Source organism: Rhodococcus sp. ACPA1 (genome assembly GCF_002300195.1).
Taxonomy (GTDB): domain Bacteria; phylum Actinomycetota; class Actinomycetes; order Mycobacteriales; family Mycobacteriaceae; genus Rhodococcus_F; species Rhodococcus_F opacus.
The window spans coordinates 1-115,343 of record NZ_NSDX01000014.1; the positions used below are offsets into that span (position 1 = coordinate 1).

At 65.4% G+C, this 115,343-nt stretch carries 94 protein-coding genes and 10 pseudogenes (1 of these 104 running past the window's edge); 52 read left to right on the top strand and 52 right to left on the bottom strand.

Features of this window, described 5'->3' with window-relative positions:
* The 4 genes and pseudogenes from CJ177_RS42880 to CJ177_RS42895 form a co-directional block, all read left to right on the top strand.
* A partial coding sequence (locus CJ177_RS42880) for an NAD(P)/FAD-dependent oxidoreductase (protein ID WP_257014985.1) occupies positions 1–1,301 on the top strand: 1,301 nt, incomplete at its 5' end.
* A 64-nt stretch (positions 1,302–1,365) separates the two neighbouring features.
* A pseudogene (locus CJ177_RS48925) lies at positions 1,366–1,519 on the top strand (nitronate monooxygenase); the annotation flags it as partial.
* A gap of 63 nt (positions 1,520–1,582) precedes the next feature.
* The gene (locus CJ177_RS42890) at positions 1,583–3,175 is read left to right on the top strand and encodes an AMP-binding protein (RefSeq protein WP_095870721.1); all 1,593 of its coding nucleotides are present in this window, start codon (positions 1,583–1,585) and stop codon (positions 3,173–3,175) included.
* Between the two features lie 425 nt (positions 3,176–3,600).
* Positions 3,601–6,849 (top strand): protein kinase, encoded by a 3,249-nt coding sequence (locus CJ177_RS42895; protein ID WP_095870722.1) that lies wholly within the window; start codon positions 3,601–3,603, stop codon positions 6,847–6,849.
* Between the two features lie 533 nt (positions 6,850–7,382).
* On the opposite strand, the gene CJ177_RS42900 is transcribed toward CJ177_RS42895, so the two are convergent.
* From CJ177_RS42900 to CJ177_RS42945, 10 genes are all read right to left on the bottom strand, one after another.
* Positions 7,383–7,751 (bottom strand): antitoxin Xre/MbcA/ParS toxin-binding domain-containing protein, encoded by a 369-nt coding sequence (locus tag CJ177_RS42900; RefSeq protein ID WP_095870723.1) that lies wholly within the window; start codon positions 7,749–7,751, stop codon positions 7,383–7,385.
* Positions 7,752–7,789: 38 nt separating this feature from the next.
* The gene (locus tag CJ177_RS42905) at positions 7,790–8,764 is read right to left on the bottom strand and encodes a hypothetical protein (RefSeq protein WP_257014986.1); all 975 of its coding nucleotides are present in this window, start codon (positions 8,762–8,764) and stop codon (positions 7,790–7,792) included.
* Between the two features lie 50 nt (positions 8,765–8,814).
* Positions 8,815–9,075 (bottom strand): hypothetical protein, encoded by a 261-nt coding sequence (locus CJ177_RS48930; RefSeq protein WP_257014987.1) that lies wholly within the window; start codon positions 9,073–9,075, stop codon positions 8,815–8,817.
* Between the two features lie 136 nt (positions 9,076–9,211).
* A complete protein-coding gene (locus CJ177_RS42910) occupies positions 9,212–9,802 on the bottom strand; it encodes an AAA family ATPase (RefSeq protein ID WP_095870724.1) in 591 nt (196 codons plus the stop codon).
* Positions 9,799–10,182: a hypothetical protein gene (locus tag CJ177_RS42915; protein WP_095870725.1), complete on the bottom strand. Its 384-nt coding sequence runs from the start codon at positions 10,180–10,182 to the stop codon at positions 9,799–9,801. Before CJ177_RS42915 ends, CJ177_RS42910 begins: the two co-directional genes overlap by 4 nt.
* 653 nt (positions 10,183–10,835) lie before the next feature.
* Positions 10,836–11,840 carry an acyl-CoA dehydrogenase family protein gene (locus tag CJ177_RS42920; RefSeq protein ID WP_095870726.1) on the bottom strand — a complete coding sequence of 335 codons (1,005 nt, stop codon included), beginning with the start codon at positions 11,838–11,840 and terminating at the stop codon, positions 10,836–10,838.
* 260 nt (positions 11,841–12,100) lie between these two features.
* Complete coding sequence (locus CJ177_RS42925) at positions 12,101–13,411, bottom strand: Rep protein (protein WP_095870727.1); 1,311 nt, start codon at positions 13,409–13,411, stop codon at positions 12,101–12,103.
* 376 nt (positions 13,412–13,787) lie between these two features.
* The gene (locus tag CJ177_RS42930; RefSeq protein ID WP_095870728.1) at positions 13,788–14,105 is read right to left on the bottom strand and encodes a hypothetical protein; all 318 of its coding nucleotides are present in this window, start codon (positions 14,103–14,105) and stop codon (positions 13,788–13,790) included.
* Positions 14,102–14,596, bottom strand: coding sequence for a hypothetical protein (locus CJ177_RS42935; protein ID WP_095870729.1), 495 nt, complete (start codon positions 14,594–14,596; stop codon positions 14,102–14,104). Before CJ177_RS42935 ends, CJ177_RS42930 begins: the two co-directional genes overlap by 4 nt.
* A gap of 307 nt (positions 14,597–14,903) precedes the next feature.
* Complete coding sequence (locus CJ177_RS42945; protein ID WP_061044044.1) at positions 14,904–15,317, bottom strand: hypothetical protein; 414 nt, start codon at positions 15,315–15,317, stop codon at positions 14,904–14,906.
* A gap of 364 nt (positions 15,318–15,681) precedes the next feature.
* On the opposite strand from CJ177_RS42945, the gene CJ177_RS42950 reads away from it, so the two are divergent.
* The gene (locus tag CJ177_RS42950; protein WP_306453431.1) at positions 15,682–16,128 is read left to right on the top strand and encodes a helix-turn-helix transcriptional regulator; all 447 of its coding nucleotides are present in this window, start codon (positions 15,682–15,684) and stop codon (positions 16,126–16,128) included.
* Between the two features lie 271 nt (positions 16,129–16,399).
* Here CJ177_RS42950 and CJ177_RS42955 read toward each other — a convergent pair whose 3' ends face one another.
* The 4 genes from CJ177_RS42955 to CJ177_RS42965 all read right to left on the bottom strand — a co-directional run bounded on the left by CJ177_RS42955 (position 16,400) and on the right by CJ177_RS42965 (position 19,305).
* The gene (locus tag CJ177_RS42955) at positions 16,400–16,963 is read right to left on the bottom strand and encodes an inner membrane-spanning protein YciB (protein ID WP_095870730.1); all 564 of its coding nucleotides are present in this window, start codon (positions 16,961–16,963) and stop codon (positions 16,400–16,402) included.
* Positions 16,964–16,992: 29 nt separating this feature from the next.
* Entirely contained in the window at positions 16,993–17,412 is a 420-nt protein-coding gene (locus tag CJ177_RS48935) for a hypothetical protein (RefSeq protein ID WP_257014988.1), read from the bottom strand.
* Positions 17,413–17,513: 101 nt separating this feature from the next.
* Positions 17,514–18,104 (bottom strand): GAF domain-containing protein, encoded by a 591-nt coding sequence (locus tag CJ177_RS48940; RefSeq protein WP_257014989.1) that lies wholly within the window; start codon positions 18,102–18,104, stop codon positions 17,514–17,516.
* Positions 18,105–18,138: 34 nt separating this feature from the next.
* Positions 18,139–19,305, bottom strand: coding sequence for a cytochrome P450 (locus tag CJ177_RS42965; RefSeq protein ID WP_095870731.1), 1,167 nt, complete (start codon positions 19,303–19,305; stop codon positions 18,139–18,141).
* A gap of 91 nt (positions 19,306–19,396) precedes the next feature.
* Here CJ177_RS42965 and CJ177_RS42970 point away from each other — a divergent pair, with 91 nt between their 5' ends.
* Positions 19,397–20,461, top strand: a complete 1,065-nt coding sequence (locus CJ177_RS42970) for a DUF3068 domain-containing protein (protein WP_257014990.1) — start codon at positions 19,397–19,399, stop codon at positions 20,459–20,461.
* On the opposite strand, the gene CJ177_RS42975 is transcribed toward CJ177_RS42970, so the two are convergent.
* The 8 genes from CJ177_RS42975 to CJ177_RS43010 form a co-directional block, all read right to left on the bottom strand.
* On the bottom strand, positions 20,458–21,066 hold the full coding sequence (locus CJ177_RS42975; protein ID WP_005564128.1) for a hypothetical protein: 609 nt from the start codon (positions 21,064–21,066) through the stop codon (positions 20,458–20,460). The two genes, CJ177_RS42970 and CJ177_RS42975, sit on opposite strands and share 4 nt — an antisense overlap.
* Positions 21,067–21,092: 26 nt before the next feature.
* A complete protein-coding gene (locus CJ177_RS48945; RefSeq protein WP_257014993.1) occupies positions 21,093–21,653 on the bottom strand; it encodes a hypothetical protein in 561 nt (186 codons plus the stop codon).
* A gap of 19 nt (positions 21,654–21,672) precedes the next feature.
* Positions 21,673–23,211 (bottom strand): peptidoglycan DD-metalloendopeptidase family protein, encoded by a 1,539-nt coding sequence (locus CJ177_RS42985; RefSeq protein WP_373560092.1) that lies wholly within the window; start codon positions 23,209–23,211, stop codon positions 21,673–21,675.
* A gap of 116 nt (positions 23,212–23,327) precedes the next feature.
* Entirely contained in the window at positions 23,328–24,131 is an 804-nt protein-coding gene (locus CJ177_RS42990; RefSeq protein WP_095870734.1) for a hypothetical protein, read from the bottom strand.
* Entirely contained in the window at positions 24,128–26,284 is a 2,157-nt protein-coding gene (locus tag CJ177_RS42995) for a hypothetical protein (protein ID WP_095870735.1), read from the bottom strand. Before CJ177_RS42995 ends, CJ177_RS42990 begins: the two co-directional genes overlap by 4 nt.
* 26 nt (positions 26,285–26,310) lie before the next feature.
* Complete coding sequence (locus CJ177_RS43000; protein WP_095870736.1) at positions 26,311–29,421, bottom strand: ATP-binding protein; 3,111 nt, start codon at positions 29,419–29,421, stop codon at positions 26,311–26,313.
* Positions 29,422–29,424: 3 nt separating this feature from the next.
* Complete coding sequence (locus CJ177_RS43005) at positions 29,425–29,847, bottom strand: hypothetical protein (RefSeq protein ID WP_143548807.1); 423 nt, start codon at positions 29,845–29,847, stop codon at positions 29,425–29,427.
* 152 nt (positions 29,848–29,999) lie between these two features.
* Positions 30,000–30,287 carry a hypothetical protein gene (locus tag CJ177_RS43010; protein ID WP_061045636.1) on the bottom strand — a complete coding sequence of 96 codons (288 nt, stop codon included), beginning with the start codon at positions 30,285–30,287 and terminating at the stop codon, positions 30,000–30,002.
* 627 nt (positions 30,288–30,914) lie between these two features.
* Here CJ177_RS43010 and CJ177_RS47785 point away from each other — a divergent pair.
* The 10 genes from CJ177_RS47785 to CJ177_RS43065 all read left to right on the top strand — a co-directional run bounded on the left by CJ177_RS47785 (position 30,915) and on the right by CJ177_RS43065 (position 44,291).
* Positions 30,915–31,583 carry a hypothetical protein gene (locus CJ177_RS47785; protein WP_179443433.1) on the top strand — a complete coding sequence of 223 codons (669 nt, stop codon included), beginning with the start codon at positions 30,915–30,917 and terminating at the stop codon, positions 31,581–31,583.
* Positions 31,580–33,325: an FtsK/SpoIIIE domain-containing protein gene (locus CJ177_RS43015; protein ID WP_164066082.1), complete on the top strand. Its 1,746-nt coding sequence runs from the start codon at positions 31,580–31,582 to the stop codon at positions 33,323–33,325. Before CJ177_RS47785 ends, CJ177_RS43015 begins: the two co-directional genes overlap by 4 nt.
* 58 nt (positions 33,326–33,383) lie before the next feature.
* Positions 33,384–33,740, top strand: a complete 357-nt coding sequence (locus tag CJ177_RS43020; RefSeq protein WP_095870739.1) for a hypothetical protein — start codon at positions 33,384–33,386, stop codon at positions 33,738–33,740.
* Positions 33,740–35,137 carry a ParA family protein gene (locus tag CJ177_RS43025; protein ID WP_095870740.1) on the top strand — a complete coding sequence of 466 codons (1,398 nt, stop codon included), beginning with the start codon at positions 33,740–33,742 and terminating at the stop codon, positions 35,135–35,137. The genes CJ177_RS43020 and CJ177_RS43025 overlap by 1 nt, the downstream gene beginning before the upstream one ends.
* A gap of 108 nt (positions 35,138–35,245) precedes the next feature.
* The gene (locus CJ177_RS43030; RefSeq protein ID WP_095870741.1) at positions 35,246–36,469 is read left to right on the top strand and encodes an insoluble domain protein; all 1,224 of its coding nucleotides are present in this window, start codon (positions 35,246–35,248) and stop codon (positions 36,467–36,469) included.
* 23 nt (positions 36,470–36,492) lie between these two features.
* Entirely contained in the window at positions 36,493–37,203 is a 711-nt protein-coding gene (locus CJ177_RS43035) for a hypothetical protein (protein ID WP_095870742.1), read from the top strand.
* Between the two features lie 415 nt (positions 37,204–37,618).
* The gene (locus tag CJ177_RS43040; protein WP_095870743.1) at positions 37,619–38,833 is read left to right on the top strand and encodes a DUF2637 domain-containing protein; all 1,215 of its coding nucleotides are present in this window, start codon (positions 37,619–37,621) and stop codon (positions 38,831–38,833) included.
* A 1,087-nt stretch (positions 38,834–39,920) separates the two neighbouring features.
* The gene (locus tag CJ177_RS43045) at positions 39,921–41,861 is read left to right on the top strand and encodes a cutinase family protein (RefSeq protein WP_373560093.1); all 1,941 of its coding nucleotides are present in this window, start codon (positions 39,921–39,923) and stop codon (positions 41,859–41,861) included.
* Positions 41,862–42,763: 902 nt separating this feature from the next.
* Positions 42,764–43,903, top strand: a complete 1,140-nt coding sequence (locus tag CJ177_RS43060) for a S9 family peptidase (RefSeq protein WP_257014994.1) — start codon at positions 42,764–42,766, stop codon at positions 43,901–43,903.
* A gap of 133 nt (positions 43,904–44,036) precedes the next feature.
* On the top strand, positions 44,037–44,291 hold the full coding sequence (locus CJ177_RS43065; RefSeq protein WP_095870747.1) for a hypothetical protein: 255 nt from the start codon (positions 44,037–44,039) through the stop codon (positions 44,289–44,291).
* Positions 44,292–44,500: 209 nt separating this feature from the next.
* Here CJ177_RS43065 and CJ177_RS43070 read toward each other — a convergent pair whose 3' ends face one another.
* The gene (locus CJ177_RS43070; RefSeq protein ID WP_095870748.1) at positions 44,501–45,445 is read right to left on the bottom strand and encodes a phospholipase D family protein; all 945 of its coding nucleotides are present in this window, start codon (positions 45,443–45,445) and stop codon (positions 44,501–44,503) included.
* A 263-nt stretch (positions 45,446–45,708) separates the two neighbouring features.
* Between CJ177_RS43070 and CJ177_RS43075 the strand changes: the two genes are divergently transcribed.
* The 3 genes from CJ177_RS43075 (at position 45,709) to CJ177_RS43085 (ending at position 46,687) form a co-directional block, all read left to right on the top strand.
* Entirely contained in the window at positions 45,709–45,936 is a 228-nt protein-coding gene (locus tag CJ177_RS43075; RefSeq protein WP_095870749.1) for a hypothetical protein, read from the top strand.
* Positions 45,937–46,045: 109 nt separating this feature from the next.
* The gene (locus tag CJ177_RS43080) at positions 46,046–46,198 is read left to right on the top strand and encodes a hypothetical protein (protein WP_257014995.1); all 153 of its coding nucleotides are present in this window, start codon (positions 46,046–46,048) and stop codon (positions 46,196–46,198) included.
* A 285-nt stretch (positions 46,199–46,483) separates the two neighbouring features.
* The gene (locus CJ177_RS43085) at positions 46,484–46,687 is read left to right on the top strand and encodes a hypothetical protein (RefSeq protein WP_143548808.1); all 204 of its coding nucleotides are present in this window, start codon (positions 46,484–46,486) and stop codon (positions 46,685–46,687) included.
* 359 nt (positions 46,688–47,046) lie between these two features.
* On the opposite strand, the gene CJ177_RS43090 is transcribed toward CJ177_RS43085, so the two are convergent.
* Both CJ177_RS43090 and CJ177_RS43095 read right to left on the bottom strand, forming a co-directional pair.
* Positions 47,047–48,393, bottom strand: coding sequence for a helicase-associated domain-containing protein (locus CJ177_RS43090; RefSeq protein ID WP_095870751.1), 1,347 nt, complete (start codon positions 48,391–48,393; stop codon positions 47,047–47,049).
* Positions 48,390–48,710 (bottom strand): calcium-binding protein, encoded by a 321-nt coding sequence (locus tag CJ177_RS43095; RefSeq protein ID WP_095870752.1) that lies wholly within the window; start codon positions 48,708–48,710, stop codon positions 48,390–48,392. Before CJ177_RS43095 ends, CJ177_RS43090 begins: the two co-directional genes overlap by 4 nt.
* A gap of 768 nt (positions 48,711–49,478) precedes the next feature.
* Between CJ177_RS43095 and CJ177_RS43100 the strand changes: the two genes are divergently transcribed.
* Both CJ177_RS43100 and CJ177_RS43105 read left to right on the top strand, forming a co-directional pair.
* Entirely contained in the window at positions 49,479–50,072 is a 594-nt protein-coding gene (locus CJ177_RS43100; protein WP_095870753.1) for a helix-turn-helix domain-containing protein, read from the top strand.
* Complete coding sequence (locus CJ177_RS43105) at positions 50,069–50,701, top strand: RES family NAD+ phosphorylase (RefSeq protein WP_095870754.1); 633 nt, start codon at positions 50,069–50,071, stop codon at positions 50,699–50,701. Before CJ177_RS43100 ends, CJ177_RS43105 begins: the two co-directional genes overlap by 4 nt.
* Before the next feature lie 332 nt (positions 50,702–51,033).
* On the opposite strand, the gene CJ177_RS43110 is transcribed toward CJ177_RS43105, so the two are convergent.
* Positions 51,034–53,511: an SEC-C domain-containing protein gene (locus tag CJ177_RS43110; RefSeq protein ID WP_095870755.1), complete on the bottom strand. Its 2,478-nt coding sequence runs from the start codon at positions 53,509–53,511 to the stop codon at positions 51,034–51,036.
* A gap of 297 nt (positions 53,512–53,808) precedes the next feature.
* On the opposite strand from CJ177_RS43110, the gene CJ177_RS43115 reads away from it, so the two are divergent.
* The 9 genes and pseudogenes from CJ177_RS43115 (at position 53,809) to CJ177_RS43150 (ending at position 63,902) form a co-directional block, all read left to right on the top strand.
* The gene (locus tag CJ177_RS43115) at positions 53,809–53,994 is read left to right on the top strand and encodes a hypothetical protein (RefSeq protein WP_005572022.1); all 186 of its coding nucleotides are present in this window, start codon (positions 53,809–53,811) and stop codon (positions 53,992–53,994) included.
* Positions 53,995–54,184: 190 nt separating this feature from the next.
* Entirely contained in the window at positions 54,185–54,577 is a 393-nt protein-coding gene (locus CJ177_RS43120; RefSeq protein WP_095870756.1) for a hypothetical protein, read from the top strand.
* Positions 54,574–56,661 (top strand): hypothetical protein, encoded by a 2,088-nt coding sequence (locus CJ177_RS43125; protein WP_095870757.1) that lies wholly within the window; start codon positions 54,574–54,576, stop codon positions 56,659–56,661. The genes CJ177_RS43120 and CJ177_RS43125 overlap by 4 nt, the downstream gene beginning before the upstream one ends.
* On the top strand, positions 56,661–57,458 hold the full coding sequence (locus CJ177_RS43130) for a hypothetical protein (protein ID WP_095870758.1): 798 nt from the start codon (positions 56,661–56,663) through the stop codon (positions 57,456–57,458). The genes CJ177_RS43125 and CJ177_RS43130 overlap by 1 nt, the downstream gene beginning before the upstream one ends.
* A gap of 334 nt (positions 57,459–57,792) precedes the next feature.
* Positions 57,793–59,770, top strand: a pseudogene (locus CJ177_RS43135) (cutinase family protein).
* A complete protein-coding gene (locus CJ177_RS43140) occupies positions 59,767–60,027 on the top strand; it encodes a hypothetical protein (RefSeq protein ID WP_095870759.1) in 261 nt (86 codons plus the stop codon). Before CJ177_RS43135 ends, CJ177_RS43140 begins: the two are co-directional and overlap by 4 nt.
* 536 nt (positions 60,028–60,563) lie before the next feature.
* On the top strand, positions 60,564–62,573 hold the full coding sequence (locus tag CJ177_RS43145) for an ADP-ribosyltransferase (protein ID WP_095870976.1): 2,010 nt from the start codon (positions 60,564–60,566) through the stop codon (positions 62,571–62,573).
* Between the two features lie 67 nt (positions 62,574–62,640).
* On the top strand, positions 62,641–62,811 hold the full coding sequence (locus tag CJ177_RS47790) for a hypothetical protein (protein WP_179443434.1): 171 nt from the start codon (positions 62,641–62,643) through the stop codon (positions 62,809–62,811).
* On the top strand, positions 62,808–63,902 hold the full coding sequence (locus tag CJ177_RS43150; RefSeq protein WP_373560084.1) for an ADP-ribosylglycohydrolase family protein: 1,095 nt from the start codon (positions 62,808–62,810) through the stop codon (positions 63,900–63,902). The genes CJ177_RS47790 and CJ177_RS43150 overlap by 4 nt, the downstream gene beginning before the upstream one ends.
* A gap of 54 nt (positions 63,903–63,956) precedes the next feature.
* Here the strand turns inward: CJ177_RS43150 and CJ177_RS43155 are convergent, their stop codons facing one another.
* Complete coding sequence (locus CJ177_RS43155; RefSeq protein ID WP_095870760.1) at positions 63,957–64,136, bottom strand: YegP family protein; 180 nt, start codon at positions 64,134–64,136, stop codon at positions 63,957–63,959.
* Between the two features lie 151 nt (positions 64,137–64,287).
* On the opposite strand from CJ177_RS43155, the gene CJ177_RS43160 reads away from it, so the two are divergent.
* Positions 64,288–64,635 (top strand): Lsr2 family protein, encoded by a 348-nt coding sequence (locus tag CJ177_RS43160; protein WP_095870761.1) that lies wholly within the window; start codon positions 64,288–64,290, stop codon positions 64,633–64,635.
* A 284-nt stretch (positions 64,636–64,919) separates the two neighbouring features.
* On the opposite strand, the pseudogene CJ177_RS43165 reads toward CJ177_RS43160, so the two are convergent.
* Positions 64,920–65,902, bottom strand: a pseudogene (locus CJ177_RS43165) (DNA ligase).
* Between the two features lie 178 nt (positions 65,903–66,080).
* Between CJ177_RS43165 and CJ177_RS43170 the strand changes: the two are divergent.
* Together CJ177_RS43170 and CJ177_RS43175 are read left to right on the top strand one after the other, a co-directional pair.
* Entirely contained in the window at positions 66,081–66,371 is a 291-nt protein-coding gene (locus CJ177_RS43170; protein WP_095870762.1) for a hypothetical protein, read from the top strand.
* Positions 66,368–66,706, top strand: a complete 339-nt coding sequence (locus tag CJ177_RS43175; protein ID WP_095870763.1) for a hypothetical protein — start codon at positions 66,368–66,370, stop codon at positions 66,704–66,706. The genes CJ177_RS43170 and CJ177_RS43175 overlap by 4 nt, the downstream gene beginning before the upstream one ends.
* A 742-nt stretch (positions 66,707–67,448) precedes the next feature.
* Here CJ177_RS43175 and istA read toward each other — a convergent pair.
* Positions 67,449–69,039 (bottom strand): annotated as a pseudogene (gene istA, locus CJ177_RS43185) (IS21 family transposase); the annotation flags it as partial.
* An 893-nt stretch (positions 69,040–69,932) separates the two neighbouring features.
* On the opposite strand from istA, the gene CJ177_RS43190 reads away from it, so the two are divergent.
* From CJ177_RS43190 to CJ177_RS43200, 3 genes and pseudogenes are all read left to right on the top strand, one after another.
* Positions 69,933–71,174 carry a trans-acting enoyl reductase family protein gene (locus CJ177_RS43190; protein WP_095870765.1) on the top strand — a complete coding sequence of 414 codons (1,242 nt, stop codon included), beginning with the start codon at positions 69,933–69,935 and terminating at the stop codon, positions 71,172–71,174.
* Between the two features lie 532 nt (positions 71,175–71,706).
* Positions 71,707–71,952 carry an AlpA family transcriptional regulator gene (locus CJ177_RS43195; RefSeq protein WP_095870766.1) on the top strand — a complete coding sequence of 82 codons (246 nt, stop codon included), beginning with the start codon at positions 71,707–71,709 and terminating at the stop codon, positions 71,950–71,952.
* 226 nt (positions 71,953–72,178) lie between these two features.
* Positions 72,179–72,873: pseudogene (locus CJ177_RS43200) on the top strand (methyltransferase domain-containing protein).
* Positions 72,874–73,512: 639 nt separating this feature from the next.
* On the opposite strand, the pseudogene CJ177_RS43205 reads toward CJ177_RS43200, so the two are convergent.
* The 5 genes and pseudogenes from CJ177_RS43205 to CJ177_RS43230 all read right to left on the bottom strand — a co-directional run.
* A pseudogene (locus CJ177_RS43205) lies at positions 73,513–73,742 on the bottom strand (helicase associated domain-containing protein); the annotation flags it as partial.
* A gap of 321 nt (positions 73,743–74,063) precedes the next feature.
* The gene (locus tag CJ177_RS43215; RefSeq protein ID WP_257014996.1) at positions 74,064–75,563 is read right to left on the bottom strand and encodes a recombinase XerD; all 1,500 of its coding nucleotides are present in this window, start codon (positions 75,561–75,563) and stop codon (positions 74,064–74,066) included.
* Positions 75,553–75,888, bottom strand: a complete 336-nt coding sequence (locus CJ177_RS43220) for a helix-turn-helix transcriptional regulator (RefSeq protein WP_095870768.1) — start codon at positions 75,886–75,888, stop codon at positions 75,553–75,555. The genes CJ177_RS43215 and CJ177_RS43220 overlap by 11 nt, the downstream gene beginning before the upstream one ends.
* Positions 75,885–76,991: a site-specific integrase gene (locus tag CJ177_RS43225; RefSeq protein ID WP_095870769.1), complete on the bottom strand. Its 1,107-nt coding sequence runs from the start codon at positions 76,989–76,991 to the stop codon at positions 75,885–75,887. The genes CJ177_RS43220 and CJ177_RS43225 overlap by 4 nt, the downstream gene beginning before the upstream one ends.
* A 333-nt stretch (positions 76,992–77,324) precedes the next feature.
* Positions 77,325–78,851, bottom strand: a complete 1,527-nt coding sequence (locus CJ177_RS43230; protein ID WP_179443435.1) for a PucR family transcriptional regulator — start codon at positions 78,849–78,851, stop codon at positions 77,325–77,327.
* Between the two features lie 163 nt (positions 78,852–79,014).
* Here CJ177_RS43230 and CJ177_RS43235 point away from each other — a divergent pair, with 163 nt between their 5' ends.
* The 3 genes from CJ177_RS43235 to CJ177_RS47795 all read left to right on the top strand — a co-directional run bounded on the left by CJ177_RS43235 (position 79,015) and on the right by CJ177_RS47795 (position 81,997).
* Positions 79,015–80,400 carry an MFS transporter gene (locus CJ177_RS43235; protein ID WP_095870770.1) on the top strand — a complete coding sequence of 462 codons (1,386 nt, stop codon included), beginning with the start codon at positions 79,015–79,017 and terminating at the stop codon, positions 80,398–80,400.
* Between the two features lie 51 nt (positions 80,401–80,451).
* A complete protein-coding gene (gene speB / locus CJ177_RS43240; protein ID WP_095870771.1) occupies positions 80,452–81,465 on the top strand; it encodes an agmatinase in 1,014 nt (337 codons plus the stop codon).
* A 367-nt stretch (positions 81,466–81,832) separates the two neighbouring features.
* Positions 81,833–81,997 (top strand): hypothetical protein, encoded by a 165-nt coding sequence (locus tag CJ177_RS47795; protein WP_218835189.1) that lies wholly within the window; start codon positions 81,833–81,835, stop codon positions 81,995–81,997.
* A 352-nt stretch (positions 81,998–82,349) separates the two neighbouring features.
* On the opposite strand, the gene CJ177_RS43250 is transcribed toward CJ177_RS47795, so the two are convergent.
* The 5 genes from CJ177_RS43250 to CJ177_RS43270 form a co-directional block, all read right to left on the bottom strand.
* Entirely contained in the window at positions 82,350–83,123 is a 774-nt protein-coding gene (locus CJ177_RS43250; RefSeq protein ID WP_373560085.1) for an IclR family transcriptional regulator, read from the bottom strand.
* Positions 83,124–83,211: 88 nt separating this feature from the next.
* A complete protein-coding gene (gene pyk / locus CJ177_RS43255; protein WP_095870981.1) occupies positions 83,212–84,654 on the bottom strand; it encodes a pyruvate kinase in 1,443 nt (480 codons plus the stop codon).
* Positions 84,655–85,137: 483 nt separating this feature from the next.
* Complete coding sequence (gcl, locus tag CJ177_RS43260; protein WP_095870773.1) at positions 85,138–86,940, bottom strand: glyoxylate carboligase; 1,803 nt, start codon at positions 86,938–86,940, stop codon at positions 85,138–85,140.
* A gap of 38 nt (positions 86,941–86,978) precedes the next feature.
* On the bottom strand, positions 86,979–87,863 hold the full coding sequence (locus CJ177_RS43265; RefSeq protein ID WP_095870774.1) for a 2-hydroxy-3-oxopropionate reductase: 885 nt from the start codon (positions 87,861–87,863) through the stop codon (positions 86,979–86,981).
* Between the two features lie 47 nt (positions 87,864–87,910).
* Positions 87,911–88,741 (bottom strand): hydroxypyruvate isomerase family protein, encoded by an 831-nt coding sequence (locus tag CJ177_RS43270; RefSeq protein WP_095870775.1) that lies wholly within the window; start codon positions 88,739–88,741, stop codon positions 87,911–87,913.
* Between the two features lie 697 nt (positions 88,742–89,438).
* Between CJ177_RS43270 and CJ177_RS43275 the strand changes: the two genes are divergently transcribed.
* Positions 89,439–90,596, top strand: coding sequence for a glycerate kinase (locus tag CJ177_RS43275; RefSeq protein WP_095870776.1), 1,158 nt, complete (start codon positions 89,439–89,441; stop codon positions 90,594–90,596).
* 66 nt (positions 90,597–90,662) lie between these two features.
* A protein-coding gene (locus tag CJ177_RS43280) for an IS5 family transposase (RefSeq protein WP_257015040.1) occupies positions 90,663–91,572 on the top strand; the annotation gives its coding sequence in 2 pieces (ribosomal slippage) (positions 90,663–91,013 and positions 91,015–91,572; 909 coding nt in all).
* Between the two features lie 178 nt (positions 91,573–91,750).
* On the opposite strand, the gene CJ177_RS43285 is transcribed toward CJ177_RS43280, so the two are convergent.
* Positions 91,751–93,283, bottom strand: coding sequence for a PucR family transcriptional regulator (locus tag CJ177_RS43285; protein WP_095870777.1), 1,533 nt, complete (start codon positions 93,281–93,283; stop codon positions 91,751–91,753).
* Positions 93,284–93,398: 115 nt separating this feature from the next.
* Between CJ177_RS43285 and CJ177_RS43290 the strand changes: the two genes are divergently transcribed.
* From CJ177_RS43290 to CJ177_RS43320, 7 genes are all read left to right on the top strand, one after another.
* Positions 93,399–94,301 carry a polysaccharide deacetylase gene (locus CJ177_RS43290; RefSeq protein ID WP_095870778.1) on the top strand — a complete coding sequence of 301 codons (903 nt, stop codon included), beginning with the start codon at positions 93,399–93,401 and terminating at the stop codon, positions 94,299–94,301.
* 20 nt (positions 94,302–94,321) lie between these two features.
* Positions 94,322–95,236 (top strand): NAD(P)-dependent oxidoreductase, encoded by a 915-nt coding sequence (locus CJ177_RS43295; RefSeq protein ID WP_095870779.1) that lies wholly within the window; start codon positions 94,322–94,324, stop codon positions 95,234–95,236.
* A 62-nt stretch (positions 95,237–95,298) separates the two neighbouring features.
* Positions 95,299–96,156 (top strand): polysaccharide deacetylase, encoded by an 858-nt coding sequence (locus CJ177_RS43300; protein WP_218835207.1) that lies wholly within the window; start codon positions 95,299–95,301, stop codon positions 96,154–96,156.
* A 99-nt stretch (positions 96,157–96,255) separates the two neighbouring features.
* Positions 96,256–97,071, top strand: a complete 816-nt coding sequence (locus tag CJ177_RS43305) for an SDR family NAD(P)-dependent oxidoreductase (RefSeq protein ID WP_095870781.1) — start codon at positions 96,256–96,258, stop codon at positions 97,069–97,071.
* Positions 97,072–97,119: 48 nt separating this feature from the next.
* The gene (locus CJ177_RS43310; protein WP_095870782.1) at positions 97,120–98,526 is read left to right on the top strand and encodes an APC family permease; all 1,407 of its coding nucleotides are present in this window, start codon (positions 97,120–97,122) and stop codon (positions 98,524–98,526) included.
* A gap of 216 nt (positions 98,527–98,742) precedes the next feature.
* Positions 98,743–99,078, top strand: coding sequence for a hypothetical protein (locus CJ177_RS43315; protein WP_095870783.1), 336 nt, complete (start codon positions 98,743–98,745; stop codon positions 99,076–99,078).
* Between the two features lie 1,104 nt (positions 99,079–100,182).
* Positions 100,183–101,061 carry a polysaccharide deacetylase gene (locus CJ177_RS43320; protein WP_095870784.1) on the top strand — a complete coding sequence of 293 codons (879 nt, stop codon included), beginning with the start codon at positions 100,183–100,185 and terminating at the stop codon, positions 101,059–101,061.
* Between the two features lie 247 nt (positions 101,062–101,308).
* Here CJ177_RS43320 and CJ177_RS43325 read toward each other — a convergent pair.
* Positions 101,309–101,661, bottom strand: a pseudogene (locus tag CJ177_RS43325) (3-hydroxyacyl-CoA dehydrogenase family protein); the annotation flags it as partial.
* Positions 101,662–101,776: 115 nt separating this feature from the next.
* Positions 101,777–101,905, bottom strand: a pseudogene (locus tag CJ177_RS49640) (transposase); the annotation flags it as partial.
* A 536-nt stretch (positions 101,906–102,441) separates the two neighbouring features.
* Here CJ177_RS49640 and CJ177_RS43335 point away from each other — a divergent pair.
* Positions 102,442–102,843, top strand: a pseudogene (locus CJ177_RS43335) (transposase); the annotation flags it as partial.
* Positions 102,844–102,851: 8 nt separating this feature from the next.
* Here CJ177_RS43335 and CJ177_RS43340 read toward each other — a convergent pair.
* Positions 102,852–103,886, bottom strand: a complete 1,035-nt coding sequence (locus tag CJ177_RS43340; protein ID WP_095870785.1) for an IS110 family transposase — start codon at positions 103,884–103,886, stop codon at positions 102,852–102,854.
* A 214-nt stretch (positions 103,887–104,100) separates the two neighbouring features.
* Here CJ177_RS43340 and CJ177_RS43345 point away from each other — a divergent pair, with 214 nt between their 5' ends.
* Entirely contained in the window at positions 104,101–104,841 is a 741-nt protein-coding gene (locus tag CJ177_RS43345; protein ID WP_179443439.1) for an IS701 family transposase, read from the top strand.
* Between the two features lie 500 nt (positions 104,842–105,341).
* On the opposite strand, the gene CJ177_RS43350 is transcribed toward CJ177_RS43345, so the two are convergent.
* The 7 genes from CJ177_RS43350 to CJ177_RS43375 all read right to left on the bottom strand — a co-directional run bounded on the left by CJ177_RS43350 (position 105,342) and on the right by CJ177_RS43375 (position 111,612).
* A complete protein-coding gene (locus CJ177_RS43350; RefSeq protein WP_179443440.1) occupies positions 105,342–105,710 on the bottom strand; it encodes an EthD domain-containing protein in 369 nt (122 codons plus the stop codon).
* A gap of 80 nt (positions 105,711–105,790) precedes the next feature.
* Positions 105,791–106,678, bottom strand: coding sequence for a VOC family protein (locus CJ177_RS43355; RefSeq protein ID WP_218835190.1), 888 nt, complete (start codon positions 106,676–106,678; stop codon positions 105,791–105,793).
* A gap of 141 nt (positions 106,679–106,819) precedes the next feature.
* Positions 106,820–107,068: a hypothetical protein gene (locus tag CJ177_RS47135; protein ID WP_143548810.1), complete on the bottom strand. Its 249-nt coding sequence runs from the start codon at positions 107,066–107,068 to the stop codon at positions 106,820–106,822.
* Between the two features lie 953 nt (positions 107,069–108,021).
* Entirely contained in the window at positions 108,022–108,660 is a 639-nt protein-coding gene (locus CJ177_RS43360; RefSeq protein WP_095870789.1) for a hemerythrin domain-containing protein, read from the bottom strand.
* A 490-nt stretch (positions 108,661–109,150) separates the two neighbouring features.
* Positions 109,151–109,993, bottom strand: a complete 843-nt coding sequence (locus tag CJ177_RS43365) for a mycofactocin-coupled SDR family oxidoreductase (RefSeq protein ID WP_095870790.1) — start codon at positions 109,991–109,993, stop codon at positions 109,151–109,153.
* Between the two features lie 37 nt (positions 109,994–110,030).
* Positions 110,031–111,113: an IS630-like element ISRjo2 family transposase gene (locus tag CJ177_RS43370; RefSeq protein WP_095870791.1), complete on the bottom strand. Its 1,083-nt coding sequence runs from the start codon at positions 111,111–111,113 to the stop codon at positions 110,031–110,033.
* A 109-nt stretch (positions 111,114–111,222) separates the two neighbouring features.
* Positions 111,223–111,612: a nuclear transport factor 2 family protein gene (locus CJ177_RS43375; RefSeq protein ID WP_218835191.1), complete on the bottom strand. Its 390-nt coding sequence runs from the start codon at positions 111,610–111,612 to the stop codon at positions 111,223–111,225.
* Positions 111,613–111,959: 347 nt separating this feature from the next.
* Between CJ177_RS43375 and CJ177_RS43380 the strand changes: the two genes are divergently transcribed.
* Both CJ177_RS43380 and CJ177_RS43385 read left to right on the top strand, forming a co-directional pair.
* A complete protein-coding gene (locus CJ177_RS43380) occupies positions 111,960–112,781 on the top strand; it encodes an alpha/beta fold hydrolase (protein WP_095870793.1) in 822 nt (273 codons plus the stop codon).
* 165 nt (positions 112,782–112,946) lie between these two features.
* Positions 112,947–113,824 (top strand): annotated as a pseudogene (locus CJ177_RS43385) (IS5 family transposase).
* A 115-nt stretch (positions 113,825–113,939) separates the two neighbouring features.
* Here the strand turns inward: CJ177_RS43385 and cofC are convergent.
* Positions 113,940–114,560 carry a 2-phospho-L-lactate guanylyltransferase gene (gene cofC / locus CJ177_RS43390; RefSeq protein ID WP_218835192.1) on the bottom strand — a complete coding sequence of 207 codons (621 nt, stop codon included), beginning with the start codon at positions 114,558–114,560 and terminating at the stop codon, positions 113,940–113,942.
* A 32-nt stretch (positions 114,561–114,592) separates the two neighbouring features.
* Positions 114,593–115,343, bottom strand: the 3' portion of a protein-coding gene (locus CJ177_RS43395; protein ID WP_257015000.1) for a bifunctional FO biosynthesis protein CofGH. It continues 1,781 nt past the right edge of the window; the window shows 751 of its 2,532 coding nt (coding positions 1,782–2,532); its start codon lies off the right edge, out of view — the gene reads right to left on this strand; its stop codon occupies positions 114,593–114,595.

Genomic DNA, 115,343 nt, shown 5'->3' on the forward strand with positions numbered 1-115,343 from the left:
TGGCGCCGGAGACCGACGTGGTGGTGCTCGAATCCACCGATCGCACGGGCGGACGAGTCGAGACCGTCCGTCGGGGCGACTACTGGATCAACGTCGGCACCCAGTTCACCGAGGGCACCGGCACGCTGATCGATGCCCTCGACCGGCACGGCATCGAGATGGGCTCGCTCGCAGGCAAGAGCGTCGCGCTGTACTTGAACGGCGAGGTGGTCGACACCTCGAACCCCGTCGCGCTCATGTTCCGCACGCGGATGACCATGATGGACCGTATCGGCATGGCCATCGTCGGTGCACGCATCCTCTCGGTCATGCCGTTCCTGGAGTCGCAGAGCCGTATCGCGCAACGGGTTCGCGCCAAGCTCGACACCAAGCTGGCGTCATACCTGCTGAAGGGTGTCCGGTCGGAGTTGGCCGCCGCCGTCGTGCGGTCGTGGTCGGCGCAGTGGATGGGATGCGAGGTGGAGGAGACGGCCGCCACCCAGTTCGTCACGTCGGTGGGCCTCGCGCTGGCCGACCCGGAGAAGATCCCGAACTTCTCGCTGCCGGTGGGTGGCAATCAGACGTTGACCGACGTGCTGACCGAAGATCTCGGTGGCCGGATCCGGCTGAACTCGGTGGTGCGCTCGGTGCGGCAGGACGGTGACGGCGTGGTCGTCGACTATCACGACGGCGACCGACCGGTGCGGCTGCGGGCAAAGCGCGCGATCGTGACCGCACCCGCCGATGTCGCCGAGCGAATCATCCCGGACCTCCCGCAGCAGCACCGGAATGCTTTCAACGACATCACCTACGGCCGGTACGTGATCGTCGGATTCTTCACCGACGAAGTCGGGCCGCAGCGCTGGGACGACTACTTCGCTGTCTCGACGCCGCAACTGTCGTTCCAGGCGATGTTCAACCACGCCGCGGCGATGCGGAACGGCGACGACCGTAAGCCGGGTGGAGCGCTGGCCTGTTTCGCCGGCGGCGCTCACGCCGACGCGTTGTTCGATCTCCCCGACGAGGAGATCGTGTCGCGGTACCAGCAGGACCTGCTCGCAGTGTTCCCCGAGCTGGAAGGGAAGCTGGGCGAGGGCATCGTGCGACGGCATCGTCGGGTCGTGCCCTTCTGGGCGCCCGGGCGGAGGAACTCGCTTCCGACGTTGCGTGATCCGCTCGGCACCACCTACCTCGCCGGCGACTACCAGCTCGATCTGCCGTCGCTCGCCGACGCAGCGACGTCGGGCGAGCGAGCGGCGAAGGCCGTACTGGCGAGCCTGAGCCAGGCCGCGAGAGAGAAGGACTCGGCAATCAGAGTTTGAGCAGTCGCTTCGCCAGCTTGCCGGAGGCGCGGGGTAGTTGCCGCGTGGTCCGGGCACGCCCTCAGCCGAACAACTCGGGGTCGACGCGATCGGCATCGACGGCTTCGAGTGCGCCGGACACCCCGGCGAGGACGACGTCCCGGGCTCGTGCTGATCCCCGCCGCGGCCCGGGCGCAGTCCGTCCCGATCATCGCGCGAGCGGCGGACTCGCCACCGGCGCCCGACCACCGGGCTACGAGACCAATTCACCACTGCTGCAACACTTCGAGGGAGAGGCCCCAGTGAGCTTCAAGAGCCCGTTTCCGGACGTCGAGATTCCGAACCTCAGTGTCTACGATTTCCTTTTCGGCCAGGTTGACACGGCCGATGGGGACCGGCCCGCGCTGATCGACGGTGCCTCCGGCGCGGTCACCACGTACCAGTCGCTGGTCGCCCAGATCAACGGGGTGGCCGGGGCGTTGGCCGCGCGCGGTCTCGCGGTCGGCGAGGTGGTGGGTCTGCATTCGCCGAACGTTCCCGCGTTCGCGTCGGTGTTCCACGGGATCCTGCGGGCCGGTGGCGTCGCGACCACCATCAACGCCCTCTACACCGCCGAGGACATCGCCAAGCAGCTCACCGACTCGAAGGCGAAGTTCCTGTTCACCGTCTCCCCGCTGCTGCCGCAGGCCAAGGCCGCGGCCGCGAAGGTCGGGATTCCGGTAGCGAACGTGATCGTCCTCGACGGCGCCGACGGGCACCCGTCGCTGAAAGATCTGCTGGCCGAGCGCGCCTCCGCCCCGGAGGTGTCGTTCGATCCGGCGACCCAGCTGGCGGTGCTGCCGTATTCGTCCGGGACCACCGGCCGGCCCAAGGGGGTGATGCTCACGCACCGCAACCTGGTGGCGAATGTGTGTCAGATCAACCCGCGGATGGGCATCGGCGCCGACGACAAGCTCCTGGCGGTGCTGCCGTTCTTCCACATCTACGGGATGACGGTGCTGCTGAACGCGGCCCTGTACAACCGGGCGAGCTTGGTGACGATGCCGAAGTTCGACCTGGTCGAATTCCTGAAGATCGTCTCCGGCCAGAAGTGCACGTATGTGTTCATCGCCCCGCCGGTCGCGGTGGCGTTGGCCAAGCATCCGCTGGTCGACGAGTACGACCTGTCGAGTGTGCATTCGATCTTCTCCGGTGCCGCCCCGCTGGATCAGGAGCTGGGCAAGGCGGTCGCGAACCGGCTGGGGTGCCGGGTGCGGCAGGGCTACGGGATGTCGGAGATGAGTCCGGTCTCGCATGCGATTCCGTTCGACCGTGACGACATCGCCCTGGATTCGGTGGGTCCGTCGATCGCGAACATGGAATGCAAGCTGGTCGACCCGGGCACCGGGGAGGAGGTTGCCTACCCGACCGACGGGGTCAGTGAGCCGGGTGAGTTGTGGTGCAAGGGCCCGAACATCATGGCCGGGTACCTCGGCAACGACGAGGCCACCGCGGAGACCCTGGACGGGGACGGGTACCTGCACACCGGCGACATCGCGACCGTCGACTCCGAGGGCGTCGTGACGATCGTGGACCGGATGAAGGAGCTGATCAAGTACAAGGGGTATCAGGTGCCGCCCGCCGAGCTGGAGGCGTTGTTGTTGACGCACCCGCAGATCGCCGACGCCGCCGTCATCGGGGTTCTCGACGACGAGGGGGAGGAGGTGCCGAAGGCGTTCGTCGTCCGCCAGCCCGGTGCCGAATTGGACGAGGCTGCGGTCATCGCGTTCGTCGCCGAGCGGGTGTCGCCGCACAAGAAGGTCCGCAAGGTCGAGTTCATCGACCTGGTGCCGAAGTCCGCCGCGGGCAAGATCCTCCGCAAGGACCTACGCGCCGCCGAAACTGCCGGGAGGTAGGCCCTCCGACAAGGCACACATCGAACCGACCACTACCGCCACCCTCATCGACGGTGTCCTGCAGCTGCCCATCTCCACGCCGGCCGCAGGCATGTCGATGGATTTCACCCAGATCGACGAGGCCACCGAGGCCGTGCGCCTCGGCTTGCTCGACCAATTTGTCGCCGACGACGAGATCCACACCGAGCGCCCCAGAGCGCCACGCTCGACGGTATAAGGGCGCCGCCGCCAGCGTGAACGCAGCATCTGCGCTGCCACACGTGTTCGTGCAGCATCGAGTCTGTCGGTGTCGTGACGCGGTTCGAGGCTACCGTAGCCCGCATCGTTCAGGCTACCGTCAGCGATATCCTGGAAACACGTCGTCGAGAGGCTGAACGTGCAGATTTCATCGAACATATCGCGGACCGGATGAATCGATCCGGACGATGCCCGATATCGATCCGTTCGAGACCCATCGCGATGTGACCCCGTCAGTCGCGTCGGAACTGGCAGCCGACGGATTCGACGACGCCCGGGAGATCGGGCGTGGAGGCTTCGGTGTCGTGTACCGGTGCACACAACCCGCACTCGACCGGACCGTCGCCGTCAAGGTGCTCACCAACGATCTCGCGGAGGAGAACCGGGAGCGCTTCTTTCGCGAACAGAGGGCGATGGGCCGCCTGACCGGCCACCCCAACATCGTCAACGTCCTCCAGGTCGGGGTCACCGACAGCGGACAACCATTCATCGTGATGCCGTACCACCCGCAGGGCTCCCTGGACGAACGTATCCGACGGCACGGCCCGTTAGGTGTGGACGACGTACTGCAGTTAGGGGTGAAACTGGCAGGTGCGTTAGAGGTTGCCCACGGCGAGGGCATCGTCCACCGCGACATCAAGCCGGCGAACATTCTCCTCACCGACTATGGCGAGCCGGCACTCACGGACTTCGGGATCGCGCATATATCCGGCGGGTTCGAGACCGCTACCGGCATCGTCACCGGTTCACCCGCGTTCACTGCGCCCGAGGTCCTCGGCGGCGCCGCCCCAAGCCCCGCCTCGGACATATACGGACTCGGAGCCACCCTGTTCTGCGCAGTCACCGGCCACGCCGCATTCGAGCGCCGCAGCGGCGAACAGTTGGTCGCCCAATTCATCCGCATCACAAAGGAACCGGCACCGGATCTTCGGGATCACGGCCTCGCCGACGATGTCGCTACCGTGATCGAGCAGGCAATGGCCCGTCGCCCCGAGGACCGGCAACCCTCAGCCCTAGCGTTGGGCGAGAACCTGCGCGAGATCCGACGTCGCCGCGGGATATCTGCAGACGACATGGCGCTCCACGTGCGACCCGCCCCGGGTACAGAACCAGCACCGCAGGAGAGGATTCACCTGAACCCTTCCCGCCACGAGAGGGGGAATCTCCCCCTGGAGTTGTCCAGCTTCGTCGGTCGCAGGCACGAACTCGCCGAAGCGAAGAATCTACTGACGTCGTCGCGCCTGCTGACATTGGCCGGAATCGGCGGAGTCGGGAAAACACGCCTCGCACTTCGACTTGCATCGAGCATCCGCCGCGAGTTCGCCGACGGCACATGGTTCGTCGAGCTCGACGAGGTCGATACCCCGTCCCGCTTGATCGACGTGGTGGCCGCAACCCTCGGTGTGCGGGACCAAACTGACCGGTCGCTACGCGAGATTCTGCTGGACTTCCTGTCTTCGCGAGAACTGTTGCTGATCTTGGACAACTGCGAGCAAGTGATCGACGCGGTTGCCGACCTCGCGACGGTTCTGCTTCAGCAGAACCCGAATCTGCGCATCCTCGCGACAAGCCGCGAACCCCTTGCAATTGCCGGCGAGGCAGCACTGCGCGTTCCCCCACTCACCGTCCCCGACCCCGACCGCGAGCCGTCCCTGCAGGGTCTGCCCCGCTACGACGCGGTGTCGCTGTTCACCGAACGCGCCACCACCGCGGTCTCGACCTTCGCGTTGACCGATGCCAACAAGTCCGCTGTAGCGCGGATTTGTCACCGGCTGGACGGGTTGCCCCTGCCGATCGAACTGGCGGCAGCGCGGTTGCCTGCGATGTCGCCCGAACAGATTCTGCAACGGCTTTCCGACCGCTATGCGTTGTTGACTCGCGGGAGCCGAGGCGCGCCGTCGCGCCAGCAGACGCTTCGGTTGTGCGTCGACTGGAGCTACGACCTGTGCACCCCGCTCGAACAATCCACGTGGCAACGGCTGTCGGTATTCACCGGCAGCTTCGAACTCGATGCCGCAGAACACGTGTGCGGGGACAATACCGGCGACCTGCTGGACTCGGTGGCATCCCTCGTCGACAAGTCGATCCTCATCCGCGAAGAGCACGGCACCGCGGTCCGCTTCAGGCTGCTCGAGACCCTCCGCGCCTACGGACGAGAAAAGGCCCAGGAAATCGACGACTACCACGACTTGCGCCGGCGGCACCGGGATTGGTACCGCCAGCTGGCTCGCACCGCCGAGGACGAGTTCATCGGTCCCAGGCAGCTCGAGTGGATGGAGCGACTCAGCAGTGAGCAGCCCAATCTGCGGGACGCGATGGATTTCTGCCTCGCCGAAAGCGATGCCGACGCCGGTTTGCAGATGGCCACACCCTTGTTGCAGCTCTGGGGGTCGCGAGGCCAGCTCAGCGAGGCGAGGCGCTGGCTTGACCAATTCCTGTCACTCCAGAAAGAACGCCCGACCATCACCTACATCCGGGCGCTGTACGCCGACTGCCTGATGTCCGAACAGCAGCAGGACCACCAGCGAGGTGCTGCCCTTGTCGAGCGGGCGCGGATCCTCGCCGATCAGATGACCGACCCGATAGCGCACGCGATCGTCGACCACGCGGACGGCATCGTCGGATTGTTCACCGGCGATCTCACACGCGCGGCGTCACGTCTGGAGCGGGCACAGCCTGTGTTGCGACACGCCGAGAACGAACTCGCACTGCGGATCGAGTCCCTGACGCTGCTGGGATTGACGTATCAACTGGCCGACACCCAACCCCACCGGGCAGTCGAATGCTACGAGAAAGTTCTCGCGATCACGGAAGCTCAAGGTGAATCCGTCTATCGGGCCTACGCACTGTGGGCCATGGCCGTCGCACAATGGCGACTGGGTGATCAGCGCCGCGCAACCGACCTACTCGAAGAAGGAGTGCGGCTCGCTCGACTCGTCGACGACCCGGTCAGTTGCGCGAACTGCGTCGAAGTACTCGCCTGGATCGCCGGAACCAGTGACCCTGAACGCGCCAGCACACTGATGGGGGCCGCGGAGACGCTCGGCCGCGCTGCCGGGAGCCCGTCCGTAATCGTTCCCGACCTGTTCGTTTATCACGAAGAATGCGAGCGGTCCGCCCGCCGGATGCTCACCGAACGCGCCTTCGAGCAACCCTGGCAACACGGCAGGGCAATGGATCTCACGTCCGCTGTCTCCTACGCACTCCGCGAGCAGACCCCGAAGACGAGTCCTCCAGATTCCACCACCCTGACGAAACGCGAAAAACAGGTCGCCGAACTGATCGCCGAGGGTCTGACCAACAAGGCGATCGCCGCCCGCCTCGTCATCTCGCAGCGCACCGCTCAGGGACATGTCGAACACATCCTCACCAAACTCGGATTCACCTCAAGAGCACAGGTCGCTGCCTGGGTTGTCGAAGAGAGACAATCGTCCTAATTTACGCTCAGCGTGACGGGGAGGCACGGGTCAGCCGGACATCGGACCCGCCTCCATCGAGCCATGGAAGGTTTCGTGGGTACTTGTGCTGGCCGTGTAGTCCACTCCTGAACGCCATCACCAAAAGCCGACTGCACACGGTCGCACGTGCCAGCTAGCGGTGCAGTCGCCGTTTGATATTGAAAGCGTGTTCCTAAAACGGTCGTTTATGAACCCTCGATCGGAACAGTGCACCTCCTGACGGAATCGACAGTGGTCGTGCGACGTTCGGGCCTTCAGCGCACTATGGGATCAAGCGGCCGAACACGATTGTCTCCGACCCATGTGGGGTTCAGGGCGGCAACCACTGCTTCCTGAAATGACACGAAGGACAATACTCATGGTGAGTAGTCTTCGCGCACCGCTTATGTGCTGCTGACCACCTATCTCGACTTTCAAGATAGCTACGATCTGCCGATGCGTCTCAAAGAGCAACTACCGAGAGAGCTGGTTGCTGGATTGCGGCCGCTCCATTCTGGTTGCATGATGTGCGGTCAGGAGCCGTGCGTGGCGAATTCGGTTGCGGCAGCGAGCATGGTGTCGCGCACGGTGTCGAGGTTCGCTTCGCGGAGTAGCTGTGCGGGTGGTCGGTTGTCGAGTGCGGGGTTTCGTCCTTGGAACCAGGTTTGGATGACGGCGGGGGTGTCGCGCGCGCCGATTCGTCGTGCGGCGTCGAGGGCGACCTGGAGTCGGTCGAGGATGGCGTGGTCAGGCAGTGGGGTGGTGCCGTCCACCCATCCGTGGACGGTGGCGGTGTCGGGCGCTTCGGCCAGGTATGAAACGAGTTTCGCGCCCAGGAGTGACCGCAATTCGGTGATGAGGGTGCGCGCTGCCGTGTCGGGTCCGGTGCCTGTGTCGACCATTTCGCCTCTCCTCGGTCAGCCCCCGTGTGCTGTTCACGCTACTGCTGGAACGGCATCCGCAGGTCCGGGTAATCGGCGTCGGACAGGGTGATCGTGCGCCCGCACCCGCACGGTGTTCCCGATGTGCAGGAGGTGGTCGGGACGCTGTGCGGTGCGCGCATCGAGACGGGATTGTTCGGGCAGCGAACCCGGGCCGGAGGAACGGCGGGCCCGCGGTAACGCCGGGATCCGTCGGGTTGGCGGGCGCCGTGTGGGACGAAGGCGTAGGCCTGGCGGGCCTGGTGCCGGCGGTCGAGCCGCCCGCGCACGCCGGCGTCCATCTTGGTGTCGATCGGCTCGATGTCGTGCAGCCCCGCAGGAAGACTCGTCGGGTAGAGGGTGCCGTCGATCCAGAGGGTGTCGCTACCGTCGGGTCCGGGGTGTATGCCGCGCTGTTTGGGGTGCAGGTCGTAGATGGTGGTGTAGCCGAGCTGCCAGACCGGCAACGCGAACGTGTCGTTGGTGACGTAGTTGTAGGCGCGGTCGGCGATGAGCTGCCGCGGCTTGCCGATGGTGTCACCGAGCGCGTGAACGGCGGGCAGGCCACCGATGCCCTTGTGCGACCCGGCCGGTGAGAGGTTCATCGCCCGGGCCACGTGTACCACCGGGACACGGCCGGGCACGGATGGCACATCGGTGATCACGTGCAGGTCATAACCGCAGAAGAAGATCGTTTCCTCGAACTCACTGCTGCGCCAGCCCATCCGCGCGTCCATGTCGGCCGTGTAGATGTAGCGACCATCCGGCCCGGTCGGGGCGTCCGGGAGGTGGTGCCCGCTCCTGCGGGCATGCGGATGGTTCGGATCCGGCGGCGCGAGCGGATGATCCGGCGGCGGCGGCGGCGAGTCGGGGTCGGCGTCGACGAGCGGTTTGCGGTGGCGCACCCGCCCCCACGTCGAGAGGTCGGTCGAATCCAGAGCCACGGCCCCGGTCGACGGGTGACCCCACAGGGAGGCATCGAGCAGGGCCTGCACGAAGCGATGCTCGTCCCACTCGGGATACCGAGATGATCGGCACGCGTTCATCAGTCGCCGTAACGCATCGTTGATGCCTTGTAACTGATGGGCACACCGTCCGGCAGCTCAAGTGCCGCGCGTTGCCGATCGGTCCATCCCCGCACCACCGTCGCGACTTTTGTCTGGTGCATCGGTAGGCCGAGCATCGGTGTGAGCAGGTAGGCGGCGAGGAATGCATCGGCGGTGAAATTGCGTTGGACGTCGCGATGGTGGTCGAACACCTCGTGGACGAACTCGCGTGCCTCACAATGTTCGATCACCGCGACCACCCCGGCTGGTGGTGAGCTGTTGGAGGGAGGTGTCCGTCTCGTCGGAGTCGGTGACTTTCGGTGCGTCGTGGTCGGTGGCCGTGTCTGTTGGTTTGTCGTGTTCTGGGTGTTCGGATCCGCCGGGCTATTGCTGCGCCTATGGGTGCTCGCCCCGGCTGGTGTGCGATGTCAGTTCTGTGGGTGTCCAGGCGGGCCAGGTGGCTTCGCCGACGAGGTGTCCGTCGGTGAACTGGGCGACGATGCGCGGGCCGGTGCTCGAGCTGTTGTCGTACACGCTCGCGTGATCGAAACGTGGGAACGCCTGAGCGACGAGGCCCCATATTCTTTGGTATCGCTGGCGGATCTTGTCTTCGGGCACGTCGTGTCCGCCGGCTTGCACCCGGCAGCGCACACGCTGGACCGCTAGTTCCTCGGGAATCATTAGCACATGCAAGACGACGGTGTAGTCGTGTGTGCGCGCTTGGTCGATCAGCTCCAGTTTCGACGCTTGGGAGAACACCGTCGCGGCGATGAACGATTTCCCCAGGGTCAGCAGGTGTGCTCGGGTCTTCGCGGCGATCTCCGCCGCCTCATAGGAGTGGATGGCCGGATCTGCCGGCCATCGTTGTGTGGCGATTTCGTCGGCATTGACGAGCGGGCTGGCTGGCAGCAGGGGGGCGAGGGTGAAGGCCACGAAGGTGGACTTGCCGGCGCCGTTGCAGCCGGCCACCAGGTCGAGTCGTTTCACTCGGGCAGGATTGTGCGCGTGCCGTCGGGACGGTACTCGATGATCTGACCGTCCTCGGACAGCGCGACGGTGGTGATTCCCTGGGCGGCGAGCGTAGAGCCGTAGTCGGTGGTGGCCAGTTGTTCCTCGATCGCCGCGTTGATCTCGGCGTTGAACACTGTGGCTTCTTCGGGTCCGAGTTCGCCGAGCGGCAACCGGCCGGCGAGGGCGTCTTCTACTCGGCGGCGGGCCGCGGTCTGTCGGCTCGAGACCGCACGTCCCACCCGGGCCCAGTGTTCGAGTTGTTGGCGTCCGGTGCGGTGTTGCCGTTCTCCCTCGGCCATGGCGCTGGCCACCAGGTCGGCTGCCAGGCGGGTGACCTTGTCGCCAGTGCTGTGCATCGCTTCACTCTCAGGTGGTGTAGCTACTTGCTACAAGTGTAGCTGTTAGCTACAGGCGCTGTCGGGTTCCTGTTGTCGGGGTCCGCCCGAATCCGCCGACGATCGTCGGTCCTCCCTCGAGACCGCGCCGCCGGGTGCGGTGAAGGTCCCCTAGACGACAAAAAGCCGCCCCCAACTGGACATTGAGGTCAGTCCGGAGGCGGTTTAACGTGGAGGGTGCGGCCGTATCCCGTCGGGTCGAGACTTGGCATTCCGGGATACGACCCGCCGGGTTTGCTGACTCCTGCCTCCGCTGCGAGTCGCGTAGCTGAGCCGCTCTCGAACCATCCCTGAGCGCGGTGCTCCACGCGTGGTTCGAGGGCGCAAGGGTAACTGGCCGAGATGCGCCAAGTCGCCTTACCGCGAAGTGGTCGCCCCGGGGTAGGTGGGACTCACGGCGGGGGTTGGGTGATGCACCGTGCATCACGGTGGGCGGCGACCTGGCGGACGATTCTTCTGGTTCGGGCGCTGTTCTGCTGACTGATCAGAGGGGCGGGTCGGTCCGCCTGATCGCCGGTTCCGGTGGAGTGAGACGGGGAGGATTGCGATGGAACTGAGGGTGCGGGAAGTCGGGGTCTGGGATCGCCGTCATGCGTCTCGGTCCGGCGGTTCCACTAGGGGTGGCGAGCGGTCAGGATGCGGGACTTGATTTCCGGGGTGGTGGTGCAGACGGCACTGAAGGCGGCTTCCCGGACCAACCGCTCGGTGGGCTCACCGCGTGTGACCGATCGGCTCCCCGCGGCGGTGGCGACGTAGGTGGCGGCGGTGACGGCGAATTGGCTGGCCTGGGCGCGGGCGTTGTAGATGTCTCCGTCGCCTATGGCCGCGTTGTTGAGTGCTGTGCGGATCGTGGTGTGTGTTTCCCGCAGTTGCGGGCAGGGGTGTCCGATGCGGTCGGCTTCGGTCAGGCACGCTCGTGCCACGCCGAGGGCGAGGGAGCCGTTGATCCGGAGAATGGCGCGGTCCGCGATGCTGCGTCCGCCGCGACGAGCCTTTCGGACGTGGATGACCGAGGTGTGGGGGACTTCGTATCCGTTGAAGGTCAGTTCGACGGTGTTGGAGGCGTCGGCCGCGGACAGGCAGATTCGTTTCGCGTGGACACCTCGACCGTCGGTTGCGTCCATGAGGAAGGTGACGGTTTTCTGGGCTCGGGTGTCGAATGCGGTGACGCCAATAGTGTCGACGAGGCCCCATCCGGTCACGAACGGTGCCTGCCCGGTAATGGTGTATCCATCGTCTGTTTCGGTCGCGACGATGACGGGGTTGTCCGGGTTCGCGCAGCCGCTGCCGGAGACCCCGGCGGTGACGGCGCCGCTGCGCAGGTCGGCGAGATAGCGGGCTTTGAGGGTGTTGTTCCTCGACATCATCATTCGGAGGAGGGTGCCGTGGTGTTGTGCCCAGACGAATGCGGTCGCCAGGCAGCCGCTGATGAAGATTTCGCCGACGTCGGCGAGGGTGTGGACGGGATCTTTGGTGGCGAAGGCGAGGCCGTAGAAGCCCCGGTCGCGTAGTGCGGCGAAGTGCGAGGGCGGGATCTTCCCCGACGTGTCGACCTCCGCCGCGGCGGGTCGCAGCACCTGGTCGGTGAGGGTTTGCGCTTGCTGTACCCAGTCGGTCATGGCTGACACCGTATCCACACTGCGCCGCCGCACCCAGCCGACGTACTCCAATGGTGGGCGGACGCCGTGAGACTCGTCCAGCTTCTGAGAACTCGCACCACTGCGGCAGCGGTCCACTGCCGCAACTGCGATCGAGATGTTGCCCGGATCGCCTCCGGTGTAGTCCCACGGCAGTAGCAGTCGGTCCGTGACCCGAGGTGCGGCGGCTCGATGATGGTGGAGGACTACCCGCGAGACTGGTGAACGTCCCGCTGGACGGCTCATCGGACATCAACTCGGCGATGTGCGGTGTGACGCAGGGTCCGGCGGATCTGTGCGAGGGCGGCTTCCCGCTGCTCCGGGGTTGCTTGCATGGCGTTGCGACGGTGGATTGCGGTGCGGTGGGCTTGTTGTTCGCGGCGGCGCCGGGCGTCGGCCGCGGCGCGGTGCTGGCTGGGTGAGGGGCCGGTCCAGTCGATGTGGGTCAGTCGCCAGTGAAGGAGGGCGACCGGTGAGCTGATCCGGTCTGCTGTGGGCCAGGTCCAGCCACGTTCTCGGGTGTCGCGGTCGAGGGTCTGTGCGATGTCGTGGCCGGTCCAGCGGGTGGTGTCGATGCCGGCGGCCTGGATGGTGTCGCAGATGTTGCCGATATGGCCGCGGGTGAGAACGGGGGAGCGGGCGATGAGGGTGGCGGCGGCTCGTTGGAGGTGGAGTGGTCGGGGTTGTGGGGTGGGTGTGGTGGGCCGCGCGTGTGCGCGTTGGTGAGTACTTCGTAACGAAAGAGTATGTGAAGGAACGTAAGTACCGGGGGATAGGGTGTCAGCGCCGGTGGCCTGGGGACGGGGTGTGCTGGCCGCGGTGGTGGGTTGTTGGGGCCGGGTGCGGTGGCGTGCGAGACGTCGGGTGGCGCGGGTGCGGCACGGACGCGGTGGGCGTTGTGGGGGTGGGGGAGTGGCGTCGACGATGTGTTTCGGGGAGCTGAGTGCCCAGACGGATGCGGCTTGGTGTTGTTGGCCGCCGTGGTGGAGTTCGGCTGCCAGGTATTCGTGGGTGCGGAGGGTTCGGCCACGTTCGAGTTCGACGCCCATGCTCAGGGTTTTGAGAACGCGGCGGGCGCGGTTGACGACGGAGAGTGAGACTCCGGCGTGGTGTGCGATGAGTTGCCGGGATGCGGTGACACCGCGGCCGGTGGTGGAATCCGCGAATCGGGCGTGGGCTGTGGCGACGGCCATCAGGCGTTCGATGCCGATGCTGTGGGCGGTGAGTGCGGCTTGGCCGGTGGTGGTGTGGGTGATGTGGTGGCGGAGTTGGCGTAGCCATTCGGTGCGGCCGGACCATACGGGGATGGTGGCTTCGCGTCCGGGTGTGGTGGGGAGGGTGAAGGATCGGCCGCGTTGCCCGGTGTCGCGGTTGTATTCGTGCAGTTTGTTGATGGCGTGGGTGGCGGCGTGGACGGAGGCTTCCCAGGTGTCGACTTCTGCCGACTGCGGAATGTGCGTACCGCCGTGGACGGATGACCGGATGTTGGTGGGCGAAACAGGTTGTGTAGGTGCTGATTCAGCGCATGCGTTAGTATCAGACGTACCTGTCACAGGTAAGTCCCTTCGGGGAATGCAGTACGAGCGTCGGAAGCGGGTAACTTCCGACACTCACCCTCAGAGAATGTGACGGCTCGGCAAGGCCTTCACCCCCTTGGTTGAGGAGGACCGGCAAGTCCTCCTCAACAACATGCCGCGGAGCGGTTCGTGAATCTGAAACCACCCCCACCAAGGGGGTTTTCGTGTTTCTGAGGGTCTGCTATGGAATTTGGGTTATCGGGTAGCGCGATGGTTACGCGGTCAGGGGCATCGCCTCGCTATGGGCGTGGGTGGGTGCCGATCCACTAGCGCGGTCACCGCGAACTGTGGAGGTTCGCGCGTGTCCGCTGAAGGGGACCGGGAAGGGTGGTTTTGGCCGCAGCCGTACCGGTTACGCCGACCGCGGTGCCGGCTTCACACCGAGCAACAGGTGCGCCGCGACGGCGACCTCACGGATCTGCTCAATCGTGGCTGTTTCGGGCTCCGATGCGACGAGGTCGACGACATCTACGAGCGCGTCGCGTGCTCCCGGGCTGAGACGACACCTGTCCGGTGCGAGGCGGATTGGGCCGTGCGTGTCGATGAGATCCGGAGCGGACATAACGGTCGGCGTCCTGGTGTCGGTGACGAGGAGTGCGCAGATGACGCTCTCTATCGCGATGATGTCCCACGTTCGCCCGTGACGGTCGGTGGCGGTAAGACCCCTCATGCGACTGCCCCTCTCGTCGAGGGACGGTGCAGTCGTAAATCCCATGCCTCGATGGCCGCGGCGACGCACGCCTCGGCAACAGAGCCCGGTTTGGCGGCGAGGTGCGCCCAGAACGCGGCAGCGACAGCTTCCGCACCACTGAACTGATGGCCACTCAGGTAGTCATGAGCATCGACGGTGGTATCGGCGACCGCGGACCAGGCGTAGAGCGCCGCCGACTGAGCGCGGCTGGCGCCGATCACCCCGAGCCGGTGCACCGCATCCCAACGGGTAGCAAGGGAGTTGACCGTGCCGGTCGGCATATCGCGGCACAACATAGCGATCTCGCATCCCACGGATACGGAGAAGCCGGGAATGGTGACCAGACCCCACACCGGGTGGGAGTACATGTCAGCGAGCCAGTTCCACCGCAGGGAAGCGGGCCCCTCGGTGCCGGGGCACTCGATCTCGCCGGTCGCCATGAGCAGGACGCGGTCGGAAAGACTGATCATGCCGCCGACCCCCGCTCGACTGCTCGTTGGCCTTCGACCTGGTTGCAGTACACCCGGATCTCACGATCGGTCGCGATCACCGTTCCGTCGTGCCGGCACACGACACCCGTCCAGATCATGGAACGCGGCGTGCCCCCCGCGGACACCACCGTCGCGACATCCGCGCGACAGGCCTCCAACCGCGGGCAGTGCGAGCAGTCACGCTTCACATCGAAGGTGACCCTATTGGGACCCCCAACCACATTCGACGCCGAGAGTTCGACATTAGTGGCCTCGTGGAGGCGGACGGGGTAGATCTGCGGCGCCGTCAAGATGCCCGCCCCGCTGGCGCCGACATCGTGTGCGGTACAGGTAGTGCGGTGACCTGCGACGTCTGCTTCTGGTCGCGCAGCCGGATGCCGTCCCGCGTTCGCACCCACGCGGACAGCCCGGAGATTCCGATCGGCTCGCCGTCGCGGTCGTAAGCCACCGCGGCCCACACCATCGATCGTGCCGGGCCTTCCTGCGCCTGTTCCTCGCAGGTCACTAGGAAGGGGCAACTCTTGCACGTGTCGATGGCGGCGAGGAGTTGACCTGTGCTGGCGACGTCGGTGTCCCATCCGCGGGGATTCCGCGTGCACGGGAGTCGCTCATCGGTGGCCTGCGGCCCATCGACGCGATCGACGGGACCCTTTGTGCTGATCCGGCGGAAGAAGGCTTCTTCATGCGCTGCTCGGTACACCGCGCACCGCTCTGTGCCTGTAGAGCATCCGCATGTCCAGTCGTGGGCACGAATGAATCGGCGAAGTTGAGTGGTTGTCCAACTCAACACGTCAGTCTCGTCGACACTTCCGCCGACGTCGCCTATCGTTTCCATTGGCAGATCTCCATTCTGCTAGCTGAAGAAACACGCTGACCAGGGCGGCAACCCTGTTCGGTTCAGGCCCCTGTCCGGCGGTAACCGGGCGGGGGTTCTTCTGTTAGATCACCAACTCCGTCATTGATTGCTGGTCACGGCCTAGGTGCATTTGATCTAAAACTGTGGCCTGGAGTGATCGTAAGGGAGATGGTGCAAGGTGTCCACAAGTGATGGATGGAGTGTTTCGGTGAGCCGACGGGTGATGCGCGGATTCGACCCTGCCCGGCTGGAGCAGCTGCGGAAAGACTCCCGCCTGAGCCGGCCCGAGCTCGCTCGCGCGGCTGGCATCGGACACGCGACCCTCTACCAGTGGGAAACGGGCGCGACGTCGCCGCAGGTAGATCTCCTGAAGCGGGTCACCGACGTCCTTGGCGTGCAGATCAGCGATGTCGTCGTAGTCGCCGAGGATGAGCGCCTCCCGGGGGACTGGCGTGTTCTCGCGGGTTTGCTGCAGCCGCAACTCGGGAAGCTGGCCAAACTCAGTACCACCACTGTGGCGCAAGTCGAGCGGGGGCAGGCAGCTCTGACCGACGAGACGGCGCGAAAGGTTTCCGCGGCCTTGGGGATCTCCGAAAGCGTGTACCGCGCGGCCTACGAGCGCGCGCGAAGTCGCCCGCCGGGCACCCCGGCGTGAACTCAGCGAAGAGCTGAGCCGCGGGGGCAGGGTCTTGGTGACCGTAGTGGTGCAGTAAGCAAAGTGAGTAATCATTCGACCTTCTCGCGAGCATGACGAAAAGCCCCTTCGGGGAGGGGCTTTCTGCGTGCTGCGCGGGCAACGCGAAAAGGTCGCGCCGCAACCTCGGGTGAGGTGCGCTGACGTCGGCCGACCGGGCACGTGCCGGAGGGGGCATCGCGCAGTCAGTCCGCTTGGCGAACTCTATGTCGAACCAACGTCGGAGGGGATATTACATAGCTTCCTCGGATTGGTGGTCGCGCCATGCCGTGAGGATGTAGTTGCGATGCCAGGTGGCTTGGGCGACAGCGAGAGCCAAGAGACTTCCGGGTGCGACGAAGACACGCCAGTTGACCCAGGTGTCCGTGGACATTGTGTAGGCGACGACGATATTGACGGCGCCGACCGCGACCAGTGCCACGAACCAACTCCAGCTCAGGAAGCGCCAGACAGCGTCCGGTGCGCTCACCCATCGTCCGATGATGACACGCACCGGGTCACGCTTCGCGACCATCAGCGACGTCAGGAAAGCGCCGGCGATTAGCCAGTACACCCCTGTGGGACGCCACTTTATGAAGGTCTCGTTGTGGAACAGCAGAGTCGAACCGCCTAGGACGAGCACAAGGCATAGACCGGTCCACTGCAGTTTGTCGACCCGTTGGCGTCGGGCCAGCGTCACGATGATCTCGCCGACGACGCCGGCCATGACCACGACCGTCGCCGCGAAGATTCCGGCGGTCTTGTAGGTTGCCATGAACGCAACGACCAACGCGGCGTTGTAAAAGACTCTCCACACGAGCTTTGTCCTCCGAAAGATGTTCTCCGTCAGGAGTCTTCGTCAGGGATGGTTTCGATTTCGGGGGAGATCACCGCGACACCGATCGAGTCGCTGACTAGGGGATCGAGAAGGAAGCCCCGGAATTCGGCCTTCAGCCAGCCGCCACCGCCCCGTCGTGCCCGCACCGTGCCGGAGACCGGCCCCTTACGCACCTGCTGGACCCACTCGATGATCTTCGGCCAGTCTTCCTCATGGAGCGCGAAGGTCTGTCCGGTGCTCACGCCGTGTCCGAGGCCGGGAACGTGCTCGGTCACCCACTTCAGCCAGTACGGGTACTGGTACGACAGATCCCCGACCGCGATGTACATCCCCGATGTCGATGCCAACATCGTCGACAACCACGCGTCGAGCATCGCTTCGTGGACACGGGCTTCGTCGGTGCCCGCGTCCCAGCAGATCCCGCGCACGCGTCTACCCGCTGGGCCCTCCACACACCGCTCGGCGTAGCGCAGCTCCCGGGTGACGTCGGTCTCAGCCCGGATGGTGAACGTGCCGTCGAACCTGTCCTTTACCTGGCAGTCTCGAACCTGTCCTTTACCTGGCAGTCTCGGATTTGGCGCACATGCCGCAACGTGTCGGACAGGCGGGCCGAACGGGTGTAGAGATCTGCAGGACCGAAAACCGATCGATCCTGATGCCGGGCGGACATCCCGATGAGCTCGATAGCTCCGGGGTCCAACTGCAACTGCGGTGGGGGCGGGTTGTCCTCCGAGCTCAGAACCCACTCCCAGGCCCCGACATTGGGGCGGTCCGGCGGGTTCTTCTTCGGGTCACCGGTCCAGACCTGAACTGCTACGACCACGCTCTTGTCGGGAGTCAAGATGGGGTGGGCTGCCCCGACCGGTCCCAGGGCGTCGGCGACCTTGCCATCGAACGGCTCGATCCTGAGATCACGATCGGCGATGCACTGACGGATCAACCCCAGGACAGCCGTGCGGGCAGGTCCGCGAACGACGTTGTTGATATTGCGCCATTCGCGGATCTTGGCGCCTTCGGCGACGACCTGGTGCTCGTCGCCGGTGCCGACAAAGACGGTCGTCCATTCGCGGATCGGGTGGGTGGGTTCGGCGTGTGTGAGCTCAAGGGCATCAGCTGTCATCGGTTTATCCGTTTCTCCCGTACTGGCTTGCGGGTCAGGTCAGGTGGACAGGCATCTCAGTGGGGCCGTGAGTGCGCCAGGTATGTCGCCGGTCGAGTGTTTCCCATGGCTTCACCAGGGACAGGCCCGGGTGGCGTTGGAACAGGCGGCGAGTAGCGATGTCGAGCTGCATCACGGCGAGATCGGCGCCGAGACAGTAATGAGGTCCGCGGCCGAAGGCCAGGTCCGGGCGCTCGCCGCGGGCAGGGTCGTTGGTCGCCGCGCGCAGGGAGAGATATAGAGGACTGCCGGCGGGGATGCGAATGCCGCCGACGGTGATGTTCTCAACCGGGAATCGCCGTATCGCGTAGGACCCGGGCGCGGCGTCGAGGACAAGCTGCGTCACCCGGGCGCGCCAGAGCTGGTCGTCGGCGATTTCGACGAGTAGCTGGTCCCGATCGAGTCCGGCGAGAATGCCGACGGCATTGGCGATCTGGTAGACGGAGTTCTCGAATCCGGCGAGAAACGTCAGGAACGCCAGGGAGATGAGTTCCTCTTCGGTCAGCCGGTCTTCGGCGTCGCGGGCGGTGATCCAATCGGTGATGACGTCGTCACCGGGTGATTTCCGTTTGGCCGCGATCACACGCATGAGCACGAGAACGATCGTGGTCATGGCCGGGATGCGAGGGTCGTCCGCGGTGGGTTCGCCAAAATTCATTGCCATCACGGTCGCCGCGGCGGTACGGAACTCGTCGGCGTCCCTATCGGTCACGCCGAGGATCTCGGCGATGATGTCAGCAGGCAGGGGAGAGGCGTAGGCGGGAAAGAGGTCGACAACACCGGTTTCGTTCGGGTCGAGGTCGTTCAGGCGTCCGTCGGCGCGGGCGGTCACCATCTGCCTCACCGCTCCGATTCGTCGCCGTGAGAACGCGAGCGCCGCCAAAGCGCGGACGCGCCGGTGATCATCGGGGACCATATTGAGCAGGTTGCGGGCCAGTGCCGGTGGTAGGGGAAGACCCGGGCTACCTGACGGGCCACCGGGCCGGACATTGACGATTCCGGGGTCAGCGAGCAGTCGAGAGACGTCGTCGTACCGGGTGATGATCCAGACGCGCAGTCCGTCGGCGTCGGTGGCCTCGACAACTGGGCCGGCGGCGCGAAGGTGCGCATGCAAGCGATCGGCCTCCGCGACACTCAGGCCGGGCGCAAACGGATCGAGCACCAGGTTCCCTTCTGTGATGTGGCAAATACCTCAGGACGAAGATACCGGCTGACCGGGATTCTGCATTGCTCCGGCAGCTAGGGTGCGCTACGTGAGTGCTCAGGTCGACACCGTACTGGATGAAAACGTGCACAAGGCGGATGCCGCCGACCGTCGGGGTTGGAGGAGATCCGCAGCGGTCTGCACTCTCCTCGCGCTCGGCTCGTGCCTGCTCGCCGTCGCTGTCTTGGTCCCCACCTACGGTGCCGCCAGGTTGAAGGTCATCCCGCTCGACGTGCAATCGGCGACAGTGTCGGTTGCGGAAGACGCGGCGGTGCTCAAGGCCACCTCGGTGGCTATGAAAGGTCCGCTGAAGACCGACCGGGGTGTCCCGCTGCGGATTCAGGTGTACGTGACGACAGAGGATCCAGTTTCGGCCGCTTCGACAACTCTGCAGGCGGCGCAGAAGACGGTCCGGACCGACTGGGGCGAGGGGTTAGGCGGGTTAGGCCTGGTCTCGGCAATGGTCGATCGCGTCACGATCGACCGACGATCAGGCATGCCGCTCGCCGAGCCCGTCCCGACCACTCAAACCGAGCAGGGCAAGCCCCCGACGGAGACGCCTCGCGCCGGAATTCAGTACAAGTTTCCGTTCGACGTCGAGAAGGTCAGCTACCCGTACTACGACGGGACGGCACGGGAGACGCATCCGATCGAGTACGTAGACGACGATCGCGTGGTCGACGGCATGCGGCTGTATCACTTTCAGCAGACGATCGGCCCCGTGAACCTTGGGAAATCGATCGGCAGTGTCGCGACGACGACCTTGCCCGCTGAAAAGTGGGGGTTACCTGGCGCGGAGCCGACAACGATGGATCTGCACTACTCCACGACGCGCGATGTGTGGGTCGAGCCTGCATCTGGTGCGATCGTTGCTGTGGAGGAGCAGCCGAGGCGATGGCTGGCGCGGTCGGTTGACGACCCGAATGCTGTGACCACGCTCGAAGCGCACACCCACTTCGACAACGAAACGATCAACGGCCTTGCCCAACAAGCGAAGGACGCCCGTACCGCGATCCTCTGGGGAACCCGATATGGGCCCGCCCTTGGTGCCGTGGTCGGCATCGTGTTGGTGGGGACCGCGATCATCCTCGCGCGCCGCTGGTCCCGCCGCTAGCCGAATTGGTCGAAAGCCGCACGTGCGTAGGGGAGTGCCTCGGCGTATTCGTTGCGAACCTTGTCCTCGGTGCCGAGGTAGGACATGTTGTCGTCGTAGGCTTCGCGGTCTTCGAAGTACACACGGCCACCCAAGTGGTCGGACAGTTGGATCGCCACGGCGTAGTCGACCGGGTTGTCGTCCTTTGCGGCATTCTCCGAGCTCTCCGCACCGGCATAGAAGTTCTCGATTGCGTCGGTGACGGCTCCGTCGTCGAGGGCAGGTCGGTTGTCCCACATCTGGCTCCAACCGAAGAGATTCCGCCCTCCCGATCCGGAATGGTGAACCCGCCAGAATCCTTCAGCTCGTGAGGCGACGAGCGCCGCGATGATGGCGTTATCAGGCGCCTTCCGCTGCTTGCCGAGATCGATGATGCGTGTGACGGTTTCCTTTTGCTGTCCGTCGGCGGTGTCGTCGACGAAGGGATCGAGAACCTGGGTAGTGGTGTCGATCGCGGGTGCCGGTTGTGATGCGGTGTCGTCGTCGGAGTTGTTGCCGCCGCACCCCGCGATCACCGCGGTGGCGAGCACCATGACCGTCAGAGCTGTGGTGATGCGGTAGTTCAAGGTTCCCCCTCGTTTGCCGGTTGTGTTCAGGTGAGGTTATCGATCAACCATCGGCCGTCTGATTCGGTGAGGATGAGCCAGACGGTGGCGTCGGGTTCGACGGGGTGGGTGGTGTCGCCGGTGACCGCGGTTTGGGTGATCGTGGCCACCCGGTGTGCGGTGGTGTCGGTGTCGGGTGGGCAGCCGGAGCAACCGACGGCGACGTCGGCGATGACCCGGGCGTTGTCGTTGATCCATTGCTGCCATTGCAGGCTGCGGCCGCGCTCGTTTCGCACATCGGAGGTCAGGCGTGCAGCCAGGGCCGGTGTGAACCATTGTGTCGCGCGACGGAATCCGCTGGTGGGGCTTTCGTCGGTGGTGGGGGCCCAGGTGAATGCGACGGGCATGGCTTGGCGGACGACTTCTTCCGGCGTTGTCGGTGCCGGTCGCTGAGGTGCGCGGGTGCCCGTTTCCGGGGCAGGTGTCGGTGCGGTCGTGGTGCTCTGCGGTGTCGCGGTTCCTGAGGTGTTGGCGTTGTCGTGGGAGGAGTAGAGCAGTGCCGCGGCCGCGGCGATGATCACTGCGAGCAGGATCAGGGCTTTTCGCATGGTTTCTCTCCTCCGGGGGTCACATGCGGCGGGCGCGCATGTCGGCCATGATGGGTGCTTGTTTGACGACGTCGCCTGTGGTGGGTGCGTGGACCATCTGCATGTTCCCGGCGTAGATGCCGACGTGGCCGGGACCTCCGGCCTCCCAGGATCCGAAAACGAGGTCGCCGGGTTTGGCCTGGGAGATGGGGATTTCGGTGCCGACCTTCCATTGTTCTTCGGAGGTGCGGGGGAGGACGGTCTTGCCGCCGGTCGCGCGGGCGTATGCATACTGGGTCAGACCCGAGCAGTCGAACCCGCCCCCGGACGGACCACCCGCGCCGCCACCGCCCCATACGTATGGGGTGCCGAAGTACTGGCTGGCAGCCTCGACGACATTGCTGCCGCCGGCTGTGGGGGAGGGGACGAACTCGCCGCGGCCGCCGGGCTGCTCGAACTCAGGAATGTAGGAGAGGACTTTTTGCACATAGGGCCGGGTTTCGCTGGAATAGTCACCACCGGAGGGCATCCCACCGGCTTGCTTGATGGCCCCCTCACCTGCGTTGTAGCTGGCGATGTAGAGCGAGAGCGGGTCGCCCTTCACGGAGCCGTCGGCGATCCAGCTGTCGACCGATCGCGCGATCTCGCAGAAGTACCTGCTCTGAGCCATCACGGCGTCTCCGACATCGCCTTGGGAGATCCGGCCGTTGCCGTCGTCGTCGCTGCCGTAGACGGCCCAGGTCCCATCCATGAACTGCGTATAGCCTTTCGCGCCTGCGAGGCTGGTGACAGCGCGGAACCCGCTTTCGGCTTTGGTGTCCGCGGCCAGCAGCGCCGGGCTGATCTGAGGGCACAGCGATCCGCCCTTGCGGAACCATTCTTCGAATGCCGTTGGGACACTGCCGGGCTTGAGATCACCGCCGCCCGCGGTGCCGAAACCCTTGCCGCAGTCGACGGGGGTGGATGCGGCCATGAGATTGATATTCGATCCCGGTGCACTCGCGTCCTGTCCCGATGGTGCAGGGGCGCCGCCGAGTTTGGTCGTCGGGTCGATCGCGGTCCCGCCCTGCAGACGGCCACCGTCCCAGTACTCGAAGTGCAGGTGCGGACCGGTGGATCCGCCAGCGTTGCCGATGTCGGCGATGTGGTCACCGGCCTTGACGGTCTGCCCGGGTGTGACGTGGATGCCGTTGGCGTACATGTGCCCATAGACGGTGGAGACCGCGCGGCCGTCGACGACGGAGTCGATAATCACCCAGTTCTCGAAACCGATACCGGGGCCTTCACCGCTCGAGCCGGCGGCGGCGACGAGGCCATCGAGGGCGGCGTAGATCGGGGTGCCGACCGGGCCGGCGAAGTCGACACCTTTGTGCATCGCCCCCCAGCGGGGTCCGAAACCGGAGGTGAACGTGGTGGTTCCCGGTGCGGTGGGTTGCTGGATCGGCCCGGACGGCGTCAGAGCCGCCGCCGGCCGATCATCGGGTGTGCTGTCTCCGCGCGCGCCCACAGAATCGGAGTGGACGGGCCGACAGGGCTTGGGCAGGTCGATGATCGCCCCGCCAGTGCAGGCGCTTGCCATCCCGATGACGAAGATGGCCGCCAGGATGGCGCCAGTCACACGCGATCCTGTGCTCTGACCAGCTAAGACGACATGTCCCCTGGAGGGATTTTCCTCGGGAGTGGAGCAGTCGTAGTTCACGCGATCGGCCCCGGCATCGGTGTGTCGAGTTCGGGGATAGGAATCGGGCCGGGAACAGGGGCAGGGATGGGGGCGGGGCTGGTGGCCTGTTGGGCGGGCGGAACCGGCTCCGAAGACGACTGGGCCTCGGGGGCGCGATCCGGAGTCGGTGCTGTGCCGGGCGCAGGCGTGGTGGTGGCCGTTGCCGTGGTGGGCGCTGTGGTGGGAGGAGAGGCTGCGGCCACGTCGTCGAGGTCGAGAGTGGGGAGGGGGGAGTCGACCTGCCAGCCATCGTCGGTGTCGGTGACCGCGACGGTCATGGTCCCGGCGCGGGTATCGATCTCCACGGTCGTTCCGGTGGTGCCGGTGCCTGGCAGCGTGCGGGTCGGCCCGAGAATCGACACCGGTGCGGTGGGCCGGGCCGCCGCGAGGGTGTCGTTGACGCGCTCGGGGCGGGTGACCCGGCTGAGCGCGACCGCCCACTGAGTTGGCGATGCGGTGGTGTCGACGAACGCGTGCGCGTAATACATCGCCGCTGTCGCGGGGCTACGACCGATCGAACTGGCCGACATTGTCGCCACCGCGGTTTCGGTGACTTCTTCGGCTGCCGCAGGCGTCGAGGTCACTGAGGTGTTACTGGTGTCTGCGTCGTGGGCGCGCACGTCGCTTCCGCTGTTCTCTGCTCCGGTGACCGCGGTGACAATCAGGCGGGCGATGTAGAGGACCGCGACCATGACCGCGAGCCCGCTGGCGAGCCGACCGGGACTGCGCAGGACCCAGCTACGGATCGCGGTGGTGATCGGGTTGGCACCTGTTCTCACCAGTTCACTCCCAGGTCCCGATTCGGCCGGTCGAGCACTCCCGTCGACTGAGCCGACGCGGTGTCCTCACTCAATCCCGCCCGGGGCAGATCACTGCTGACGGGCCTCGCCGACGAGGCCGGTGCGGGGCGGGTGATCGACACCCACGGACGCGGCGGCTTTCCGGACGCGTCGGGTTCCTCCCTCGGCCGGTAGATGGTGGTCGGTGCGATGACCGCGTCCGGCCCGCCGTCCCACCGGTACGCGTCCTGATGAGGAACGAAGACCTCACTGTCACCGGTATCGAGGGACTCGAAACCGTCGGTGAAATCCGTTGCAGGGGTGTGTTTGCGCAGATCCGCGAGCCCGGTGCGCCCGGTGCCGTCGGCCGGGCCGGCGGTGAGGTCGACACCGGGGAGTCGGGTGCCGGACTCGGGCCCCTCCGGGGACGCTTTGCGCAGGTCCGCCAACACTCCGCCCGCGCCGCCGCGTAGGGCGGCCAGCTGTGCTTGGCGGGCCCGGCCGCGGTAGTCGTCGATGCGTGCGGCCGACAGCGCGCGGCCTTCCTGCCGGATGATCGGAGGCTTGTTACCGCCGATCATGTCGGACCACTGACGACCGGCCCCGTCGGCGGAGCGGTTAATGCCGCCGCGGGCGAGTTCGAGGCTCTTCTCGGCCAGCCCCATGGCGGGATTGGTGACCATCGAGCTGGCGGTGAGCAGGTTCTGCTTCCAGGAACCGTGCTTGTGCCGGTCCATCGCGCCGCCGATCATGCCGCGATGCGACTGGGTGATGGTTTGCGAGAGCCTCTTGAACGGGCGCAACAACATCCAGAAGGCGATGGTGAGGATGACCAGGAACCACAGCCGCCAGGTCCCGTCGATCTCATCATTGCGGTACAGCTTGATCAAGATCAGCAGGTAGACCGACATCAGCACCGCGGCACCGACCGCCCACAGGTAGATCCCGCCGAGGATGCGCCCGACACGGAGCAGGATCGATCCGGAGGCGATGGCGAGCGGAACCCACACGGGGGCGGTGATGATCGCCAGCCGGATCGCCAGCAGCGCCGAGAGTTTCAGCACCGAGGAACCGATCCACAAGATGGAGGGCATCGACGTCTTGACCATCGACAGGAACCCGGTCGTGACCCGGCTCGAGTCTTTGCCCTGAAAGGTGTAGAACGAGAGCCCCTTGCTCTCCAACGGCTCGACGACCTCCCGCCGGAACTTCTCGGCCTTGGCCTCGTCGATCTCTTTCTGTGCGGAGTTGTCGGCCTGGATCCGGGCCTGCTCGTCATAGGTGTAAGCGATCGACTCCCGCAGCTTTGGCCACAGATCGTCGAGCGTCTGCTCAGAGGCGTTTGAACCGAAATACCCTCGCTGCACGTCCGGGATGATGATCCGGTCGGTGATCACCAACCGCGGGTCATCGGTCATTCCCGCGGAGTTGAAGATCTCGCCCTGGGTCTTGGTGATCAGCGCGCTGAACGTGTCGTCGGAGATCTGGATCGCCTTCGCCGGGGCACCGACCATCAACCCACCGATCGCCAGCGCGCCGGCACCGATCGCGAGCTGCCGGAACACCGCCGGGGCATCTGATCGCAGACCGCGGTAGAGGATGATCAGCCCGGCCACCCCAACCCCCACCCCCAGCCACGGCCCGTAGACGGTCGGCCGCAGCGAGTCCGAGACCGCGAGCACGATCTCGTCGAACTGCGCGATCGCCCCCTGGCTGCCGGTCTCGCGGCCTTCGGCGGGGGTGTTGGCCTGCTCGTCGAGCCAGAACGCCGCGGCCGCGAACGATTGCCCGATCGTGAGGAAGGTGTTTCCGACGTCGGTCTTGTTGCGCACCAGCGATACCCCGGTGATGTCCTCGCCGCAGCCGAGGTCGTAGATGTGCCACGTCAGCCCGGCCCAGCCGTGGCCGCCGTACCCGGTGCCGGAGAGCTGGGATTCCGCGGGCTTGTCCACCGACCCGGAGTCGAAGAACGCCGGCGCAGCCGAGTTCGGGGACTGCGGTGCCGGCACGTCCTTGCAGTTGAAGCCTGCGGCGTGGGCGCTGGTCTGCCCGCACATGGCACTGAGCCCGACCAGCATCATGACCGCGCACAGTTGGGTGATCCGCTGCAGCAGGTGTGCGGGCGATCTGGTGGTGCGGGCGGTGGCGGGCATCGAGAAGGTCCTTCCCAAAATGGGGGTCAGGCGGCGGTGGCCCGGGAGTTCAGTGCTTGCGCGACGTGGGCGATGTGAGTGAAGTTCGTCCAGTTCGCGCGCACCAGTTCGATGTCGCCGCCGAGGCGGACAACGTAGGTGCGGGCTTCGTCGGCGCCGGTCTTCGCGGCGCGCTGTTTGCGGGCGTTGTTCGCGCGCGGGTCGTAGGTGTCGTTGCGGCCCCCGCCGAGCTGGTTGGCCAGGATCGTCTCGTACCCCTCGCCTTCGTCGAGGCCGAGGAGTTTGAGTGCGTCGGAGATCGCCCGTTCGGAGGAACCGAGTCGGCCGATGATGATCTCGTCGGTCAGCTGTGACTGGTCCTGGTCGTCGGCGCCGTCCGCCAGCCCGAGGAAATCGCTGGCAAGCTGGCTGCATACGAGTGCGCGGGTGCGGAACTTGCGGGTGTCGCGACCGAGCCGGACGTAGAGAGTGCGCCCGGCCCCGGATTGCTTGAGGTACTTGTTCTCGTCCAGGAACAGCAGTTTCGGTAGTGATCTCGGCTTGTCGTAGACCAGCCGGGTCGCTAACCACGCCGCCAGGTGGATCAGCGGACCGGCCAGGCGTTGGCTGTCGGTGGCCGCACTTCCCTCGGCCTTGTCGTCGATCTGCAGGCCGGGCATGGTCAGGATCGTCAGGCGCTCGTCGAGGACCGAGTCGAACAGTTCGGCGGCGGCGTCGTCACCGGCGGTGGCCGATGGGAACAGCACCCGGGCATCGCGCAGCTGCGACATCGTCCGCAGCATCGGCCCGATCCGGCCCGCGGCGGTGCGCAGTCCTTCACCAATGACCGGAGTGCTCGCGGAGCCAGCGGTCTGGCCGTTGGTCATGCCGTCGACGGCCCCGTGGCCATTGGTATAGGCCATACCGGCAGCAATGTGATCGATCGCATCGAGGACCTTGCCCAGATGGTTGGTCGGCTGACCCCCGACCATCGCCGCAGCCATCCGAACCACACTCTTGGCATCTCGGTCGCTGCGGTCGTCCGTGTCGAGCATCGAGATCAGCACCCAGGACGCGAGCTGGACCCGTTCGGCATGGGCGGCACCGCGATCGTCCTCGTAGGCCGCTGCCGCGGCGGCTGCCGGGTCGGATTCGTGCGCGTACTCGGGATGGCCGGGGCGGTAGATCTCGTCGGCCGGGTCGGGCTCGGACACGACCCGGTAGACGTTGAGGACTCCGGGCTTAGCGCCGCGCCCGGTCAGCTCGTAGACGCGGGTGAACGGCTTGAGTTCGGGCAGATCGGCGAGCGCTCGCAGCGGCCCGGACGGATCCAAGATCACCCCGTGCGCGCCCAGGCGCAGCGCCTGATAGGTAATCATCCCGGCCCAATGAGTTTTGCCGGCGCCCTGGACGCCGACCAGCGGGGTCAGGCCACCCTTGTCGAAGAAGTCGTGGGCGGCGAACAGGTTCCAGGCGACCGGGCGAACCGATATCGACGCGGTTTCGCCGAGGATGATGCCTTCCTCGTCACCGATCCGGTCGGCCGCCGCCCCCATCCCCGCCGACATGGCGAGGACACTCATCCTGCGCTTGTGGGCGGTGTTGGCCAGCTTCTCACCGGGCATGAATTCTTTGAGCAGGTGGTACTGGCCGTTCTCGACTTCGAGTTCGACATCCGGCGCGTACTGCTGCTGCAGCTTCGAGACACGGTCCCGCACCTGCTGCGGGGAGGAACCGGACACGGCGATCCGCCACCACCCCGACCCCCGAGTGGCCAGAGCCCCACCGTTCGACATCTCCGTCCGCAGCCGCCGGGACAACCCGTGCTGCGCAGCCAACTCATCGGGTGGCGTTTCGTCGTGCTCGACGGTGTAGTGCCGGTACTGCGACTCGATCGCGTTGCGCTGCTTCTGGATCTCGCCGAGGGTTTCTTCCGGGGTGTGCAGGGTGATCCGCTCGGACCACTCCAAGGGCAGCCCAAGCTGGTCACCGAGCAGCTGCCACGGCATCTTCTGCTCGGGGATGGCCAGTGGTGCCATCCGCCCCACCGTCAGCACCGTCACGTACGACCGGTAAGTGCGGCCGGCGATGGTGCCCTCGACGACGGTGTGTCCGGCGCCGGGCGTGTAATGCATTTCCGTCAGGTTGCTCAGCGACAACAGATCGGACAGGCCCCACCCCGACGGTGCGTTCGCGGCCGCCGGTTCGGTCAACGGCATCCCCACCGCGGCCGAGCGGCGCAGCAGATAGTCCACCTGACCGCTGTCGGCAGGCAGGGCTTCGACACCAGGGGAGAGCATCACGCGCTCGATCTCCGCGATGTGTTCGGCCGCCGCGTCCTGCTCGGCGATCAGGACCTGCTCGGACCACTTCGACAACCGCGGCCCCACACCCTTCACCCCGGAGCACATGTCGGCCACCGCGACGATCGCCTGCGCGGTCATCGACCGCCGGGGCAGTTCGATGCCCCAGTAACGGCGCTTGCGGGTAGGGGCCGAGTCCAGCAGCGCGACTTGCTGACCGACGAGGTAGTCGTCCCACGCGAGGGCACCGGGAACGTCGGGGAGGCGGTCCTCGGCGAGCTGCGCGTGTGCGCGGCCCCATTCCTTGACCGGCCAGGGCTCGCGCACAGTGCGCCGATGGATACCGGAGACCCCTTTGCCGCGCAGTTCCGCCAGCACCAACGCTTCGTCACGGATGAACCGCGACTGATCGGCAATCGCCCGCATGCTCCACGTGCCGGGCGATTGCACAAACCACAACGTGGCAGTGTCGTCGGTGATGGTGACGTTTCCCAGCACCGCCCGCAGACGCCACTTGGACTGCTTCCGCAACCGAGCCCTGCTCCCGCGCTCAGCGCCCGCACTGGTCGAGTGCCCCTGCGGGGCTGGCCGGGACTTCTTCCCGCCCCGCTTGCTGCCTTTGCGGTGGGCGGGTTCGGTGGGAGCTTCGGCGGGATATTCGGGGTTGGTGACCGGGGAGGGGTCGGTGAGCACAGCATCACCCAAGCTCGCTTGTGGTGCGGCGGTGTGCGAGTCGGCGGTCTGCAGCCCGGCTTGGCGCGCCGCGCGCAGCCACGACTCGGGCAGCACCGGCGGCAGTGCCCCGGGGGGTGGGACGAGGTCGGCCGGGTCGAACCGGTTACCGGGATAGCTCATGACCTACCTGCTCGTAGTCGAAGAAGTCGTGTGATCGCTGGCGGCGGGGGCGAGGCGAACGCGCGCGATCTGATCGGGGATCGACACCGTCTGCGGCGTGTTCCGGATTTTCTTGTTGCGGCCGGCCGCGGATCGTGGAGAGGTGAGGTCGTTGATCGCGGACCGGGCCAGCGACCGGATGGTGCGTTCGTGACCGAGCCCGTCGACGATCCGTTTCGTCCCGAGATAGGTCAACCCCAGCATCACGGTGACGGACCAGCCGCTCCACGGCACCGACAGCACCCCGATGACGAGGATGTATGACAGCGCCAGCAACACCGCACCGATACCCACTGCCTGCCATTTGACTGGTCTCGGGAACGCCCGTCCTGGAGGACCTAGCCAGTGCTGATCCACCCGGTACAGGTCGTCATCGGTCTCGATCACCGCACGCCCCTCACCGACGCTCGCTGATGGCGCGACCGATTGCGAACACGATGGCGGCGGCGATGACCACGCCGAAGATGATCGTCATGGCAGACATGGGATGAGGTCCTCTCGAAAAGAGTGAGTCCGAATGGGGCTGTGTCCGCTACCGGTCACACGCCGGGGACGATCAGCCGGATGAGTCCGGTGCCGACATTCATCGCCGCGTCGGGGTTCGCCGACAACCCGAACCAGCCCAACGCGATCAGGGACAGGCTGGCGATGGTGATGACGGCAGACCAGGACGAGCGAATCGCCTTCGCCAGAAGCACAATCGCTCCGACGCCGAGGATCGGAGGGACTACCTGCTCGCGGAGGAAATCTCCCACCCCGCTGGTCTCGATCCCCTCCTGTGCCAGGAACGTCAGCTGCGACGCAGCCTCGAAAGACTCATGAAGCATGCTCTCTCCCAAAAGATTCGCGGGCAACACCGAACGGTGACGTCAGAACATTGGCACAGGGCGGCTTCGGCACACGAAGACCCCCGCACGCGCTCGGGCGTGTCGCTGCGGGGTCCACCGAGGAGGGCCGGTTGGCGGTGGGTTCACGAGGACGGGTCGTATCGCGGCGGGGCACTGAGGTGGGGACCGGTCGCTGCGGGGTCTGCTCAGGGTGGGGGCCGGTCGCTGCGGGGGCGGGTGCTGCCCTCCGGGCACGCTCTCTTCGGACAACCCTCGCGAAGAACGTGATTGACCCCATATGGGGCACGTGTCGACGATTGGGGGATCGGTGATGCCTGCGCCCCCACTCCCTTCGGGAGACGCCTCCCCCCTACGGGGGGAGGCGAAGTTGAGAATAGCGCCCCGGACCGGTTTCAGTGAACAGTGGTGCAAACACCACTTGGCAGAGAGGTTTTGGAGATACCGGCGGAGTTCGCCTCACGGCGGCCTGGGACGCACTCGCAGGGGCTGCGGACGGGGCGACACGCCCGAGCGCGTGCGGGGGTCCTTGGTGAATCCTCCGGCGAGCGGATTCACTGTGTGCGCATCAGCACCACGCAGATGTCTGACCGAGAAAGGGTTTCCGCGATGCCGTCGAATGACCCTGTGGGCGAGTTCTTCCGGGATGTGTTCGGTCCTTCCGGTACCTCGTCGGCCGCCGGCGGACGCAGGCGGTCCGAGCAGTCGGGGGAGGAAGAGGCAGCGCGGTTCACCCCGTGGGTTCTTGCCGCCCTGGCTGTCGCCATCGCCGTGTGGTGGGCGCCGACCCTGCTGGTGTCCGCTCAGGTCACCGAGCTGTGGCCGCGTTCGCCGCTCTGGGCGCAGTGGCTCATCGACTTTCGGACCAGGCTCGTCGTCACCGTTGCCCTCGTCGGTGCCGGGGACCTGATTCGGTTTCTGCGGCACCGGCAGCGGCGAATCCTGTCCGCGGTGGTGCGACAGACCACCGGCCACATCCCCGTGCGGATCAGGCTCAGTGTGCGTACCGGGTGGCACAGCACCGCGTGGGCGGCAATTCGCCTGCCGCAGGGAGCGGTTGTCGATGCGAACCGACAGGAGCGTCTGAATTCGGCAGTCAATGCGTTGATCGTCGGATCGCCGCTATGCCACCGCGTGCGCGCCGCGTTACCGACCCTCGCACCCACCCGACCCCTGCGATTTCTGCCGCGGAAGACGAAGGCGCAGATCCACAGCGTCCCGGCGGGCGAACCGGGACCCGACAGCCTGACACCCTCGACGCCGAAGGCGGAGCAATGAGCCGATTCCTCGGACCCACAGTCACCGACTGGAAGTACGTCACCGGCTTCCGGGCCGACAAGAGCACCATCACGATCACCCGCCGACCGGTGCTCCCGGACACCCGCAGTGCACGTCACCGCATGCTCGCCGAGCTGTTCTCCGACGGCAAGGCCCTGCAGGACGTGACGGTGTCGGTCGACTCCTACCCCTACGACGGAACCGAAGCCTCCTACCGCATCCACTACAAGCCCACGCTGGCCACCGGCATGGAAGCCAACCGGCACAAGCTCTCCGAGGCTCTGCTCGCGGCCCTCGGCACCCACGAATCAGGGCAGCTGTGGCGAGTGGACTGGGCCCCGGAGAAGCCCATCATCACCCTCTCGCTCCGAAAGCCGCTCGCGACAATGGTGATGCATTCGCTGAAAATCCCGGCCGCCGACCTTCCTGTTCCACAGCTCGACGAACGTGGAATCGCGCGACGCCAGCAGATGCCCTGGCCGGGAAGCGACCCCAGCGTGCCCGGGCAACGCCTGCATGTCCCGTACGCGTCCTGCGAAACCGATGCCGGCGTCGTCGACGCCTACTGGAACATCTCCGACGATTCGTCGGCACCGCACATGCTGGTCGTCGGACCGACCGGCGGCGGCAAGACGGTTCTGCTGACCACCGTGATCACCGAACTCACACTCCGCGGAGTCCCGGTGATCGGTGTCGACCCCAAACGCATCGAACTGCACCAATTCCTCGGCTACCCAGGGGTCCCCGCGATTGTTTTCGAGCCCTTGCGGGCCGCCGAGTTCATCTACGCGCTGTGGCGCGAAATGCACGCGCGGACCAAGTACATGCAGACCCAGCGTCTGAAGGCACGCAACATGCCGCTCCTGGTGGCGGTGCTCGACGAGTTCTTCATCCTCTCCGCGGCCTGGACACAGCTGGCCAAGTCCGGCACCGACGAGGAGAAGGAAGTCATCAAACGCTGCAACCCACTCGGGCGAATCGGCGAACTCGTCGCTTTGGCCCGCTCGGCAGGCATCCGCCTCGCCGTGGGAGTTCAACGCCCCGATGCGCACCTGTTCGGGCGGGATTCCGGCAGTGTCCGCGACAACTTCCAGACCCGAGCAGCGCTTGCACGGTTGAGCAGTGACGGCGCCTACATGATGTGGGGTGAGACCACCGTCGGCCGCGACATCGACGCCAAGATCCGCGGCCGCGCCACGGTCAGTGACCCGTCCGGTGACCCTGCCCTCGCACAGGTGTGGTTCACCCCCACCATCGACGACCACCCCGCCGCCCGCAGCGACCTGTCCGCCGAGGAAGCACACGCCGTCGACAGCCTGCGCCCGACAAGGGATACCCCCGTGTACTGCTTCTCGGCCGAGCTGGCGCAGTTCATCGCCGACGAACAGCACCTGATCACCACGATGGCCGACGACGTCCGCGAGCCCGTTGCAGTCTCCGGGTCGTCGGTGACATCCCTGGTCGACCACATCTGCGATGCGATCCCGGCTGGTGCCCTCGAGGAAGGCATGAACATCGTCCTCGGCCTCGACGATGAACCGGACCGCACCGGCACCGTCCTGACCGTGGAGACCATCCGCAAGATCGCCCGCGACAGCGACGGCACGGTCACCGAGGAGGGACTGGTGCGGGTGGAGGTGTCGGTGGAATCCACCGGCCGCCGACCCGAGGTCCTGATCCTCGAATACAGCGGACTCGACACCGTCTTCCTCGCCGCGGTCGACCTCGCTGCCGCCGCCTGACCCCTGATGTCCCGGCTCTATCCGCTCCACCACCGAAAATACGAGAGAGAGGCCACCGATGGCAGTCCGGCAGATCGAACGAGCAGTGATCCTCGAACCCGAGGACATCGAGGCCATGCACCGCCCATTCGTCAACAAGGGCAACTCCGACCCCGTCGTTCGCGCGTTCCGAGAAGCGCTGCGGGCCTCCACACCCGGATGGCTCTCCGCCCTGGACACCGACAGCAAGACCGTCTCCCGCAGCCGTCTCGACGAGCTCCTCACCGCGATCGGTCATCGGCGCGACCTCGTGGGCGCGCTCCCCGACGGCGAGGTCAAGACCGAGGCACTCGATCAGCTCACCAGCCTCGATGAGCTGATCACCGAAATGCTCGCCCAGCTCGACGGCACCACCTCGGGCGCCGGGAGTCTGTGATGTCCGTCCCGCAGATGACCGTCGCCATCGACGACGGAGGACGCCACGCTACGGCGTATGTGCCGTCGCAGGCCGCGACGCTCGACCTGCGAGGCGACACCGAGCAAGACCTGATGACCGCGGTGTTCGCCGAGGCGCACGCCGAAGCACGAAGCAGCGGGCGGACGATCACCGTCGCGGTCAGCGGCGGCGTCGACACCGCGCCGATGCGGCTCGAGGTCGACCCCGACCAGACCATCCGCCCCGCCCCGGAGCAGGCACCGCCGCAGGAATCTGTGTCGCCCACCGGGGAACGGCCCCAGCGCCGCCCAGCCGGCGGCACTCCCGTCGTCCGGATCCAGGACGAGGCCGGTGAGCCCACGGTTGCTGTGCGGCGGCCGGCGACCGTTCCGACACCCGTACGGGAAGCCGTATTTACCGAGCGCGAAGGCGGACACGACCGCACACCACCCGCCCGGCCGCGGCGGCCGGTATCGGGGCTGGCCGCCCCCGAGATCGCTCCCGGGACCGGTGAGCCTGCCCGCCTGGGAGTGCGAGGTCGACTCAACGCTGTGCTCGGGTTGAGTCTCGCCCCGAAAGCACAGTCGCCGGAGATGCGGCTGCGGGCCGCCGAGTCGGTGATCACCCGGGCGCTGCGCGATTTCTCGGTGATCACCGTCGCCAACCCGAAAGGCGGGGTCGGTAAAACACCGCTCGCCGTGGCACTCACCCAGACCTTGGCGGACCTGCGCGGCGGCAGCACCGTGGTGTGCGCGGATCTCGGCGAGGTCGGCGGCAGTCTCGCCAAGCGGGTCGCCGTCCGCCCGTCGCCGGGCAACGACGTCCCCGCTTTGCTGGCAGCGCATCCCAACCCTGATGTCGCCATCCGACCCTCGGTGCTCTCGCAGCACCTGACCCGTCAACCGTCGGGTGAGGACATCATCGCGGGACGCCGCGGCGACACGACGTCCGTTCTGAACGAAGACCATGCGGCGCATCTGGCCGCGATCGTGGCCCAGCACCGCGACATCCTCGTCGCCGACACGGGCAACAACCCCCTCGCGGGAACCTGGCGGTGGGCAGTGGCGACAGCGGGCGCCGTCGTCGTCCCCGTTCCGTTGCGCTGGGACGCCGCCGACGCCGCAGAAGAGATGATCACGGAATTGGCGTCGACCGCCGCCGATGTTCTCGCGCGCGCGATCGTTGTCATCACCGCCGGTCCCGGGGACGCCCCGATGGTCGAACAGGACACCGTCGAAGCCCTCCGTGACCTGGGAGTACCGCTCGTGGCGCGCATGCCGTTCGAGCCGCTGTTCGCCTCCGGGGAACGTCTTGCACTCTCCCGGCTCCAACCCCACACCCGAGCAGCACTGACCCGACTAGCCGAAGAAGTCGTCAAGACGATCACCGGCCCCTGACTCAGCCATCACCCACCGACCGAACAGATCTCACGCCACCCTCGACGGGCACATCCACCTTCAATTCGCATCTGACCACCCTTCTGGCTACTTCACGAAAGGCACACAATGAGCAACGCCACCGGCGGCAACCGCGCCGCCCGCCGCGCCCGAGGCCCGCACCGCCGACAGAGCGCCACACAGGCAGCCACCGCGCTGGCAGTCATCACCGCCGCCCTGGCCACCGGAATCGCCCTGTCCCCGTCCGCGTTCGCCGACCCGATCCAGGGCGGCGTCACCGGCGACAGCACCCAGGAAGGTGTCACCGGCGCGGACACCCCCAGCGCAACCACCGCCCCCACACCAGCACCCGAGACCGCCTACGTGCACGAGACCCCGGCAGAACCGGTGTACTGGGTCGAGCCGCCCGCCGAGTACCAGAACATCGAGTACCAGCCGCTCCCGAACTACGACTACGGAACCAATGCGTATGTTGAGCCGGAGAACTACTCGATCGAGCCGATGCAGTTCGACCAGCTGCATCTGCCCACGCCGGTGGAACCGACCGCCCCGTTCATCGCCCCACGCGACACCCTTCGCATCGGCGAAATCCATCTCAAACAGCCGAACTGGATCAGCGACGGCGACCGGGACCGCACCAACAACACCCTCTCCGTGGTCCAGGCCGGGGTTTCGACGGGTTGGCGGTCGATCGGTGTGGAAACGTCTCGGGCCGACCGGATCGCCGCCGCACAGGTCGGTGCCGGTGCCGCCGGGGCAGCGCTCGGCGCAGTCACCGCAGGCGGGGCGGCAGCCACCGCGGGCGCACTGGTCGGTGGCACCATCGGCGGCCTCGCCGGAATGACCGCAGGCAACGTCTTCCTTCCCGGACTCGGGTGGGTACCCGCCGGGATCGTCGGCACCGCCGCGGGTGCCGGCCTCGGTGCCGCGGTGGGTATCCCCGTCGCTGCGGCCGGAGCGGTCGTCGGCGGCGCGGCCGCCGTCGCGGCGATGACCCCGATCGCTGCCGGCGACAAGGGAGAACCGCGCGAGATCGAGGTCCCGGACATCGACTCCGAAGCTGTGACCGCCCAGACCGAGACCGTGCTCACCGACTGGGAGAACTCCGGCCAGGTGGGGCAGGCGGCCGCCGACGCCGTACAGGACACGGTCGAAGCTGCGCCCGCGATCGACCAGCAGGCCCGCGATTTCGTCGCAGCCCAGCCCGGCGGCGAGCAGATCATCGAGCAGGTCGACACCACCCTGAACACGTTCTTCACCGACGCCACGCCCGGCCTGGCCGGAAACCTGTTGTCGGGCGCCATCGGCGGCGGCATTCCGGCCGCGAACTGACACCACGAAGGCGGGCGCACACCATGAAGAAGCCGACCCTCGGCCGATCGACGCCGCGGCATCCCGCCGTGATCGACCTTCTCGGCACCACACCCACCACCGACCACCCGCCGGGCGCCCGCACCACGGCGCGCGGCGACCCGGCCACACCACCGCCCCCACCCCGGTCGCCTCTGCCGTCCCCCCGCGGCGGCCGCGGGCCGGGAAAGAAGACGATGGCCGCCGTCGCAGCGGTCACCGTCGCCGTGGCCGCCGGGGTAGCCGTCAGCCAGCTGCGCAGCGGAGACAGTGAAACCGCGTCTACCGCGGCCACAACCAGCGCCACCGCAGCGGCTGTGGAGAACAGGCTGCCCGCCCTCAACCTGCCCGAACCCGACCAGGTCGAACAGACACCCGCGTCGGACGCGGAGTGCCGGGCCGACCGCGGTGACCAGAAGAGCGGGGCGGGCGTGATCGCAGCGTTCAATTTTGCGTACTACAGCTTGCGCAACGGTGAAGCCGCCCGAGCGCTCGCAACACCGAGCTCATCAGTGCTGCCAGGCCCCGAGCTGCAGAAGGTCATCGACGCGGTCCCGATCGGCACCAACTATTGCCTCCGCACCGTCGAACTGTCCCACGGGGTCTACCTCGTCGATCTGTCCGTGATGCAGCCCGCCCAGCCGATCAAACGCGGCACCCAGACCGTCACCACCCACAAGATCGACGGGCGCTGGTACGTCGATGTCTTCACCTGAGTCCCTAGCTCCGAGGTGGAGTGCTAGCCAACGGACCCGAGCGAACCAAGACGTATTCCGTGTAGAGCACGCGAATCATCAGCACAGCCGCGATTGCGTCGTGGCGCAGGAGTTCCGCACACGATGTGCTCGGCGCAGCGCTGACGAGCGGCGGGCCATCGTGCGCCAGAACGTCGTCGTCGCCCCGCCCTCCGACGCACTCGACCTCGGACGGGGCCGTTGCTCGTAAATGGGCGAGCAATGCCAGCAGCGATAGCACGCGTTGCCGCGTGTGAAGTGGTGCGCGGCGGACAGTGCAACACCGCAAACACCCTCCGCAACACCGCAACGACCGTCCGCAATGCCACACAGGAAACCCACCGGCAGCAACCAGCGGGGCTAATCGAGTGGGACCCCGTGGAAGGAGACCCCGAGCATGATCGACCTCAATATCCGAGCAGCACGAATTCAACTTCACGCCCTGATCGCGGCCCTCATCGTTGCGATCGCCATTGCGATCGGCATCACCACAGGCGCCTTTGTACTGTCCTTCGCCGTGCAACGTGACCTGGCGTTGCAGGCGGGCATCCCGCAATACCTCACCTGGATCTTCCCGGCCATCGTCGACGGCGCAATCCTCGGCGCAACGATCGCGGTCGTTGCATTGAGCAAAATCGGCGGCAGCGCAACGGGAAAACGGTTCTTCCTCTTGCTCGCCGTAGTCGTGGTCTTCATCAGCGTCTTCGGCAACGCCTACCACGCACACCGCTCCGGGCAAGCCGCCGCGACCACCATTGCAGCCGGCATCGACCTCGGTTACGCCCCGCTGTCGCCGACCGGCGCCTCGCTCATTGCAATCATTCCGCCGTTGCTGGTGTTGGCCTTCACCCACGGTGTCGGCATCCTCATCAAGGCCATCGGCACCGCCCACACCGAGTGCACCGCGGTCGTGCGCGACGCCCGACACCGTAAACAGCAGCGGTCCGACGAGGACACCGCGACCGACTACCGAATGCCGGCCCCAGGGCCGGTGACGTCGGCCGATCGCAACGCCGGACGCATTGCGCCGTCCGTTGACCCGACCGTTGCACCCATAGTCATCGCTGCGTCGGCATCCGATTCATCCGTTTTCGACGACCGTACGGAGACCACGACTCCGGAACCGGAGGGTCGTCTTGCTGTTGCGGACGCCCCACAACCGACCACTGCGAAGCCTGGTGAACTCACCGATGTTAGAGCCCACGCCAAGGAACACGAGGAGCACCTTGCACGCAATGCAACGGACAGTGGCAATGCCCACGCGCCAGAAATCGGCAATCCGCCGAAGGGTTCGCAGGAGCGGTTCGTAATGCCGGATAAGGCCCAGACCATCGACAATCTCCTCGCCTTCATCGATACCTGCGCCGACTTCGAACCGGTAGTCAAGGAGACGGCCCGGCTGCGGATAACGGAGCAGCGCAGCTACGCCGAGATCGCCACGCTCACCAAAGCCAAGGCCGCGAGCACGGCAATGCGCCGCTTCGACAAGGTCGCGCAACGCGCCGTGGAGGCCGGTTTTCGGAGGCCTCCGTTGCCCGAGCATGAGGACATTGCCGAGGAACGCAATGCGGCAACGCTTGACCAGCAGTACACCTTGGTTGGGTCACGGTGATGACCTGCCTCTGGTAAGTGCGGTGAGGACCAGTTCCTGCGCTGCAGCCTGAGTGCGAGAACGCCGATCAATAGGCGACAGAAGAATTCCGTCGGCACCGGTGAACAGCGATCCGCATCACGTCCAGGAACTTTTGCCTAACGCGGGACGACCGGTTGCAGACCGGTCGGCTGAGGTCGTACGAAAGGCCCGAGAGTGCAACGCAACGTCGGTGACGAGGCCGACGCCGCAATGCCGGATCTCGTTGCCGACGGGCACCGGCGTTGCGGTGCGGCGCAGGCAACGTCTCAGCGTGTGGGAGGCCGTTGCCGGCGGGGGAGGAGGTCAGCTTGCACGCAAGCCCCTGTCTGACCGCATGTTTCGTCGGAGGGTGCAACAGGGCGGCAGCTTGCATGCCGACGTTGCCGAGTGGACGCAACGCCGCGCTGCATACGGCCCGTCAGGGTGGTGTCGATGCCGTCGCCGCGCGGATCGGCCGTTTCCCGCTCAACTGTTAGCGGGCTCGCGAAAACCCGGCATCTGCACGGGCCGGCCAGCCAGAAACTCGACCAGGCCCGCGTAGGAGTCCTCGAAGCGGACAGCCCTTCGGCCGGACGGTAGCGGGGAGAAGGCCGCGGTCTGAGTCAAGGTGATGTGGCCGTGCACAACGGTCCGAGGTCGGGCATGACTACCGTGTTCCAGTCGCGAACTCCGACACAATGTTCAGGACGAGGGCCGACGAGCTTGGCAGCCTCCTAACGACACCAGTGCCCGCGTCGTTGCGGTGCTGGGGGCCGCACGCCACCCTCGACTACTCCGCAATGGCTTCGACCGAGCACAGCGGCAGATCAGCCGATCTATGGGCCGCGTCGACCACGACGGCCGGGCGCCTGAGGTTTCGTCGACTTCCACTTGTTGGATGTGGGCGCCCAACCGCCGTACGTCAGGACGTCGGCGCTCCACCGACACGCCCGACCGCGTGCGGGGGTCGTTGCTGGTAGACGGACTGCGACCGAGACTGACAGCCGGAAGGCACAGGCTGCAGCGCGATAGGAGTCCGCACATGGCATGGTTAGCGAGACGTGGGCTCGCGGCGGTCACCACCACTATGCTGTGCGGGACTGCGCTGCTCACCGGGCCCGTGATCGCCCATGCCAACCCTGCGAACTGTGCGTCGACATTCAACTTGTTTATCCCCGGCACGTGGGAGACCAACGAGAACGCCGACCCGAACCAGCCCGTAGGCATGCTGGCCCCGGTCGCGGAGGCGATCAAGGCACAGAATGGTGCCCGCGCGCAGATTTACTCGCTGCCGTATATGGCGCGCGCGTTCGACAATGGCCACACCTACGCCGACAGCAAGGCCGACGCGGTGAGCAAGGCCACCGCCGTGTTGAAGTCCTGGGCCGACAAATGCCGGGGCGCGAAGATCACGATCACCGGATACTCCCAGGGGGCTGACGCTGCAGGCGATCTCGCGTCGGCGATCGGAAACGATCAGGGTCCGGTCGATGCGGACGAGGTCCTCGGTGTGGCGCTGATCGCCGATCCCGGTGCCGGTACGAAGGGCGCCGCGACGGTGGGGCCGACGACGTCGGGGGAGGGGATCGCCGGTCCCCGGTCGCAGGGCATGGGCAAGCTGTCGGGGCGGGTCGCCTCGATCTGCGATCCGAACGACCTGTACTGCTCGATCCGCAAGGGCGCCAACCCGTTCCTCGGATCGCTCGGGTCGATCCTGTCGAAGACCCCCGGCAACACCGGTGTCGGCGCGGGTGGTGGTAACGCGGCGGTCGCGACCGCGCTGACCTCGGATTTCACCGACGCCGACCTGCCCGGTCTCGGATCGAATGTCGACGCGCTCGGAAGGCAACTGCGCGGCACCGACACCGGCGGCTCGATCGATGTGAACCAGATCGCCGACACTGCGACCTCGCTGAGCAAGACGCTCAGCCCACTGGTCGACCTGCTGCAGTCCGGGGCCGCGAACACCGCCGCCACCGCGGGCCTGGCCGCAGCCCCAGTGGGCACACCGGAAAACGCGGCCGGACAAGTCCTCACCACAGCCAGCCAAGCGGACCTGGCCGGTGCACTCGACTCGGCGGCCACGATCGCGAACACCGCCGCCAAACTCGCCAATAATGGCGCCACCACACTGCCGGCCACCGCTGCCGAAATCTCTCAACTCGCGGGCACCGCCGCATCACTTGGTAGCCAAATCGCACCCGTCGCCGCCACCCCGGCAGATGCCCTCTCCTCCGCGTCGAGCGTGCTGTCGGTCCTCAAACCGAAAGTCGTCGTCGACCAGGCCCTGAACGTCGTCACCGGCGTCACTGCCCTCGATATTCCGAAGATCCTGCACAACCTGATCGTGCTCCCGCAGAAGATCGCCGCCGGCGATGTCCGCGCCGCCCGCGATACCGCCCGAGAGCTGAACGTGCAGTTCGAGCCCATAGTGAAGATGGTCGCCGGTGTCGACTTGAAGTGGATTTCCCAGATCCTCGCGATCATCCCGGACCCGTCCGGTTACACCCAGATCGCGGCGCTGGTCACCAGCATCCTCGGCAACGTCGACGTGATTAAGCTGGCCAACATCGCCGGTCGAGCCCAGGAAATTGCGTGGGCCGCCGCGGACAAGCTCTTTCCCCCGCCCGGGGTACTACCCGACCCGGTCGGTGCTGCGGCGCAGACCACGGCGTTGATCCCACTCGGCCTCGACCTCGCCTCGGTGGCCGCGAACATGCTCACCGGCAAAGCCAGCAAGGCCGACCCCGCGCTGCTCGGCAAGCAGACCAATCCCGTGGGCAACGCGATTACCACGCAGGCGCAGACCCTCGACCTCGCAGGACTCGCCGGGTCGGTGTCGACGATGGCGCGCTCGCAGGGGGCCGAGGATCTCGCCGCGGTCGTCGGCGAGGGCCTGACCGCGGCCAGCTTCTTCGCCTCCGGTGCACACCAGAGCTACCAGAACCTGGTCGTCGACAACGCCGGCCGCAACGCCATCGAGTGGGTCTCGGATTGGCTGAACCTGCAGATCACCCGTGCCGTCTGACAGTCCGACCGCGTCCGAAGTCGAAGAGGAGCACCGGAAAATTGGCCGCTCGAGTACACCGTCCCACCTCCTGTTGGGTGACTTGCCCGCACTGCGACAGACGCACCTACTTCACGCGCAAGGATGCCCGCGCAGCACGCACCCATCACGAAAAGCGACAGGGCCTGTCGATCTACCCCTGCCCACACCAAGACCAGGACGGCGACCGCTTCCACGTCGGGCTCCGGCCAGAAGGGTTGGGCCGCGGCGCCTTCGACCGCGAAACGCTCGCCGACAATCAGCGGACGGCACTCTCCGAAGGCAGGTTCGCAGCCGGGGGTGCGCGGTGACACTGATGAACGCCAAGGGATCACCCACCACCGCGATCCCGCTCGACCCCGGCGCCCGGATTCGCTTCGGCATCGAACCCCGTCGGCCCTACACCGTCCGCGCAATCTCGGAGCACTTCGTCGTCTGCACCCGCCAACGCGACTTCGCCACCACAGGGGAGTTCGTCTACACGGTCATCGACTGGCGGAACGGAATCCGCGGCCCGGTCAACGTGATCGGGCAAAGCGTGGACGTGAGCACCGATGAGCGGTGCCGCGATCTCCTCGACGACCTCGAAGCCGGCCGGTGGGAAATCAGCCACCGCAACCGCGTCCAACTCGACATTCTCGACCGGGGCGAGTCACGAGAGACCACATACCCTCGAGCAGCTCTCTCACGGTGCTGCGTCGAGACTCGATGGCATGAGGAGTGGAGACAATCCAGCACTCGTCGCCTCATCGTGTGCCGGACTGGTGGGTGTGGACATGTGATCGATCGGTACGATCCGCTTCGTGTTCGTCGGGGAATGGGCACGGAGTTCATCGGAGGGGATCGTCGATGTCAATGTTCGCTGGCTCGCCAAGAGGCACACGTTGAGGCGACAGTCCGTACTGGCCGTCGCCGTGTGCATAGGCGGGATAGTTCTCACTGCCGCACCCGCCGCCGCCCTGCCTGACGACATGCACCCGGCGGGCGCGTTGCTCGCCGAGCAGCCTGTCACCGCTGCGGTTCTCCCAGTCGGTGCCGCGGATACCAGCGCTGTCATCCGCTATTCCACCTTGCGTACCGCGACCGAAGCCGGTGAGTCCACCGGATCGGTGTTCCTGCCACAGGGCGCACCACCTGCCGGTGGATGGCCCGTCGTGTCCTACGCGCATGGCAACGTCGGAATCGACGACGAGTGTGCACCGTCGGTCACCGGATCCAGTGACGTCGAACGGGAATTCATGCAGCACTGGCTCGCCGCCGGATATGCGGTCGCGGCCACCGACTACGCCGGGATCGGCACCGACGGAGTCAACGCGTACACCGATGGACCCGCAGCCGGCGCCAACGCCGTTGACATCGTCCGCGCCGCCCACCAGCTCTACGGCGACCAACTCAGCGACCGATGGATCGTCACCGGCCTGTCCCAAGGCGGTCACGCCAGCTACTTCGCCGCCCACCAGGCCACCACCCGCACACCCGAACTCGACTTCCGCGGCGCAATCGCCGTCGCCGCCCCCACCCACCTCGACCAGCTCTTCCCGCTGGCCGGACCGAACTTCCCTTCCGTGCCGGTCGCCGGGATCGCCCACTACGTGCTCTACACCCTCGCCGGACTCGACGACGGCCGCCCGGAACACGGAATCCGTCAATATCTGACCCCTACCGGAATCGGGTTGATGGAAAAGGCGAAGGCAACCTGTAGCAACGACCTGAACGAATATCTGAGCGCTCACCCGGTTACCGTTGCGGAGCTGTTCACCACCCCACTCGACTCCCCGGATCTACGCGGTGTGCTCGACCAGATGCAGCATGTCCCCACTGACGGGTTCGACCGACCTATCCGGGTCGTGCACAGCCTCGCCGACACCAAGGTCCCGATCCCGCTGACCTGGGCACAACTCACCGAAATGCGCTCCGGCGGTGTCGACGTCGAGTTCCAGCAGCTTTCCGGAACGGACCATGCCCACACCCTCACCGCCTCGATGCCCGAATCGCTGGACTTCGCCGCCCGCGTACTGCACTGAGCGCACCCGCCACGCGGAGGTGGGGTCTGGTTGCGGGGGCCACGCCGACAGCACGAGAAGGGAATGAGATGACCTACGCCGATATCACCGGGGTCCCGCATGCCGACAGATATCTGTTCGGGATGACGTCCTGGTGGCTGTCGTCCCTGTCCTCACGGCCGCGGTGGTGCACCGCAGCCCGATGGGGCACCGCCCGGCGACCCGCGTCGCGATCGGATACGGGGCGCTCGCGATCGTCGCAGCTGGGTCCGCAACGCTGACAACTCCGCTCAGCGTGCCGTGGGCTGCGACGGTCGGCGTTGCAGTGGGTCTGGTGCTGCTGTGCAACATTGTTCTCGGTGTTGTCACCAGGTCCGCCGCCCAGCGAGGGGCGAGCGAGGAGCGGTGATCGGTAGTCCGCACCGATGAGCGGGAAGTGTCTGGAGCTGACATGTCGAATGAGTTTGTTGAGCCGCGTGCTGCTCTGCGAGACCTCCGACGGCGCGGTTCCGACGGTAGGGCAGCCCCGCCTGCCAGTGGTCGCGGCAAACCAACGCGAGCTCTGGGGTGGATCCACCAAGGCAGCTGACTCTCACACTGCCAGAGGCTCGCTGAGGATCACATGTCCCACAACCCCAACAACGCGGACCTAAGGCCAGGGGAGCGGACGTAGTGGTCGGTCCGCAGCCGTGACCCGGGGTGCCCGAGATCGGTCAGCGCCTTCTCGGCGCCTGGGAGGGGGAGCGGGGACAGGCCGGTGCGCAGGCGCAGGAAGTACAGAACCGCTCCACCGGACCGCGGGATCTTCATCGGGTCGGACACCACGACCGCCGGCGCGTAAATCCACTCGTCATCGGCGGAGACGAAGACGATCACGTCGCCCCGCTTCACCCCGCTGGGCCTGTCGAGGCGAAGCGATTCAAGCTGGTACTTCGCCGCCGGGCCGCCGCGGCTGTGGTGCCGGCCCCGCTGGTTGTCGAGGACCTGTTGTTCGGTGGGGGTGGGTTCGTAGTCGACGGCGTGTTTGACGAACATCCGGGTCACGGGCGTCGGCAGGAAATCTGTCTCGGTGCGGACGCGGCCGGTGACCCCGGGCAGTGGGACGGCGCGGCCGATCTCCCACTCGAGGATCGCGTCGTCGAGGAACACCTGATCGACTTCGGTGATCTCGTCGAGGCTGTCGATGAACTTCCGCACGGAGGCGATGATGTCGGGGTCGTCGGTGATGACCACCGCGTCGTCGGCGAGGGTGGAGTTCTCGGATGCGTTCGCCGACCCGATCACCGCCCGGGTGTTGGTGACGATCACCTTGGCGTGCAGGGTCGGCGAGGACAGCACCCGCACCCCCTTGTTCAGGTAGTAGGCGAGGGCGGCGGGGGAGGTGGCGTGCGCCCGGATCGCGGCCTTGGAGGCGTTGACGACCAACAGGTCCCCGGCGCGCAGCGGGAGCAGGGCGGGTGCGTCATGTCCGAGGTAGCCGATCGCGGCGTACCGGGCGCCGCGGGTGCGGATGGCGCGGGTGATGTGCGGCCACGGACTCGGCCCGTGGAAGGTGGTCCCCATACCGACAGACGGTAACCGGCTCGCCTTGCGTGTGGTGCCGGTCCCTGGCAACGCTAAAAGAAGCTAAAGGGGGAGGCGCCGTCGGTCCGGCGCTTCCCGGCGAGGTCGACGGTGGCGCGGGGGCGGGTTGACCGCGGTCGCCTGGGGTGCAGCGATCCGGTCGATTCTCGGTTGCGGACAACGCGTCGGCGTCGGCGTCGGCCCCGACCGTCGGCCCGGCGCTCGTACGCTGTGGGCACCACGAGACCAACGGGAGAAGGATCATGAGTTACGAAGCGATCTACGACGGGGTCCGTTATCCGCTCGCCGATGCGGCCGCCGCGTACGGCCTCGAGGATGCTATCCGGGGCATCTTCGCCGGCAACGGCGATGGTGGATTCGTCGGTTTCGTCAGCCAGAACTCGACGGTTCGCCTGCTGATCACGCCGGCGACTCCGGTCGCGATTCGGGGCAGTGACGAGCCGGACCCGAGCGTCGTCCACCGCTGGTAGCCCCGCCCCAGCAGATACTTCCGTCGGGCCGCGACTGTGTCCGTCCTCGTGGATGAGTGGGTGTGCGCGAGACTTTCGGCAACGATCCACCGGTTAGCAGAAGGAGGGTATGGAGGCCAGCCTCATTCTCAACGGCATCACCTACGACATCAGCCGCACCAGATTCGAGGCCACCCGCGAGCTGCTCACACGGTTCGCCGAGGGACACACCAGGGGAGTGACCAGGTCCCCTACCCATGGCGGCGCTCGACACCACCTGTAAGCACCCCCGGGGTGCCCATCACGCTGGTGGAATGACGGGTCGACCGATCAGGCAGGATCGCCGCCTTCGGCTTCGCGAGGAAGCTGCGGTGGTCATGGAACCACGCGTGACGCCCGCCCATCGGAACCGACCGCAGCAACCGAGTGCATTCGACCGAGGGGGCACTGAATCCGGGGTTGCCGGGGCCATGACGGTCTCCCTGGGTCGACGTGCCCGAGCAGTTCAGTAATGTGTGGGTGCGAGGAGGGGTGGTCCCCTTCGTGGGTGCGCGACTCGGCTGTTGCGATGACCGCGACCGCGGCGATCGGCGACCACGCCGTGTCGGTAGTTGCCAACCTGCGGCCGCCCACGATGAATGCAACGGCGGCGATGTCTGCGGCCGTCGTGACAGCGACCGGAACCGCGACTGTCGCTGCACCGGTGATGACGGCGTCCGCGACCCTTCCCTGCACCGGTCGTCCCGGCGGCTCGAAGGTCGCGCTCCGGTGATGATCGCGTCCGCTGCGGCAGCTGCTCCGGCTCGGTCCGCGTCCTCGACAGTCCCCGCAGCCAAGGCAACGGCCATGGCTGCCATGAGCACGCCGACCGTGGCTGCTGTGCAAATGAAATCGATGAAGGCTGTGGTCTCATCGATGTACAACACCGCGACTGCGACGCGGACGACGCCGATGGTCGCGGCTACGACGACCTACCCGGATTCCGTCGTGACGTCGAATGCGATGGTCATCGACGGGGGCGGACGGGGGCGTTCACCGTCAACGCTCGCCTGTACCAGACGAACTCGGCCATCGCGACGGCGCAGCTCCGGAAGAATGGGGTGCAGAGCTGGCGGTGTGTGACGACGTCGCTCAGGGGGTGGTCTGTCTCGGCAGGACGTAGCCGAGTTTCAACAGGGCCCTGCGGAATTTCAGTTCGTGTTCGGGTGGGACCGCGAGATGGCGGTCGCCGATCGGGCGGCACAGCCTGCGGAGTGCGCGGTCGCGGGTGACGAGCGCGGCCAGTGCGTCATCGGTGCATTCGATCACCCGGGCGTGGCCGTGGTCGGTCAGCTGGGTGGTTCGGCGGGTGACGTCGGTGATGAGCGTCGTCAGCGAGCCGGGCAACTCGTGCTCGGTCCGCTGGGCGAGGAAGGTGGTGAGGTCCTCGAGGTTGCGGCCGGTATCGATCGCCGTCAGCAGACTCGCGGCGGAGATGGTCCAGACCCGGTCCGCGGTGTGCGCGGCGTAGGCGGACAGGAGAAGCTGATCACCGGGGGACAGGGTTCCGGTGGCGACGACGTCGAGGTTGGGCAGGACCTTGAGCACCGCGGTGGTCTCGTCGTCGGTGGGCGCGTGGTAGGTGTCGGTCAGGCCCAGGGCGTAGCAGCCCAGGGCGGTGAGCCGGATCGACTGCAGTCCGTCGTACCTGCTCAGCGCGTCCAGATCGTCGCCGCCCCAGTTGTCGTGGAAGTCCGATCGGGCGCCGGTGGGGTGGAGGTATTCGAGGTCGAGCAGTCCCAGCGTGCCGGCGTACTCGAACAGCACCGCGGCCGTGTAGCGGCCCTCGAGGATCTCCCACCGGTGGTAGCCGTCGTAGCCCAGACCGCCGTACTGGGAGTCGACGAGATAGAGCTTCCACAGCGCCATCTCGCTGCGGGCGACGGTGGGACTCATCCCTTTCCGCCGCATGGTCGTGAACAGGGAGTCCACGCTGATCCACTCTCCGGGTGGGCAGCTTGCCAGTCCCTGCGCGACCGTCTGTCGGCGAGTCTTGGCCGAGGTGAGGACATTGCGTGCGCGCTGGCCCTTGATCTGCTCGATTCGGCTGAACTCGTCGATCACGGCGTGGGTGAGCCAGCGCTGCCACAGTTGCCGGATGACCTCGGCCGGCGGCCGACGCAGGGCGGTGCGGCCCTTGGGCGTCAGCTGGAGGCGCCCGCCCTCGATCTTGGCGAACCCACCGGCCTGGATGATCAGCGGCCAAGCGAACGACGCGATCGGGTCGTGCAGGTAGAAGTCGCCGTGCACGAGCTGAGAGCCCACGGCAGCGACCGTCGCCGCGGAGGGGCGGCGGGTCTTCTCGCTGCACCGCAGTTCACCCGCCGCGCATAGCTGCAGCACCGTGTGCAGGTTCAGCGAGGCTTCCTGCTCGGTCGCTCGTATCCGGTGCTCGCCAATCACGCCCAGGGGTCCGGTGTTGCCGGTGTTCACACTCATGCCCTCACGTACCTCAGCCAGTGGCGGTATGCCTCGATCCACTGCGCACCGGCGGGCGGAGGCGTCGGCAACGGCAGATCGAGGATGGGGATGCGCTGTCGCGACCGGCCACGAGCGCAGATCACCACGATGTGCTCGTCGGCCAGGTCGATGCCCGACACGGTGACCTCGGTCCCCAACAAAGATGTCTGGAACGGCAGCTCGAGATGCTCGTCGAGCATGGTGTAGAAACCCGTGACGCATTCGCTGTCGTTGTAGCAGTCGACGGTGGCCTCGGCGACCAGGGCCGCGAGCGCCGCACGATTCGGTGACCTCACCGCGCCGAGGATAGCCGGACGCCAACCAGGCGTCCGGCCCGGTCCGCAGCAACGGTGCCACCCCGCCAGCTGAGAGCGGCGGGGTGGTTCACGCCAGCCCCAGGCCTCGACCCGTTCTCCACAACACAGCGCTCGTCCAGGTGGTGCGCCACCAGTGTTGGGGAATCTCATGATGGCGCTGCTTATGCGCGTCACCTGGTTGCACCTGCTGGTGGGGGCGCCGGCAAATGTGGGCTCAGTTATTCGATTGCCATGGTGCGCCGCCGTGGAGAGGCAGTTCCCGAGATGTGGTGGGTAGCCCCTCGTTGCGTGGGGCGGGGGACGCGCCTGGAGTGGGAACATTGTGTATTGGGTCGTGAGGGCCCCGACGACGTGATGCCTCTGATGGTGATGAAGGCGTTACTCGTGCGGAGGTGTCGCGTCCTGGTCCCTTCTGAGGGCGGTGTTTCGTCGCGGCCGCCGGCCACGGGAGTCGCCACCGATGCGCAACGGCCGGGGAGTCAGTAGCTCGCGAGCTGGTAGCTCAGCAACTGAATCGAGCAGGCGAATCGCCACCAGAGGGTGCCTTATCGAAACAGGGTTTCATTACCGGGGTAACCCCGCCGCTGTCCCGGCTCGGCTTTGGGGTCCCGAAGCTGTCCAGACGACATGTAGCTCGATGAGATCAGAATGCTGCGATGCAATCTCGTGCTGCCTCGCGCGACCCCGCAGGTGCCCACTCCGGCGACTAATGTGCACAACAGTGCACAGGCGGGCTAAGATGTGCATATGAGGTCGGTGGAGAGGGTGGATTCGCTCGACGCGCTGCTGGCCAAGCATCACGTCGACCTCACCGGCCGCGAGATGCTTCGCGAACTCGACGCTGCACTCACCGCGGTACCCGCCGCGTCGGACACGTTGTCGGCCGGAGAGATCGAGTTCCTCCGCGCCCACGCCGGCGAGGGCGTCGGCGAAGTCCTCGACCAGTGGTCGCCGGTGGCCGAGATCCGCGCTCGCGCGGTGGAGATCGCGCGGCAAACCGTGACGGTGCTCGCGGATTCGTTGGACGTCAAGGAGGCAGCGGCGCTGCTCGGCATCGACAGGTCGGTGGTGTCCCGGCGGCTCACCGCGCGCACGCTGTGGGCATTCGATCTGCATGGGCATCGCCGCATCCCGCGATGGCAGTTCGTCGGTGACGATGTCTTGCCGGGGCTCAGTGCTGTCGTGGCGGCCATCCCCTCGACGGCGAGCCCGGTGTCGGTCGCCGCGCTCATGCACACCTCGCAACCCGACCTCGGCGACCGGACTCCGCTCGAGCATCTGGCCGCGGCGGCGGACCCGGCACCGGTGGTCGCGCTCGTGGAATCCCTCGACACCTGGTGAGCGGTCGGCACCCGAAGATTCCGCGGGCACCGCGGACCCCGCTCACCGTTGCTACGGAGGACGTCCTGGCGTACGACGGTGTGCTGTGGCGGATCCACCGCACCACCGGCCCGCACGTGGTGTCCTGGCGGACTCTGCGCACCTACGGGCCGATCGCGTCCATGCGCTACGACCCGCATCCCGGCCCCGCCGCGGCGGCGACCACCATCGGGGTCCTCTACGCCGCCTGCGATGTCGCCACCGCGCTGGCCGAGGTGTACCAGGCGACACGAACGATCGACACCACGATCGGGGCGCCTGCCCTGACAGGGTGGCGCCCGACCCGTCCCCTGAATCTGCTGAACCTCACCGAAACCTGGCTGGTACGTCATCACGCCTCGTACGCACTGCTTCACGGACCACGCACTGTGTGCCGCACCTGGGCGCGCACCATCCACCTGACATGGCCGCATCTCGACGGTCTGTACGTACCGTCCACCATGACCGGCCGTCCGAACGTCGTGCTGTGGAACCCCGCCGCCGACTCGTTCCCCACCGACCCCGAGTTCACTCGCCCACTCGATCACCCGCGCGTGCGGCCGATCATCCGCACCGCCGCACGCACTATCGGGTACGCATCGACGGTCTAACTCTGTCCCGGCCCGCACCGACCGGATTCGACGGGATCATCGCCGTGTTTGGTGCGGATCGTCGCCATCCCGAGCGCATACCGCACACCGCTGACCGTCGAGCAGGCTCTCGACGCCGCCTTAAGCCGGTTGGGTCAACCGTCCGCGGTCGTGCCGGTATCCGAGTCGGACACCTCGCCGCGCTACGAACCCGGTGGACACCCACTGGCACGGGCGGAAAACCCGCGCAACGACGCCCCCCGTGCCGCCCGCGCCCCTCGAGCAGCGGGCCACGGTCGTCACCGTTGGGCAACGACGTCGCCGGGTTCGGTGCGTGGGCGGCAGCCGGAACCCTAGAGCCCCAATGCCTCCCGCAGACGGCGCACGCTCATCGCCCCCGGCCGCTCCTCCTGCGGGAAGGAGTCGAGCAGCCGGATCAGGTCGTCGCGGCGGGTGGGGTCGGCGGCGCACTCGCGCGGCGTGTGACCACCGAGGGCGGGGATCGCCTCGTCGAGCCACTGCTGCTCGTATCCGCGGATATGCTCGTCGAGCGCCGCCGCGATCGCGGGATCCTCGGGGTCGACAGGTTGGCTTGGGCGAACACCCTTTTTCTGCGCCTGAGCCATCAACTCCGCCGCCGGCGTCCGGGTCTGCTCACGCAGTCTCCCCCCGGGATCGGCAGCCCCCACGGCGTCGACCAGCGACTCGAACCGTGGCTCGTTCATCGCCTCGACCTCGAGCACCCAGGGGTCGGTATCCCGGACCAGGATCAGCACGCCGAGCACACTGCCCTGCTCGGTCCAGGACCACCGGTCTGCGTCGGCGGCGCCGAAGCGGCGACTGAGCCTACGCCGGATCCCGGCGGTGTCGCCCACCTCGAACACGGCCCGGCACGCCACCATCGGGTGCCCGTCGGGGGTGACCAGCCGCGGCGGCGCGAACCGGGCGCTGAGGAACTCGACCAGCTCCTCGGGGTCGGTGGATTCCGAATCGAGCAACTCGATCAGCCGACCACGCTGTCCGGGCTCGATCGGTTCGATGCCACCGAAGATCTGCATCGTGGAACCGGCGGGAACGACTCGGGCGCAGAAGAAGTCGCCGGCCCGCAACGCCCTGCTGGCGGTCCGCTCGGCGACCTCCAGGCGGTCGCCGGTGCGCACGTCGCGCAGCGTCAGCCCCTCGCCCGGACGCACCGCCTCCACCTCGTGCACCGACCGCTCGGCGAGCAACCACTGCTGCGCCAGGAGCAGTTCGTCCGCGGGCAGCAGCACGCCGCGCTCGGCGACGAACCGCGCGAAGGCTCCGCATTCGAACATCACCACATCCGCGACCAGCGGGTCGTCGAGCGCGTGATACAGCGCGAACGGATCGTCGTCGTGCGCGGACCGAATCTGGGCGAGCGAGATCAGCAGCGGTCGCCACTCGATGCCCTGCGCGAACGAACCCGCCTTCTGGTACAGCCACCCAGCCCGCTGTTCCAGTGGGTGTTCGGCCTTGCCGAGGTGGCACGCCTTGTATTTGCGCCCGGATCCGCACCAGCACCGATCGTTGCGCCCCAGGTCCGGCCGGTCGACGGGAAGAAACGATTGGAGCAGGTCGTACAGGGGTTCGCGATACGCACCCTCGACCCGGTCGAGCAGCCCGATCGCCCGCACCGCGTCACCACGATCGGACGCGAAGCGGGCCAAAGCCTCGAGCGCCTCGTCCCAGTTCGGGTCCACGGCCAGGGCTCGCTCGTAGTGCCGCTCGGCGTCCGCGGTCCGTCCGTCGAGTTCGGCCGCCTTGCCCGCCAGCCAGTGCGCGGTCGGGGCGATCCGGCGGGGACCGCGGTCGCGGAGCACCGCGGCGGCCAGGCGCAGGGTTTCGGTGCCGGCCTGGCAGGTGGCGTACGCCTCGCCGAACGCGGCGCGGGCCGCGTTCGGGCGGGCGAGCCCGGCGAACCGGTCCCTCGCGCTCGTCACGACCGCGTCGACAGCGCGTTCGCGCTCGTTGGCGGGGGTGCGCTCGAGCACGCCGATCAGGGCGATGAACGCCATGACCGCTTCCGTCTCGTCGTCGGTGAGGTGGTGAGCCGCCGTGACCGTCGCGGCGTGCGCTTTCCCGCGGTGGGCGGTGAAGTCGAATCCCCGGACCGCGATGTCGTCGCCGTCGCACACGTATCCGGCGTCGGTGATCAGGTCGCCCAGCGGGATGGTCGGCGCCGCGAACAGGGACCGGTCGTCGGCCATCAGCTGCCAGATGATGGTGTCCAGGGGCTCGGGGCGGTCCATCGGCACCAGGTCGGCCAGCGCGACAGCGAGATCGGGTGCGGGTGCGGGTGGGGCCGCCGCGGCGGTGAGCCGCAGCTCGCCGTCGACGAAGGCGAGCACGACCAGGTCACCGGGACGGAATTCGGCGAGTGCGTCCGGTTCGAGCAGCAGCGCCGCGTCCGTCGGCCAGTCGGGATCGTCGACGCCGCGCTCGTCGAACACGTCGTCGTCGAGGTCACGGAAGAGGGTGCTCAGCCCGCCTGCTGCCGGGTCGTGGTCGTCGAACGGCAGCAGGGGTGTCAGGTCCGGGTGGGCGTCGAGGATGCCGGAGGAGATTTCCGCCTCGGTGAGCCGGTGGGTGAGCACGCGCCCGGCGAGCAGGGCGTCGAGGGCCACGCTGCGACCGTCCGCCAGGTAGCCGAGCCGGGGATGGCCGATGTACTCGGTGAGTTCCTCCATGTCGGCGAGATAGCCGTGCCCCTCGGCGACCAGCCGCCGCGCCCATTCGTCGGTATGCATGGGCCCGTGCTCGCGGAGCAGGACCATGGCGGCTTCGGCAGTGGGATCTGTCGGATCGGTCACCGGGCCAGGGTATGCGATGTGTCCGGGCGTCTCGTCGAAAGGAGCGTACTCGTCGCTTAGCGAGGGATTCGGCTGCGCTGCGGCGCAACGGTTCAACCAAATTGCGTCGCTGCGGTGCGCATGATTCCGTCAACCGATTGCCTGGCAGCGACGAGCCGAACCCGAGCGTCGTCCACCGCTGGTCGCCCCACCCGCAGCCAACACCCCGCGAGCCGCGACGGTGTGTCCGCCCTCGCAGAGGCGTCGGTGTCCGCGAGACTTTCGGCAACGATCCACCGTCAACACAAGGAGGGTGTGGTGCCCAGCCTCATTTTCAATGGTGTCACCTACGGCATCAGCCAGACCAGGTTCGAGGCCACCCGCGAGCTGCTCGCACGGTTCGCCGAGGGACACACCCTGGGCGTGGCGATGTCGCTCACCCATGACGGCGCCCGGCACCACCTGTTCATCACCCCCGGGGTGCCGATCACGCTGGTGGAATGACGACTCCGCAGTGGTCGCATCATGACGGTTCCCTGCGGAGACACCGCCCGAGCAGTGTCTCCGGCGAGGCCGCCAAGCGGCGGCGTCAATCCCTCGGCGGGAGGCAACACCCGGTCAGGTCTTGGTCGCGAATCTGCGCGCAAACATGCCAGCGAAAATACCGGCAACAAGGTACGTAGTGGGTAGGGTGATGTCCGCGCACGTACACGGGTGGCACACCGAACACGAGTGGGTGGGGATGGCGAAGGCAGGAAATTCCGAGGGCGGCGCCCGCCGCCGCCCGACCGGGGCCGGACGAGCCGCCGTAGGGGCGGCGAAACGTGCTTCCGGTGCGGCAGACTTCGGTGGTGCGGGAACGCCGAGTCCGGAATTGACGGCGAAGCTGGAACCGAGGAAGGGCCCGGCGAAGGTTCCGCTCAATACCCGGGTCCTGGCCTCGACGGAGGCCCGGTTGAACTGGCTGGTGAACGATCGCCAATCCACGGTGACCAACGTCGTGGACGTGGCCCTGCAGGAATTCTTCGACCGCTACAGCGTCCCGCCGGCAGATCATGACGGCCGGATCACCGAGCAGGAGTCATGAGCGGTCCGTGGGAACAGATACCCCTGTTCGCACTGCCCGAGACAACCCTGACGACATCTCCCTCTTCCACCGATGACGTTATCCCTGACGATGACGTTATCCCTGACGATGACGTCCTTCCCGACGGCGACGTTCTTCCCGACGGCGACGTTCTTCCCGACGGCGACGTTCTTCCCGACGACGACGCTGTCGCCGTCGATGCTGATGTCTTCGTCGAAGCCGATCAGGCTGACTCGGGGCCAGCCGCTGCCGCCCACCCCGCATCGCCCGAGCGGTCGGATGTCGCCGACGCCGCCGCCGACGACGCCCCGACCACGCCGACACCCGAGACGGACAGCGAAGCGGCCGGCAGCGCTGCGGTGGACGGCGACGAAGTGGACGACGACGCGGCTGGAAGCGACACAGCTGGAAACGTCGCGGCTGTCAGCGAAGAGGCGGGCAACGACGGGGCCGATCCGCCGGTGTGGGAGGCGCTGCCCGCCGGAGACGAAGCCGATGGCCATGCGTTGATCGTGACCGCCGCCGGGACCTACACACCCTCCGGGCGGGAGTTGACCGGTCCGGTCGACTCGGTCGAGAAGCTCGACAAACTGATTCGCTGGGCCGCGCTGACACCGTTGGGCGCCCCCGCGCAGATCTGGGTCGTTGGACAGGGCGCGTGTGAGTTGCTCGGGTGGATTATTGATCCGGGCAGCGAGGACGACGTCGACGACATGGAGGCCCTCCGTAACCGCGCCGCCCAGGAACTGACCGCCGTCCTGCACGCCACCCTCACCCCGATGCTGAACGCAGGCTGGGAGTTGCGCGGCGACCCGGGGCATGTGGTGCACCTGTCCCGCTCGATCGGGAACTTCACCTCGATGGTCGATGTGGTGATCGAACCATACGTGTGGACCTACTGGAACAAGGACTTCGGTTGGCACAACCGGGTCGGTGACATGGGCATCCTCGGCTCACCGACGGCCGGAACGTATCTCCCGGACGACGACCTCCCGGCGGCACGGGAGCTCGGTCGCCGGTTGGCCTGGTGCGCCCGGCACCTGGGGGTGCTCCCGGGACCGACGCCCGCGCGGACCGGCGCGGCCCTCGTCGACAAGATCAAGCGGGAACGCACCCGCAGCGGTAAAGGGATCGTCGTCACCACACCGGGTTCGGTCCCACCGCTGGACGGCCCGCCGCGGGGAGATCTCGAACCCGCGGTCGGCTGGACCCGCGTCCCCGACGCGCAGGATGTGGACGGGGCGAGCCGGGTGGTGTCGATCGATCAACGCGCCGCCTACCTTGCCTCCGCGGGCATGCTCGAGTTCGGCTACGGGCAGCCCACACTCCTGACTGGTGACACTGCCGGAGCTGCGGCGGTGGGGGAGAAGGGTGCCCCGTTCGGGCTGTGGCGGATCACCCTGCCTGCCGGGCAGACACTGTCACTTCCGGGGAAGCTGCCGTTGCCGCACCCGCACATGCTCGCCGACCAACCGGTACAGACCTGGGTGAGCACGGTCAGCCTCGACGGTCTGTGCTCACCGGTGGCAGACGGAGGAATCGGCGCGGACCTCGAGGACCTCGACATCACCGAGGCCTGGGTCTACCCCCAGCAGGGCCGGGCCCTGGACAAGTGGGCGAAAATCCTGCGCGAGGCCCGCAAGGCCGCGGTGGACACCGACGACGAAGCGACGAAACGGTTCCTCGGCACCTGCTACAAGGGCTACATCGGGCGAATGGTCAACCCGGACATGTGGACTGCGAAGCAGATGCAACATCACCACCAACCGCTCTGGCGGGCGGCGATCATCGCGCACTGCCGGTGGCGCGGCCGCCGGGTGGCGATGCGGATTGCCCGCGAGCACGGCCGCTGGCCGGTCCGCACCGTCACCGACTCCTGGGTGTACCTCCTCTCAGGCGGTGAGGACATCGCCGACCCGAGCGACGCTTTGGGGAAGATGTCGGTCGAAAAGGACGTGATCCTCACCGACACACTCCTATCCGCCCTCACTTCGGCCCAGGACGTGCACGAGGTGAACCTCGCGATCAAGGCCGCCTTCGCCGACCACGAGGACGCCGCCGACGAAGGGGAGGGGGTGCTCTGATGGCCCTGCATCTCCCGAAGCCGCGCACCACGAAGCCAGCGCAGGAGGCGGTCGGCCTCGACGGCCTCAAGGTCTCCGTCGCGAACGCCGCGACCAGCGGTGTGGAGAAGTCGAAGCAGGTCAAGAGCGGGGGGCTGGCGGGGCTGACCAGCAAGGTCTCCGTCAAACAATTACGTAAGGAGCTTGGCAACGAGGGCCTGCGGCAGGCCGCGATCGATGCCGGCCGCACACCCCCATCGGCTCGCACGTTGCGCCGGTGGGCGCAGCAAGGCCGGATCCCACACGCTGACGTCCTCGAGCGAGCCCAACGCCGTGCCGCGATCGAACGCCTCGGCGGCGTCGACGCGGTGGCCGCGAAGATCGGGCGGTCCCGCTCCGCCGTGTCCCGGTACCGGTCCGGGGAAACGAACGAGTTGCGTGCCGACGCCAGCAAGAAACTCAAGAACGTCAAGGCCCAGGACATCATGAAACGCGCCGGAGTGTTGCGGCCCGACGGAACCCCGAAAAGAGCGGTCATCCGCGTCAAGGGTGGCGTTATGGTCCGCAACGGCGCCGACGAGGGCTACGACTACCGGGTCCGCACCTTGGATTTCGCGAACTCGGATACCCCGTTCACCAGTGAGGAGTCCCGTGAACTGGCTGCCGCGTTGGCCAACGACGATCACGCCCGCGTCGTCGCGCTGCTCGAGCGGCACGCCACCCTCGACTACCCGGAGAACAAGGGCTTCGACAAGTACAGCGACCAGTTCGGATTCCACTTCGACCACATCGACTCCGTCCACATCGACTGGATCTGATCGCAGGCATCACCGGCCTAGGAAATCCCGAGGGGACGTGTCGTTCCCGCAGCTCAAATCGCGGAAAGCGTTGCTATCGCGGCAGCACTGCTATTGCAGCTAGCGGTCCTCGCAACACTACGGGGTTACGCGGCGGTGGCCAGGTGGTAGGCGACGCGCGAAGGACGGCCAGGCAGAAGAAGTTATCCACATACCCCGTTGAATTCCGCCGCCGGATTCGGTCACCGTATGCACCTCACCTCATCGGTGTGTGTTCTTCGGAGGCTGCGTGTGGCATCCCGGGGCCGCATCGAGGGGTGAGCTTCATAGCTCGCCGGCGACAGATGAGGTGCCCATGCCCGCACGACGTTCGAGAGCCCGCAACGTGGTCGCTCTCGTGGTGTGCGCGACCGTCACCGGCGGTTGTGTTGCGGTGACTGCCCCCGTTATCGCGCACGCCGACCCGACCGGTTGTGTGGCGACGTTCAATCTGCTCATCCCGGGGACCTGGGAGACATCCGAGAACGCCGATCCCCACCAAGCGGTGGGGATCCTCGCACCGGTCGCGGACGCCATCACCGCTGCCCACGGTGACCGGGCGCAGGTCTACACCCTCCCGTACATGGCCCGCGCGTTCGACAACGGACACACCTACGCCGACAGCAAAATCGACGCCCGCACCAAGGCCACGGCGGTACTCACCGACGTCGCGAGCAGGTGCACGAACACGAAGTTCACGATCACCGGCTACTCCCAGGGCGCCGACGCCGCCGGCGACCTTGCCTCCGAGATCGGCAACGACCACGGCCCGGTGCCCGCCGACCGGGTGCTGGCCGTGGGCCTGCTCGCCGACCCCGGCACCCAGGGCTCTGCCGTTGTGGGTCCGCGCACCTCCGGCGAAGGCATCGCTGATCCACGCCCCCAGGGGATGGGCACGCTCTCGGGCAGAGTGGCCTCGATCTGCGATCCCGGGGACCTGTACTGCGCGATCCGCAAGGGCGACAACCCCCTCCTCGGCTCGCTCGGGTCGATTCTGTCCAAGACCCCCAGCACGGACGGTGACACCAGCAACGTCGGCGGAAACGCCCAGCTGGCTACCGCGCTCACCTCGGATTTCTCCGGTGCCGACCTGCCCGCGCTCGGCCGGGGTGTCGCCGCCCTCTCCCAGCAACTCTCGCAGCCGAACGTCGATGTCGGCGCGGTCGCCGCGACCGCATCGTCCATTGCCAGCACCCTCGCCCCGATCGCTGACCTTATCGACTCCGGGGCCGCACACGCCGCCACCGCACAGCTCGCAGCCGCCCCGGTGGGCAGCCCCGAACACAGTGCCTCCCAGGTGCTTTCCAAAGCTGGGGCATTCGATCTATCCGCCGCGCTGACCACGGTGACGACGATCGCCGACACCGCGGGGAAGCTGGCCGAGTCGGGCTCGTCGACCGTGGCCGGGGCATCGGAAGACTTGCCGCAGCTGTCGGCCGCAGCCACCACGCTCGGTGGGCAGGTCGCCCCGCTGACCTCGGTTCCCGCCGATGCGCTCGCATCGGCCTCGGCTGTGCTGTCGGTGCTCAAGCCGGCCACGGTGGTGGATCAGGTGCTGAACGTCGCCACCGGGGTGACCGCTCTCGACGTGCCCGGCATCCTGCACAACCTCACGGTGTTGCCGCAGAAGGTCGCCGCGCTCGACGCCCGAGGCGCGCACCAGGTGGCGGGGGAGCTGAACAACCAGTTCGCGCCGTTGGTGAAGATGGCCGCGGCCGTGGATCTGCGCTGGGTGTCGCAGGTGCTGTCGGTCATCCCGGACCCCACCGGATACACCCAGATCGCCGCCCTCGTCGCGTCCATCCTGGGAGGCGTCGACGTCATCCGGCTGGCCACCCTGATCGGGCAGATCCAGGGAAATCGCCTGGACCGCGGTCGAGAAACTGCTGCCGCCCCCCGGGCAGGCACCCGACCCGCTCGGCGCGGGTGCCGCGATGGCGGGCCTGCTGCCCGTCGGCCTCGACCTGGCCTCGGTGGCGGTGAACATGCTCTCCGGCAAGGCCTCCAAGACCCCACCGGAACTACTCGGCAAGAAGTCAAGCGCGGCCACCAGCATCAGTACCCAGGCGGAGAACGTTGATCTGCCGGCGCTGACCGGCTCGCTGACGACCATGGCCCAGTCCCAGGGGGCCGAGGACCTGACCGCCCTGGTCGGCGAAGGCCTCAAGGCTGCGAGTTTCTTCACCTCCGGTGCCCACACCAACTACAACTCTCTGGTCGTCGACAACGCCGGCCGCAACGCGATCACCTGGCTGTCCGACTGGCTGAATCTGCAGATCGGACGGTCCGTATGACCTCCCGCGCCCACAACCCGGCCGCCCGCTGGACCTTCTGCAGCCTGTGTCATCACCGCGGCTATCACAGCCGCGGCGACGCCCGAGCGGTCCGCAGAAGGCACCCCGGCGAGAAGGGCCTCGCCGTGTTCGTCTGCCCGCACACCACGGGGCTGTTCCACCTCGGGCATCGCCCAGAAGCTTTGAGCAACGGTCAGATCGACCGGCAACGACTGCGCCACCAAGCGCACCGAAGAGCAGGCGACCGACGAGAATGAGCTGCCACAGCACCACGGTCCGACGCCCGATCGCCCTGCCGTTCAGTGCCCTCGGTTGCTGCGGCGTCGCCGGCCACCACACTGGCATCGCCGACCAAGATGGGGTTGCAATCTGGACGAACGACACGACCCAAGTGCAGATCCCGCTTGCAATATCACAGCTTGACCTTGTAAAGTCTGGGACTGGTGGGCGGCGAGATGATTCTCGGGCATCTGCTGCCCGCGGCAGGCCGGCGCGCAACGGACCGGGGCGGGGGTGGGAACGCCATGCCCCACGGCACCGTACTCATTGCGCGCGTGCACCCGGCAGGGCGGCGATGTAACCGACTCGCCCGCCATGTGATCGGTGGCCGACCCGCGTGCGGGGACGTGCCGTCTGCCCAGAAAGATGCCCGATGTGCCGCTCGAAAGCCCACGGAAGTGGCCGCCGCTGCCCCGGCTGCGGAAGCTACAAGGCCGCTGCAAAGGCCAACGCGAACAGACGACTGGGCCGCGAAGCCCGGAAAAAGGTGGTCGGCCACCTGAAAGAGCAGGGGATGGTCGAGACAGCGGCCGCGGTGCAGGCGGCACCCCCGAGCGTCCTGCCGGAGCTGATGTCGGCGTTGGGAATCGATTCCTCGGTGCTGGGAGACACCCCGATGCCGAGCACCCATGCCCACCCGCCGTCGGCGAAACTGCTGATCGCCTATGCTGAGGCCGAACGCGCGAAGTTGGCCAGCTGGCATATTACTTCGGCGCGGGCCGCTCTCGATGAAGCAGAGCAACGCGTCGCCGACGCAGATGCGAAGGCAGAGGAAGCCCGCAAGGCGGTCAACCGGATACGGGCCCGACTGAGAAAGGCCAAAAAGGCTGTCGCGGACGGCACCGGGACAGAATCCGACGTCGCCGCGAAGCAGAAGGACGTCGACGACGCCAAGCAGGCGCATCTCGACGCCAAAAGCGGGCAGGTCGAGGCCCGGGAAGACCTGGCCGCCGCGAAATTCGGGATGCGCGACGACATGACCACCGACGCCGAGCGTGACGCGTACTATGCGTCGCTCTCGGATGACGAGGTCGACACGATCACCCGCGCGCTGAACCGCCGCGCCGCTCCGGCCGCTGAGCAGGCGCTCACCGACGGCGGACAACCCGCCCTGGCGTCGACGCCCCGCGACACCACCGTCTACACCGCCGGCACCCTCGCGATGGAAACCGGATCCGGTGTCACCGACGTCGAGGGACGCATCCTCGACGGCGGCACCGCCATCTACCGGCGCGGCTACTCGGACTTCATCATCCTGCAGCGCAGCGGCGACGCCTACCACCCGGTCGGGCAGGCCAGCAGCAAAAATGACGCTCTGGCCAAGGCCCACCGCATCCCAGTCCTGTCCGCGCCTGATCCGCTGCCGACGGGCGCCACCGACCTGCAGAAGCAAGCCCACGCGATGAAGGGTGAGGTCGGGCTGCACGTGGCCCGTAAGGCGGTCTCCGGCGCCGCGTCCACGCCGGCCGCGCAACAGGCGGTGATCGGCGAAGAAATGGTCGAGGCCCGGGACACACTGACCAACGCGCTCGGCGGCGGACCGGCCCGCGCCGACATCCACGACGGCATCAAACGGCACAAGATCGCGCTGCGCGAGCAAGCGGCGGACGCGGCCGGGCAGCAGGCGCGGGCGAAGGCTCTCGCCGGCGGTGCGAGCAAGGCCGAGGCCGACGCCGCGTACAGCAAGGCACACCGACGCGCCCTGGGGACACCCACGGTCGGTGGCGGGGTGATCCCACACTTCGACCACGACATCCCACCGCACAGCCTCGGCGCCGACAAGCACGCCAGCCTCTGGCGCAGCGGAATACGCGCCTACGGCAAGGAAACCGCCGACGACTACAGCGTGATCGCGCAGAAGGCGGGGGACCTGAAGGCATGGGGGTTCCAGGTGGGCCCAGGCGGGCAGGTGCAAACCTCGAGCATCGGGTCGCTGACCACCTCGAACGCTCAGTTCGTGCAGAAGATGCTCACCTACACCGAACGCGCCGCGCTGACCACCTACACCGGCGGGAGCTACCACGCGATCAATGCCGCCATCACCGGCCGCGACCCGAGTCCCTCCGGGCACGTCAAGACCGTGGTTTCGCAGCTGGACTCGGCGTTCGGAAAGTTCCGTGAACACAACCCGAATCAGGCGCCGATGACACTCGTGCGCGGTACCCGAGTGCCGAGCGGATGGACGGGCAGCACCGAGGAGTACATCGACGCCGCCTTCACCGTCGGATCGCGGATGGAGATCGGCAAGGTGACCAGCTTTTCCACCAATCACGGCACCGCGAACGCATTCGCCGGCCACCCGCCGTACATGATGGTCGTCCGCACCAGGGACGGGCTGCCGCTCAAATCCATCTCGAAGTTCTCCTCCGAAGACGAAGTCGTCCTCCCGATGGGCACCCACCTGCGGTGCGTGAAGGTCGACCACAAGGGCATCGGCGGCCGGCCGACGGTCTACATGGTCGCCGAAGACCTCGTCGCCGAAGCCGACAGCGGCACCGGCGGCAGCGCGACCAAGGCCGCGTAAACCATTCTCTACCAGATAAAATGACATGTCCCCTCCCGAGAGGGGCAAAGACGGAAGGACCACCGCCATGGCCGCACTCACCGACGAGCAACTCGACGAGATCCGCCGGCACCTCGACGAAGGCATGACCCCCGACGCAATCGCCGACTACCTCGGCCGCGTCGCCGACCTCGACCTCCTGGACATCGAGACCGTCCGCACCGCCGCCTACGCCCTCTCGCGAGGACAGACCCCATGACCGTGACTCCGTCGATGAGCCACCACACCACGCCGGCCGACACTCACATCCGGTACGCCAACGCCCTGACCGGACTGGCCGCCGGCGACGCCTGGGGTTATCAGGTCGAATTCACCAGCTACACAAGGATGCCGGCCTACCCGGTCGCCCCACCGGCCGGGGCGTGGACGGTCTCAGACTCAGATGACACGCAGATGACTCTTGCCCTTCATCGGGCTCTGGGCGAGGTCCACGACTTCGACGAGATCGAGACGGTCACCGACGCCATCGCCCGGCAGTTTCTGCTGTGGCAGGTCGACCCCGACAACACCCGGGCGCCCGGGCGCACCTGCATGACGTCGCTGCACAACCTCCGCGCTGGCGCCCGCTGGTACGACACCGATGGCGCCGTCGAGTCCGCCGGCTGCGGGGCAGTGATGCGCCTGGTCCCCACCGCCTTCGCACCGCAGCCGTATTGGTTGGGTCTGTCCGCCCTGCAGGCGGTGATCACCCATAAACACCCCCGGGCCGTGGTGCCCGCGTTGTTGCTTGCCGACGCCACCCGCCACGCGCCGGAGTACCGCGCCCGGTTCCTCGAGCACGCCCTCACGACTGCCGCGCAGATCTACAACGGCACCAGCACCTGGTCCACGGATCCGTACCTGCGGGAGGTCCTCGCCCCGATCACCGGGGACGTGACGTCATACCTGGTAGAAGGGCTGGACGACGGGACCGCGGACATTCTCACCGCCGCCGCGGGAAGACTCGAACAGCTGCGCCCTCTGCCGCCGGCCGATTTCGGGGACCCCTGTGTCGGGATCGGGGAGGGGTGGGAGTCGGCCAGCGCGGTCGCTCTGGCCTTGCTGGTCGCCGACCTCGCCACCAGCTCGGACGACGACGCTGCCGCCGCCCTGACCGGGCCGGAGGCGCTCGCCTGGGCCTCGACGAGCAACGGCGACTCGGACTCCATCGCCTGCATCGCCGGCGGCCTCATCGGCTCCGCCCACCCCGAGAAGGACTATTGGGGCGTGGCACCCACCTTCGAGCCCCGCTACGCCGAGGAAATCTTGGCTGCGGCGAGCCGGCTCCCGGCCGGTGCCCCGGCCGACTGACACTACTGCCGCGTCTTCGTTCTCGCGACGTATCGCCCCGACGTGGAGCGGGTGTCAGGTCAGGTCGTCGGTCGGGGCGGTTGCCGCATTGGATGTGATCGACTCGATCCCGTTCTGGGCTGCCGCCTTCGATGTGTAACTCTGACTGGCCGCGATGATTTCGCCGTTCGCAGCCTTCAGGTGAAACCGGAACTGTCCGGCGGTGTCCTTGAACAGCTCGAACTTCGCAGTCATCGCTCCTCCTCCGGTGAGTCCACGAGTGTCGCGGGCCCCGTGCGACTTCACGGTAGGTCGATCGAGAGCCCATCGGCGGCAGAACACTGTTTTCCTCCGGTACTGCCAGTAGTGTCGTCTGGTCCGTACCGAAAACTCGAGGAGTGGATCTGTGGCACGCAAGGTCGTGGTAGAGCTGGCCGACGACATCGACGGCACCGTCTTCGGCGACGACGGGGAGAGCATCAGCTATGCCGTCGACGGCGTCGAGTATGTGATCGACCTGAAGGACGAGCACGCGAAGGAACTCCGGGAGACCTTCGAGTACTACATCGCCCACTCCACCCGGGTCGGCGGCCGCAAACACCGGACGGACCGGGAGGCCAACCCGACTGTTCCGAAGCGGGCATCGGGCGAAACGAAGAAGATCCGCGCCTGGGCGATCGAGCAGGGCCACCAGCTCTCCTCCCGGGGCCGCATCCCCGCCGAGATCGAGCAGGCCTTCCACGACGCCCATTAACCGATCCGGTGACCGGTGCAGATATCGTCCACCGGCGGCGAGCCCCTGGCTGTGGAATACCACCCGATTGTTCGCTGTTGAAGAGGTCGACGGTGGCGCTCATACCCCGGGTACCACACCAAAGAGTCGCTGCGAGCGACCACTTGCCGAGAGGCGATATGGCGTCACCGTCCCCCTGACCGGGTAAGACCTACAGTGCGTAGCGTTCCCGGGTGAAGAGGGGATGAGGAGCCGCTGTCACCGGGGAAGGCGACAGCGGCTTCCCCATTTCTGGATAAGCTTTGTCACAAGGCATCCCGGGTGATCGACCCCGGATCCAGATCTCCTCGCTGCCCTTTGAAACTGGGATGCCGAAGCCCGCCCGGAAGGTATTCGCGATAATCGACGTCCACCACGACCACCGGATCGACCCAGCGCACGATCCCGTGCTGGCCGCGGCCGCGACCTCGGACTCTGCTCCGAGCGGGCTGCTGCGGCGTTCGAGGAGGGCCAGCTTCTCCTTCAGCTGGCGGCGCACCGCCTGAGAAAATCCGGTCCCGACCTGGCCCACGTAGCGAAGGACCCCCCTCTCGTCGTAGGCGCCGAGGACGAGGGCGCCGACCATGTTGCGCTGTACACCGCCACCCGGGACCCAGCCGACCACAAGGGCAGAACTTCTGTTGCGTAACAACACTTTCCGCCACGACCGGGTGCGCTGACCTGGCAGGTAAAGCGAGGACACGCGCTTGAAGATCGCGCCTTCCATCATGGAATTTCGGGCGGCATCCAGAATGACAGGACCATCGACGCCTATCCAGTGCGGGAGGATCTGGATGGGCAGGCTGGGCCCGTGCAGCTCGTGGCCGAGGTCGCTCAGGGTGGCACGGCGCTCCAGATACGGGGCCGCCGTCAGATCACCGCCGTCGGCAGCGAGAACGTCGAACGGAAGGTATGTGACCGGTACCTGCCGGCGCAGGGTCGTGGTCGGGCGCAGGGTGTTCGCCCGCTTCTGCAGGCGGACGAACGACGGTCGCCCCTGGGTAAGGGCCACGATCTCGCCGTCGAAGACGATGTGGCCACGCCGGTCGAATTTCTCGGATAGCGCCGCGGCCACCTCCGGGTATGAGGAGGTGACGACGTTGAGGTTGCGGGTCCAGAGCACCGGCGGTTCGCCGCCGCCGACCGCAGCCAGTAGGCGGAAGCCGTCGTACTTCATTTCCGCCGCCCAGTCGCCGGTGTTCGCCGGTGGGTCACCCGGGGTGGCCAGCATCGGCGCGATCAGCCGCATGAGCCGATTGTGCGCCCATTAACGCAGCTCCGACGACCTTTTCCGGGTCACGGCGCCGAGGGTGCGGCGCGATCACCGACCCGCGAGGGCTGCCCGGACTGCTCGACCGCTGGTGGCATGACACCCTGTCAGTCGACACTGCACGCCCGCCGAACGCCGGAAGGACCCCGCACCACCCATGACCACCTGGACCCTCTGGATCGGCGCCCTGTTGGTCGTCGGCGGCTCGGCCGCCCAACTCACACATCACACCGCGGCGGCCCGCGCCCTCTGGGTGCTCGCCGTGCCCGCCTTCATGGCCACGACCGTCGGGGCGGTGACCGCTGCCGAGTTCTCACTGCCGTTGGTGCTGATCCTCGTGGCCGCGATCGCGGCGACCTGCGCCCTGATCGCGATCACCCGTGAACCGGCCAAGGCCAACGCCAAGGCCAAGGCCAAGGCCGCGGCCGGGCGAGGGGGCGAGCAGTGATCACCGCGGTCTGCGCCATGGTGCTCGGCGTCCTACTCGCCGGATCGGACCTGGCGGACCGGTGGCGCAGTCGTCGGTCGGAGCGGGTCCGGATCGCCGAGATCGCCGCCGGTCTCGACCGCTTCCAGTGGTGGGTGCTCGAGGATCTCGCCGAGGCACGCCAGGCATTCCTGTACCGAGACCGCAGTCAGGGGGACGAGAAGGTCCGGGCGTTCCTCGCGGCCCGCGAGGCCGCCATCAACGTCGGTATCCCCGACGAGGTGGCGGTGTACCGGCTCGCTGACCAGATGATCCAGGAACGGGACCAGCAACGGCTGGGATCAACCCGCACGTAGCAGTGCGGCCCGTAAATCCGAGGCCCGTTCGTCCCCATCAGGTCCGTCGGGGCGCGCACCGCGTGGGTGCCGGAGACACTAGGCCGATCGTCGGCTCCGCCGCTTCATGCACAGAGCAACAGGCCGCCACACACACCGATCTGCGGAACCCCGCAGATCAGGACCGGGAACGGGTCACCGATCTGGGCAGTGAGTGGCGACCTGTTGCTCGTCGCGATCGTTACAGCAGGTCGTCCCTCTGACATTTAGTCTCGGAGGGAGTCCGCCCTCGATGAGATGCGCCGGCTCCTCGACTCCCTGCAGATGCTGGCATCGGACCGGCCTGCCGAGGACAAGGCGGCAGCACGCGCCTTCCTGACCGAATGCCATACCCGCGCCGAGGGAAGCTGCCGCACACTGCGGAAACATGTCTCCTACGCCGAAGAGTTGACTGTCGCTTGCCAGGGTGATGGGACCACCTCGTTGCCACGAGCATGGGACCACCCGAAGGCGCCGATCGGATCGACCGGCCCCGCGGGTGTGGGTGGGGTGGTCATCGTGTCTCCTTCGTGTCGGTGTTGCCGCCGGCGATCACCGTCAGATGCCCGGTCCTCTCGGTGGCGACGCCGGTCCTCTCGGTGGCGACGCCGGTCCTCTCGGTGGCGACGCCGGTCCTCTCGGTGGCGACGCCGGTCCCGGCAGTGGCGACGGTGGTCCTTTCGGTGGCAACCCCGGTCCCGGTAGTGGCGACGGTGGTCCCAGATGTGGCGGGGCCGGTCCTGTCGGTGGCGAACTCGGCGGGGTCGCGGGTGAAACGGGACGGTGCCGCCGATCCGGCGGCCGGCAGCAGCGGCGTGGTGGTCTCGGTGGCGCGTTCGAGCATCGAGGCGATCTTGCTCACCGACACCACATCCAGATCCAGCGCCGTGCTGCACGCAGCTTCGACCGGGCCGGGCCCGTAGCGGCGGACCAGCCCGAGCAGCCGGTAGACCGCCCGCATCTTCGATCCAGGGCAGCGGATCGTCGAGGAGTCTTTCTGCGTAGATCCCGACGCAGCGGCCGTGCCCGGCGCAGGTGCCGATCAGCCGGTCCAGGTCCCGCATCGCGTATCCGACCTTCTCGGTGGGCAGATCCTCCGGGTCGGTGCTGCGCCCACCGGCGGGCTGGCGCGGATGCACCTTCACCAGGTTTCCGCGGGCGTAGAACTTCACCAGCGCACTGTCCGCCCGCACCTCGAGCACACTGCCGATCCACTGTCCCGGGATCGAATACAGCGCCCTCGCGACCTCGGCATGAAAGTCGCGGTGCACCTTGACCTGTTTGAAGATCGGCACGTCGTAAACCGGCGGGACGGGCAGCAGCATCGGTGCCTCGTCCGCGTCGAACACCTCGAGCGGGCGGGCGGCGGTGGTGCCGTGCGTCCGCATCCCCGCGGTGTCACGGCACCACGCTTCGGCACGCTGTTGCGCCTCGGCGAGATCAGCGAATTCCTCACCGGCCCAGTAGTTTCCGCGCACATATTGCACGGCTCGTTCGACCCTGGGCTTGTCCTTCGGCGATCGTATCCGGGCCGGGTCCGTCACGAACCCGGTGTGCTGGGCGTAGTCCAGCCAGCCCTGCGACAGCCGCGGATTGACCGCGTCCGCGTCAGCCACCACCGGTCTCAGGTTATCGGGGATCAGGACCCTGAACACACCGCCGAAGAAGGTCCACGCCGCCTCGCAGCCGGCGATCACCGCCGCCAGGGTCTGCGAGTACGTCACCCACACGAACATGTGCCGCGAGTACACGGCGGTGAAGATCAGCGCGTGCACCTTGCGGCGCCGCCCGGTCTCCGGATCGGTCAGATAGCCCAGGTAGCCGAAGTCGATCTGGCATTCGCTGCCGGGATCGCCGTCGACGATGCGGACGGTGGTGTCCTTGCGGCCGAAACCGCACCGCTCGGTGGCGAATCGGTGCAACGTCCGATACGGCACCACACATCCCTGGCGGGCCAGCAGTGTTTCGATCTTGGTGATCGTCAGCGGTGGATGCGCGCCTTCGCCGGCCACCCACGCGGTGATCTGGTCCTCGAACCCCAACAGCTGGTCCCAGGCGGCGCCGTGTCCGCTCGGGCGGGCCGGGCGCACCGCCTCGATCACCGCGCCGATCAGCCCATCGTCGAGGGCGTCGACACCGTCGCCGCGCTGCAGCCCCGCTGCCTGGGCGGCCTCGATGTATCGGCGGGCCGTTTTGCGGTCCACCCCGCAGTGCGCCGCAATCGTGCGCAATCCCGGCGGCCGGGACCCGGGCACCCCGAGCCAGATCCGGAGCACTTCCTTGACTTCGTTCACGTTGACCTCCCGAAAAGCCATGCCCGTCCGCCTTCGTGACCGGGGATACCGACACGACGATCAAACGAGTCATCCGGTGGGACTTCGGCGCGACGCGCCGGGTGGTCCCATGACTGGCAATCCGAGTGGTCCCATGAGGGTGGCAGAGATCAGGTCAAGACGGTCCCATGCTCATGGCAGGCGACAGTTGACCGCACTTCTCGCCGGGCGCTCACCCGCGATCGCTGCGGGGAGGCCGGACGAGGTGCGGGTCGATGCTTCCCGGGCATAAAGCCCCACCGACCCGCACCACGCTCTGTGCCCCGATGTTCGAACGCGGACCTGCTGGGCAGACGCACCCGAACCCTCCGAGCGGGTCAGTGCCGAGGCTACCACTCGCTCGAACAGGTGTGCGAAAGCTGCGTCAATCGGCGCCATCTGGTCCCAACGGCAACCCGTTGGGCCAGGCCAGTGCTTGGTGGGGTGGGAGGGCTGCGGGTGCCCAGCAGCGGCGACCGAGAACGCCGGGTGCCCCTACCACCAGCCTCGGGTCTGGCAGTGCGATCCCGCCCTGCTCCGGTGCGCAAGCCCGTCTGCTGAGCGGGTGTCGTGTCCGCGCACTCGTCTGTCGGTGACGATCCGTAAACTCGGGGTCGTTCTGTTGAGCATCCCCCCAGATTTTGCTCGCAGAACACCCCCCAGTGGCCCGGCATCACCCCCCCGATGCCGGGCCACACCCATGCGGAACCGGGCGACTCATCGAGTGCGCGTTGTCATCTGCACCCAAAGCGTCGTGAACGAATCTTGACCGGGGGTTATGACACGTCCCCGTCGCTTCGGTCCGAGGACGTTCACCCCACCGCCCCAGGCATGTGGTTACGCGGGGTTACAGCTACCTCTTCTGCATGATCGGCTGCGGTTGTAGGCTCGCGCGCATGACTGACAGCGGACGCGAACTCGATCTCGTCATCTACGGTGCCACCGGGTTCGTCGGAAGGTTGCTCGCCGACTATCTCGCACGCACCGCCCCGGACAGTGTGCGGATCGGCCTCGCCGGACGGTCCCAGACGAAACTCGAGGCCACGCGGTCGGCGCTCGGCCCGCGCGCCGCCGACTGGCCGATCGTCATCGCCGATGCTGACGATGCCGTCGCGCTCGCCGAGCTAGCCTCCCGCACACGGGTTGTCGCGACCACCGTGGGGCCGTACGCGAAGTACGGGGCCGAACTGGTCGCAGCGTGCGTTGCGGCCGGCACCGACTATGTCGACCTGACCGGGGAGGTGCTGTTCGTCCGGGCAAGCATCGACGCCCACCACGAGAAGGCTCGCGCCAATGGTGTGAAGATCGTGCACTCCTGCGGCTACGACTCGATTCCCTCCGACCTGGGCGTGCACGTGCTGCACCAGAGAGTCCAAGCTGACGGTGCCGGCGATCTCGGCGACACCACCCTGGTCGCATCGCTGAGTGGCGGCGTCTCCGGCGGGACCATCGACACGCTGCGCACCCAGATCGACGTGTCGAAGAACGATCGGGCGCTGCGCCGGCTCGCTGCCTCCCCATACTCGCTCAGCCCCGACCGGACGAAGGAACCCGACCTCGGCCGACAGTCCGACGTCGCCGTGGTCGACGGCGCCGACATCGACCCGCAGGTACGCGGGTGGAAGGCCCCGTTTGTCATGGGCTCCTACAACACCCGCGTCGTGCGGCGCAGCAACGCCCTCCAAGGGTGGGCGTACGGCCGGACATTCAGGTACCGGGAGGTGATGAGCGTCGGTAACTCACGCCTGTCCCGCGTCTACGCTGCCGGTGTCGCCGCCATCCTCGGCGGACTCGTGCTCGGTCTCAGCGTTCCGCCCACTCGGTACGTCCTCGACCGCATCCTCCCCTCACCCGGCGAGGGACCCAGCGACACGACCCAGCGCAACGGGTACTTCGCGATGGATATCTACACCACCACCACGACCGGAGCCCGGTACGCCGCCCGGGTGAAGGCACAGGGCGATCCCGGATACCGCGCCACCGCGGTCCTACTGGGGGAGTCTGCCCTGAGCCTCGTCCTGGACCGCGCTCGGCTTCCCGACGAGGCCGGCGTCCTCACCCCGGCCACCGCCCTCGGCGACGTCCTCGTCGAACGGCTGCGCAGCGCCGGGGTGGAGATCTCCGCGCGCAAACTCTGACGTTGCTCGTGGAAGGGCCTTGGGCCCCTCCATGCAGAAAAGGCTCCTGCGCGTCCCGGCACCTCGGAGCTGTCCACACACTCCTCGGCCGGCCCGGTAGTGGCGCCATGTGGGCGGGCACCGACCCGGCTGGGGTGATCCTCCTGTTGCGGCGAGGGTTACAGGCCCGGCATGCGAGAACACCGGCGGTCGGCTGCCGTCGCTGCATGTGGATGCCGACACGCTGCGACCTGATCGCCGCGGCGATCAGGTCCCGGTGCCGTGTCGGTGCACGCGCGAGGTCGCCTCCAGGTGTCCGGGGAGAAGCGCGGGCTGTCGGGGACATGTCATCTTCCCAGGTGGAAGCAGTACTTTGTCGAGCTGGCTCCTGCGAGTCTGCGCGCACGGTGGCCACACGTAGAGATCCTCCGGAGGGTATCGCCATCGCGCTCGTACCTTGCAAGCTATCGCTGTAGTGTTAGCGACGCGGCTCGCAACCGAACGATCCCCGCGTCGCCGGAGAAGGCGAAGAACAGGAAGGACTCCCACGACGATGGCCAACCCACATCGACTGACCACCGATCAGGTCCTGGAGTTGATCACGGAGGAAACCGGCACCGAGCTGTCCGCGTCGACATTCCGCGGATACGTCACCCGGGGGCAAGCTCCGGCGCCGGTGGAGAAGATCGGCCGCACTCCGCTGTGGAAGCGCTCGGAGATCATCGAGTGGGCGAACAACAGACCCGGCCAGGGCGCGCGCACCGACATCCCCAAACGGCGCCGCCGCCGCGCCGAGTGATTACACTTCATCCCCACGACACCTTGGCTGTCGTGAACTGACGAAATCGTCTGTCCACCACCGGATGCTGGGGAGAGTGTGTGCAGGTGTCGAATGGGGGAGCCCCGTGCGGGACTGTGGTGCACCGCGACCGAGGATGCCAGGACCGCTACGATCGTCCACGGCTTGCGGGGGCTCGGCTTCGCACATCAACGACAGCGCAACGACACAGGGGGGACGCACACACATGGCAGCTGGTGAGGTCACACAGGCGGAGAAGGATGGAGCCGAGAAGTACAGCAGGGCCGTCCTGGCGGCGTACGACACCTTCGTCCTGAAGTGGAGCAACACCTACGCCTGGCGCTGCCCCCGCGAACGGCTCCTCACCCACTACAACAACCACCTGCGCGGCCGGCACCTCGACATCGGCCCTGGCACCGGCTGGTACCTCCACCAGGCCACCTATCCCACCTCGGCGCCCGAGATCACCCTGATCGACCTCAACACCAACACCATGGCGATGACCACCAGCCGCCTCGTCGACCGGAACATCACCCCCGCGGTGCACACCGGAAGCATCCTCGCCCCCATCGACCCCGCCGTGGGTGTATTCGATTCGGTGGCAGCGAACTTCGTGTTCCACTGCGTCCCCGGAACGTGGGCGCAGAAGGGGGCAGCGTTCGGGCACATCGCCCAGGTCGTCGCCGACGACGGGGTGTTCTTCGGCTCCACCATCCTCGGGACGGCGTGGAACACAACCTCTTCGGCCGCACCCTCAACGCCCTCTACAACGGCCCGATCAAAGCATTCGACAACCGTGCCGACGACCTGGACGGCCTGCACACCGCACTGTCGGCAGCATTCGAGACCGTCGATATCACCGTCGTCGGAACCGTCGCGATCTTCGCCGCGCACCGGCCGCGGCGGACACCGGCGCCGTAGTACGACGAAGCCCCCGCCCGGTGAACGAATGCACACCGGAGCGACCGGGCCCGGGATGTCGAGTCTCCGCGTGCGCTTGTGTGGATCCACGATGGAGCGGGTGCCATCTGTTGAGGCACCGTGTCGAAGTCATGGGGTGACATGGCTGTTCACGCAATGGTGCGATCCACAGGCAGGCGTGGATGGACTTGCGGTGCGACCTGTGCGAGCAACCTTCGCCGCTGCCGTCGCCAGTCAAGCCCAGGCGGTGGCCTCCGCCGACACGAACGGGGGGATCATCGGTCACCGCACGGGCCCGCCGTGCGCGAGTGGCCCACACCTCCCGCAACACAGCCTGAACCGCATACCGACGCTACGACCCCTCGCCCGACCGACTGTGCGCTAGCGAGGATAGCTAGCGTAGCTAGCCACCTAGGAGACATTGGGAAAGATGCCGGCGGCAAAGGACGGGGTCCTCCCGACACGAAGGACGTACCTGAGATAAATCCGGCGTTCGAGAATGCCGTCGCCGACGAGGAGTCTCTCTCGGAAAGGTCTGACGGCCCTGTATCTTCCGGCCGAAACAGCAGTCACACGCACGTACACCACCTGTCCACCGGAGAGCGGTCCGAGCGCCCATGGGAAGGGCGGTAGTGGTGGTTATCCGACAGGTCGTGCTGCTGTGCGGGGTCCCCGGGGGCGCTGGCCGGGGGAGACGCCGAGCGCGGCGAGTGGACGCCGTTCGTCGTCGGGGGAAGGGCGTTGGCTCGCCACTTCTTCACCGCCCGGTAGAGCCACTGGCCGAGATGTTCACCGTCGGCAGTGACGTAGTTCGCGGGAACGAGTGTGTCACCGTGCTCTTCGCGGTAGGCGGCGATTTCGGAGGCCGCAGGTCGTCGCCGCGCCCGCCGAGCAGCTCCACCGTCACCGACAACCACGTTCGTGCCATGCCCCGAGGTTCGCATGCCGGCCGCGGCGCCGCCTGGCCACGGTCGAGGGCGGTGCACAGCCCCAGAGGTGGCGGGGGTTCGTCCATGCGGCGCTCATCCCGCGAAGTGACACCGATCCGTCGTCAGAGTGCCCGACGTTGTTCAATGTCATTCAACAGCATCGTCACCGAGGCTCGCCAAAATCGACAATTTGCAGAGCAAAAAACGCGGTGACGTGGGGATTCGGGTCCGTGCTGGTAACCGTGCATATTCGATTCGGCACTATTGGTCGGCTTGCCGTGTGGTGGTGTATCGGGCGTAGGGGGTTGCGGCTGCGGTGGCGTGTCTGTGGGTGGCGGAGTGGCTGTAGCCGAGCAGTTCGGCGACGACTGGGGGCGGCGCGTCGCTGACGAGGTCGCGGAGCGCAGCATTGCGTGCCCCGATCAGGCTTATGCCGTGGGATCGCAGCCGGTCACTCAGAGTCGTGGGGTGGAGGTGTTGGCCGGTGCGGTAGCTAGGGAAGAGCCACGGGCTTTGGCCGTGGTTGCCGGTCCGCAGGTTCGGTCGGTTCGCGAGGTGAGCTTTCAGCAGCGAGGCAAACGGATTCGGCACCGGTGCGGGTTCTTTTCCCAGCGTGAGCATGAGTTCACCCGGGGAGTCGGTGACGTCGGTGGTGCGTAGCGCGGCGACTTTGACGAGGGGCTGAGCGTAGAGAAGGACCAGGATGCCCGCGATGCGGTAGGGGAGTGTTGTGCTGTTGCCGGTCAGGAGTTCGCGGAGCCAGTCGAGGCGTTGGTCCTGGGTGAGGAGCGGGACGGTTCTTGCCCGATAGTGTTCGACCACGATGTCCTGGCAGAGCCGGCTCTTGCCGGCCCAGACGATGAAGCCGCGGATGATGTGTCGGGTGGTGGGGCCGTTAGCGAGCCAGCTGTCGACGTCGGCCTGGCTGCAGGTGGTGATGGCGCGGTGGTGGGTGTCGTGCAGCCAGGTGAGAAACTTGATGGCTTCGGTGATCCCTTGTTTGGAGTGAAGAACGGAGCCTCGGGTCGGGCGCCCGGCGCGCGCTCGGTCGCGGATCCTGCTCAAATGGTGCCATCGGGCGAATTGTTCGATCGGGCGGCGGATGTCGTCTGTGGTTATCTGTTCGAGCTTGGTGTCGAGCCATCGTTCGAAGAGCGCGAGCGATGGGTCACGATGCGGGAGAAGTCCGTGATGGACGAGCAGGCTCCGTAGATGTTCGGTCCGGTTGTTCGCCGGTTCGGTATCCAGGCCTGCGTGGCTGAGCGAGATATGGCCGGCAGCGAGTCTTCCGAGGAGGGCCCGCACTTGGGCCGAGCGCAACCAGGTATGGATGCTCTCGGCTCGGTCCGCGGTGCAGAGTGCCTCGGTGAGCTGGTGCATCGACTGTCGGTCGGACGCGTCGTCGAGCAGGAGGCTGGTCAGGTCGTCCCTGAGGGCGCATCGGGCGCAGATGTATTTGCGGTAGTGCTCGGACTCGGTGCCGCAGCGCGCGCAATGAAAGTCGGCGGGAATGCCGGCGCAGGTGACGCAAATCGGGTGGTTGCCGTGGCCGGATCGCCCGGGAAGCAGCCGGTCAATTCCGCAGTGGGGGCAGGTACCGCGGGTGCGCAGGGCGTGGTGGTAACAGATGCCGCAGATCAAGCCCTCGGGCCAGCGGGCCTGGGCTCGCGTGGCCCGGCGCCCGCATCGATCACAGGTGACCTCGCCGATGGTGCGGGGCCGGCCGCGGGTGGCGGTACGTGGCCTGACGTCAATTGTCATCGGCAATCACGCGTGCCCTCTTTGGACGGATCGACTTGTTCAGATCCGTCACGTTTGTCGGGCCGGCGGCCGTCTTCTTGCGGCGCGCGTCGGCGGCGGTAGTGGTGATGAGATCCTCAGGACCGCAGGCGAAGATGTCGCACAGTGCGGACACCATCTTCAACGACACGCGCTCGGGCCGTTGGGTCACCAGCCGGTATACCTGGGAGGCGGACAGGTCGATGCCGCGCTCACGCAGGTGTGGGGTCAGATCGGTGCTGTTGTGCCAGCCGCGACTGGCCATGAGCTCCGCCAGCCGCCAGGTGTAGTCCACGTCGCGCGTCATGATCTCTCACTTTCCTTACCCCCGAGAGCGTTGTTGAGTGTCGAATCGAGCGCGCGCCGCAGGGTGCGAGTGCGGTAGTCGCTCGACACACAGGTGTAGAGGGCAGTGGTCGAGGCATGCTCGTGGCCCACCTGTTGCTGCACGAACAGCGCGTCCATGCCGGCTTCGATCAGGTGGGTGACGTAGGAGCGTCGCAGCGAGTGGAAATCGAGGCCCGGGGCGAGGCTCAGGTCCTCGCAGTAGCGGCGAAACCGGCGTAGCAGCGCGGTTTCGGACGCGAGGGTGCCCCGCTCGCTGACGAACAGGTCCAGGCCGGCGCCCAGGTGCGGGTGGCCGCGTTCGAGCCACTCGGCGACGATTTCTGCCGACCAGTCGAAGACGGTCAGCACGCTGCGGCGTTTCGGGGGCGATCCGCGCATTGCCTTGCCGAACCGCACGTGGAGTACCCCGTACTTGCCGAACTCACCGGCATGAGGATTGCGCGCGAAGTCCACCGTCTGCAGGTGCCGAACTTCGTTGCGGCGCAGGCCCCATCCATAGGCGACCTTGAACATCACCGAGTCCCGGAACGCGGGCAGCCACCCCTTGCGGTCCGACGCCGCGATGCGGGTGACCTCGTCGTCCGCGCGATCGAACAAGTCCTGTAACTCGCGGCGGGTGAACGCCCGCTTTCCCGGATCGGACTCCGCGTCCTGAACATGACGGGCGGTGTTCCACGCGAAGCACACCTGCGTCGGGTGGGTGCCGAAAAACTTCTCACACAACCGATCCCAGCCATATTCCGGGGTGCTCACGTAGGAACAGAAAGCCCGCAGTGCGTCCTGGTAGTTGCGGATCGTGGACTGCTTCGCCCGCCGCTCCGATCGCAGATCCCCGAAGAACTCGTCGACATGTGCCGGAGTCCAGCACCACGGGTACTCGTTGGTGTACTCGAAGAAGCGCCGAACCAGCCGCTCACGCTGCTCGATTGTCGAGTGCTGGAGATTGCGGCTGAGCTGCTGATTTCGCCATCCGGTCAGCATCTCCGCCAGCACCTGATCCTCGGGATGCAGGTACGCGAGGGTGGGAAGCTCGAGCACCCGACCTACCTTGTCGACCGCCACCGAGCACCTCCGAATGCTGCGAGCATCTGATGCCCGAATCATGCAACAAATGCAAGAACGTGGCAAGCATGCAGGCCATCGACACGCCGATCCATCGTCTAACGGTCTGACCCAGGCGCTCCCAGGAGCGGTTAGCCGGGGGTCGTCCGATGCGCTGGTATGTATATGGCCAGGTCAACGCCCAGATCTCGCAAACAGATGGCGTCACTGATGGCGATGGCCGATCGAAGGACAATCATGCATCAGATGCAATAATGCCGATATTATCTGCGATAACTGAAATTATCGTCACCGAGTGCGCACAAACCATGAGTGACACGAAGCAGGCTGTATCTACGGGTTTGGTTCGGCCCGGGGAGGAGTGGACAGCAGTTCGGCAGCGCGCACGGCGAGCCACAGTTCGGACAGGGCATTCGTGTCGGCCAGGTCGCGGTTGGTGAGTGCTTCTACTTTGCGGATTCGGTACATCACTGTTTGTCGGTGGATGTGCATGGCCCGGGCGGTTCGTTGCCAGGACCGCTGGTTCTGCAGGAACGCGTCGAGGGTGTCGACGAGCTGGGAGTCGTGCTGCTCGTCGTAGTCGAGGACGGGCCGCAGAATGCGGTCGACCAGATCCTGTGCGTCGGCGACGTCCGACAGTCCGATCCACGGGACCGCGCTGCCATAGCGGGAGACGGGGATGTCTTGTCGTTCCGCGATGGACAGCGCCCAGAATGCCTCCCGCGCGGCATCGTGAAATCTGTTGAGCGAGGTTATGACTCGGCTGATTCCGACGTGGGCGCTCGGGCCGAGTGCCCTGGCCAGTGCGGTGTCGATTTCGGGGTGATCGGGGACGAGGACATGCGCGGTGCTCATCCGGATCAGGCACAGGTACGGCAGCGAGCGGCGCCAGAGGGAATTGTGCAGGGCCAGCATGCGTTCGCTGTCGTCGCTGTGTGCGGCAACGAGGATGGTGGACGTGGGGTCCAGGCCGAGTTCGGTGAGCTGGGTGGTCACGCTGGAGACGTCGATCCGCCCCTCGAGCATCTGGGCGAGCAGTCCTGAACCGTAGCGGCGTTCGTGTTCGAGCATGAGCTGTGTTTGGGACAGCTCGATCGCGACGACGGTGGCGGCGTGTTGCAGCTGGATGGGGTCCACGCTGGTCTTCGGATCGCTTAGGGCGATCAACGCGGCGTCCGCGTGTCGGGGGATGTCGGTGAGCATCGCCGCCCGGTCTTCGGTGGACGGAAGGCCGTAGGCGCCGCCGGCGACGTTCTTGGATGATTCGGACAACGAGGCGATGGCGTCGCTGATGGCGGGATCGAGCGGGGGTGAGTTCGGGAACCACGGCTCGCCGGTGGCGCGGTCGCAGACTTGGATTTCGCATTCGAGTTCGCGCGCCAGCGCGGTGAGGAGTTCGGCGGGGTCGGCGCCGCGGGCGGTGTGGCGTCGGATCAGGTCATACATCCGGACGGTCCGGCTCAGTCGTTGCGACTGGTCGAGCAGCGTCGCCTCGGCGACCGCGCGGGAGATCGCGACGAACGGCAAGGGGTACCGAATCCACAGCACCGGAAAGCCCAGATCATCGCTGGTTTTGGCGAAGGCCTTGGTCAGCGGTGGACAGTACATGTTCTCACCGATACCGAGGCCCGCCACATCCTGTGCTGCGAGCGCTCGCACCAGGTCGGCCTGTGCTTTCGCCGACTTCGGGAACGACATCCCGTTGGTCATCAGGAACTCACCACCGGTGACCCAGCGCCAGGGTTCGGGGAGATCGGAGGTGTGCGTCCACGTGACTTCGCGTCCGAGCCCTGCCACGCCGGAATGCACATCGAGCCGGAGATGCGGGATCTCGATGAGTTCGCCGACGGTGATTGCCACAGTCTGTCCTCTACCTCAATGACCAAGCGTGTTTGTGCGATCGAATAAATCATATCGATCGGTTTTGCGCTTTTACTACTCGCGCTGGTGGACGGGGCGGGTGCAGTCTGTGTTGGACGTCACAACCTGCTGCACCATTTGTTGATCCAGTCCAGGAGCCTCAATGACAAGAACCGGTCATCTCATCGATGATGCGCCGTTGACCTCTTTCCACAAGAAACTGACCGTCTTCTCCTCGGGTGGTCCGTTCATCGACGGTTTCGCGTTGTCGATCATCGGCGTGGCCCTGATTACGCTGAAGCCGGCGATGAATTTGAGCGCCACCGAGGTCGGTCTCATTGGCGCGGCCAGTCTGGTCGGAATCTTCGTCGGTGGCGGCGTGTTCGGGTACGTGACGGACAAGATCGGCCGGCACTTCATGTATATCGCCGACCTGGTCGCGCTGGCCGTGTTCTCGATCCTGTCCGCGTTCTGCGGGGAGGTCTGGCAGGTCATCGTGCTGCGGTTCCTGCTCGGTGTCGCGATCGGCGCCGATTACCCGATCGCCACGTCGCTGCTGGCCGAGTTCCTACCTAAGAAGCAACGTGGCCGGCTGCTCGGCGCGATGTTCGTGGTGTGGGCGGTCGGCGCCGCCGCGGCCTACGTGGTCGGCTACCTGGCCAAGGACCTCGGCCCCGACGCCTGGCGGTATCTCCTCGCCAGCCCGGCCATCTTCGCCGTGATCACCCTGCTGGCCCGGATGGGCACCCCGGAATCTCCGCGGTGGCTGATGAGCAAGGGGCGTATGGACGAGGCCGAGAAGTCGATCAAGCTGGTCTACGGACAGCAGTACGGCGTCGCGGACCTGCCCGAGGAACCGGTGGTGACCACGTCGTTCCTGCGGGTGTTCCAGAGGCCGTACCTCAAGCGCACCATCTTCGTCGCGATCTTCTGGACCGCCCAGGTCATCCCGTTGTTCGCGGTCTACACCTTCGCCCCCGACCTGCTCGAATCCTTCGGTCTGTACGGCGACGCCAACCTCTACGGCGGCTCCCTGATCATCGCGGCCCTGTTCGTGGTCGGCGGAATCCCCGGCCTGTGGCTGGTCGAGAAGATCGGCCGGCGCAAGTTGCTCCTCGGCTCGTTCGCCGTCATCGTCGTCGCCCTCGCGGCGCCCGCCCTGATCCCGAACGTCTCGGCGCAGATCTTCTTCCTCGCCCTCGCGGTGTTCGCGATCGCCTCGGGCGCCTCGAGCTTCCTTGAGGTCGTCTACCCCAACGAACTCTTCCCCACCGAGGTGCGCGCCACCGCCGTCGGCGTCGGGACCGCGATCAGCCGGATCGGCTCCGCCGCAGGCACCTACCTGATGCCGCTGGCACTGGTGAGCTTCGGAGCCAGCGGCGCGCTGATGATCGGGGCCGTGGTGACCCTGGTCGGTCTGGTCGCCTCGATCTTCCTCGCCCCGGAGACCCGCGGAGCATCCCTGTCCGACACCGCCTCCCAATCCGAGAGCGGCGACACCGAACACGGCAAAACCGATCCCCACGCCAAGGCCGTCACCCCGCGCTGACACCCCGCAACCCAGGTCATCCAGCATCCGAATCACAGGAGAATTCCCGCCATGCCTCAGCCCAAAGACACCCTCGTCGGCGCACTGCCTGCCACCCAGGTTCCCCGGTTCGCCGGAAAAGGCACGTTCGCCCGCATCGCCGACATCCACGAGGTGGACGACTACGACATCGCGATTCTCGGGGTGCCGTTCGACGGCGGCACCTCGTACCGGCCCGGCGCCCGGTTCGGTCCGATGGCGGTCCGGCAGGCCGCCCGGGCGCTGCGCCCCGGCTACCACGTCGAGCTCGGTGTCGCCCCGCTCGAGGAGGTGCAGGTCGTCGATGCCGGTGACGTGACCGTCACCCCGTACGACATCGCCGAGGCCTGCACGCAGATCCAGAACCACGCCGCCGACATCCTCGCCGGCGGTGACCGCAAGATCGTCTCCATCGGCGGCGACCACACCATCGCCCTGCCGAACCTGCGGGCGCTGCACGCCAAGCATGGCCCGATCGCCCTGGTGCACTTCGACGCCCACCTCGACACCTGGGACACGTACTTCAGCCAGCCGGTGACCCACGGGACGATCTTCCGCCGCGCGTTCGAGGAGGGTCTGCTCGTCGAGGATCATTCGATTCACGTCGGGATACGCGGCCCGATCTACGACCAGGTGGACCTGAACGACGACGCCCGGATGGGGTTCCGGATCATCCGGGCCGGCGATCTGGACGTGATGGGCATTGAGGCGGCCGTCGACGTGGTCCGCCGCCGCGTCGGGGACGTCCCGGTGTACGTGTCGATCGACATCGACGTCCTCGATCCCGCGTTCGCCCCCGGCACCGGCACCCCGGAGGCCGGCGGCCTCACCTCCCGCGAGCTGCTGCGGATGCTGCGCCAGCTGACCGGGCTGAACATAGTCGGCGCCGACGTCGTCGAGGTCGCCCCCGCATATGATCACGCCGAAATTACCTGTGTGGCAGCGGCAACCGTCGTCTTCGACCTGGTGTCGCTCATGGTGGCCGGATCGCAGCGCGAGTCCGTCTCCGCTGCGGCGGACGCCATCGCGGTCGGCGCCACGGGCTGATTCCCTGACCGACAGCGAAGCGGTGTTCCCGTTGGGAACACCGCTCCGCGCTGGCAACTCACCACGCAGCGCAGTACTCGGCAACGATGTCGCCGATACGTCCGCGCGTTGCTCGCGCCGTTTCGTCGGCGCGGGCATCTCTGATTGCGCCACGAATGCGACGGTCTGTCTTCACGTGATGTTGGCCGATCCCGCCGCTGATCACCGAGGTATCGCCTGAGAACCAGCTGAAAGCGGCGCCCGCCGCCTGTCCGCACTCGAGGTCGCCGCTCTCTCCAGACAACCAGGGCAACACCTCGAGCGCCCCCCTGCCGCCGGGATCCTTGACGCTAACTCGCTGCGGTTGCACCGAGCGGCCGGCGATTCCATGGGCATCGCGATCACCATCTCCGGTTTGAGCATTGGGCTACCGTGGGCGACCGAGTTGGTCACCCGACTCGAACGCGAGCACTACACAATCCACATCGCCGACATCGAAGCGTACGGGAGGTTGCCGCCGCCCGGATCGTGCACCGGTGGCAGCATGGCCTGACCGCCGCCCTGAATACGTCAGACACCGACCCGGCTACCCAGAGATGGGTTGGCGGTGGCTCCCGCTCTCCGCTGTCGACCGGCTGTTCACAGACCGCGGCTCCCCGACGGCAAACCGCTCCACGGTAGGTCCGTCAGCGAGGTCAACGCCCGGGAGATCAGTGAGGAATCACCGGCCGTCACCCGCTACGACCTCTACCGCACCTTCGCGGTGGACCGGGGACCGCAGCACATCGAACGCCGTGAACGCGCACCTCGTGCGCGAGCTCGTCATACTCGCGTACACACCCGACAGGGGTCCCGCCGTGCCTTCCCTAAGCGTCGACGTCGCCAAAGGATTCCGGCTTCGCACTCTATAGAAATGCTTCACTTTCGAATTCGGCGCTCAACATCGATGCGACTCGCTGAAGGAGGGGAACGACCTTGTCGGTGGACTCGGGCGTCACGCGCGCTGCCGGCCCGGATATCGAGATCGCTGTTGGTGTTGGTGCGCCCGGAACTGGGACAGAAAAGCAGCGGACGCCGAGCTCCTGCTCGCCTTCGTCGAGGGCGTAACCGCGCAGTCGGCTGCGTTGCAGATCGGCGATCAGCGTTTCCGGATCCGTCACGGGGTTCTCCGTATAGGAGGGCATGGTGGTTCGTGAGAGGATTGTACGGATCGTTGCGTCGGGAAGCTGGAGGAGAAGGGCTTTCCCGACACCGGTGCAGTGCGGAAATACTCGACCACCGACTTCAGTGAATATTCGCATAGAGTGCGGTGAGGGTACCTGCGCGACGTAAACTGCCATGGTGCCGTCTAGAATTGCCATATTGGCCGTCTCTCCGGTGCAGGCGACCAACTCTTCCAGATGAGGTCGTGCCGACGCACCGATGAGCTGGGTCGCACTTTCCCCAATCCTGATCAGTCGGGGGCCCAGAGCGTAATGGCGCGAGGGTGATTGGCGAATATAACCGCGCCCAACCAGTGTGCGGATCAATCGATGGATCGTAGGAATCGGCAGTTCAATCTTGCGGGCGAGTTCAGTGACACTCATCAACCCCCCGGTGGTTGCCATGATTTCGAGTATGTCGACTGCTCGACCTACGGACTGAACTTCGCTCGTTCCTTGTGTTATTGGCATGTTCATCCTCATTTGACCTCAAAGCCTGGGATATCAATGCCGTCCTGATAGATTTCGTTGGACCGAATGGCATCCAGAATGGGTGACGGCTGAGTTAGTGGTCTTCTTCGCCGATTCTGTGGACGTGGATCAGGTTGGTCGAGCCTACGGTGCCGGGCGGCGACCCGGCCACGATGACCACCAGTTCACCCTTCTGGTACCGGCCCAACCCGAGCAGCGCGTGGTCGACCTGCCGCACCATCGCGTCGGTGCTCTCGACCGGATCGACGATGAACGTCTCGGTGCCCCACGTCAGCGACAACTGGCTGCGCACCTCCGGCAGCGGGGTGAACGCCAGCAGCGGCAGCGGCGTGTGCAGCCGCGCCAGACGGCGCACCGTGTCCCCGGACTGGGTGAACGCGACCAGCGCCTTCGCGTCCAGCCGCTCCCCGATGTCGCGGGCGGCGTACGAGATGACACCCCGCTTGGTGCGCGGCACATGCGTCAGCGGCGGCACCTGGGTGGACTCGTTCTCCACCGCCTCGACGATCCGCGCCATCGTGCGCACCGTCTCCATCACGTACTTACCGACCGACGTCTCACCGGACAGCATCACCGCGTCCGCACCGTCGAGCACCGCGTTCGCCACGTCGGACGCCTCGGCGCGGGTGGGCCGCGAGTTCTCGATCATCGACTCCAGCATCTGGGTGGCCACGATGACCGGCTTCGCGTTCTCCCGGGCGATCTGGATCGCCCGCTTCTGCACCAGCGGCACCTGCTCGAGCGGCAACTCCACACCCAGGTCACCGCGGGCGACCATCACCGCGTCGAATGCCAGCACGATCGCCTCGAGGTTGTCGATCGCCTCCGGCTTCTCGAGCTTCGCGATCACCGGGATCCGGCGACCGACCCGATCCATCACGGCGTGAACCAATTCCACATCGGCCGGCGACCGCACGAACGACAGCGCGATGAAGTCGACGCCGAGGCCCAGCGCGAACTCGAGGTCGGCGATGTCCTTCTCCGACAGCGCCGGGACCGACACGTTCATCCCCGGCAGGGACACACCCTTGTTGTTGCTGACCGGGCCACCCTCGGTGACCCGGCAGATCACGTCGTTGCCCTCCACACCGGAGACGACGAGACCGACCTTGCCGTCGTCGACGAGCAGACGGTCGCCGGGCTTGGCGTCCTCGGCGAGCTGCTTGTACGTGGTCGACACCCGATCGTGGGTGCCGTCGACCTCGTCGACGGTGATCCGCACTTCCTCACCGTTGGCCCACGTGGTGCGCCCCTCGGCGAACCGGCCGAGCCGGATCTTCGGGCCCTGGAGGTCGGCGAGGACACCGACCGCCTTCCCCGTCGCGTCCGAGGCGGCCCGGACGCGTTTGTAGTTCTCCTCGTGGTCGGCGTGTTCGCCGTGGCTGAAATTCAGCCGCGCCACGTCCATACCGCTTTCGACGAGCTCGCGAATACGGTCACCGGTGGCGGTAGCAGGTCCAAGTGTGCATACGATCTTCGTGCGTCGACTTTGTCTGAGATCTTTCGAGAGTGCCACGGTGGCCACATTCTGTTCGCAAACCTGATGTGGTGCGATAGATTTCATGTAATCGCCTATCGGGAGGGGTGGCCTGGGCATGATGCCCGTATCCAAGATATTGCAGACTGTTCACGGGAGCGTGTGAGTCTTCGATGACAGATCAGCTGGAGCTCACACAATTCCTGGGGTGACATCGTGACGCCGTGATTGCATCGACTCTTGAGGATTCGTTGCAACCTGCGGAAGTAGTCGTCAGGCATTAGTCCGAACTTAACGAAGATGTCGGCGCCTGAGCCGCCGCCCCAATGGCGCCACGTCAGAGCGAACTGCACCATCTCGGTGTTGGTGTCGATCACTTTTCCTCCAAGCTGAGTGTCGTCACTCGAACGTGGTGCTTCGATCAGTAGTGTGGTGGGTGTGGTGTTGCAGCGCGAACGGTGTCTGGGAGCCGGCCGGTGAGTAGCCGGCTCCCAGACGGAACTCCGACGCGCCTGAGCTCTGCTAGTCGAGCAGAGCGTAGGCCGTAGGAGCGTCTTCGGAGTTCGTTGCGAGCGCGTTGAACTCGTTGACGTTGTCAAGTTCGGTTCCCATTGCGATGTTCGTGATTCGCTCGAGGAAGATCTCGACGATAACGGGCACCTTGTGCTCGCCGGCCCACGTCTTGGCCTGCTCGAGGGCGCCGGCGATCTCGTTTGGGTCGGTGACTCGGATCGCCTTACAACCCAGCCCCTCCGCCACTCGGAGGTGGTCGACGCCATAGCCTTTCGGGACCGGCGAGGTGTCCGTAGAGCTGGTCTCCTCGGAGTTGATGTTGTCGAAGCCGAGTGACACACAGTAGTTCATGTCGAATTGGCGCTGTGCCTGCCGAATCAGGCCAAGGTAGGAGTTGTTCACGACGACGTGGACATACGGGAGGTTGAATTGTGCTCCCACTGCCAATTCTTCGATCATGAACTGGAAGTCGTAGTCTCCGGACAGGCCGACAACGGTGGCAGTGGGGTCGGCGGTGACGACTCCGAGTGCCGCTGGGAGTGTCCAACCTAGCGGGCCTGCCTGTCCGCAGTTGATCCAGTTCCTTTCCTTGTACACGTGCAGGAACTGGCCGCCGGCGATTTGAGATAGCCCGATCGCAGTGACGTACCGGACTTCGCGTCCGAAGACGTTGTTCATCTCCTCGTAGACGCGCTGCGGTTTGATTGGGATGTCGTCGAAGTGGGTTTTGCGGTGCATGGTGCGTTTACGGGTGTTGCAGTCTTCGACCCAGGTGCCGCGATCGGGCAAGGTTCCGGCGGCCCTGCGTTCCTTCGCGACGGCCACGAATTGTTCGAGGGCAGCCTTGGCGTCGGAGACGATGCCGTAGTCGGGCGCGAACACTCGTCCGATCTGGGTGGGTTCGATGTCGACGTGAACGAACTTGCGGCCCTTGCAGTAGGTGTCGAGCCCGCCGGTGTGCCTGTTGGCCCAGCGGTTGCCGATACCGAGGACAAAGTCCGACGCCAACATGGTCGCGTTGCCGTACCGGTGGGCGGTCTGCAGTCCGGCCATTCCCGCGGCGAGGCGGTGGTCGTCCGGGATGGTGCCCCAGCCCATCAGCGTCGGCACCACCGGAACGTCGAGCAGTTCGGCCAGTTCCACCAGCAGGTCGGCGGCGTCGGCATTGACGATCCCGCCGCCCGCCACGATCAGCGGGCGCTCCGCGGCGCCCAGCATGTCGAGTGCCTTCTCCGCCTGCGCGCACGTGGCGGTGGGTTTGTACACGGGCAGCGGCTGGTAGGTGTCCGGGTCGAACTCGATCTCCGTCAACTGCACGTCGATCGGCAGATCGATCAGGACCGGACCGGGCCGGCCCGAGCGCATCAGGTGAAATGCCTGCGAGAAGGCGCCGGGAACCTGGGCCGGCTCGAGAACCGTGATGGCCATCTTCGTGACCGGACCTGCGATCGAGGCGATGTCGACCGCTTGGAAGTCTTCCTTGTGCAGGCGCGCCACGGGAGCTTGGCCGGTGATCGCGAGGATCGGGATGGAGTCGGCCATGGCTGAGTACAGGCCGGTGATCATGTCGGTTCCGGCGGGCCCGGAGGTGCCGAGGCAGATGCCGATGTTTCCGGCCCTGGCGCGGGTGAAGCCTTCGGCCATGTGGCTGGCGCCTTCGACGTGGCGGGCGAGGACGTGCTTGATTCCTCCGTGGTCGCGCATTGCGGAGTAGAACGGGTTGATCGCGGCTCCTGGGAGGCCGAATGCCTGTGTGGCGCCTTCGAGCTCGAGGATTTTCACAGCGGCATCAACGGCGCGCATGCGTGGCATGTCATTTCTCCCTTGATGAATCAGGTTTGTTCGGTGGACTATTTGGGGGTGTGGCCGGAGAGCCGCTCGACGCCGCGCAGCAGGGCTGAGTGGTCGAGTCCGCCGTCTCCGTTCGCGCGTGCCGAAGCCATCAGTTGGCCAACGACTGCGCCGAGGGGTACGACGACACCGGCCTCGCGGGCGGCTGCGGTGAGAATCCCCATGTCTTTGTGGTGTAGGTCGATGCGGAATCCTGGTTCGAAGGCGCGGTCGAGCATCTTCTGCACCTTCTGGTTGAGCACGGCCGACCCGGCCAATCCGCCGCCGAGGACCTCGACAGCTGCTGTCGTGTCGACTCCGTAGGCTTCGAGGAAGATGACGGCTTCGGCGAGGAGCTGGATATTGCCGGCAACGATGAGTTGGTTTGCGGCTTTGACGGTCTGGCCAGCGCCGTTGGGTCCGACATGTGCGATGGTTTTACCGACGACATCGAGAATGGGCTTTGCTGCCACGAAGTCTTCGTCGCGGCCGCCGACCATGATGGACAGGGATGCATTGACGGCACCGGCTTCTCCTCCGGAGACCGGTGCGTCGATGAGCCGGAACCCGAGAGCTGAAGCCTGAGATGCGAGCTCTGCGGTGACATCGGGACGGATGCTGGAGAAGTCAATGATCAAGGCACCCTTTTGGGCGTTCTCGAATACGCCGTTCTCGCCCGCCAGGACTTCCTGGACATCGGGGGAGTCCGGAACCATGACGGCTACGACATCTGCCCCAGCCACTGCCTTCGCAATCGAGTCGGCGGCCGTTCCACCGGCTTCGACGAGCGGGCCTGTGCGATTGGGAGTGAGGTTGTAGCCGACCACGTGGTGGCCGGCCTTGGCAAGGTGAACCGCCATGGGGCTGCCCATGATGCCGAGTCCGATGAATGCGATGGTGCTCATGAATTAGTCCTCGATTAGTTGTGGAGTTTCAGCGCGTTGATGGGTGGTCAGATGACGACACCGCGACGGGATGGGCGAAGGTCTCGATCGAGCCAGTCGAAAGTGTTCTGGTGGGTCGGCTTGTACTCGAGCCCGACGTAGCCGGCATAACCGTTGCTGTGAAGCTGGTCCAGATAGCGTCGCAAGTCGAGCGTTCCGGTTCCCGGTTCCCCACGCCCGGGATTGTCCGCGATCTGCACGTGGCCGATGCGGTCGGCGTGCACGTCGAGTGCAGCGGGAATGTCGTCCCCATTGACCTCGAGGTGGTAGAGGTCGGCGAGAAGTCGGAGATTGTCCGTGCCGTAGGCCTCTTCTACGCGGTCAATCACCGCGACAGCGTCGGCCGCGTGCTTGAGCGGGTACCTTTCGGCTCCACTGACCGCTTCGACAAGGACTACAGCACCGATTCGATTTGCTGCCTCACCGGTATAGGCCAGGTTCTCGGCCGCTGTCTCGTCCTGCTGTTCGGGGCTGAAGTCGTCGGACCGGTTGCCGTACAGTGCGTTGAAAGCTTTGGTGCCCAGGGATTGTGCAATTTCAATCGCGACAGCGACGTTGTCGCGGAACTCAGACGAGTGAGTGGGATTAGACAGGATGCCGCGATCACCCGCGGGCATATCGCCGGCCGCAAAGTTCAACCCGGTGAGTTGCACGCCTGCGTCTTCGATCGAGCGGATGAACGCGGTGACTTCGTGGTCGGCAGGCACCGCGCTGGCGAATGGCCACCAGAATTCGATTGCATCGAATCCGGCTTGGCGGACGGCGCGGGGACGCTCGAGAAGTGGCAGATCGGTCAACAGGATTGAGCAGTTGACCGTGAAGGCGGGAGAAGTCGTCACCGGGATGGATCCTTTCTGTGCCTCTCGGCAGGAGAGCTGCCAACAGTGGGGGGCGGTACTAAGCCGGGCCGATGCTGCCGCGAACTACTCTGGGATGTATCGAACCTGTGATAGGCAGCGGGGCTTGGGCCTCGGCCTCGAGAAGTCCGGAGAACGCGAACACGTGCAAGGCCGCAGCAGGGGCCAGCCGGTTCAAACGATTCCGTATTGTGGAAGAATATTTCCGATTAGTGAACATAGTGAACCTCGGCTCGCCCTGTCTGTCAAGTGCGGAGCCGAGGTATGGGTTCGTGATGCGGCGAATTCGGCCATCTGCGAATCTGTGCTGGTTGAGATCGGGCGAGAGTGGACGTCGACGAGCCTGACGCACGCAGGTAGGCAAGCATGACCGTCCCGATCGCCGAATGTCCCCCTTCGGTTCGCAGTTGACAAGCGGTTTCGCCGCCTGCCACTCTCGCTCTGTAGAATTATCTTTCCGCATAATGAAAGAAGTCCGCTGACGGCGCTATCTGGCGGCCGGTTTGGCGACCCTTGTGCACATTCGTGAACGTCGTGGGTGACAACGAGTTCTGGGCACCTACGCACTCAATCCCGCTGGCTGACCTCTCGGGCACTGCCCCTGCCAGCGGTAACTCGATGGTTAACGAGCCGATGACGACCGGGTTCCGAAGAGGACCCCGCAGGATGGAGCTGAGAGATGACACGCCATATCCTCGTGGCACCCGACAAGTTCAAGGGGTCACTGACCGCGACAGACGCAGCGCGCGCGATCACTCGCGGGCTGCTGCGATTCGATGCGTCTATCCGCACGATCGAATGCCCCATCGCGGATGGTGGTGAGGGCACACTGTCCGCCGCCGTTGCCGCCGGGTTCGTGCGGATTCCGGTCGACGCGCCTGGTCCTACTGGGCGGACGGTCTCGACCGCCTACGCGCGACGAGGGACGACCGCGGTGGTCGAGATGGCCGATGTCGTAGGACTCCAACGACTACCAGGTGGCACCCGGCAACCGATGACGGCATCGAGCCGCGGTCTCGGGCATGTGATTGCTCACGCCCTCGACGACGGATGTCGACACATCGTGTTGGGGATCGGAGGAAGTGCCTCCACCGATGGTGGTGCAGGCTTCCTCCAGGCGCTCGGTGCGAAACTGCTCGATGAACACGGCCGCCCACTGGGCGACGGTGGTCGAGCACTGCTCGATGCCTGCGCCCTCGATGTAAGCGCACTCCATTCTGGATTGCAGCAGGCGACGGTCGTCATCGCCTGTGACGTAGACAATCCTCTCTGCGGTCCTGGCGGCGCCGCCGCGGTGTATGGCACACAAAAGGGAGCCAATTCCACGCAAGTCGAGGAACTCGATGCGGCACTGGAACACTGGGCCGCACTTGTCGACACAGTCACCGAAACCAATGCGCGTGGCATCCCAGGAGCAGGGGCCGCCGGGGGAGTAGGTTTCGCCGCCATGGCGGTCTTGGGTGCCGAGTTGAGATCGGGTATCGACTTGATCCTCGACATGGTAGGGCTCGACAGGCACCTTCATGAAGCTGCCGCAATCATCACCGGGGAAGGCTCGCTCGATCGGCAATCTCTACACGGGAAAGCCCCAGTCGGTGCGCGGCTCCGCGCGAGTGCTCACGGTGTCCCGGCATACGCCATCGTCGGCGTATCCACGTTGTCCCGGGAAGAGGAAGCAGCCGCACAGTTCGCCGCCATCTACTCACTGCACGACCGAGAGCCCGACCTCGCTCGTTCCATCGCTGGAGCAGGGAATCTGCTAACGGCGATTGCACAGGACTTGGCGGCCGAACACTTCGCCACCAGCGCAGATCGCTCATGTGCAGCCTATGACTAGCCGGGCTCCCCGGGCCTAGGGCGTGTCTCCCAATGATTTGGGGTGTTGTGCTGCAGACTCTTCGCTGTGGCAGACGTTGTTAATAGGTTTGAGGTGTTGACGGACAAGCAGTGGGAGTTGCTTGCGCTGCTGTTGCCCAGTTCGGATGGGCTGCGGGGGCGGAAGTTCCAGAACAGCCGGCTCGTGCTGGAGGGGATGCTCTACCGGCTGCGTACCGGGCTCCCGTGGCGGGATCTACCTGCGCATTTCGGCCCCTGGAAGACGGTGTGGAAACGGCACCGACGCTACGCCGGGGATGGAACGTGGGATCGGGTACTCATAGCCCTGGCGGCGATGGCCGATGCCGGTGGCGACCTGGATTGGGCGGTGTCGGTGGATTCCACCGTGGTGCGGGTGCACCAGCACGGCGCCAACGCCGCGCGTGACACAGGGGGATCTACCGAATTACACGAATCTGCTTGACGAACCGGTCGATCACGGCATCGGCCGGTCCCGCGGCGGGCTGACCTGCAAAGTCCACCTGGCGTGCGATGGCGACGGACGTCCCTTGTCGGTGCTGGTGGGTCCTGGCCAGGCCGGCGACAGCCCGATGTTCGGCCCGCTCCTGGAGGGCATCTGCGTGCCGCGCATCGGTGGCGGCGCACCCCGCACGCGCCCGGACGAGGTCCGTGCCGACAAGGCGTACACATCCAAGGCCAATCGAGAACTGCTACGCAGCAAGGGCATCAAGGCGGTCATTCCCGAGAAGTCCGATCAGGTGGCCAACCGCAAGAACAAGGGCAGCGCGGGCGGTCGGCCACCGAACTTCGATGCCGAGTCGTACAAGGGCCGCAACGTGGTGGAAAGGGCCTTCAACAAGGCAAAACAGTGGCGAGCGGTGGCAACCCGGTATGACAAGCTTGCCCTGACTTACCGGGCTGGATTCCTCCTCGCCGGCATCGTCGAATGGCTCAAACTATTGGGAGACATGCCCTAGGAGGCCCTGGGAGCCCGCTGACATTCGATCCCGACACGCGCGCGCTGGTTCGTCGACTGAAGGTCCGGTTGTAAACCGTGAGTCGGCTCTTCGGGTCTGTGTTCAGCGCGATCCGCGCCGGGACGGATCCGCATACCTCCTCGCCTGAATCGCATCCAGCGATTTTGTCACCCGGTTGTCACCCCTGTTGACCATCGCTATGTTCAGCTGCCTGGATGATCTGCATCGCACTCACCGCAACCGATAGCGCGGTCCGGTCACGAGGATTGTCAAGGTCGTACTCCAGCAGGGAACTGAGCTGATTGATTCTGTAGTACAGAGACTGCCGCCGCAGGTGAAGTCGTTGAGCAGCCACGGCCTTCGATCCACCACACTCGAGTAGGACCACGAGCGTCGGCATCAGCTTGGTCTGGCGATCCTGGTCGTACGCGATCAATTGACCAAGCATCTCTTCCACGGACAGCCGCAGTTCCGCCCTGTCCGCGTTCTTGTACAACATCCTCTCGACGGCCAGGTCTTTTGCCGCGGTCACGGCCGCGGAGGAGAGATTGACCTCCTGGGAGATCGTCAGCGCCAGGTGCGCTTCGGTCATGCTGCGGGCCAGATCTGCATATCGAACAACGCTTGGCCCGACTGCGGCGACAGCCTTACCGCGAAAAGTGATATTACCGGTCAAGTCCTTGAGCAATGTCGAGGAAAATCCGTGCGCGGTCTCGCCAGAATGAGCTGCGATCACTGCACACGCCAGTCCTTCGTACACACCGACCAGTCCGTATCCATGGGTCTCTACGAGCTGATTGAGGATATCGACCGAGTTTGCTACTTGATAGCGGTCGATGACAACACATGCGTACGGACCTGCCGAGATAGGTAGCCCGGCGGCACGGAGCCGATCCTGCAACACATGATCCTCAATGTATCGCCCCTGTATGAACTGTTCGATCAGCATGTGCTTCAGGCGCAAAGATCTTGTGACGTTTGGCTCGTTTCGGATAAGCGCGAGTGCGATTACTGCAGGTGCACGCTCGAGGAGGGCATCGAGCAGTACTGACGAAACATCCTCCGCGCCAACGGTGAGCTGGCCCCACAGTATGCCGTCGACGAAGACCGGGGCTGTTGCGGCAGGGCTGTCGAGCTGACCGGCCGGAAGTGCGCCGGCGTGGGCGATGATCTGCTTGCTGTCGTCTTGCAGAGAGACCCAGGTTCGCGAGATATCGCGGATTCCATCAACGATCGCGGCGAGCGTCCCGCCCCGAGCGAGGAGTTCCGACAACGAGCGCGATATCTCGTCGGCGTGCCGAAGCTTGGTGATCGATTTGTCGATGATCATGCTGTTAATCGCCTCTGCGACCTCCGTAAATCGCAGAGCCGGCTGTAGGACGACCACAGGCAAACCGAGCCGCTCGGCTTCCTCCGCCATCTCGGGCGGAAGCACATCGAACGTACGCCCGACCTCGACCATCAGACCGGCAATACCTTTCTGGGCGAGTTGCCGGACATAGTTCCGACGTGCTTCTTCGTCCACGCCGACCAGACCGACACCATTAGTGAGCAAAACTTCTTCTCCCCGCAGAAGCGGAGCGATGTCGTATAGGTCCGCGCAGTGAATCCACCGCACGTCGGTTCCGAGCCGGTCCGCTCCGCTGACCAAGACAGGGTGACCCGCCGCGACCAATGGATGCTCCAGTACATCCTCGAGATGCATCGCCATGAGACACAGTGTCCCACGCCACACCAGATTTGTTTGCCACTGTGACCGTTGTTCATCGCTCCCCGTGGACGCAGAGTTAAGGAGTCAAGAAATTCCCGCGCACAGAGGGTGGCACATGACCACATCGACCATTTCCAACTCGACACCGACGAATACGAGTTGGCGCGGCGACGCCGCCGCGATCGCATGCCTGACGTTTGCGGTAGACGCCGAGACCCCTGTCCTGGCGGCCGGCCGCCGATACTCCTCCAACGCGATGGCAATGTCGCATCAGTCCTATGACATGCGTAGGGGTCTCCCACGCCTACTGGGTATCCTCAACGAATTCTCCATTCGTGCCACATTTTTCGTTCCCGGATTCGTGGCCGAAATGCACCCTGACGCGGTCACTTCCATTGCCGAGCAGGGACACGAAATCGCCCACCACAGCTACAGCCACCGACCCACCACCCAGCTCACCCGCTCACAGGAGCGCGAGGAGTTCGAGCGCGGAATGGAGGCGCTGAGCGCACTCGACATCCATCCTGTCGGCTATCGGGCGCCGATGTGGGCGGCTTCCTGGGATACCGCCGAGTTCGCGACCGAGTTCGGGTTGAAATACGACACCAGCCTGATGGACGACGACAGGCCGTACGTAATCGAGACCGGAAGCGGTCCGTTGGTCGAGTTGCCCCCACATTGGTCGCTGGACGACTGGGAACAGTACGCCTACCTGCCGGAACCGCACCTCGGCAACGTCATCGAACCGCCGGAGAAGGCACTGTCCTTGTGGACAGCGGAGCTGGACGGGATGCGTGAATGGGGTGGACTATTCCAATTGACCGCGCACTCATTTCTCAGTGGCCGGCCTGGACGCGCGCAAAACCTGCGAAAGCTCATCGAAACGGTTCTCGATCGCGGAGACGTGGAGTTCCGCACTGGCGAAGAGCTCTGCGCCGCAGCCCTTCTCGATCACAGCCTCGAATGGCGCAAGCAGGAACGTATCGAGGTTTCTGCAGCGACCTACCCCATCTGGTAACCGGACTTCAGGAGAACATCATGACCACTTTAGTTACCGGCGGTAAAGGATTCGTCGGAAGGCATCTCGTCAATCATCTCGTCGAGCAGGGCGAGGCAGTCGTAAGTTACAACCGTGATTTCGCCGTTGACACGCGGCCCAGCGTCACCACTGTTCAAGGCGAGCTCTTCGACATCCCGGTCCTCGTCAAGGCGCTGGCCGACAACCGTGTCGACAAGATTATTCACACGGCTGGGATGAGTCACCCCGGAGTGTCGGTGGATCTGCCGCTGACCACCATCGCGGCTAACATCGACGGCACCGCGGCGGTGTTCGAGGCCGCACGCATGGCCGGCGTACGCCGGATCGTGAACTTCTCCTCCGAATGCGCCTACGGAAATCTCGACGAAACTGTTCTGGTGCAAGAGGATGCAAAGCCGACTCCTACCACTCCGTATGGGGTGACGAAGGTCGCCGGCGAACTCCTCGGAAACGTGTACAACCAGCTGTACGGCACGGAGATCGTCTCGCTGCGCGTCACCGAGGTCTACGGGCCGGGGCTGTGGATGCCGAGCCTGCTCGGCGATCTCCTCAACGCAGCACTGTCCGGATCGCCGTTTACCCTCGCGAGCGGGGGCGACCACAAGTTTCAGTTCGTCTACGTCGAAGATGTCGCCGAGGCGGCGTATCTGGCCTCTGTCGCGCCAGACCTGCGTCAACCCGTGTACCACGTCTCGGGCGGCACCCAGATCACAGTCGTAGATGCTGCGGACACGATCCGCGCGATGTTCCCGGAGGCGAAGTTCGAGATCGGTCCCGGCCATATCGAGAAGTGGGACCGGCAAGGAAAATTCGATCTGAGCGCATCCGAACGTGATCTCGGGTATCGGCCGGCCTGGTCGCTGACCGACGGTCTTGCCGCATCCCTGCAGTGGATCCAGGCGCAAGGGGGCTGATCACCAGCATGGCAACCGGCAGCACGAAGAGCGGATCCTGGCTTCAGGGCGCAGCGGCGACGATGGTCTTGACGTTCGACGTCGATGCCGAGTCGTGCGTACTGGCAGAGGATGCCAAGTATGCGAGTCACCCAGGCGTGATGAGCCATCAGGCGTACGGTCCGCAGGTGGGTGTGCCCAGAATTCTCGCAATGCTGGCGGAATTCAAAGTCCGAGCGACGTTCTTCGTGCCCGGTAGGACCGCGGACACCTGGCCGCATGTGGTGGAAGCCATCGCAGCGGAAGGGCACGAGATCGCCCACCACTCGTATGCCCACCGAAGACTGGTTGACATGTCGGCCGATGAGGAACGCCGCGACTTCGACGACGGTATGGCAGCGCTGCAGCGGCTCGGCGTGGTTCCCGTCGGGCATCGGAGCCCGTTGTCGGCACCGAGCGTGCGGACGGCAAACATGCTTGCTCAACACGGATTCCGCTACCAATCAACACTGATGGACGACGACCGCCCATATCTGCTGGAAACCACTGACGGTGTCCTCGCGGAGCTGCCGCCCCACTGGATCCTCGACGACTTCCCCCAGTATGCCTTCTTGCCGGATCCGGTGATCGGCACTGCGGTCGAGTCCCCCCGTAAGGCGCTCGAGGTTTGGTCGTTGGAGATTGCTGCGATGCGCGATCTCGGGTGTCTTTTCGTATTGTGCAATCATCCATTTCTCTCGGGCCGGCCGTCACGTGTGCAGGCGCTGCGTGAGCTGATCGGGACCACCCTCGACTACGGTGACGTCCCGATATTGACGGCCGCTGAAGTGGCCGAGCGGGTCCACTCCGATCCTGAGGCCACGCGCAAGCCGTTCCAAACTACGGGCAGGTCCACCGAGCATCGGCTCAGATCCGAACGCTGGTCCTCGACCACGAGATAGCAGATCCGCCCCTCGCTACGACCGGAAGTCCCAACTGTGTCCTTACCCAGCGACCACTTGTCACCCCCGCGAGTACTTGTCACCTAGGAGATCAGAACAATGAGCACAACAAGCGCCGCCGACCAGCGAGTGGCATTGATTACCGGCGCCGGCTCCGGAATCGGCCAGGCCACCGCAGAAGTACTTGCAAGTCAGGGTGTTGACGTTGCCCTCGTATCGCGGCCCGGACCCGCCCTCGACTCCGCGGCCGAAGCGTGCCAGACCCATGGAGTCCGAGTCCTGAAGATCGCAGCCGACATCTCCGACCCGGCCGAGGTTCGGACGGCATTTGCCAAGACCGAGTCCGAACTGGGCCCGATCACGGATGTCCACAACAACGCGGGCATCTCGGTGGTTGCTCCGCTGGTCGACACCAGTGACGAGATCTGGGCCACTCAGTTGGCCACCAACCTCTCCGGCAGCTTCTACGTCCTACGCGAAGCTGCGCGAGTGATGGTGCCTCGCAAGCGGGGTGCAATTGTCAATACCGCCTCGGAACTCGCGCTGCAAGGCCAGGCGGGATACGTGGCGTACACCGCCACCAAGGGCGGAATCCTGTCGATGACCCGTAGTGCAGCGGCGGAACTCGCTTCATGGGGAATTCGAGTCAATGCGGTGTGTCCCGGTACGACCCGCACTCCGATGTTCCTTGCCGAGTTCGACGGAGCCGAGGATCCGTCCGCAGAGTTCGCCGAGAACGAAGCAAGTGTGGCACTCGGCAGGATCGCGACACCAACCGAAATCGCCAAGGCTGTCGCTTTCCTGCTCTCTGATGACGCCAGTTATGTCACTGGGACCCAGCTCGTCGCGGACGGTGGGCGCAGCGGATGTTTCCCCGTCGGCAGCATCGGCGTCGACGCCGCAGCCTCGGTCTAGCAGAGTCCGACGACCTCCCACTCGTCAACGGTCCCGAAGGAAATCGAAATGCAAGAAACAAACACAGAGTCGACGAGCAAGCCAAAGTCTCGGCTCGAGGAACTCGGTTACGAGCAGCAGCTCGACAGACGCCTGAGCGTCTGGGAGGTCGTCGGACTTGCCATGGCGGACGTATCCCCAACCATGGGCGTCCTCTTCCTCTCGGCGGGAATCTTCGCCGTCGGAGGCACATTCGCCATCGGCGCGAGCCTAATCCTCTCAGTCGTCGTTCTACTGATCGCGATCTGTCTCGCCGAGTTGGCAAGTATGTTCCCCATCGCCGGCGGAATGTACTCACTCGTGAGGAGAGTGCTACCCGGTCCGATCTCATGGATCACGACATTCAACTACCTAATTCAGGGTGTAGTCATTCCGGCGAGCATCTCACTGGGCATGGTCGCCTTCCTCAAAGACTTGTTCCCCGGGATCTCGTTGCCTGATCAGGTCATCGCGTTGGCACTACTGGGCCTCGCCATGGCGATTGCGCTGACGAAGGTCGAGGTAGGAGCATGGGCGACTGCAATCATGGTCGTCGTCGAGATCATCGTTCTCTCGATTATCACATTCGCCGCGTTGAAAGACCCGAGCCAGTCTCTGACCGATGTCACCATCCATCCGACGATGCTGACCAATGGAGAACTCGGCGCGGTGGGTCTCGTCGTGATGCTTGCAACCCTGGCGCCGGCATTCAACGTGATCAATGGGTATGACGCAGCGCTGGGCTTCTCCGAAGAACTCAAGGGCGGAGAGCGTGCGATCGGACGTGCCGTGATCATCTCCGCGATTATGGCGTGCGTGCTCATCGTCATACCACTGACAGCAGCCGTGATCGCGGCACCGGATCTGGAAGCCTTCTTCAACGCGCCGGCGCCGGTCGTGTACTCCGTCGAGCAGTCGCTGGGGCCGTACGCACGGTACGTGGTCGACGTGGGTGGAATCGTGGCACTGTTCAACGCCATGCTGTCGCTGCTCATGTACTTCGGCCGCGGCGTGTACACCACCGGCCGAGACAAGATCTGGCCAGACGCCGTAAACAAGAAGCTCGGAAAGCTGAACAGATTCCAAGCGCCTGCCGCTGGTGTGGTTGTCCTCGTTGTTCCCGCGGCAATCCTGATCTTCAGCTCAGCCCTCAACTTCTTGATCATCTTCGCCGGAACCGTGATCGCAGCTGTATATCTTTGCATCGGTCTTGCCGCCTTCTGGAGTCGTTTCAATCTACGAGACGAAGAAAGGCCCTACAAGATGAGGTTGTGGCCGCTGCCGCCGATCGCCGTAATCGGTTTCACTGCACTCGCCTTGGCCAGCCAGGATCCCGAGTACCTGATCGCTGAAGGCGTACTCATCCTCGCGGCACTGGCTTGTTGGGCAGGATCAAAGGTCTGGTCACGCCAGTCGCCCGACCCTGTCGCCCGTTAGCGCAACCCAAACCCTGCCGACCCGTGACGACAAATGATCTCACGGGTCGGCAGTAACCAGCCTCGACAACTTGTCCTGACAAACGCACATCGACGAACCACATCCAGGATGAGTGAACATAACGATGAGCGAGAAGTGCTGGTCCGGTGAGGGGTTCACTGAGTACCAAGATACTGCCTGCGCATGCCCAATGCTTCCGAAGGCAATGGAAGAGTGATGACGACACACCAGCAGGTTCAGGTGCATCGAGGCCTTGGATGCACGGCAGTCTTCGACCCGGTTGGACAGACGGTGACCCTCTTCCACTTCGGGATCCTCACGAACCGTCACAAGAGGCGCATGTCGCCACGCATGATCCCTCTGGGCGACGTCACAGCAATCACCCACATCAACGGGTCCCGATGTAGACGGGGAAGCGTCCGACTGGCACTGCGCAATGGCGCCGGCTACCACCCGAGTATCTTGAGGGACCTCAACGGCTACTTTGACCTCGATGGAGACACCGAAGGAGAGATGTTTGCACAGACCGTCTCCTCGTTCATCGGGCGGTAGTTCGCGCCGCGCATCCTCACGAAATGTGGGTACGTATCGATTCTGCAGCACTTGCCATTCGTGAACGGTGGGAAGGCGCGACGGGGTGGTCCCGAGACATGAATGAACTGGTCTGGGCGTCGAGAAAACGCCGGATCGGTTGCCAGTTGTCACTACCGCAGTCGACCTGCAGCTTCGTCGCTCGGTTGCGCTGCGACAGCATTGCCGTGCGTATCGCACGTGCTATTCCGCTGCGGTCTAATGTCGTTGATGTGGTTGTGGTTGACAGCGGCATTTCAATGTCGATCTTCACGCGGCGGTCGTTGAGACGATCGGCGAGGCCACGTGTCATCCTATGATTGGTGACTTCGAGCTCGACGTAGAGGAGGTCTGCGCCCCAATTCTGTTGTAGAGGTGGGCGATGTGATCGAGTATCCGGTTATAGTTGGAGAAGCACGCACTCGGGCACCTCCTCATCCGGGGACCTCAACCACGACGATGATTTGTGAACGTTTAGTGCTTCGAAGGATGCGCGGTGATCCTACCAAGAGTAATGGTCAAGGAAGCTATGCGGCAGCACATCGGGTATACGTGCACGAGAGGCCATTGCGCAAAGGGGCGACGTCGATTTCCTCGGCGGAAGTTTAAGGAACCACCGAGGAATGATCGCGACGGCGGGTTCGGTTTCGATCGCACGCGTTCATATTCCATCAACGTCGAATAGACACGGACGGAGTTGACGTCTGCTGTTCCCCTTCTGAGAGCGTCCAGCACGCGGGTCGGGGTGCGCTCATTCAGTTTCACACGAACGCGTGGGAATACTCTCTGAATCGATTGAAGGTATCGCCTCCTCGCTAGAGGGGAGTGCGTTTTCGAGTTGGTCCCGCTGGTGACCGGTCGGGCGTTGGCTGTGCGCCTGATGGGGCGCTGAGGTGGTGTAGATCCATCCCGTTCGCCTGCAACTGGATTCGGTCTCGGCGAGCGACGGGTGGAGATAGGAGGGTGCAGTGTCGGACGAGAGTGCCGCGGCTGCCGCTCCGACTGTCCTGCGCTGCCAACTGAGCCGATCCTGCGGGTAGTCAATTTGTGTGTTTGGCTCCGAATGATTGTGGTACGAATATAGCTATGACCTCACAGAACGCCGGTTGGCGACAGGGAGCGGCTTGTGTTGCCGCACTTACCTTCGACGTGGACGCTGAGTCGCCAGTTCTGGCGGAGGGAAGGCGATATGCCGACCACGCCATGGTGATGACTCATCAGGCCTTCGGACCCCTCGTCGGCGTGCCCCGTATCCTCCAGATGTTGAAGGACGTCGCGCAGCCGGCCACGTTCTTCATTCCGGGCTTGACTGCTGAACGCTACCCCGCGATGGTGGAACAGGTCATCGATAGCGGCCACGAGATCGCGCACCATTCCTACACGCACCGCACGCCCACGTCCATGACGCCCTCGGAGGAGCGCGCCGACTTCGAGCGCGCTTTGAAGGTGCTCGATCGATTCGGCATTACTCCTGTAGGGCATCGGGCAGCGCTGTGGGAAGCGTCGTGGCAAACGCCGTCCTTGGTAGCTGAGTACGGGTTGAAGTACGACTCCAGTCTCATGGATTTCGATACTCCGTATCGCTTGGAAACTCCAGCAGGGACGATCGCTGAGCTGCCCCCGCATTGGAGTCTCGACGACTGGGAACAGTACGCGTTTCTGCCAAATCCACGTCTCGGTGAAGTGATTCAGTCACCGCTTACCGTGGCCGACATGTGGATTCACGAGATCGATGCGATGCGCAGACACGGAGCAATGTTCATGCTGACCTGCCACCCATTTCTCAGTGGTCGAGCCGGTCGGCTTGAGGCGTTGCGCACCGTAATTGAGACCGCCATGGAACGAGGTGACGTCACGTTTGCAACGTGTAAGGCGATCGCGGAGGCAACCCTTCGCGACCCAGATCTGGAGGCGAGGAAGCTCGAGCCTGTCTCAGTTCCAGCTGATCTCTACCCGCTGGAGTGAGAGTACTACGATGTCTAACCTCGATTTTCGGTCAGGTTATCGACCCGAGATTTCATCGGGGGGCGGAAGCGTAGTTCGCGGTCGTTCCACCAGGGGATGCGTACGCCGCGGTCGGCGTAGCCGGCGTCGATGAGGACCGGGTGGTAGGTCCGCGGGGCGAGGTCGACGGTGACAGCGGTGTCGGTGACGTGCAGGGTGCCGGTGGCGTCGAGGAAGTGCCGCCAGCTTCGGTCCGGGGTGGCGTGCTGGCGTCGACCATCCGTTGCAGCAGAACCGATGGTGCGTAGTGCCGCTCGCGGAACTCGGTGTAGAGCGATTCGGCGATGGCGAGGGTGACGTCGAGTCCGATGGTATCGATCAGCCGGAGCGGGCCCATCGGATGTGCACAGCCGTCGACCATGCCGGCATCGATGTCCTCGGCGCTGGCGAAGCCTGATTCGAGCATACGTACAGCCGCGCACAGGTAGGGGATGAGCAGCGCGTTGACCACGAATCCGGCTTGGTCTTTGGTGTGGATCGCCTTTTTCTGAGGACGTCTCTCGCGTAGGAGGTGGCCCGTTCGGTGACGGCGGGGGCGGTTTCGAGGGACACCGCGATGTCCCCCGGTCGCGGTGGAACTTAGTAAGTGTTTGGAAATGGTCACGATGCGCGGGTCGATTGCGATCTCATGAGCCCGATCATGGCCCACTTGATGAACGCCTCCGAATGGGCGGAGGCGCTCATAGTCGTGGTCGAGGCGGCGACAGCGCACCAGCCACGACAGCGTCCGTTCGATCACCCAGCGGTGCGGTAGGGCAGCAAACCCACGCTGCCCCTTGGGTTTCCGAACGATATCCAGTGCGATGCGGCAGTGCGTGTTGACCCAGGCGACCAGCTTGCCGGCGTGCCACGCGGGCGACTGCGTTGATGTTGATGGGGCGCCCTGGCCTCGGAGATCCCGCAATGCTCTATCGATGCTGTGACGGGCTCGTTGCGATCGGCGGCGCGCGTGTTCGCGTAGCCCGTCGACGATCGGCGCGGCGGTCTCATCGGCTGGCCCAGGCCGGGGGCGAGGAGCATGGCAGGCGGTGCGTGCACGTCACGGTGTCCGCGCCCCACTGTGTGCGCACCCTCGTTCACCCCATCGTGCGGCCACATCAGGCGATGAGGCGCCAGCATGGTCGCCGATGTGGCGGTGTAGCAATGTTCGACCCACTTGGCGATCAGCCGCGGGCGCTCCACCTCACGCTCGTCCCATCCCGGTTCGGTCTTGCCCCAGGTGTGGGGGTCACCCCCAAAACGATCTACAACCATCCCGATCTAGTACTACAGTCGCGTTTATTTTGATCTTGTCGGTGTGTCGGCGCAGGTTCCGAGAGTCGCAGGATGCATGGTCCGTGTGTGGGCGATGATGTGTGCGTGGCTGAGGTGCGGGTGTGGGCGGAGGGGCTGGCGGAGATCGATGCCTTGATCGGGCATCGTTTCGCCAGGTCCGAGCCCCGCAAGCATGCGGTGGAATATGTGCGGGGGTTGCTCTCGGGCGAGGAGCGGAAGAATTCGTGGACCCTGTCCGAACGCGCGGGCGATCGATTGCCGGACGGGATGCAGCGACTGCTCTCGACGGCGGACTGGGATCCCGACGCGGTCCGCGACGACGTACGCGATTATGCGGTCGATCATCTTGCGGATCCGTCCGGTGTGTTGATTCTCGACGAGACCGGGTTCTTGAAGAAGGGCACCCGCTCGGCCGGGGTGGCCCGCCAGTACTCGGGCACCGCGGGCCGGGTCGAGAACTGCCACTTGCTCCTCTGTCAAGCAGCGGTAGCGGAGCCCATCAATGGTCGGTCTGCGAGCATGGCGCGATAGACGACATCGGAAAGTCTGCGCTTGAGGATGCGCAGAGCTTCCATGCCACCGTCGCCGTTGGCCTTACGCCGGGACATGAGTGCACGAGCATCGTCGTGGCAATGAGCCTGGGTGAGTGCGATGATATGGATTGCTGCATTGAGCCGCCGATTTCCCGTACGCGAGAGACGATGTCGTGCGCGGTTCGACGACCACACCGGCAGCGGTGCGGTTCCGTTATGGCGGGCGAAGGCATCCTTGGACCGGAAGCGATCAACGCCGGCGGTCTCACCGATCAGCTTGGCCGCCGTCAGCGGCGCGCATCCGGGGATGGCCAGCAATGACGGTGCCAGCACCGTGATTCGGGTGGTGATCTCGGTGGCGAGTTCCTTGATCTCGACGGTGAGGCGCCGGAGATGGTCGACGAGGCGCGTCGCCAAGTCCGACACGAGCCCCGACAACTCCGACAGGAAGGCCTCGATCTTGTCGTAGGCGCTGGCCCGATCCAACCGCTTCGGCGGTGTCCAGCCAGGATCGAGTTCGTGCAGGTGCCAGCGAAGCCGCCCGATGATGCGAGTCCGTTCGGCGACGAGATCGTCCCTGTGATCGACCAGCAGCCGGACTTCTCGCTCCATACCGTCGAGACGGGCTTCCGGTAGGTTTGGCTCCCGAAGGGCGGCACGGGCCACCGCGAGCGCGTCGATCGGATCAGACTTTCCGTAGGTACGGGCACCGTCGCGCACATTCGCCATCAGCTTCGGCGGCACGCGCACGACCCGTTCTCCGGCGGCCAACAGGTCCCGCTCCAGGCGGCGGCTCAGGTGCCGGCAGTCCTCGACCGCCCACATGCGATCGTCGCATTGTTCCGCGCCCCATCGCAGCAGCGCCAGATGGTCCTTGCTGGTGGTCCGAATGGTTCTCGTCGACAGCTGGCTTCCGTTCTGATCGGCGACAACGGCCGTATGGGTGCGCTTGTGCGCATCGATCCCGATGACGATCATGGTGGTATGTCTCCTGCCCTGCTAGTGGGTGGGATGGCATGGGCCGGTCGATCGGCATATCCCAGTCGGGGCGACGCCACGCTCCTCTCAAGCCAGGTCGGCCGGTCCTTGTCGTGTCGACCGGCCGCAGAACTGGCAGAAGCCACGAAGGCAGATCGCGCGGTAGAGCGAACCGGTCAACACCTTCAATGGTGACACTGGGATCGGGGTGTTCTTGACCTATGCCACTGCGGCGGGTCGAACGCTGATCGACCGAGAGCTGTACCTGCCCAAAGCCTGGACCGACGACCGTGACCGGTGCGCGCAGGCCGGGATCCCCGCCGAGCGCGAGTTCGCGACCAAACCCGAGCTGGCGATCGCGATGCTCGAACGCGCCGTCGCCGCCGGTGTTCCGGCACGATGGGTCACCGGAGATGCCGTATACGGGCAGGTGCACCGGCTCCGTGCCCGTTGCGAGGAACTCGGATTGTCCTACGTGCTAGCTACTTCGGTGAACCAACACGTCATCACCGTCGACGGCGCCGAGCTCCGTGCCGACGAAGCGATGGCGGCGTTGCCTGCCCAGGCGTGGCGGACCCGCTCGGCCGGTGACGGCGCGAAAGGTGAGCGACTCTACGACTGGGCGCGCACACCGGTGCGCGGGGTGAACTGGCCGACGGCGGTGTACTGGCTCCTGGCCCGTCGCAGTCGCACCGATCCGGAGGATCTGGCGTACTACCTGTGCCACTGCCCGGCGCGCACCACCTTGACCGAATTGGTCACCGTCGCCGGAACACGTTGGGCGATAGAGGAAACCTTCCAGACCGCGAAGGGCCAAACGGGCCTCGACCACTACCAGGTTCGGCAGTACGCGGGCTGGTACCGACACATCACCCTCTCGATGCTCGCGCACACCTTCCTCACCGTCACCCGGTCAAAAAGGGGGCCCGAGAACCCGGCGACGACAGCGAGTTGATCGCACTGAGCGTGCCCGAGATCCGACGGCTGCTCTGCCACCTGATCTGGACGTATCTACCCGACCCCCGCCACGTCCTCGCACGCTCCCACTGGCGCCGCCGCCATCAACACCGAGCCCGACAATGCCACTACCGAGCCCGAGGACACCTGCCCTAAACGCGACTGTAGTACTAAGCCTGCGTCGCGTCCCGTGAAGTGTCGATCGATACAATCTGCTTCAACCGTCCTTGCCGGAATGGATAACCGCCACAGCATAATTGGGGTCCATCATTCATCGTGAAAGCACCGTGTGGGCGGTAGCTGTGATCGTGGGTTGAGGCGATCAACTTCAAGCACGTCATTCTCGACTTCTTTGACAGCGAGTGGACATCTAGATCGGGTTGCAGTGTGAAGGCTCGTACCACGGTGACGGGCGGAATGGACCGACGTTGCCGTCGTCCTCTGTGTGCGGGAACCGCTTGCGGATACGGGCGACCTGTCGGCGTGAGGATCGTGACGCTAGATTTTTCTTCTTTCGTGGGCCAGGATGCACACGATCGTGCTGCGGTCACAAAATTCGTCCTCGTCGGCAGCGAGTCGCTGGTTGGCCTTCTGTCCTTCCGGTGATGCGAAAGCTTGCGCCATGTCTTCGGCACTGTCGAACCACAGTTCAGCGATGAAGTCTGGCATATCAGCGGATCCCGATCTGCCGGATGAGACGATGTCCGCCTGTGGCACGTCGAGGCGGACGCACTGAACATACTTTCTGATATGCAGTGCGTCCGAGACCTCGATCGCGAGTGGACCGTGATGATTGTTCCAGTAGTCGTCAAACTCGGCGAGCGTCAGCGATGGCTTGCGCTTTCCCGTCACAATGATTTTGATCATGGTGTGAACTCCCTCGGTCCGGCACCGGGCCAGGCCGGAGCGGTATAGCAATGACGGCAAATGTGCCGTCAGCGGAATCGTTACGATCGGTCGACTGGTGGTATGCCGTAGTTGAAGATGTCGCCGGGGACTTGCCCGTCCCACTGATTGACCCAGAATGGGTCGGCTTCTGCCCATTCGAACACTGCGCGCTCGCGATCGTAAATAAATTCAAGATCGGTGTACAGCTCGATTACGGCTCCGCACGGCTCGACAGCATATGCCGCGATGTTGTGTCCAGCGCCGTGTCGTACCGGACCCCACAAGAGCTTTCGTCCGTCTTTGCGAAGGCGATCACCCAATCGGCCAAGATCGACAATGCTCTGCGTCTGCCACGCGTGGTGGTGCAATACGCCTGGCCCCTTCTCCTTCTTGAAGATTGCGATGCCGTGATGGTCGACGTTGCAACGCAGGAAGAACGCCACATCGGTACCGACCCGCTCGGATACCCGGAAGTCGAACGTGTCGACGAGAAAATTCTTCATTCCGACGGTGTCATGGGTCAGCAGGTTGATGTGGCCATAGCGATCCGGTCCGAACCCGCCCGGCCGCTGGTCCCACTTCTCCATACCCAGATACACATGCCAGGTAAAGCCCTCCGGACCGACGAACGCGAACCCGGACTCGATGTGGGTTTCGATGGGTTGCTCCGCCAGGATGCGCCATCCGCCACGCCGCACCTTCTCTCTGATGGCATCGAGTTCGTCTACGTTGGGAGCTACCAAACCGATATGGTCGACGGCGTCCTGATCGGATTTTGTGTAGATGATCTCGTGATGGGTGTCGGTTGCGGAAAGGTAGACCTTCTTGTCAGTACTGTCGACAGCGAAGAGGCCGTAGATGTCTGTCGCGTTCCTGACGGACTCGCTGAACATCCGCGTCTGGAGCGCGACGTAACCCATTTCACTGATCGAACCGTTCGCTTGCATTGTTTGTCGTGGACCCTTCGATTTGGCGATTGTCTGTACGTCAGGAATGAACGCGTTCGGCCGGACCTCCCACTCGAAGATCGGGCGCTGAGCCGTTGCCGGCATAGCCTCGTCAGCGAACTTGGCTATGATGCACGTAGCTCAGTAATACTGTGGTCGAGGGGTTTCGGATCCATCCGCGTGGCGCATTGCCCACTGGGGAGGCGGCCGCGCTCGCGCGGGCCGCGACGCCGCCGAAACAACCCGCGCAGCGTTGCCCTCGCGAAACGATATCGTCGCGTTCCCGATCAGATTTCGTTCAGGCTGCTCGACGCTCGTCGAATCTTTGAGGTCGGTGCAGGCTTCCTCGGCGGCCACAACGGACTCATCGAGTCTGAAGAAGCGGTCCATGACACGCTCGTCCGGGTAGTGCAATTGCTGAGGTTTCCGAGCCCATTGAGCAGCCCACTTGAGCTCTGATAAAGGTGTCCAGGCCCCGGGCTCGTCTGTTGCCTGCGTGGACGTTCCGAATGGTCGACGGCGTGCTGACTCGGTTCCATGGGGGCAAAGCGGCGGGGCATTTCATGCTCATCCTTACTCAGCGAGGGCGTCGGCCCCACCTGCTCGACAGGCGTGGGTTTGTGGGCCTGTCCACATGTAACTCCGAAAATGTAAGAATGTCAACGAGATATTCGAACATATATTGACGCTGATGGAAGTGGTGAGGTCCCTCCGTGGTGCCGACGGCGCCCCGCGAGCAGCGGGCGTTTCAGACCAGCGCTCGAGGACGTCTACCGGTATCAGGATGCGCATCTCCCGTGGGATGCGGTGCTTCGGCAAAGTTCCTTGGCCGGAGAACTTTTCAACTTGGCCCCGACCGACGTCGGCGCACCATCACCCGGCTCCTCGGCAGATTGTGGCAATAGGGCTCAATCACTGCGAACCACTGCCGTGACCTGGCGGCGTCGTGGTCTCTGGGACGCTCGATGGCGTCGGCCCGGCATGGACACCCACGCGATTCCTGCTACCCGACGGAAAGCTTGTCAAGTGGATCGAAGGCAATCGAATCGATTCGCCAGGTGGATCCGTTGGCGTGGTTCCGGCAGCGACGACCACCCGAGCATCGAGAACATGGACCGATGGCCCCACGCGAAGCTGCCTGGTGACGAGCGACAGTGCCAGACGTCGGATATTTTCGAAGATAGATCGAGTGGGTGCCTGTTTGATGCGGAAGGCGTTCACGCCCGGCTGTGAGCGACCGTATGGGAGATCATGGTGGCTCCCTGCATGTGTGTCGATCTTGGTTGGCGTTGGCCCATGAAAGGCCGGTTGTTGGCTGTCGGGTTGCGTCCTCGAGCAGGCGCTCAAGCGGTACGAACTCGTTCGATATACGGTGCGTACAACTCGACGGCTTCGCGCTCGTATGCCGCCTGAATCGGCGGTGGCAGCAGGACTGTGAACTGGGCCCACTCTTCTTCCGGGCATTCTTCGTGCATCGCTGCCAGCACAAGGAGCGACTTCGGTACCCCAAGTCCGCCGAGGGCTCTCTCTCCCAGCTTATTCCACTCATCCTGGCTGAGCGCCTCTGCGCAGACCGGAAGGATACTCTCTTCGTGGTCGAGGTGTTCGATCATGGGACGGCGTAGCTCGTCGATCGAGCTCGCCAGTGTCTCCCGGGCACTGATGTCGGCTGACTTCCGCCACTGCGCGAGACCGTCGGTGACACGGGCGATCAGCAAAGCAAGGTTCGCATGTTCGGACTCCAACGAGGCGAAGGATTCTATACGGGCGGGCAATCGTTCTTGCAGGCGAGGCCACAGGAGTTCGTCTTCAGTTTCGTGATGATGGTGCAGGAGATTCAACAGAAGTTCGAGGTGTTCTCCGACGACACCTGCTCGCCCCGTGTCGCGGTCCTGCACTTTCCTCACCAGTGTCGACGTCTGTTCGAACTCCCGCCGGAAGACGCGATGAACGATGATCATGTCTTGCACCAATGCTGTCATGAGTCAAGCACCTCACTTTCGGAAAAAGTATTGCGAAGATAAATCAGATAATCGTCAAATCGCTGATATCTAGGATTGCAATGCCCGTTTCATGGCATCGCCTGGTGGCGTTCCTGTGGGTTTCAACTGGAGGTCGGGAACCGACGTCGAGGACGTATCTCTGCGCGATCAGCGCTCGCGCACAGATCCCGGTTCCTTACGGGCCGAGTCGCGGCCTCGATCTTGCGTATTCATTCGAGCAACACGCAGTCCGCCTTGCCCGGACCATCCAGGCGCACCTTGCAGTTGCTACCGAAGTTGTTGCCCCCCGGATTGCATCGAATCATGCGGCCCAATTACGTTGGTGGACACAAGCTGAACCATGCGGTGCGAGACTGGGTGGAAAGCCGGGCCGGCCCTGCGAACCAGTGCCGACCCGGCACGTATGCTCTGCGAGTGAAATGGAGTGTCGACGTTCACCGGCTATTCCACTTAGAGATGGACCGACCATTCACATGTGGTTCGCGGCGTATCCAGCGCCGACATCGATCGTTCCTCCCGATACGTAGCGGGCGTCGTCGGACGCTAGATATACGACGGCTTTCGCGATGTCCTCTACCGGAATGAAGGGAACGTCGGGAATGTAGTGCAGATTGCCTTGATAGACCTTCTTGGCCACGTCCTCGTCGGTCGGGTTCTCCAGTTCGGGGTTGTACAGTCCGCGGAGGTAGTCGTTCTTGACGATCAGTGTGTCGACCATCCCTGGGTTGATGGCGTTGACCGTGATGGAGTGGCGGCCGAGTTCCTTAGCAGCGGACTTCACGAGCCCGATGATTCCCCATTTCGATGCGGCGTAACTTGCGAGGTTCTCGGCGCCGTGCCGACCCATGCCAGATGCAGTGGCAATAATTCGGCCGTATTGCCTCTCGATCATGTGCGGCGCAACCGCCCGGATCGCATTGAAGACACCGTTGAGATTGATGTCGATGACTGTGGTCCAATCTTCCACAGCGGTATCGGCAATGGGACCCCCAATGTACGCACCGGCATTGGCGACGAGGATATCGATCTGGCCGAGCTCACTGATCGCAGAAGTAGCAGCAACGTCGATGGCGGCGAAATCGCGAACGTCGGCAATCTTGGTCACGCAACGGCGATCGAACTTCTCCACCTGTGCTCTGGTCTCGTCCAGGTCGCCGGGCGAGGTCATCGAGTAAGGGACGTTTGTGATCTGGTGATCGATGTCGATCGCGACGATGTCGGCGCCTTGCTCGGCCAAGGCAATTGCGTGAGCCCGACCCTGTCCGCGGCCCGCACCGGTAATCATGGCTACCTTGCCGTCGAAACTTCCCATCAGTTTTCTCCTTGGGCGCTAGTGGTGTGTCTCGGATTTAGTTGATCTTTTCCAGTGCGACGCGGCCGCGGGCGACCTTGGCGAGGATGGATTCGGCGGTCGCGGTCCATTCGTAGGGTCGGGGGTTTTCGTTGTGGGCGTCGAGGTATTCCTCGATCGAGGCGATGAGGTGCGGTACGGAGTGAAAGACCCCGCGTCGCAGAGCTTTATCGGTCAGCTCTCGGAACCAACGTTCGACGAGGTTGAGCCATGAGGAGGAGGTGGGAGTGAAGTGCAGGTGGAACCGGGGATGCTTGTCGAGCCAGGCCCGGACCTTCTCGTGTTTGTGGGTGGCGTAGTTGTCCAGGATCAGGTGGATTTCCAGGTCCTTGGGCACCTCGCGGTCGATGGTGCGCAGAAATCGCAGGAACTCCTGATGGCGGTGGCGCGGCAGGCACTGGCCGATCACGGTGCCGGTGAGGACGTCGAGCGCGGCGAACAAGGTGGTGGTGCCGTGACGCTTGTAGTCGTGGGTCATCGTCTCGCCGCGGCCCTTGATCATCGGGAGCGAGGCCTGGGTCCGGTCGAGGGCCTGCACCGACGACTTCTCGTCCGCGCACAACACGATCGCCCGCTCGGGCGGGTTCAGATACAGACCGACGACGTCGACGAGTTTGTCCTCGAATCGTGGATCGTTCGACAGCTTGAACGTCTCGACCCGGTGCGGCTTGAGTCCGCGAGCGGACCACACGCGCTGGACGGTGTCCTTCGAGACCCCGACCACCTCGGCCATCGTCCGGCAACTCCAATGAGTCTCGCCTTTCGGGCGGTAGTTCTGCGTCAGGTCCACGATCTCATCGATCTTCTCCTGCGGGATCGAGGGCTTGCGACCACGACCCTTGCGCACCTCGCCCAACCGCGCCATGCCGTCCTCGGCGAACCGCACCCGCCAGTTCGCCACCGAGCCTGGCGATACCGACAACGCCTGCGCGATAGCCGTGTTGGCCACACCCGCGGACGCCATCAACAGTGCCTTGGCCCGCACCACCTCACGGTGTGCCCCCGACTGCGACCGCGCCAACGACTCAAGCAAAACGCGCTGCCCATCGGAAATCTCCAAAGCGGGTACCGGATGCCTCATGTAGGGATTCTATCGAAGCGATCCAGAATTATTTGCGAGACACACCACTAGTTGTAACGTGTAGAGGCACGTGTGTGCTGGCCAGAATCTGACGTACTGAGCCGCTCACTTAGCCAGCAACTGCCGCCGTGGCCGCGAACATCGCCGTGACTGTGGAGACGTCGAAGTACTCTTCGATGCGGGAGACCTGGCCGGCGTCCACCTGCATGAACATCGCAGCGTCGAGGTCGACTCGCTCTCCGTTGGGAAGTACGCCATGCAGTGTATGGGTTTGAAAGACCCCGCCCGGAACCTCCACCCGCCGTTTCACTTCGAACTTCACGCTCAGCATTCCCCCGAACAGCACTGCAAGCGATTCCAGATTCTCGTCGACAGATTGATCACCTGCGCCGTCGTTGTGCCAGATGGTTGCGTCCGGTGCATACAACCGTCGTAGTCCTTCGACGTCAGCGTTCTCCGCGGCTTCGAAGAAGCTGTTCACTACTTCATTCACACTCACATGTGTCTCCTTGATCGTTTGGCGCAGATTGTTTCGCCAGCATCGTCATCGTCGCCGCGAGGGCGGCAACGGGGGGCGGGGAGGATCGAGCACCCTGATGTGACGGTAGCCACACTTCTGCGATTATGCAAGGGATAGTTGAGTATTCCGACAATTGTCGAGTAGTCCGGTCTCGCATGGTTCCACCAGATCATTCGACCGGGTCCGGTATCAGGTCGGGAAGGTCGCCCCGGGCTGCCACGCACAGCCTGCAACGCCGTGTGTTGTTGCCCTGGCGGTTGATTGGTAACACCTGCAGGAAGAATCCGTAAGAGGATTCTCAGAGAACTGATTTCGGAGGAGAAGGAATGACCAGCGGCATCGATGACACCATCACCACCCTGACCATCTCGCTGCTCGACATCGACGTCACCTACGCCCGCGCCGGCGACGGGCCTGCCGTCGTCCTGGTTCACGGACTCGCCGAGGATCACCACAGCTGGCGCGCCGTACAGGAGGCGGGTCTCGCCGTCACCACCTACGCCTACGACCTGCGCGGACACGGACAGACCACCGTCGGGTCACCGGAGGGCACCCTCGGCCAGCTGCGTGACGACCTGCTGACCTTCCTCGAGGAGGTCGCCGGACCCGCGATCTGCGTCGGGTTCTCCCTCGGGGGTACCGTCGTCCTCGCCGCCGCGGCACAGCGCCCGGATCTGGTGAGCAAGGTCGTTGCTCTCGGTACCTCGCGTGTCGTCGGCCGGGGCGCCGCAGGCTTCTATGCTGGACGGATCGGGCTCTTCCGCGGCACCGACACCGCCGCACAGCTGGAGGCACTACGCTCGGATACCGCTGCCGCGCTGTTTAACCCCGCTTCCGAAGTGGATGAAGTCACCCGTGCCGGGGTCGCCGCGGTCGGCGACGGACAGGGTTACATCAACGCCTCCACGGCGATGGCTGCACTCGTCGACGCCTCCCTCACACCGGAGTTGCCGAAGATCGGCCCCGGTGTCGAGGTGGTCATCATCGGCGCCGACCACGACTCCTTTTGCCCGAAGAAGGCCGCGGACATCATCCTCGGTGCCATCGAGCACGCCACCTACGCGGAAATCACCGGCGCCGGCCATCTGATGCTGGTCGACCAGCCAGCGCAGTCGATCGCACTGCTGCAACAGACGCTCGACCTCTGACACCCCGAACGCGTACCGCCACTCGAAAGGCCAACAGATGTATGAACGTCCGACCGCCCTCGTCACCGCCGCCGCAGGTGCCGGAATCGGCACCGCCATCGCCACTCACTGGCGCCTAGAGCGTGTCTGCTTAATGTTTGATGCTTGATGCGTGATGCTGGGTATGTGTTGCGCGCCGACGAGATCCCCGATGACCTGTGGGCTGTGATCGAGCCCGTCCTACCCGCATCGGCGGGCCGAAGGGGGCGTCCGTGGAACGACCACCGGTTGACCCTGGAAGGAATCGCCTGGCGGTTCCGAACCGGATCACCGTGGCGCGATCTGCCCGAATACTTCGGCCCGTGGCAGTCGATCTGGGAACGGCATCGCCGCTGGTCCGACGACGGCACCTACATCCGGATGTTCGCCGCGGTGCGGGCGGCAGCCCCCGAACGAGAGGAACAGCTCGAACGTCTGCTGTCGATCGACTCGACGATTGTCCGCGCCCACCAGCATTCGGCCGGCGCCCTGACCGATGCGCACACAGGGGGCTCGGTCGAATGACAAGAATCTGGCCAACGAACCCGCCGACCACGCACTCGGCCGCTCCCGCGGCGGGCTGAGCACCAAGATCCACGCCCTCACCGACACCTTCTGCTGCCCGCTGACGCTGCTGCTCTCGCCGGGACAGGCCGGCGACAACCCCTACCTGGCGCCGCTGCTCGACGCGCACCGCGCCCACGACACCGCAGCGTTCCGCCTGCTGGCCGACAAGGCGTACTCGCACCCGAGCACCCGAAAGAACCTGCGGGAACGCAGAATCTCGCACACCATCCCCGAACGCCGCGACCAGATCCGACGTCGCAAGACGAAAGGATCGGACGGGGGTCGACCGCCGGCCTTCGACAAGGACCGCTACCGCGGACGCAACACCGTCGAGCGTGGTTTTCGGGCGTCTCAAGCAGTGGCGCGGCATCGCCACTCGCTACGACAAGTACGCCACCACCTTCCTCGGTGGCGTACTCTTCGCTGCGCTCGTCATTCATCATCGCGTCCGTAAATAGCAGACACGCTCTAAGCTCTCGGGCATATTGTTACTCCGCCGCGGCGGGGATATTCGGTTCGTCGGGCGCTGCCGTGTGGCCGAACTCGCCAGCGGCCATGCCGCCCGCAGCATGCTCAGGTGGATTGATTTGCGATACTCGCACCAGCCAACGATAGAACTTTGGTGGTCTCTACACCTAACCTCAGCTGTTGCCGATGATCTAGATCGTTGAGTACATCTACGTCGGAGCGTAACTCGGGTACTGGAACACCGAGTGTTGTGAGGCCGGCTTCGGCGTGCGCTCGGGCTGAGTTCGGGCCGAGCCTGTGGACTACCGTGTCCACCGACGCTGCAGTCACACACGTTGTGCCGTCGCCAGTTTGGTCACCCAAGAAGGCCTGCTTGTGTTCGCGTGCGGCGTGAAACAGCGCGTCGAAGGCCTCTGCGGTCGCAAAGGGTAAGTCCGGGAGAACGACCGCCACTGGCCCTAAATGGCCTGTCTTCCGCAGCTCCTCGACACCGATGTCTACCGCCGCTGTAAGCCCGGTTTCGTTATCGGTGACGACGTCGCATCGTGCCTGAACACATCGGTATATAGTTGTATCGCTCGACACCACAACGATCCGTTTCACTTCTCGGCTTCGTTCGAGCGCGGCGATCGTGTCGAGGAAGAACGCAAGCGCGAGTTGCGAGCGCAGTGCATCCGAACCCGTGGAAAGTCGACTCTTGCCCGTCTGCAGGGATCTGATAGGCACGACGACTCCGTAGCGGTCGTTCTCGGTTGTGCTTACAGACATCGAACGGGGCTGGCTGTTTGTAGTCGGGCGTGGGTGGTGGTGCGTTCGCGTGCCGGGCGGCCGATTCCCTCGGCGATGGCCCGCAGTTCGGCGACGGTCTTCTCGGATCCGTGCTCCGAACCCGCCATCCGGGAGATGGTCTCCTCCATCAGGGTGCCGCCGAGGTCGTTGGCGCCGCCCTGCAACATCACCTGGGTACCGGTGACCCCCAGCTTGACCCAGCTGGTCTGGATGTTCGGGATCCGCCCGTGCAGCATGATCCGGGCCAGGGCGTGGACGGCCCGGTTGTCCCGGTTGGTCGGGCCCGGACGGGACGCGCCCGCCAGATACAGCGGCGCACTCTGATGCACGAAGGGCAGCGGGACGAATTCGGTGAATCCGCCTGTCCGGTCCTGGATTCCGCGCAGCACCCGCAGATGCCCGACCCAGTGCTTCGGGTTGTCGACGTGCCCGTACATCATCGTCGAACTCGACCGCAGACCCAGCTCGTGCGCCGTGGTCACCACCTCGATCCAGGTGGCGGTGGGCAGCTTCCCCTTGGTGAGCACCCAGCGCACCTCGTCGTCGAGAATTTCCGCGGCCGTGCCGGGAATGGTGTCCAGACCCGCCTCGCGCAGTTCCGTCAACCAGTCCCGGATGCTCTGCCCACCGCGGGAGGCGCCGTTGACGATCTCCATCGGGCTGAACGCGTGCACGTGCATCGACGGCACCCGCGCCTTCACCGCACGCACCAGATCGGCG

Excerpts from the sequence above, each read along its gene's own strand:
- CJ177_RS43145 (WP_095870976.1), top strand. The coding sequence starts at position 60,564 with ATGGTCGAGACAGCGGCCGCGGTGCAGGCGGCACCCCCGAGCGTCCTG.
- CJ177_RS43040 (WP_095870743.1), top strand. The coding sequence starts at position 37,619 with ATGATCGACCTCAATATCCGAGCAGCACGAATTCAACTTCACGCCCTG.
- CJ177_RS43130 (WP_095870758.1), top strand. The coding sequence starts at position 56,661 with ATGGCCCTGCATCTCCCGAAGCCGCGCACCACGAAGCCAGCGCAGGAG.
- CJ177_RS43250 (WP_373560085.1), bottom strand. The coding sequence starts at position 83,123 with ATGAACATGCCAATAACACAAGGAACGAGCGAAGTTCAGTCCGTAGGT.
- CJ177_RS43355 (WP_218835190.1), bottom strand. The coding sequence starts at position 106,678 with ATGCAAGCGAACGGTTCGATCAGTGAAATGGGTTACGTCGCGCTCCAG.
- CJ177_RS43140 (WP_095870759.1), top strand. The coding sequence starts at position 59,767 with ATGACCTCCCGCGCCCACAACCCGGCCGCCCGCTGGACCTTCTGCAGC.
- CJ177_RS43380 (WP_095870793.1), top strand. The coding sequence starts at position 111,960 with ATGACCAGCGGCATCGATGACACCATCACCACCCTGACCATCTCGCTG.
- CJ177_RS43100 (WP_095870753.1), top strand. The coding sequence starts at position 49,479 with ATGAGGTCGGTGGAGAGGGTGGATTCGCTCGACGCGCTGCTGGCCAAG.
- CJ177_RS42935 (WP_095870729.1), bottom strand. The coding sequence starts at position 14,596 with ATGATCAGTCTTTCCGACCGCGTCCTGCTCATGGCGACCGGCGAGATC.
- CJ177_RS43215 (WP_257014996.1), bottom strand. The coding sequence starts at position 75,563 with ATGACAATTGACGTCAGGCCACGTACCGCCACCCGCGGCCGGCCCCGC.
- CJ177_RS43350 (WP_179443440.1), bottom strand. The coding sequence starts at position 105,710 with ATGATCAAAATCATTGTGACGGGAAAGCGCAAGCCATCGCTGACGCTC.
- CJ177_RS43120 (WP_095870756.1), top strand. The coding sequence starts at position 54,185 with ATGTCCGCGCACGTACACGGGTGGCACACCGAACACGAGTGGGTGGGG.
- CJ177_RS43340 (WP_095870785.1), bottom strand. The coding sequence starts at position 103,886 with ATGATCGTCATCGGGATCGATGCGCACAAGCGCACCCATACGGCCGTT.
- CJ177_RS43170 (WP_095870762.1), top strand. The coding sequence starts at position 66,081 with ATGACCACCTGGACCCTCTGGATCGGCGCCCTGTTGGTCGTCGGCGGC.
- CJ177_RS43035 (WP_095870742.1), top strand. The coding sequence starts at position 36,493 with ATGAAGAAGCCGACCCTCGGCCGATCGACGCCGCGGCATCCCGCCGTG.
- CJ177_RS47790 (WP_179443434.1), top strand. The coding sequence starts at position 62,641 with ATGGCCGCACTCACCGACGAGCAACTCGACGAGATCCGCCGGCACCTC.
- CJ177_RS43300 (WP_218835207.1), top strand. The coding sequence starts at position 95,299 with ATGGTCTTGACGTTCGACGTCGATGCCGAGTCGTGCGTACTGGCAGAG.
- CJ177_RS43320 (WP_095870784.1), top strand. The coding sequence starts at position 100,183 with ATGACCTCACAGAACGCCGGTTGGCGACAGGGAGCGGCTTGTGTTGCC.
- CJ177_RS47795 (WP_218835189.1), top strand. The coding sequence starts at position 81,833 with ATGGGCATCGCGATCACCATCTCCGGTTTGAGCATTGGGCTACCGTGG.
- CJ177_RS43000 (WP_095870736.1), bottom strand. The coding sequence starts at position 29,421 with ATGAGCTATCCCGGTAACCGGTTCGACCCGGCCGACCTCGTCCCACCC.
- CJ177_RS43235 (WP_095870770.1), top strand. The coding sequence starts at position 79,015 with ATGACAAGAACCGGTCATCTCATCGATGATGCGCCGTTGACCTCTTTC.
- CJ177_RS43305 (WP_095870781.1), top strand. The coding sequence starts at position 96,256 with ATGAGCACAACAAGCGCCGCCGACCAGCGAGTGGCATTGATTACCGGC.
- CJ177_RS43125 (WP_095870757.1), top strand. The coding sequence starts at position 54,574 with ATGAGCGGTCCGTGGGAACAGATACCCCTGTTCGCACTGCCCGAGACA.
- CJ177_RS42920 (WP_095870726.1), bottom strand. The coding sequence starts at position 11,840 with ATGACCGACTGGGTACAGCAAGCGCAAACCCTCACCGACCAGGTGCTG.
- CJ177_RS43085 (WP_143548808.1), top strand. The coding sequence starts at position 46,484 with ATGACCGCGACCGCGGCGATCGGCGACCACGCCGTGTCGGTAGTTGCC.
- CJ177_RS43190 (WP_095870765.1), top strand. The coding sequence starts at position 69,933 with ATGACTGACAGCGGACGCGAACTCGATCTCGTCATCTACGGTGCCACC.
- CJ177_RS43285 (WP_095870777.1), bottom strand. The coding sequence starts at position 93,283 with ATGGCGATGCATCTCGAGGATGTACTGGAGCATCCATTGGTCGCGGCG.
- CJ177_RS43370 (WP_095870791.1), bottom strand. The coding sequence starts at position 111,113 with ATGAGGCATCCGGTACCCGCTTTGGAGATTTCCGATGGGCAGCGCGTT.
- CJ177_RS48940 (WP_257014989.1), bottom strand. The coding sequence starts at position 18,104 with ATGACAGCTGATGCCCTTGAGCTCACACACGCCGAACCCACCCACCCG.
- CJ177_RS48945 (WP_257014993.1), bottom strand. The coding sequence starts at position 21,653 with ATGCGAAAAGCCCTGATCCTGCTCGCAGTGATCATCGCCGCGGCCGCG.
- CJ177_RS43070 (WP_095870748.1), bottom strand. The coding sequence starts at position 45,445 with ATGGGGACCACCTTCCACGGGCCGAGTCCGTGGCCGCACATCACCCGC.
- CJ177_RS43150 (WP_373560084.1), top strand. The coding sequence starts at position 62,808 with ATGACCGTGACTCCGTCGATGAGCCACCACACCACGCCGGCCGACACT.
- CJ177_RS43265 (WP_095870774.1), bottom strand. The coding sequence starts at position 87,863 with ATGAGCACCATCGCATTCATCGGACTCGGCATCATGGGCAGCCCCATG.
- CJ177_RS43360 (WP_095870789.1), bottom strand. The coding sequence starts at position 108,660 with ATGACAGCATTGGTGCAAGACATGATCATCGTTCATCGCGTCTTCCGG.
- CJ177_RS42915 (WP_095870725.1), bottom strand. The coding sequence starts at position 10,182 with ATGCACAGCACTGGCGACAAGGTCACCCGCCTGGCAGCCGACCTGGTG.
- CJ177_RS43080 (WP_257014995.1), top strand. The coding sequence starts at position 46,046 with ATGGAGGCCAGCCTCATTCTCAACGGCATCACCTACGACATCAGCCGC.
- CJ177_RS43015 (WP_164066082.1), top strand. The coding sequence starts at position 31,580 with ATGAGCCGATTCCTCGGACCCACAGTCACCGACTGGAAGTACGTCACC.
- CJ177_RS43290 (WP_095870778.1), top strand. The coding sequence starts at position 93,399 with ATGACCACATCGACCATTTCCAACTCGACACCGACGAATACGAGTTGG.
- CJ177_RS43030 (WP_095870741.1), top strand. The coding sequence starts at position 35,246 with ATGAGCAACGCCACCGGCGGCAACCGCGCCGCCCGCCGCGCCCGAGGC.
- CJ177_RS42900 (WP_095870723.1), bottom strand. The coding sequence starts at position 7,751 with ATGGTCGACACAGGCACCGGACCCGACACGGCAGCGCGCACCCTCATC.
- CJ177_RS43090 (WP_095870751.1), bottom strand. The coding sequence starts at position 48,393 with ATGAGTGTGAACACCGGCAACACCGGACCCCTGGGCGTGATTGGCGAG.
- CJ177_RS43315 (WP_095870783.1), top strand. The coding sequence starts at position 98,743 with ATGACGACACACCAGCAGGTTCAGGTGCATCGAGGCCTTGGATGCACG.
- CJ177_RS43365 (WP_095870790.1), bottom strand. The coding sequence starts at position 109,993 with ATGGGAAGTTTCGACGGCAAGGTAGCCATGATTACCGGTGCGGGCCGC.
- CJ177_RS43010 (WP_061045636.1), bottom strand. The coding sequence starts at position 30,287 with ATGCTTCATGAGTCTTTCGAGGCTGCGTCGCAGCTGACGTTCCTGGCA.
- gcl (WP_095870773.1), bottom strand. The coding sequence starts at position 86,940 with ATGCCACGCATGCGCGCCGTTGATGCCGCTGTGAAAATCCTCGAGCTC.
- CJ177_RS43310 (WP_095870782.1), top strand. The coding sequence starts at position 97,120 with ATGCAAGAAACAAACACAGAGTCGACGAGCAAGCCAAAGTCTCGGCTC.
- CJ177_RS42985 (WP_373560092.1), bottom strand. The coding sequence starts at position 23,211 with ATGGCAAGCGCCTGCACTGGCGGGGCGATCATCGACCTGCCCAAGCCC.
- CJ177_RS43045 (WP_373560093.1), top strand. The coding sequence starts at position 39,921 with ATGCTGTGCGGGACTGCGCTGCTCACCGGGCCCGTGATCGCCCATGCC.
- CJ177_RS42995 (WP_095870735.1), bottom strand. The coding sequence starts at position 26,284 with ATGCCCGCCACCGCCCGCACCACCAGATCGCCCGCACACCTGCTGCAG.
- CJ177_RS42895 (WP_095870722.1), top strand. The coding sequence starts at position 3,601 with ATGCCCGATATCGATCCGTTCGAGACCCATCGCGATGTGACCCCGTCA.
- CJ177_RS43195 (WP_095870766.1), top strand. The coding sequence starts at position 71,707 with ATGGCCAACCCACATCGACTGACCACCGATCAGGTCCTGGAGTTGATC.
- CJ177_RS47785 (WP_179443433.1), top strand. The coding sequence starts at position 30,915 with ATGCCGTCGAATGACCCTGTGGGCGAGTTCTTCCGGGATGTGTTCGGT.
- CJ177_RS43020 (WP_095870739.1), top strand. The coding sequence starts at position 33,384 with ATGGCAGTCCGGCAGATCGAACGAGCAGTGATCCTCGAACCCGAGGAC.
- CJ177_RS47135 (WP_143548810.1), bottom strand. The coding sequence starts at position 107,068 with ATGGACCGCTTCTTCAGACTCGATGAGTCCGTTGTGGCCGCCGAGGAA.
- CJ177_RS43075 (WP_095870749.1), top strand. The coding sequence starts at position 45,709 with ATGAGTTACGAAGCGATCTACGACGGGGTCCGTTATCCGCTCGCCGAT.
- CJ177_RS43275 (WP_095870776.1), top strand. The coding sequence starts at position 89,439 with ATGACACGCCATATCCTCGTGGCACCCGACAAGTTCAAGGGGTCACTG.
- CJ177_RS43155 (WP_095870760.1), bottom strand. The coding sequence starts at position 64,136 with ATGACTGCGAAGTTCGAGCTGTTCAAGGACACCGCCGGACAGTTCCGG.
- CJ177_RS43220 (WP_095870768.1), bottom strand. The coding sequence starts at position 75,888 with ATGACGCGCGACGTGGACTACACCTGGCGGCTGGCGGAGCTCATGGCC.
- CJ177_RS42930 (WP_095870728.1), bottom strand. The coding sequence starts at position 14,105 with ATGAGGGGTCTTACCGCCACCGACCGTCACGGGCGAACGTGGGACATC.
- CJ177_RS43295 (WP_095870779.1), top strand. The coding sequence starts at position 94,322 with ATGACCACTTTAGTTACCGGCGGTAAAGGATTCGTCGGAAGGCATCTC.
- speB (WP_095870771.1), top strand. The coding sequence starts at position 80,452 with ATGCCTCAGCCCAAAGACACCCTCGTCGGCGCACTGCCTGCCACCCAG.
- CJ177_RS43025 (WP_095870740.1), top strand. The coding sequence starts at position 33,740 with ATGTCCGTCCCGCAGATGACCGTCGCCATCGACGACGGAGGACGCCAC.